The sequence below is a fragment of the Nocardioides aequoreus genome (genome assembly GCF_000720335.1).
Lineage (GTDB): Bacteria > Actinomycetota > Actinomycetes > Propionibacteriales > Nocardioidaceae > Marmoricola > Marmoricola aequoreus.
This window is the reverse complement of record NZ_JOJN01000007.1, coordinates 221573-335157: the sequence shown is the minus strand read 5'-3', so window position 1 is coordinate 335157 and position 113585 is coordinate 221573. Positions and strand designations below refer to the sequence as shown.

The window sequence follows — 113585 nt, the reverse complement described above, 5'->3', positions numbered from 1 at the left end:
GCGTACGGCGCCCTGCTGCTGTGGCGGCTCGACCTCGCCGACCTCCTCGACGCGCTGCTGTGGCTGGCGGCCGGGGTCCTGGTGCACGACGCCCTGGTCGCGCCGCTGACGGTGCTCGGCGTGCTCGCGCTGCGCCGCGTCGTCCCCGTGACGTGGTGGACGGCCGTGACGGTGGGGACCGTCGTGCTGCTGACGGTGACGGTGACTGCCGCGCCCGTGCTCGGCCGCTTCGGCGCCCGGCCCGACAACCCCACGCTGCTCGACCGCGACTACCTGGGCGGCTGGCTGCTGCTCGCCGCGCTGGTGCTCGCGGGGGTGCTGGTGGGGGTGGTCGTGGGGCGGCGACGCCGGAGGGTCGCGCGCCACCCGGACCAGCGGGTCCGCCTCAGACGATGACGTGCCAGAGCAGGCCCGCGGCCCCGACGAAGGTGCCGGCCACGGCGATGTAGATCGGGCTGCGGCGGGTGCGGTCGCGCTCGGGGGAGCGGGGGATGAGCGAGATGACCATCGCCACCAGCGTCAGCACCCCGACGAAGGACCCCACCACCGTCGGCACGCTCGGGAGCGAGGAGGAGCTGGTGACCGTGCCCGCCACGATGTAGCACACCGTGCAGGTCAGCGCGCCGGTGATGATCGCGGGGAAGGGCAGCGGCCCCGAGCGGAGCTGCACGACCGCGGCACCGACCAGCGCCAGCGCGATCAGCACCACCAGCACCGCACCGATCGTCCCCACCGGCCACTCCTTCTCGCGTCGTGCACAATCGCCGGGGTGGACCCCCGACGCACTGCCCCCACTGTCCCATCCCGCCGGTGGGCCCGATGAGGCACACCGAGTTCTGGGCCCGCATGGAGGAGACCCTCGGCGAGGGCTACGCCCGGGTGTGGGCCATGCAGCACGTGCTCGCGTCGCTCGAGGGCCGCACCGTCGAGCAGGCGCTCGCCGACGGGGAGAGCCCCAAGGTGGTGTGGCGGGCGGTCTGGGCCGAGCTCGACCTGCCCGCCCGCGAGCGCTGAGCGCGGCGTACACCCACTCGTCACGCAAACGTGACCTGCGGGCGGTGACGGCGCAGGAGCGGGCTGGTTAGGGTCACCGGGTCCACTCGGAGGATCACCAGGAGCCTGCCCATGCGTCCCACGTCCCGCTCGCGCCGCCGTCTCGTCGCGCTGCTCGCCTCCGGCAGCATCGCGCTCACCGGACTCGGAGCGCTCGGCGCGGCCACCTCGGCCGACGCCGCACCCTCGCAGGAGCGCGGCCAGAAGGGTGGGATGACCTGGGAGAAGCACAAGGGCAAGCACTGGCAGGCGCGCTACGTCGACGTCCAGATGCTCTCCTTCAACGACTTCCACGGCAACCTGCAGCCGCCCACCGGGTCCGGCGGCCGGATCGTGACCGGCCACGAGCTCGACGGCGAGGGCACGCCCCGCGACACCACCATCGAGGGCGCCGGCGGTGCGGAGCGCCTGGCCACCAAGCTCGCCCAGCTGCGCAAGAAGGCGCGCCACTCGGTGACGGTCGCCGCCGGCGACCTGGTCGGCGCCACCCCGCTGCTCTCCGCCGCCTTCCACGACGAGCCGACCATCGAGTCGCTCAACAAGCTCGGGCTCGACGTCAGCGCGGTCGGCAACCACGAGTTCGACAACGGCTACCAGGAGCTGCAGCGCAAGCAGCGCGGCGGCTGCATCGACGACGGCGACGGCGAGAACAACCGCAACTCCTGCCCCGACGGGCGCTTCAAGGGCGCCGACTTCGACTACCTCGCGGCCAACGTCAAGTACGCCGGCACCGGCGACACGATCCTGCCCGGCTACGCGATCAAGCGGATCGGTGGCGCCAAGATCGGCTTCATCGGCATGACGCTCGAGGGCACCCCCGACATCGTCACCGCCAGCGGCGTCGCCGGCCTGGAGTTCACCGACGAGGTGCGCACGGCCAACGCGCTCGTGCCCAAGCTCAAGCGCCAGGGCGTCAACGCGATCGTCGTGCTGGTGCACGAGGGCGGCACGCCCAACCGCGAGACGTGGACCGGCCCCGACGGCCAGCAGTACGGCGGGCTGAACCCCTCCTACGACTACGCCTGCGCCAAGGGCGGGTCGCTGCAGGACACCTCGCCGATCCTGCCGATCGCCGCCAACCTCGACCCGGCCATCGACGCCGTGGTCACCGGGCACACCCACCAGCCCTATGTCTGCGACGTGAAGGACCCGCGGGGCAAGTCGCGACTGGTCACCTCGGCCTCCTCGGCCGGGCGGCTCGTCACCGAGACCACGCTGCGCTACGACCTGGCCAAGCGCGACATCGTCCGGGCGAGCGTCGCCGGGGCCAACGTGCCGGTCAGCCCCGACCTCCCGAAGGACCGCCGGCAGACCCGGCTGATCGAGCGCTACACCGAGCTGGTCACCCCCATCGCGAGCCGGGTGCTCGGCACCATCGCCGACGACGTGACCACCGACCAGAGCCCCCAGGGCGAGAGCGCGCTGGGCAACCTCATCGCCGACGCCCAGCTGGCCGACGAGAGCGTCGTCACCGGCGGCGAGCAGCCGGTCATCGCCTTCATGAACCCCGGCGGCATCCGGGCCAGCCTGCTGCGCGACAACCAGTCGTACGGCGAGGCGCCGGGCGAGGTGACCTACGCCGAGGCGTTCGCGGTGCAGCCCTTCAACAACTTCCTGGTCTCGCTCACGCTCACGGGGCAGCAGATCTACGACCTGCTGGCCGAGCAGGTGACCGGCCCCAACGCGGCGAGCCCCAAGATCCTGCAGGTCAGCGAGGGCTTCAGCTACGAGCGGGGTCCCGACGGCGCGGTCGACGGGTCGGTCACGCTCGACGGCGTCCCGCTCGACAAGGCGGCAAGCTACCGGATCGTGACCAACAACTTCCTGGCCGACGGCGGCGACGGCTTCCCGACCTTCGCCGAGGGCACCGGGCGCTACTTCGGCGGGCTCGACATCGACGCCTTCGCCGACTACCTCGAGGCCAGCTCGCCCTACACGCCGACGCCGCTGGACCGCATCCAGTAGCGCAGGGGAGCGCTCCGCAGCAGCACGCCGCACGCCCGCCCGTCGATCGCGACGGGCGGGCGTGTCGCGTTGTACGTCGAACACATGTTCGTACTACCGTCGGTGTCCACAGGCGCTCGAGGACCCCCACTTCTCCACAGGCCGGCGACGACGGCCACGGCTGTCGGTGGGGTCACCTAGCGTCTGGCACGACACGAGGTCGAGCGGCGCGAAGGCGCCACGAGAGGACACCCCATGGCTCCCGCCACCACCACGCGCGAAGGCAACCGCGAGAAGGCGCTCGACGCCGCCCTCGCCAACATCGAGAAGCAGTACGGCAAGGGCTCGGTGATGCGGCTCGGCGACGAGACGCGCGCCCCCCTCGAGGTGATCCCCACCGGCGCGATCTCGCTCGACATCGCGCTCGGTCTCGGCGGCCTGCCGCGCGGCCGCGTCGTGGAGATCTACGGCCCGGAGTCCTCCGGTAAGACGACGGTCGCGCTGCACTCGGTGGCCAGCGCCCAGGCCGCCGGCGGCATCGTGGCCTTCATCGACGCCGAGCACGCCCTCGACCCGGAGTACGCCCAGCGGCTCGGCGTCGACACCGACGCGCTGCTGGTCTCCCAGCCCGACTCCGGCGAGCAGGCGCTCGAGATCGCCGACATGCTGATCCGCTCCGGCGCGCTCGACCTGATCGTCATCGACTCCGTGGCCGCGCTGGTGCCCCGGGCCGAGATCGAGGGCGAGATGGGCGACAGCCACGTCGGCCTGCAGGCCCGCCTGATGAGCCAGGCGCTGCGCAAGATGACCGGCGCGCTCAACAACTCCAAGACCACCGCCATCTTCATCAACCAGCTCCGCGAGAAGATCGGCGTCATGTTCGGCTCGCCCGAGACCACCACCGGTGGCCGTGCGCTGAAGTTCTACTCCTCGGTCCGGCTCGACGTGCGTCGCATCGAGACGCTCAAGGACGGCACCGAGATGGTCGGCAACCGCACCCGCGTCAAGGTCGTGAAGAACAAGGTGGCCCCGCCCTTCAAGCAGGCCGAGTTCGACATCATGTACGGCCAGGGCATCAGCCGCGAGGGTGGCCTGATCGACGTGGGCGTCGAGGCGGGCCTGATCCGCAAGGCCGGCGCCTGGTACACCTACGAGGGCGACCAGCTGGGCCAGGGCAAGGAGAACGCCCGCTCCTTCCTGCGTGACAACCCCGACCTCGCCAACGAGATCGAGAAGAAGATCCTCGAGAAGCTCGGCATCGGCCCGGCGGTCGACGCGCCCGCGGAGCCGGCCGGCTTCACCGCCGACGCCCCCGGCATCGACCCCGACGGCATCGACTTCTGATCACGGCCCCGCTGGGGCCGGGAGGTTGAGGTGCGAGCAGGTGTGGCCCGACGAAGGTCACGGCGCTCGGGACCGAGGGACGAGGTCCCGAAGTGCGCCGGGAGGTTGAGGTGCGAGCCGGCCAGACCCGACAGAGGAGGGGTTGGCCGGTGAAGCCGCGAAACCCAGCGAGACGAGAGGCGACCGCAACCAGTGCGTAGAGCCCGCGAAGCCCCGGTCGGCGCCGACCTCGGCCCCGACGCCGACCCGGAGTCGGTGGCCCGCAAGATCCTGCTCGACCAGCTGACCGGTCGGGCCTGCACCCGGGTGGAGCTCGCCGACAAGCTAGCCGCGCGCGACGTGCCCGACGACGTCGCGGCGCAGCTGCTCGACCGCTTCACCGAGGTCGGCCTGATCGACGACGCGGCGTTCGCCCGCGAGTGGGTCGAGCAGCGCCAGCGGGGCAAGGGGCTCGCCCGGCGGGCGCTGCAGCAGGAGCTACGCCGCAAGGGCGTCGACGACGACACCGTGCGCGAGGCGCTCGAGGAGGTCGCGCCCGACGACGAGGAGGAGGCCGCCCGTCGGGTGGTGCGCGGCAAGCTCCGCTCGGTGGCCTCGCTGCCCACCGACAAGGCGACGCGGCGGCTGGTGGGAGCGCTGGCGCGCAAGGGCCACAGCCCCTCGGTCGCCTACCGGGTGGTGCGCGAGGAGCTCGCCGGCGCCGGTCACGGCGTGAGCGACGAGGTCGACCACCACGCCGACGACACCGGCGAGGGTCGCGCCGGCTGGTGAGGTCTCAGCCCGCGTCGGACGACGGCGGCGCGACGCGGTCGTCCCGGTCCTCGAGCAGGATCAGCAGCGCGGGGTCCAGCTCGCGGCCACAGCGCTGGGCGGCGCGCGCCCAGCTGCGGTGCATCCCGCGGTACGCCTGGGGGGCGTGCACCACGTCGACCGACGACCAGAGGCCGTCGCCGCCGTAGGTCAGCAGCTCGGTGGCCAGGGCCACGTGCTCGGAGCCGTCGCCCGGGTCGCACATGGTGTGGCGCAGCTCGTGCACCACGCGGCCGCGCTCGAGGTCGACGCTGTGCCAGAGCACCTCCTCGCGCGCCACCAGCTCCCCGGGGGCGGTCGACCAGGTGGTGAGCACCATGGCGCGGATCGCCTCCCGCCCGCGACACTCGCGCTGACCGACCCGGCGGTAGACCGCGTCCTCGGTCAGAAGGTCGGCGTAGCGGCCGTGCTCGCCGGTGCGGCGGATGTGCGCGAGCTCGGCCCGGTAGCGCCCGTAGGCGAGCTCGATCTCGTGCACCTGCTGATGAAACCAGCAGCCGCGGCTCGCTGCGTCCCGAACGCCCCAGCTGACGGCTGCCCGCCACCGGCAGACTGGACCCATGCGGGTCGTGCTGGGCCGGGACGAGGTGGGGGAGGGCTCCTGGGCAGGTGTCGCCGACCGCCGAGCCGGACCGGGGGCACGCGCGTCCGGGCCCGTCCTCGCCGTCGACCTCAGCGGGGACCCGCTCGTCTTCGGCACCGATCCCGACCACCGCCTGGCCTGTCGGCCACTGACGCCCGGGGACCTCGAGGCACTCGCCCGCTGGGTGCGGCACGACCACGTGGCACGGTGGTGGGTGGAGCGACCGACGCCGCGGGAGCGGGTCCGGTCCTGGATCTGGGAGGTCAACGGGCGCTCGGTGGGCTACGCCCAGGACTACCCGCTGGGCAGCGGGGTGATCGGCTTCGACTACCTGCTGGGCGAGCCGGCGTACGTCGGACGTGGCCTCGGCACCAGCCTGCTGTGGGTCTACCTGCGCGACGTCGTGGTGCCGGCGTACGACGGGGTGCGCGAGCTGGTAGCGGCGCCCGACCACCGCAACGCCGCCTCACGCCGGGTGCTGCGCAAGGTCGGCGCCACCGAGGGCCTGTGGACCGACGAGCCCGGCAGCGCCCGCACGCTGGTCGCCCACCACCTCGACGTCGCGCGGGTGCTGGCCTGAGGCGTCGTCGCCCGAGGGTTACCGACCAGTAGAGTCCGGGTCATGAGCCGCGTCGTCGACCTGCACCGCACCGCCACCACCCTGCCCGTCCTAGGCCCGCTGGTGGGGGAGCGCCTCTTCTCCTTCGCCTTCAGCCAGGTGGCGCCGTACTTCTGGTCGATCCGGCCGCGCTTCACCGTCATCGAGCCCCACCACGCGGAGGTGGTCGTCCCCAAGCGTCGCGGGGTGAAGAACCACCTCGGCACGGTGCACGCGATCGCGCTGTGCAACGGGCTGGAGGCGGCGATGGGGGTGCTGGCGGAGGCGACCATCCCGGCCGACAAGCGCTGGATCCCCAAGGGCATGGAGGTCGCCTACACCGCCAAGGCCACCAGCGACATCACCTGCCACGCCGACACCGACCCCGCGCAGTGGAGCGACGAGGCGCTGCCCGACGCGGGAGGCGAGGTGCCGGTGCGCGTCAAGGGCGTGCGAGACGACGGCACCGTGGTGATCGAGGGCGTCATCCGGCTGTGGGTCACGCCTCGCAAGCGGCGGGGCTAGACGACCTTCCCGGTGGCCGCGTCGGTGCCGGCGGTCTCCGAGATCGCGAGCGCCTGCTTCTCGCCGACGTAGCGCCGCTGCACCCACGTGGCGAGCAGCGTCAGGGCGCTGCACATGAGGACGTAGAGCGCGGCGGTCACCACCAAGGTGGCGAACTGGTTGCCGAACTGCTGGTAGATCGAGCTCATCAGCCGCACCAGGCCGGGCGCGGCGACGGCGTACCCGAGGCTGGTGTCCTTCAGCGCCACCACGCACTGGCTGATGATCGAGGGCAGCATGATCTTCACGGCCTGGGGGAGCAGGATCAGCCTCGTGACACGCCCGCGGGCGAGACCGATCGCCAGCCCGGCCTCCGACTGGCCCTTCGGCACCGCGAGGATGCCCGCCCGCACGACCTCCGCCAGCACCGAGCCGTTGTAGAGCATCAGGGCGAGCACGACGCTCCAGTAGGCGCCGCTGTCGCCGCGGGTGACGCCGTAGGAGAAGAAGATGAGGATCATCAGCAGCAGCACCGGCACGGCGCGGAAGAACTCCACGACGTAGGTGGCGGGGAGCCGCACGAGGGGGCTCTCGGCCAGCTTGGCCACCCCGAAGACCAGCCCGAAGGCCAGCGAGAGCACGACCGCGGCGGCCGCCATCTGCAGCACCACCCAGACCCCGTCGACGAGGATCGCCTCGACGAAGCGGGGGGTGATGAAGACCTCCCACTGGTCGTAGGCGAACTGGCCCTCGACGTAGAGGCGCCACCCGACCAGGGCGAGGGCGCCCGCGAGGACGACGAGGGCGAGGACCGTGTAGAGCCGGTGACGGCGGACCGTCGCGGGACCGGGGGCGTCGAAGAGGACGCTGGGCGCTCCGCTCATCAGGCGATCCTCCAGCGGCGCTCGAGCCGGTTGGCGACGAAGGAGACGATCAGCACCAGCACCACGAAGAGGGCGGCGAAGGCGATGAAGATGCCGACGCGCTGCGTCGGGTCGTTGTTGGTGAAGGAGCGCATCCGGGCGAAGAGCTCGACGACGCCGAGGGCGCCGCACACCGTGGTGTTCTTCAGCAGCGCGATCTGCACGCTGGCCATCGGCGGGACCGACGCGCGGATGGCCTGCGGCAGCACCACCTGCGTCATCACGCCACCGAAGGGCAGGCCGATCGCCCGGGCCGCCTCGGCCTGCCCGAGGGGCACGGCGTTGATGCCCGAGCGCAGCGCCTCGCACACGAAGGCGGCCGTGTAGATCGAGAGTCCGACGACGAGCGCGGCGAAGATGTTGTTGATCCGCCACTGGCCGAGCTGCAGGTCGACGAAGGAGAAGTTCAGCCCGACCTTCGGGCCGGCGACCCGGAAGAAGAGGAGCACCACGAGCAGCGGGGTGTTGCGCACCAGCGTGACGTACGCCGCGGCGGCGCGGCGCAGCACCGAGACCGGGCCGACGCGCATCGCGGCCAGCACGGTGCCCAGGGTCAGCGAGAGCACGGCGGCGATGACGAAGAACAGCAGGGTGTAGCCCAACGCCCGGCCCATCAGGTCCAGGTTGTCCAGCACGATGTCCATCGCGTCACCTCCCTCTCGATCCGGTCGCTGTCAGCACGAGCCCGGGGCGGCTCGAGGCCGCCCCGGGCTCGTGTGGTCGCTCAGGCCTGGCAGTCGTCGAGCGCCGGCGGGTCCGGGACCTCGACGCCCTCGCCGCCGAGGGTGTACTCGTAGGCCTCTGCCCAGGTGCCGTCGTCGAAGGACGCCTGAAGGGCGTCGTTGATGAACTCGCACATCTCGGGGCGCTCCTTGGAGTAGCCGACGCCGATGCGCTCCTCGGAGAACTCGTCGCCGACGACCTTCAGCTCGCCCTCCTGCTCCGCGGCGTACCCGAGCAGGATCGCGCCGTCGGTCGACATGGCGGGCACGGTGCCGTTGAGCACGTCGTCGACGCAGGCGGCGTAGTTGTCGGCCGGGGCCGGGACGGCGCCCTCGGCCTCGACGTTCTCCAGCGAGGTCGAGCCGGCGGCCGCGCACACCTCCTCGCCCTGCAGGTCCTCGATGCCCTCCACGTCGCTGTCGGCCGGCACCAGCACCTGCTGGCCGGTGATCAGGTAGGGACCGGTCTGGCCGACGATCTGGCGGCGCTCGTCGGTGATGGAGTACGTCGCGAGCACCAGGTCGACGCGGCCCTGCTGCAGGTAGGGCTCGCGGTTGTCGGAGATCGTCTCCTCGAAGGTGATGTCCTCCGCGGCGATGCCGAGCTGGCCCGCGAGCATCTTGGCCAGCTCGACGTCGAAGCCGCTGGGCATGTCGTCGGTGGCGCCCTTGAAGCCGAGCCCGGGCTGGTCGAACTTCACGCCGATGGTGACCTCGCCGGCCTCGGCGAGCTCGGCCATCGCGGTGCCGGCCTCGAACTCGGGGCTCTCGACGACCTCCCACTCGGGGGCCTCCGCGCCCTCGGCGCCGGTCTCCGGCTCGCCGGCGCTGCCGCCGCACGCGCTCAGGGCCAGCCCGAGCCCGACGGCCGCTGCGGCCGCCTTCGTCCTCTTCAGTCGCATTGCTTTCCTCCGGTGTGGGTGGATGGTGCGGTCCGCGCGACGGCCCGAGATGTCGTCGCGCGGGTGGGGATCAGTGGCTGAGGATCTTGCCGAGGAAGTCCTTGGCGCGGTCGGACTGCGGGTTGGTGAAGAACTCCTCCGGGGTGTTCTCCTCGACGATGGCGCCGTCGGACATGAAGACCACCCGGTCGGCGGCGGTGCGGGCGAAGCCCATCTCGTGGGTCACCACGATCATCGTCATGCCGCGCTTGGCGAGGTCGATCATCACGTCGAGGACCTCGGAGATCATCTCCGGGTCGAGCGCCGAGGTGGGCTCGTCGAAGAGCATCGCCTTGGGCTCCATCGCGAGGGCGCGTGCGATGGCGACGCGCTGCTGCTGGCCGCCGGAGAGCTGCGCGGGGTACTTGTCGGCCTGGTGCGCCACGCCGACCCGCTCGAGCAGCTCCTTGGCGCGGGCCTCGGCCTCGTCCTTCTTCTTGCCGCGGACCTTGATCGGGCCCAGCGTGACGTTCTCCAGGATCGTCTTGTGGGCGAAGAGGTTGAAGCTCTGGAAGACCATCCCGACCTCGCTGCGCAGCCGCGCGAGCTCCTTGCCCTCCTCGGCGAGCTTGGCGCCGTCGAGGGTGATGGTGCCGTTGTCGATGGTCTCGAGCCGGTTGATCGTGCGGCACAGCGTCGACTTGCCGGACCCCGAGGGACCGATCACCACGACGACCTCGCCCTTGCCGACGCTCAGGTGGATGTCCTGGAGCACGTGCAGCTGGCCGAACCACTTGTCGACGCCCTCGAGGACGATGAGCGGCTCGCGCGTGGGCGTGCTGGGGACGGACCCGGGCTCGGTCATGGCCCGGACCCTAGGCGGCCGGGTCGCCGGGGGTCGACCCGACGGCCCCGCTGGGTGAGGACTGTTACGGGTTTGTCATCCGGCCGGGAGGGCTACAACGAGGTCCAGGGCACCCCTGTCGTGCCCCCGCACCCGCGCCCCACCCCTGACTTCACCCCTGCACTCTCCCCGGAGGACGACGTGAGCCTGAGCCACCTGACCAGCACCGCCACCCGCACCGCGACCGGGGCGGTGCGCCTCGGCGTGGGGGTGGCCGCCCGCACGTTCGGGCTCACGAGGGGCGTCGCGAAGGTGGGTGCCGCCGTCGCCCGTGGCGCGGCCCGACCCCGCGGCCACGAGCCCGTCGCGGCCCCCACGCAGGGCGCCGCGGAGCCGACCGTCGACCCGACCGTCGGGTCCCCGCCGGCGGGCCCGCCCGCCCAGGCGCCGGAGGACCCGCGCGACCGGATCCCCGGCCCCGACGTCGTCGCACCCGACCTGCCGCGCCCCGAGGACCTGCCCGAGCCGGTGGTCATCGTGGCCGACGACGCGCCGGCCCCCGAGCCCGGCGAGGTGGTGCACCACGAGCCGAAGGCCGCCGGCCGTGTCAGCGAGCACGAGGGCCGGCCGGGCGACCGCGAGGAGGTCGAGGGCTACCTCGAGGAGGTCGAGGAGGCCCAGGAGGTCGAGGACACCGACCCCGCCGAGAGCGACCCGCAGCAGCCCGCCACCCCGCTCGCCGACCCCGCGACCGTCGCGGCGGTCATCAGCGAGTCCGAGACGCTGCGTCGCGCCGCGGAGCGCAACCCCGAGGCCTGACCGCCTCGGGTTCGGGCGAGCGCGGGGGAGCGCCGTACCCTGGGCGACGTCATGGTTGAGCAGCGCACCTACGAGGTCCGCACCTACGGGTGCCAGATGAACGTGCACGACTCCGAGCGCCTCTCCGGGCTGCTCGAGGATGCCGGGTACGTCGCCGCCGACGCCGCCGCGCAGGCCGACGTCGTCGTCTTCAACACCTGCGCCGTGCGCGAGAACGCCGACAACAAGCTCTACGGCAACCTCGGCCACCTCGCCCCGGTCAAGGCCGCCCGCCCCGGGATGCAGATCGCCGTCGGCGGGTGCCTGGCGCAGAAGGACCGCAGCACCATCACCGAGCGCGCCCCGTGGGTCGACGTCGTCTTCGGGACGCACAACATCGGGTCGCTGCCGGTGCTGCTGGAGCGGGCCAGGGTGCAGCAGGAGGCCCAGGTCGAGATCCTCGAGTCGCTCGAGGTCTTCCCCTCCACGCTGCCGACCAAGCGCGAGTCGGCGTACGCCGCCTGGGTCTCGGTCAGCGTCGGCTGCAACAACACCTGCACCTTCTGCATCGTCCCGGCGCTGCGCGGCAAGGAGAAGGACCGCCGCCCGGGCGAGGTGCTCGCCGAGATCGAGGCCATCGTCGCCGAGGGCGTCACCGAGGTCACGCTGCTGGGGCAGAACGTCAACACCTACGGCGTCGAGTTCGGCGACCGGCAGGCCTTCTCCAAGCTGCTGCGCGCCTGCGGCGACGTCGAGGGCCTGGAGCGGGTGCGCTTCACCTCGCCGCACCCCGCCGCCTTCACCGACGACGTGATCGAGGCGATGGCCGAGACGCCCAACGTGATGCCGCAGCTGCACATGCCGCTGCAGTCCGGCTCCGACCGGGTGCTCAAGGCGATGCGGCGCTCCTACCGCGCCGAGCGCTACCTCGGCATCATCGAGCGGGTCCGTGCGGCGATGCCGGACGCCGCGATCACCACCGACATCATCGTCGGCTTCCCCGGCGAGACCGACGAGGACTTCGAGGCCACCCTGGAGGTCGTGCGGCGCTCGCGCTTCTCCGGCGCCTACACCTTCCAGTACTCCAAGCGCCCCGGCACGCCCGCGGCGGTGCTCGAGGACCAGGTGCCCGCCGCCGTCGTGAAGGAGCGCTACCAGCGGCTGGTCACGCTCGTCGACGAGATCGCGTGGGCGGAGAACCAGGCGCTCGTCGGGCGCACCCTGGAGCTGATGGTCGCCGAGGGGGAGGGGCGCAAGGACGCCGCCACCGCGCGGCTCTCCGGCCGGGCGCGCGACAACCGGCTCGTGCACTTCACCCCGGTGGTCTCGACAGGCTCGACCGGCGCCGAGGCGATCGAGCCTGTCGAGATCCGGCCGGGCGACATGGTCGAGGTCGACGTCACGTACGCCGCCCCGCACCACCTCGTCGCCGACGGTCCGCTGCGCTCGCTGCGGCCTACCCGTGCCGGCGACGCGTGGGAGGCGCGCACCGCCGACCCGGCGCCCGCGGCCGTCGGGCTGGGCATGCCGGGCCTCGGGGCTCCGGAGCCGCTCCCGGTGGTCGACGGCTGCGCAGTGCGCTGACGGGCCGCTGAGCCGGAGCGCCTCACGGCAGGCGCGCGACCACGACCCACTCGTGGCCCTGCCAGCCCAGGCCGGCGTAGAGCCGCTGCCCCGCGGGACTCGCCAGCAGCAGGCCGCGGCGTGCCCCGGCCGACTCGGCCAGGTCGGCGAGGCGTGACATCACCGCGCCGCCGAGGCCCCGCCGCCGGTGGGCGCGGCCGGTCTCGACCCGGTCGACCACCGCGACGCCGTCGAGCACGGCCACGTCGCCTTGGGCCGCCGTCTCGTCCTGGGGGGTGCGCAGCCTCAGCCGCCACACCTCGCTGCCCTCGTACGCCGCGCGCTCGACGTCGGCGCGGTAGCCGGGCGGCGCGGCGACGCGCCGCTGGTCGGCGAGCACGACCGACATCAGCCGCTCGGCGTCGAGGGCGACCCGGAGCCGGTGCTCCTGGAGCCGGTCGGCGACGTGACCGGGGTGTCGCGTCGGCACCGTCACCCAGGGGTCACGCATCGACAGCGCCGCTCCCGCGGCGGCGTCGATGCGCCCGGGGTGGTCGTCGGCCTCGAGCACGAGCTGCTCGACGCCGCGCCCCGGCCGGCCGTGGTCGACCTGCAGCACGCCGGGGGACGCCGCGGCGACGAGCGGGAGCCCCCGCGCACGCCGCCAGCCGGTGTGCCAGCGGCGTACGTCGTCGGGGTGCCCGCCGCTCAGACGGGGTCCTCCTGGGAGGGGTCGACGCCGTCCTCGTCGCCGGTGCCGGCGTCGGTCTCGTCGCTCTCCTCGATCTCGTCGGGCACGACGTCCTCCTCGACCTGGGCCGAGCGCGGCTGGTCGGGGGTGGTGAGCGGGAAGTCGTCCTCGTCGCGGTCGATCCGGTCGGCCGGCCCGCCGGGGGCGAAGTCGGGCTCCGCGTCGACGGTGGGCTCGGGTGCCTCGCCGGGCTTGTCGCTCACCGAGGAGCTCCCGGGGTGCCGCCGCCCAGGTCGTCCTTGGGCTTGCCGTCGAGCTTGTCGAGGCTCTCGCGGGCCTTGGCGGCGCCCTTGACGATCTTGTCGCCGTGCTTGCCGCCGGTCCTCTTGCGGTCGAGGTCCTGGGCGGCCTGCGTGGCCTTGGTGATGCCCTGGTCGATCTTGTCGCCGTGCTTGTCGACGGCCTGGCTCAGCTTCTTCTTCGCGTCATCGAGAAAGCCCATGGGGTGCCTCCTGGGGCATGGGAAGTCGGGTGCGGTCCACACTAGTGGGGTGCCCGAGCAGCTCCCCGTCGTCGCCGTCGTCGGGGCGACGGCCTCGGGCAAGAGCGCGCTGGCGCTCGACCTCGCCGAGCGGCTCGGGGGCGAGGTCGTCAACACCGACGCGATGCAGCTCTACCGGGGCATGGACATCGGCACCGCCAAGCTCCCCGAGGCGGAGCGGCGCGGCGTGCCGCACCACCTGCTCGACGTGCTCGAGGTGACCGAGGCGGCGAGCGTCGCGGAGTTCCAGCGCTGGGGGCGGGCCGCGATCGACGACTGCCGGTCCCGTGGCGTCGTCCCCGTGCTCGTGGGCGGCTCGGCGCTCTACACCCGTGCCGTGCTCGACCACTTCGACTTCCCGGGCACCGATCCCGACCTGCGTGCCCGGCTGGAGGCCGAGCTCGACGAGCGGGGACCCGCGGCGCTGCACGAGCGGCTGCGCTCGGTCGACGCCGAGGCGGCGGCGCAGGTGCTGCCCAGCAACGGTCGCCGCCTCGTCCGGGCGCTGGAGGTGGTCGAGCTGACGGGGCGCCCCTTCTCGGCGTCGCTGCCGCGGCTGGAGTACGCCGTCGCCGGCGCCGTGCAGGTCGGGGTCGACGTCGACCGCCCCACCCTGGACGCACGGATCGCGCGGCGCGTCGACGCGATGTGGCAGCAGGGCCTGGTCGAGGAGGTACGCCGCCTGGCCGCGGTCGGCCTGCGGGACGGCCGTACGGCGCAGCGGGCGCTGGGCTACCGGCAGGTGCTCGGCCTGCTCGACGGCACCCTGGCCGAGGCCGAGGCGAGGGAGCAGACGGTGACCGGCACCCGGCGCTTCGCCCGGCGTCAGGACAGCTGGTTCCGCAAGGACCCCCGCGTGACCTGGCTGGCCCACGACGACCCGGAGCTGCTGGAGCGCGCGCTCACACGGTGTCGCTGAGCCGGTCCAGGGCCCGCGGGAGGTCGCGCATCCGGATCAGCGGGGAGAAGACCACGAAGGAGGCGGAGACGAAGCTGCCGGCGAAGCCGATCCAGAAGACCGTGCGGGCGTCGTAGGTGCTGCCGATCACCCCGCCCAGCAGCCCGCCGATGGGCATCACGCCCCAGACGCAGAAGCGGATCGAGGCGTTCATCCGCCCGAGCAGCGGCCGCGGGCAGAGCCGCTGGCGGAAGCTGACCTGGGCGACGTTGTAGACGACCACCGAGAAGGTCAGCCCCAGGCTGGAGACCGTGAGCGCCACCATCGGCGGCACGACGGTGCCGGCGAGCGGCATCAGGACGCCGCCGGGGATCCAGGTCAGCATCGAGAGCGGGATCACCCGGCCCTCGCCGAGCCAGCGGGTCAGCGGGGGGGTGGCGAGCGCGCCGAGCAGCCCGCCGGCGGCGCCGAGCCCCATCGCCAGGCCCATCTGTGCCTCGTCGAGTCCGAGGTCCTGCAGGCAGTAGATGACCAGCATCGCGCCGGTCATCGAGGAGAGCAGGTTGCTCGACGCGGTGCACGCGACGATGCGGCGCAGCAGCGGCTCACCGAAGACGAAGTCGAGGCCCTCGCGCACCTCGACCCACAACGGGCGGCGGTCCTCGCGCGGGGGCGGCGTCGCGACGTGGCGGATCCGGCGCAGGAACCACGCCGACCACACGAAGCTCGCGGCGTTGAGCGCCACCGTCACCGGGGCGCCGACGAGGCGGATCAGCCACCCGCCCAGGGCGGGGCCACCGATCATCGCGATCGACTGCACGGCCTGCAGCTTGGCGTTGCCCTCGCCGATGTCCGGCGGCTCGACGATCTCGGGGAGGTAGCTCTGGTAGGCGACGTCGAAGAAGACCGTGGCCGTGCCGACCGCCAGCGCGACGGCGTACATCTGCCAGATGGTGAGCACGCCGAGGTACCAGGCGAGGGGGAGCGTGGCGAGCGCGACGGCGCGCACGAGGTCGGCGCTGACGAGCACGCGCCGCTTGCGCCAGCGGTCGACCCAGGCGCCCGCCGGGAGGCCGATGACGAGGAAGGCGAGGTACTCGAAGGTCGCGAGGACGCCCATCTCGAGCTCGCCGGCGTCGAGCAGGCGCACCGCCATGACGGCGATCGCCAGGCCGGCCAGCTCGGTGCCGACCTGGCTGGCGGAGTCGGCGAGGAAGAGCTGGCGGAAGTCGTGGTGGCGGAACAGGCTGGGGCGCCGCTCCCGGGTGCGGGTCACCGCGCCATCCTGCGTCACTGATTGGGAAAGGTCAATCAGTTAGTCTCGGCGCATGCCGCCGACCCCGCACCCGGAGCCCGCGCCGTACGGGCCGCTCCCCGTCGGCAGCGGTCGTCAGGCCTGGGCGCGCCGCGACGCCGACGAGGCCGAGCGCCGCGCGCTGGCCTCGCCGCTGCGGCTGCGGATGTTGCGGCTGGCGCTCCACGAGCCGCGCACCAACAAGGAGCTGGCGGAGGCCCTGGGGATCAACCCCGCCTCGTCGCTGCACCACGTCCGCACGCTCGTCGACACCGGCTTCCTCGTCGAGCAGGAGGCCCGCCGCGGACGACGCGGCGCGCGCGAGCGGCCCTACCTGGCCTCGGGCAAGAGCTTCTACCTCTCGATGCACGACGAGTCCGTCGACGGCCAGGACCTCGTCCTGACCACCTTCCTGCAGGACGTCGCCGGCCTCGCCCCCGGCGCGCTCGACAGCTCGCGCCTGGGCTTCCGGCTCTCCGCCTCCGACCGCGAGGAGGTCGTGGGGCGGCTGCACGACCTGCTCAGCGAGATCGCCTCGATGCCGAGCGACCCCGACGGCGAGCCCTGGAGCCTCTACCTCGGGCTCCACCCCGAGCGGCCGCCCACGACCTAGGCTCGCTCCGTGCACGCATGGACCGAGGTGACCGACGTCGAGGAGCTCGAGGCGATCGTCGGGCGGCCCAGCCAGCCGGCCCGCGACAAGGTCCGCTCCCGGCTCAGCGACCTCGACGTCGACTGGCTCCGGGCTGCGCCCTTCTGCGTGCTGGCCACCGCCTCCGGCGACGGGTGCGACGCCTCGCCGAAGGGCGACCCCGCGGGACGCCTGGTCCACGTGCTCGACCAGCAGACCCTCGCCATCGCCGAGCGGCCCGGCAACCGTCGTGTCGACGGCTACCGCAACGTGCTGGACAACCCCCACGTCGGCCTGCTCTTCCTGATCCCCGGCCGCGGCGACACGCTCCGCGTCAACGGCCGGGCGAGGCTGGTGCGCGACGCGCCCTTCTTCGAGGAGATGACCGTCAAGGGCCACCGGCCGGTGCTGGCCCTGGTGGTCGAGGTGAGCGAGGTCTTCCACCACTGCGCGAAGGCCTTCCTGCGCTCGGGGCTGTGGGACCCCGCGACGTGGGACCCCGAGGCGGTGGTCCCACGGCGCGCCGTCATCGCGCAGCGGCTGGAGAGGCAGGGCGAGAGCGTCGAGGAGCTCGACCGCTACTACGCCGGCCCGTCCTACTCCGCGGGCCTCTACGGGTAGGTTCCGCGGTGTGGCTGACTACGCGTTCGTGAAGGGGCACGGCACCGAGAACGACTTCGTGCTGCTGCCCGACGCCCAGGGACGCCGCGAGCTCACCGCGGAGCTGGCGTCGGCGCTGTGCGACCGGCGGGCCGGCATCGGGGCCGACGGCGTGATCCGGGTGGTGCGCACCGACGCCACCGACGACCCGGCGGCGGTCGCGGCCCGCGGCGAGGCCCGCTGGTTCATGGACTACCGCAACGCCGACGGCACCCTGAGCGAGATGTGCGGCAACGGCATCCGGGTGCTGGGCCACTACCTGGCCACCCACGCCGACGTCGACCCGCGCGACCCGCTGCCGATCGCGACCCGCGGGGGCACCAAGGTGCTCACCTTCGACGCCGGGCCCGAGGGCACCCGGGTCACCGTCGACATGGGCGAGCCCGAGCTGCGCGCCGACACGACGGTCACGGTGGGGGAGCGGTCGTGGACCGCCCGCCACGTCAGCACGGGCAACCCGCACGCCGTGGCCTTCCTGGGCGAGCACGACGACCTCGACGCACTCGACCTGACGACCGCACCCGGTCATGACGCAGCCGTCTACCCCGACGGGGTCAACGTCGAGCTGGTGCGCCGCGTGGGGGAGGCCCACGTCGCGATGCGCGTGCACGAGCGGGGCTCCGGCGAGACCCGCTCCTGCGGCACCGGCGCCTGCGCGGTCGCGGTCGCGGCCATGGAGGCCGACGGGGCCGAGCGCGGCACGGCGTACACCGTCGACCTGCCGGGCGGCAGGCTCACCGTCGTGTGGACCGAGGCCGGCCGCGTGCTGCTCACCGGTCCGGCCGTGCTGGTCGCCGAGGGGATGACCGACCTGGGCTCGTAGGGCTCGTACAGTTCTCGGCCATGGACATCCGTGGAGCCTCCGCCCTCGTCACCGGCGCCGCCTCGGGCATCGGCGCCGCCGTCGCCCGCCAGCTCGCGGCGCGCGGGGCGCACGTGGTCGTCGCCGACCTGGACGCCGACGCCGGCCAGGCGGTCGCGGAGCAGGTCGGTGGCGTCTTCGCCCCGGTCGACGTCACCCGGACCGAGCAGGTCGTGGCCGCCGTCGAGGAGGCCGAGCGGCTCGGCCCGCTGCGGGTGCTGGTCAACTCCGCGGGCATCGGCTGGGCCGAGCGCACCGTCGGCCGCGACGGCAGCTTCGCCTCGGCCGCCGACCTCGACGCCTTCCGCCGGGTCGTCTCCGTCAACCTGATCGGCACCTTCGACTGCGTGCGGCTCGGCGCCACCGCGATGTCGCGCCTGGAGCCCACCGAGACCGGGGAGCGCGGCGCCATCGTCAACCTCGCGAGCGTGGCGGCCTTCGACGGCCAGATCGGCCAGGCGGCGTACTCCGCGTCGAAGGGCGGCGTCGTGGGCATGACGCTGCCGGTCGCCCGCGACCTCGCTGCCTCCGCGATCCGGCTCAACACCGTCGCCCCCGGCCTGATCGACACCCCGATCTACGGCGAGGGCGAGGCGGCCGAGCAGTTCAAGGCCAGGCTCGGCGAGAGCGTGCTCTTCCCCCGCCGCCTCGGCGCCCCCGACGAGCTGGCCAGCATGGTGCTGGAGTGCCTGACCAACTCCTACATGAACGGCGAGACCGTGCGCGTCGACGGCGGCATCCGGATGCCACCGAAGTGACGGCCGGCGTCCGCGGTTGTTCACCCCGGGGTCTTGTGGCGGTCACCGCGCGCTGGTGACCTGGGAGGCATGACCTCTCGGGAGCCAGCCCTCAGCCGTCGCCACCTCCTCGCCGGGTCCGCCGGCGTGATCGCCGCCGCGAGCGTGCCGTCGTACGCCGCGGCGCGCGGCGTGCCCGGTCAGCTGCGCGACCGGCTCGCGCTCACCGACGGGGTGCAGAGCGGCGAGGTCACCAGCCGCTCGGCGGTGCTGTGGGCGCGCTCCTCGGGGGAGGGGCGCCTGGTCGCGCGGATCGGCACCGGACGCCGCTCGCGCGTCGTCCGCGGTCCCTGGGCGACGCCCGACTCCGACCACACCGCCCGGCTCGAGCTGCAGGGCCTGACGCCCGGGCGCGACTACGACGCGACGCTGTGGTTCGAGTCCGCCGACGGCACCCGGGGCGAGGTCGACCTGCTGCGCTTCCGCACGGCCGACACGCGCCCGCGGCCGACCAGCTTCGTCTGGACCGGCGACACGGCCGGCCAGGGCTGGGGCATCAACCCCGACCTGGGCGGCATGACGGCGTACGCCGCGATGCACGCCACGCGTCCCGACTTCTTCGTGCACGCGGGCGACACCGTCTACTCCGACGGCCCGATCGCCCCGACGGTGACCGAGCCCGACGGGCAGGTATGGCGCAACGAGGTGCGCTTCGGCGTGGAGAAGGTGGCGGAGTCGCTGCGCGAGTTCCGCGGGCGGCACCGCTACAACCTCTCCGACCGCCACGTGCGGCGCTTCTACGCCGACACCCCGGTGCTCGCGCAGTGGGACGACCACGAGACCGTCAACAACTGGTGGCCCGGCGAGGTCATCGACGACGAGCGCTACACCGAGCGCCGCGTCGACGTGCTCGCCGCCCGGGCACGCCGCGCCTGGCACGAGTACCAGCCGGTCTCGCTCGACACCCGGCGCGGCCGCGGTCGCACCGGCTTCGCCGAGTCGCGCATCTACCGCAAGGCCGAGCGCGGCCACCACCTTGACGTCTTCTGCCTCGACATGCGCACCTTCAAGGGCGAGAACACGCCCAACCTGGAGCGGCGCCGCACGCCGGTGCTCGGCCGCGAGCAGGCCGAGTGGCTGGTGCGCGAGGTGCGCCGCTCGCGGGCCACCTGGAAGGTGATCAGCGCCGACCTGCCGCTGGGGCTCGTCGTGCCCGACGGCACGGACCAGGAGGGCGTCGCCAACGGCGATCCCGGCCGTCCGCTGGGCCGGGAGCACGAGCTCGCCGCCGTGCTGCGGGGCCTGCGCGGCGTGCCGGGGGTGCTGTGGATCACCGCCGACGTGCACTACTGCGCGGCGCACCACTACAGCCCCGAGCGGGCCTCCTTCACCGACTTCGACCCCTTCTGGGAGATCGTCGCCGGGCCCGTCAACGCCGGCACCTTCGGCCCGAGCTCGCTCGACGCGACCTTCGGCCCGCGCCAGGTCTTCGCCCGGGCCGCCGACTACCCCAACCAGTCGCCGCGGGGCGGCAACCAGTTCTTCGGCCACGTCGACATCGAGCGCGACGGCCTGCTCACGGTGTCGCTGCGCAACACCGCCGGCCAGGTGCTCTGGTCGCGCGAGCTCGCCCCCCGCTAGACCCCGTGACGGGGGTTGCGGTCGGGGTCGGAGCGGTGCGGCTCGACCGGATCGGGTCGGACCGCCTCCTCGCCGGGCTCGGTCGCGGCGTCGTCGTCGCGCTCGGTCAGGGTCGGGGCGTGGTCGTAGGAGACGTCGGTCTGCTTGCCGCGGATCGGGCCCGGCCGCTCGCTGCTGACGCCCATGCCGCCCTCCGGCCCGCCGGCCAGGCCCACGGCGCTGTCGGCGTTCGGGTCTGACTCCTCGACTCCGGTGTGCGGGGTCTCGCTCACGGTGCTGCTCCGCTCGTCTGGTGGGGGACTACTGGGACGGCTGCTCGGTCGAGGCCTCGGCGTTCTCACGCTGCTCCGCGGTCTCCTCCGAGCCGGTGTCGGGGTCGGGCTGCTCGTCCTCGAGGTCGATGGTGCCGCCGTGCTGGTCCTCGACCGAGTCGGCCGCGGTGCGGCCCGAGCCGGTGTCTCCTGCGGCGACGCCCCCGCTGGCGTCCTGGCGCTGCGGGCCGCCGGGCGGCGTGGGGGCGTCGGCGCCCTCCTCGTGGGGGGACGCGGGTCCTGGCTTGGTCTCGCTCATCCACCTCGCGTACCCCGAGCGCGGGCCCCTGACACCGGCGTTGCGCTGCGATCCGGACCGGCGTTGGATACGAGCATCCGCACTCGGGAGGACCCATGTCGCCGCACGCCGCACGCCGCACCCTGACCGTGCTCACCACCGGGCTCACCGCCGGCGCCGTCGTCCTCGGCGTGCTCGCCGCGGTGCCGGCGAGCGCTCGCGAGCAGGGTCGCTACTCCACCAAGACGCCCACCAGCACGGGGTACGGCGGCGCCGTCACCTCCGTGGACCCCGAGGCCACCCGGGCGGGGATGCGCGTGCTCAAGGCCGGCGGCAACGCCGTCGACGCGGCCGTCGCGACGGCCGCCGCGCTGGGCGTCACCGAGCCCTACAGCGCCGGCATCGGTGGGGGTGGCTACTTCCTGTACTACGACGCGAAGACGCGCAAGGTCTCCTCCCTCGACGGCCGCGAGACCGCGCCCAAGCGGATGCCCGACGACGCCTTCATCGACCCCGCGACCGGCGAGCCGTACCCCTTCACCCCCGACCTGGTGACCAGCGGTGTCTCGGTCGGCACGCCCGGCACGCTCGCCACCTGGGAGGCCGCCACCCGGCGCTGGGGCACGCGCAGCCTGGCGCAGAACCTCGCCCCGGCCGAGAAGCTCGCCCGCCGCGGGTTCGTCGTCGACCGCACCTTCCGCCAGCAGACCGCCGACAACGAGGCGCGCTTCCGGCAGTTCCCGGCCACGGCCCGGCAGTACCTCCCCGGCGGTGAGCTGCCCCGCGTCGGCTCGGTCTTCCGCAACCGCGACCTCGCCGCGACGTACCGGCTGATCCAGCGGCGGGGGATCGGCGCCTTCTACGGCGGCAAGGTCGCCCGCGAGATCGCCCGCGCCGTGCAGGACCCGCCGACGGTGCGCGACCCCAGCCTGCCGGTGCCGCCCGGCTACCTCACCACCCGTGACCTCGCCGACTACCGCGTCGCGCTGCAGAAGCCGTCGCGGATGAAGTACCGCGGCTACTCCGTCTACGGCATGGCGCCGTCCTCCAGCGGCGGGTCCACCGTCGGCGAGGCGCTGAACATCCTCGAGCGCTACGACGTCGGCGAGCTCTCGCGCACCCAGGCGCTCCACCTCTACCTCGAGGCGAGCGCCCTGGCCTTCGCCGACCGGGCGGAGTACGTCGGCGACCCGGCGTACGTGCGCGTCCCGCTGCGCGACCTGCTCTCCAACCGCTTCGCGGCGGAGCGTGCGTGCGGCATCGACCCCGCGCAGGCGGCGACCAAGCCCGTCGAGCCCGGTGACGTGCGCGACTACGACGGCCGCTGCAGCACCCCGGGCGCGCGCGAGGCCGGGCCGACGTCCGACACCGAGAACGTCGACACCACCAACCTCACGGTGGCCGACCGCTGGGGCAACGTCGTGGAGTACACCCTCACCATCGAGCAGACCGGAGGCTCCGGCATCACCGTGCCCGGCCGCGGCTTCCTGCTCAACAACGAGCTCACCGACTTCAGCACCGTCTACGACCCGGCCGACCCCAACCGGATCCAGCCCGGCAAGCGGCCTCGCTCGTCGATGTCGCCGACGATCGTGCTGCGCGGTGGCAAGCCCTTCCTCGCGCTGGGGTCACCCGGCGGCTCGACGATCATCACCACGGTGCTGCAGATGCTGGTCAACCGGATCGACCTCGGCATGTCGCTGCCGCGCGCGATCGCGGCTCCGCGGGCCGCGCAGCGCAACACCGCGACGGTGACGGCCGAGCCCGCCTTCATCGACCGCTACGACGCCGGCCTCTCCGCGCTCGGCCACGACCTCGTGCCGGCCGGTGACGCCTTCACCAGCGCCGCCGAGATCGGCGCCGCCACGGCGATCGAGTTCGGCCCCCGCGGCAAGCTGACCGTCGTCTCCGAGCCCTCGCGACGCGGGGGCGGCTCGGCCCTGGTGCTCCGCAAGCGACGCTGACGGCGCCTCGTGGCCCCACGAGGGCGCGACACGCCGGGCGCCCCAGCCTCCTCACCGGAAAACACGTTCGGCCCACGCGGGTGCGCGACGTAACCTGGGGGTCGTATGACGAACGCACCGCAGCACCTCGACCTCGCCCAGGAGCTGGCCGCCACGGCCGACTGGGAGGAGGAGCCCACCTCCGACGACCGCCGCGACCCGGGGGCCGACTGGCCCGACGAGCGCGACGAGACCACGGGCGAGCTCGACCTCGCCGCGCGCCACTCGCTGCGCCGCGTGGCCGGGCTCTCGACCGAGCTCGAGGACATCACCGAGGTCGAGTACCGCCAGCTGCGGCTCGAGCGGGTGGTGCTCGTCGGGGTCTGGACCGAGGGCACCGTCGCCGACGCCGAGAACTCCATGGCCGAGCTGGCGCTGCTGGCCGAGACGGCCGGCTCCGAGGTGCTCGACGCGCTCTACCAGCGACGCGACAGCCCCGACCCGGCGACCTACATCGGACGCGGCAAGGTCGAGGGGCTCGGCGAGATCGTGCGGGCCACCGGCGCCGACACCGTGATCTGCGACGGCGAGCTCGCGCCCAGCCAGCTGCGCAACCTCGAGGACAAGGTCAAGGTCAAGGTCGTCGACCGCACCGCCCTGATCCTCGACATCTTCGCCCAGCACGCGAAGTCGCGCGAGGCGCAGGCCCAGGTCGAGCTCGCGCAGCTCAACTACATGAAGCAGCGGCTGCGCGGCTGGGGTGGCAACCTCTCCCGCCAGGCCGGCGGCCGGGTCGCCGGCGGCGCCGGCATCGGTGGCCGCGGCCCCGGTGAGACCAAGATCGAGACCGACCGGCGTCGCATCAACACCAAGATCGCCAAGCTGCGGCGCGACCTCGCTCACATGCGCACCACCCGCGAGACCAAGCGAGCCGACCGGACACGCCACCAGGTGCCCAGCGTCGCCATCGCCGGCTACACCAACGCCGGCAAGTCCTCGCTGCTCAACCGGCTGACCGATGCGGGGGTGCTGGTCGAGGACGCGCTCTTCGCCACCCTCGACCCCCGCACCCGTCGCACCGAGACCGCCGAGGGCCGCACCTACACGATGAGCGACACCGTCGGCTTCGTGCGGCACCTGCCGCACCAGCTGATCGAGGCCTTCCGCTCCACGCTGGAGGAGGTGGCCGGAGCCGACCTGGTGCTGCACGTCGTCGACGGCTCCCACCCCGACCCGGAGGGTCAGCTCGCGGCCGTGCGCGAGGTGCTCGCCGAGATCGGCGCCGACAAGCTCCCCGAGCTCGTGGCGATCAACAAGGCCGACGTCGCCGACCCGATGGTGATCGCCCGGCTGCGCCAGCGCGAGCCCCACTCCGTGGTGGTCTCCGCCCACACCGGCGAGGGCGTGGCGGAGCTCCGTGCGGCCGTGGAGGAGGACCTGCCGCGCCCGGCCGTCGAGGTCGAGGTGCTGCTGCCCTACGACCGCGGCGACCTGCTCTCCCGGGTGCACGACACCGGCGAGGTCCTCTCCCTCGAGCACACGCCCGAGGGCACCAGGGTCGTCGCACGCGTGCACGAGGCGCTCGGCGCCGAGCTCGCGGCGTACGCCTAGGCCGACGGCGCCCCCGGTACGACGAACGGGCCCGGTCACCGTGAGGTGACCGGGCCCGACGCACGTGCAGGGGCTGCTACTCGTGGTAGCGCTTGGCGCCCTCGCCGTTCTGCTCCACGGTGAGCGAGAAGTCGTCACCGTGCTTGGTGACGCCGTCGACCACCGCGTGCTCGACGGCCCAGGTGCCGTACTTGCGACGCACGATGAGCGGGTCGTTGCGCAGGTCCTTCATCAGCGCCACGCACAGCCCGATCATGACCAGTACGAAGGGCAGCGCGGCGACGATCGTGAGGTTCTGCAGCCCGGTCAGGGCCGACCCCCGGTCGTCGGAGTCGCCGAGCAGCAGCATGATCGCGGCGACGCCACCGGTGGCGACGCCCCAGAAGACCACGGTGAAGCGCGACGGCTCGATGGTGCCCTTCTCCGAGAGCGTGCCCATGACGATCGAGGCGGCGTCGGCGCCGGAGACGAAGAAGATCGCCACCAGGATCATCACGAGCACCGAGGTGATGGTCGAGATCGGCAGCCCGTCGAGCACGGTGAAGAGCATGCTCTCCGGGCTGGCGGCGGCCGCCAGGTCGGTGCCCTCGCGCTGCTGGAAGATCGCGGTGCCGCCGAAGATGCAGAACCACACCAGCGAGACCAGGCTCGGCACCAGCAGCACGCCGGTGACGAACTGCCGGATCGTGCGACCACGCGAGATCCGCGCGATGAAGAGGCCGACGAAGGGCGTCCAGCTGAGCCACCAGGCCCAGTAGAAGATCGTCCAGCTGCCGAGCCACTCGGCCATGGCGTCGCCGCCGGCCGCGTCGGTGCGGGCGGACATGGCGAACATGTCCTGGGCGTAGGAGCCCACCGCGGTGGGCAGCAGGTCGAGGATGAAGATCGTCGGCCCCGCCACGAAGACGAAGACGGCCAGCACCAGCGCCAGCACCATGTTGGTGTTGGAGAGCCACTGGATGCCGCGCTCGATGCCGCTGACCGCCGAGATGATGAAGCAGATCGTCAGGAAGGTGATGATGCCGACCAGGGCGGCGTTGCCGGCGGTGCCGAGCCAGCCCACGATCTGCAGGCCCGAGCCGATCTGGAGCGCGCCCAGGCCCAGCGAGGCTGCCGAGCCGAAGAGGGTGGCGAAGATGGCCAGGATGTCGATGACCTTGCCGCCGGGACCCTTCATGGCGCGCTCGCCGAAGAGCGGGGTGAAGACCGCGCTGATCAGCTGCGGGCGGCCCTTGCGGTAGACCGAGTAGGCCACCGCGATGCCGAGCACCGCGTAGATCGCCCACGGGTGGAGCGTCCAGTGGAAGAGCGTGGTCGCCATCGCGGTGCGGATGGCCTCGTCGCTGCCCGCCTCGGCGCTGCCGGGCGGCGGGCCGGTGAAGTGGTAGATCGGCTCGGCCGCGCCCCAGAACATCAGGCCGATGCCCATGCCGGCGCTGAACATCATCGCGATCCACGAGATGGTGCGGAACTCCGGCTTCTCGTAGTCGTTGCCGAGCCGGATGTCGCCGTACTTGCCGATCGCCAGGTAGATCACGAAGACCACGAAGGCGCTGGCGGTGAGCACGAAGAGCCAGCCGGCGTTGGTCACGGTCCACGACAGCGCCGAGCTCGAGGTGCTGCTCAGCGACGAGGTGCTGACGAAGCCCCAGATCAGGAAGGCGACCGCGATGGCGGCGGTGACGCCGAAGACGATCTTGTCGATGCCGCCACCGACGTCCTCGGCCTCGACCGGACACTCGAGTGCGGGGTGGAGCTCCTCGTCGGCGACCACCTCGTCGGTGGTGGGCGGGCGATGGTCGTCGGGATCGGGTGTGGACTCGTTGTGCGGATGGATGGTGGTGGCCATGGGTCACCTCTCTACCAGTCGGGCTACGGACGTGAGGAGGTCGGTCGAGGCCCTGCTACGAGCGCCGGTCGGCCCTGTCCACAGGTCGCCGCGACGGCCTGCGGGCGTGTCAGTTGCTCAGCATAAGGTGCGCGGGTGAGTTTGGAGCCGACCGTCGAGTCCGTTCTCTCGGCCGCGGTCTCGGCGGTGGGAGGCGAGGAACGCCCAGGTCAGGGCGCCATGGCGGCCGCGGTGGCGACGGCGCTGGGTGAGGGTCGTCACCTCCTGGTGCAGGCCGGCACCGGCACCGGCAAGTCCCTGGCCTACCTGGTGCCGGCACTGCTGCACGGCCGGCGTGTGGTGGTCGCCACGGCGACGCTGGCGCTCCAGCACCAGCTGGTCGAGCGCGACCTGCCCACGCTGCTCGCCGCCACGAAGGAGTTCGAGGGGCTCTCGGGCACCGCGACGGCCGTGCTCAAGGGGCGCTCCAACTACGCCTGCCTGCACCGCGTCCGCGACGGCGTGCCCGACGACCAGGGGGCACTGATCGACGCCGAGGCGGTCGCCGCCGGGTCGCTGGCCGCCGAGGTGCTGCAGCTGCGCGAGTGGGTCGAGGAGCAGGCGCAGGAGTCCGGCACGGGGGAGCGAGACCACGCGCCACGCCACGGCGACCGGGCCTGGCGCCAGGTGAGCGTCGGTCACCGCGAGTGCCTGGGGGCCGCGCGCTGCCCCTTCGGTGAGGAGTGCTTCGCCGAGCTCGCCCGCGAGCGGGCCCACCGCGCCCAGCTGGTCGTGACCAACCACTCGCTGCTCGCCATCGACGCGGTCGAGGGCATCCCGATGATCCCGGCGTACGACGCCGTCGTCGTCGACGAGGCCCACGAGCTCGTCGCCCGCGTGACGCAGGCCGCGACCGACGAGCTGTCGGTCGGCGAGGTCGAGCGCACCGCCGCGCGCGCGGCTCGTCACGTCAGCGACGACCACGACGCACCGGTCGACGCGCTCGACGACGCTGCGGGCGCGCTCCTCGACGCGCTCGCGGCGACCCCGGCCGGCCGGCTCGCGCCGCCGCCCGAGCAGCTGCTCGACGCGCTCGCGCAGGTGCGCGACGCGGCCCGCGCCGTGGTCTCGGCGCTGCCGAAGGAGAGCGAGCGGCCCGACGCCGGCGTGCAGCAGGTGCGCGGGTGGGCCCAGGAGCTCTTCGCCACCAGCGAGCGGATGGCCGCGGTCTCCGAGCGCGACGTGCTCTGGGTGGCCGAGCGCGACCGGCTGCGTGGCGGCAAGCTGCTCCAGGTCGCCCCGCTCGACGTCGCGCTGCCCATGCGCCACGGCCTGCTCGCCGACAAGACGGTGGTGATGACCTCGGCCACCCTCAAGCTCGGCGGTGACTTCGACGCCGTCGCCGCGTCGCTGGGGCTGTGGCCCTCCGAGCGGGTCGCCCCCGACGACCGTGCCGACGCCCAGGGGGAGTCGGACGAGGAGCCGGCCGACGAGCCCGACGGCACCGAGCCCTGGGCCGCGCTCGACGTGGGCTCGCCCTTCGACTACCAGCGCCAGGCGATGCTCTACGTCGCCCGCCACCTGCCGCCGCCGGGTCGCGACGGCCTGGGCCCGGCGCAGCTCGACGAGATCACCGCGCTCGTCGACGCGGCCGAGGGCCGCACCCTCGGGCTCTTCTCCAGCCGGCGGGCGGCGCAGGCGGCGGCCGAGCACGTCCGCGAGGCGCTCCCGCACCTGACGACGCTCGCGCAGGGCGACGCGCAGCTGCCCGAGCTCACGCGTCAGTTCGTCGAGGACCCCCACACCAACCTCTTCGGCACCCTGGGCCTCTGGCAGGGCATCGACGTGCCGGGGGAGACCTGCTCGCTGGTGATCATCGACCGCATCCCCTTCCCGCGCCCCGACGACCCGCTGCTCTCGGCACGGCAGCGGGCCGTCGACCAGCGCGGGGGCAACGGCTTCATGCAGGTGGCCGCCACACACGCCGCGCTGCTGCTGGCGCAGGGGTCGGGCCGGCTGATCCGCACCAGCACCGACCGCGGGGTGGTCGCCTGCCTCGACCCGCGTCTGGTCTCCGCCCGCTACTCCGGCTTCCTGCGCGCGAGCCTGCCGCCGATGTGGCAGACCCACGACGGCGAGGTGGTGCGCCGGGCGCTGGCGCGCCTGGCCGGGCGCACGTGAGACCGCAGCGTCAGCGCGCGAGCACGACGTTGGACCGTGCGGAGGCGGGGGAGCCGCCGACCTCGTTGACCGCCTGCACGGCGAAGCGGTAGCGACCGGCCGGCAGCCGCACCTCCACGGCGCGCACGCCGGCCTGGACGGCGGCGGTGTAGCTGCGGCGTACCGCCCCCGACGCGGAGAGCTGGTAGGCGGTGATGCGGTAGCGGCGTACCTGCTGCTCGGTGGAGTCGGCGGCCGGCGTCCACCGCACGGTGGCGCTGACCCGGTCTCCGGGACGTCCGGAGCTGGCGGCCGCGATGCGGGGGGCCGCGGGCTTGCGCAGCGTCGGCGCGGGGGTGGGCGTGGCCGAGGGGGTCGGGGTGGGCGTCGGGCTGGTGGTGGGCGCGGGGGTGGTCTTCGCGGTGCCCGCGGCACCGGCAGCCGGAGCCGCGACGCAGCCGGTCGCGGTCAGGCGGTACTGGCCGAGGCTCGCGTAGTCGGTCCAGCCGGTGCCGCCGCTGACGGCGGCGGCGTTGCCGGAGCCCACGCCGTCGACGCGCAGGTAGTAGGTGCCGGCGCGCACCGTGCGCGAGAGCGAGGCGTCGGTGCCCGTCACCGACCAGGTGCTCGAGGGGCTCACCAGCGCTCCGCGCACGTTGACCGGGGCGGCGCTGCTCAGCTGGGCGCCGGCGGCGTCGAGCAGGTCGAGCCGCAGGTCGAGCGCGGACTGCTGGCCGACGCCGGAGGCGCGGGCCTGCAGCGTGGTCTCGCAGCGGACGTCGAGGCGGAAGACGTCGACGTCGCGGCGCGTGCTGATGACGCCCTCCACGTCGTACGCCGCGGCGTTGCCCAGGGCGCGCGCCGCGGAGGTGGTGTCGCCGTGGTCGTCGGGTCGCAGCGGCAGCCGACGGGCCATGACCGCCAGGTCGTCCTCGGTGTTGGACGCCTTGGCGTACTCGCCGCGGCTCCACTGGCTGACCGCCCGGTGGCTCGCCGAGCCCATGACTGGACCCCAGTCGCGGGTGCCGGCGTAGTAGTCGCTCGCGGAGCCCAGCACGGCGTCGTGCACGAGCCCGAGGTTGTGGCCCACCTCGTGCGAGACCGCCTGCGCGGCGATGGTGGGCGACATGGTGGCGCTGACGAAGACCCAGGCGGGCTGGTACTGCGAGGTGCGGTCGACCTGGCCGAAGCTGTTGATGTAGGCGACGCCGAGGCAGCCGCCGCACGCCTGCTGCCGCGCGGTCGTCGAGCCGGTCACGACGACCCGGGAGCCGTAGCGCGCGTCGCTGCTCGAGGTCCGGTCCCACGCTCCGGTGCCGAGGTCGCGGGTGGTGACGTTGACGTCGAAGGGGGCGTAGGTCTCGGCGACCTGGCGCCACACCTCCTGCACCCAGGCGTGCTCGGAGGCGGTGAAGGTGCCGGGGGCGCCGTCGGAGTCGAAGCCGGGCCAGCGCCCCTCCTGGATGCGGTTGCGGCCGGCGTTCCACGCGGTGCCCCGCACCTCGGCGCCGTCGATGTCGAGGAAGATGGTGCGCGCCGCGCCCGGCCTGCTCTGCAGCGCGAAGGTCTGGGAGTCGGGGTAGCGCCGCGACAGCGCGGGAGTCTTCGCCGGCGCCATCGGGGTGGTCTGCGCCGCGGACGTGGTCTGGGCCTGGGCGCTGGTCGGCGCCGCACCGGACGCTGGGTCCTGCTCGGCGGTCTCGGCGGTCTCGGCGGTCTGGGAGGTCTGGGAGGTCTCCGGCTCCGCGGTCTCGGGCTCCGCGGGGAGCTCGGCGCCGTGCGCGTGCCCGTCCTCGGGGGCCGGCTCCCGGAAGTAGACGCGCCCCTGCGGCGAGACCCACGCGGTCTCGTCCTCGGCCAGCAGCGAGGTCAGCCGGTTGGTGTCCAGGCCGCTGCGGGCGGCGACCTCGCGCACGCGCTCGGGCTGCTCGGCGAGCAGGTCGCCGCCGGCGACGTGGGAGCGGAGGATCTCGTCGGTCGGCACGACGGGGGCCGGAGGGTCCTGCGGGGCCGACGCTGGGCCTGCCGGGACCCGCTGCTGCCGCGGAGCGTCGTCCGGCTCCACCGCGGAGACCGTCGCCTCCGACGCGCCCGCGACGGAGGTGTCGGCAGGGGCCTCGACAGCGCCGGTGGGGACCGTGGCGCGCGGCTCGTGGTCGGCAGGGCCGGGGGCCAGGTGGGTGGCGGTGACCAGGCCGAGCGAGAGCACGGCCGCACAGGCGGCGGCTCGGGCAGCGCGTGGTGAGGTCACCGATGCATTCTGACCTAGTTTGTCGGTTTCGGCAGCCGATCTCAGGGACGCCGGCACCGTCGGTGCGCGATCCGGATCACATCCGGCGCAGCACCGCCGTGACCTTGCCCAGGATCGTGGCGTGGGTGCCGTCGATTGGGTCGTACGCGTCGTTGTGGGGCAGCAGCCAGACCTTGCCGTCGCGGCGCTGGAAGGTCTTGACCGTCGCCTCCCCGTCGAGCAGCGCCGCGACGATCTCGCCGTTCTCGGCGGTCTGCTCCTGACGCACCACGACGTAGTCGCCGTGGCAGATGGCGGCGTCGACCATGGAGTCGCCGGAGACCTCGAGGAGGAAGAGCTGGCCGTCGCCGACGAGGGAGCGCGGCAGCGGGAAGATCTCGTCGACCTGCTCCTCGGCGAGGATGGGGGCGCCGGCGGCGATCCGGCCCAGCAGCGGCACGTGCGTCGCCGTGGGCATGGCGTCGCCGATGCCGGTGGGGTCGTAGGGCGCCTCGTCGGCGCTGGCGATGGCGCGCCGGGCGGCCATCAGCTCGGGGATGAAGACCTCGAGCGCCCGCGGACGGTTGGGGTCACGCCGGATGAACCCCTTCTGCTCGAGCACGCGCAGCTGGTGCGCGACGCTGGAGGAGCTGGTGAGCCCGACCAGGTTGCCGATCTCGCGGATGCTCGGCGGGTAGCCGCGCTTCTCGATCGACTCGCGGAGCACGTTGAGGATGCGCTGCTGGCGCGGGGTGAGTCCGGTCAGGTCGGGACGGGGGTCGGGAAGCTCGGAGACCGAACCGTCGGGCCCGCCCTCGGAGGTGGGGGACCCGTCGTCGGTGAGCTCGGAGCCGTGGTCTGCATCGCGCCGTGACATGAGTCGCACGGTAGTGCCAGCGACGGACCACTTCAAACACATGTTCGAACGGCGTGTCGCAGGCTCGGCTTCGAACACGTGTGCGGTCGGTGCTTGCCATCCTTCGAACACGTGTTCTATGGTCGTACACGTGTTCGAACGAGGTCGGGTCCCCACCGGGACCACCGCACGCCGACGAGGTTGTCGGAGGTCGCGACTAGACATCGAGCACAGAGCAGGGGTCGCCCGCCACCGTCCGGTCAGCAAGGACCGGGCACTTCCCCGAAGCGAGGTAGATCGATGAGCGCCATCAGCATCGCCCCCCACACCATGCCGCGACGTGCGGAGAGCCGCGGCCGAGGCCGCGCCGTGCACGCCGTCACCCCCGCGCGTCCGACGTCCACCGCTGCCGCTCCCTCCCGGGTGCGCCTCACGCGTCGGGGTCGCGCGCTGGTGACGCTGGCCTTCCTGGCCGTGCTCCTGACGGGCATGGTCCCGCTCGGCGGCTGGGCCACGGCGACGCTCACGGGTGGCTCGCCCGAGCCCGTGCAGGTCGTCGAGGTGCAGGCCGGCGACACGCTCTACGAGATCGCCGCCGATGTCGCCGCTCCCGGTCAGGTGCGTGAGATGGTCTACCGGATCCAGGAGTTGAACTCCTTGCCCGGTGCTCAGATCTCCGAGGGTCAGCGGCTGGCCGTCCCCCGCGGCTGAGCCTGGTCCGTCCGTCACGGACCACCTGTGCGACGTCACGGTCTCCTCGACCCAGGTCGTCGCGTCGCACAGCGCGGGGTGGGATCCGGTACCCCATGCCGGATCCCACCCCGACACGTCTCCAGTGACGCGTGGACCACGTGCCGTCAGGCGCGTCGCGCCGCGTCGCTGAGCAGCCACTGGGCCGTCGCGTAGGTCGCCATCACGCCACGCTCGGCCCACGCCGGCGGCTCGTCCATCACGAAGCTGCGTGTCGCGAGCAGCGTGTCGCTGGCCAGGAAGGTCCACGCGCCCACCGCCAGCCTCCGGCGCACGTCGGCCGGCACGTCGTCGTCGAGGTGCGTCGCGACGGCGACGGTGCTGGCAAGCAGCGCGGCGTACGCCGCCACGGGCACGCCCAGGACGGGCTCGCGACGCGCTGCGGCGTGGGCCAGCGCGGGTCCCACGAGCAGGCCGGCCAGCACGGCGGCGCGCGGCCCCGGGGCCGCGGTCATCGCGGTGCCGGCCGAGAGTCGTCGCCACCCCAGCAGGTAGGCCACGTGTCCGGCCGCGAACGAGGTGAGTCCCACCAGGAAGGCTCGTCGCCCCTCGCGCAGCAGCGCGACGTCACCGATGCCACCGGCGGCGAGGGCGAGCAGCGTGGGGGTGCGCAGCGGGGTCGCCGGCGCGCGGTGCAGCCGCCACGCGAGCAGTGGCGTCAGCGCCGGCTTGGTGAGCCGACGCCACCGCCGCACGCCCGGGTCGCGGTGGCCCGCCAGCCACGTGTCGGCGGCGGCCGCGGCGACGTACATCAGGGAGGGGCGGGGGCGCACGGGGGCAGTCTGCCGCGTGCGCCCGTCGTCGAGCCCGGCTAGCGCTGTCCCGACAGGGCGGGCACGGCCTCGGCCACGCGCAGTGAGGTCGTCGGCCCCGTGGTGGTCACCGTGCCGGTGACGGGTCGCAGCGGCCCGCCGTTGAGCGACCACTGCGCCGACCACGTCACGACCACGCGGTGCCGCACGGTGCGGTGGGCGTCGGCGTAGCGGTGCACCACGTCGTGGCGGGGGTAGGGCGCCCCGGCAGACGTCGTGGTGGCGGTGGTGCCGTCGCCGTGCTCCCACCGGAACTCGCTCGGCGCGATCTCGAGGCGGACGCGCTGCCCCAGGATCGTGACGGTCTCGGTGAAGGGTTCGGCCTCCGCGTGGAAGATCGTCTCGAAGTTGACCAGCGTGGTGTCCTCCGGCTGGCTCACCGAGCGCAGCTCCGGCACCGGCACCCGCCGGAACGCCGCCAGCACCATCGCGTCCGTCACCTGTGGCGGTGCGGCAGCTGCCGCCTCCACCGCAGCAGGAGGACCGCTGCCCGAGCAGACGAAGCCCATGGGCCGCTCGCCCGAGGGCGAGATCTCCCACTGGCGGTACTGGGTGCTGCCCTCCGGACAGGGGTCTGTCGGGCACACCGCTGCTCCCGTGTCCGCGCTGTACGCCCCGGAGTCGCAGGCCGTGCGGTATTCGTATCGGATGGTTGGGGCACTTGCCGCGGGGTCCCGCGAAGCGAGGGTCGGGACGGCGCTAATGCCGTCGGAGTCGGCAGCTTGCTTCACTCCTGAGCCGAGGACCTCAAACGCGCTATTGCCGGGGCGAGGGTCATTCACATCTGCAATGGCGGACTGAGGTTGCAGCAGGACCGCGACGAACACAATGGCGGCCATTCCTAGGGACCTCATGCGTCTGGATCCAGCGCACTGACTGCCCAGCCCGCACTGGGTCGCCAACGCAGATTGAACGCCTTGAGCACGCCCCGGGTTGGCTCGAAGTTCTCCGGCGCGGAACCTTCCTTTCGGATCCAAGTCTGCGCCTCGTAATTCACGACGATGTCCAGAACCGCGACGTCCCCGCTGATGTCGTAGAACCGAACATCGGTCGGGACCCACTCGCCACCTGTGATCGAGCCACCAGCCGAGTAGGTCTCATCGATGCCGTCCGCTATTGCCTCGCAACGCGTGCAGCGGGCGACGAAGGTCGAGCGAAAGGTCGCCGTATCCCCAATCGAAGATGAGTGGCTCATCGTCTTGAGGAAGTACTTCGCGGCCTCAATCGCGCCCTCGCGAGACTTTTCGCGAGTGGACTTGGGTTCGGCGGGAGGTTCGTTGGTGGCGGTCGCCGTGGGGGAGGGGGTCGTCGAGCTCGGGCTGGGGGTGGGTGCGGGGCCGGCTTCGGGGCTACCGCCGCAGCCGACGAGCAGTGCGGCGCACGCGACCGCGGCCGCGGTGGAGGTCAGCCGTCGCATGTGTCACCTGCCGGGTCGAGCCGGGGCCGTCCCGACTCGTCGGGACGGTAACTACCCGGCTGGCCGACGCGCTACACCTCGTCGCCGACCTGTGGACAACGCGCGTCGTGGCTGGTCAGCCGCGGTGACGCGGCGCCTGGCGGGGTGGGCGCGGTGTCTGGCGAGGTGGTGGTGGCGTCTCCTCGTCGCGGGAGCGGAGTGCGAGGGCGACCGCGGCGTACAGGCAGGCCGCGGCGCCCACGCCCCAGAGCGTGAGCAGGGCCCACGAGCCGTCGCCGGCGCGGACCTGGCGCCCCTCCGCGATCGCCAGCGCGACCAGTGCGCCCCACGCCAGCAGGGCCGCCACCGCCCCCAGCAGCAGCCGCACGCGTCGTCGTCCCCCGTCGTCCACACCCCGCATGGTGGCCCGGCGGTGCGCGAGGCGCGACACCGGAGTCCGGTTCCGAGACTGGGCCGCCCACGCCGACGGCGGTCGGCGAGCCGCTGACCTGCGCCGATGGACGCGCGTCCGACGAGGTGGCCGACACGCGCGAATCGTGGTGAGTCCCGTGGTTGACCCGGGGGGAGGGAGCGGTCTACGGTTCCCCAACATCTAGTAGTTACAACGATGTAGTTATCCACATCTAGTTCCACAGGACGCCGGGGTTTCCCACAGCCAACCCGGTTCGTCCACACGGAATCCACAGCGCCGGCCACAGGTTGAACCCTCGAGAGGAGAGTCCAGTGCACTGCCCCTTCTGCCGCGGCAACGACACGCGGGTGCTCGACTCCCGGGTGGCCGACGACGGGTGCTCGATCCGTCGGCGCCGCACCTGCCCGGCCTGCGAGAAGCGCTTCACCACCGTGGAGCAGATGCAGCTGGTGGTGCTCAAGCGCAGCGGCACCACGGAGGCGTTCACCCGCGAGAAGGCCGTCGCCGGCGTCCGCAAGGCCTGCAAGGGCCGACCGGTCGGGGAAGACGACCTCGCCCGCCTGGGTCAGAAGGTCGAGGAGGCCATCCGGTCCGCCGGGTGGGCGGAGGTGCCGGCCCACGAGGTGGGCCTGGCGATCCTCGGCCCGCTGCGCGAGCTCGACGCCGTCGCCTACCTGCGCTTCGCCTCGGTCTACAAGGCGTTCTCCAGCGCGGAGGACTTCGAGAGCGAGATCGCGGTGCTGCGGGCCGAGCACGCGCTCGCCGGCGCCGCTGTCGGTGCCCACGGCGACACTGTGGAGACGCCACGACCTCAGCCCACGGGCTGACCACGATCAGCCCCGTGCGTTGTGGGGAAGCAGCGCGCGGGGCCACCACGTCCGGGGACCTCGACGTCCACCGGGACCAGCACCACGAGCACCACCAGCACCGCCGTACGAGCCAGGGACACCACGCAAGGGAGCAGGGACGACATGACGGAGACCGTGAGCACGGGTAGCGCACGCAGCCGCAAGAAGGCGACGGGGCTGAAGATCGACCAGAACTTCTCGACCCCGGGCGTGCACCCGTACGACGAGATCACCTGGGAGCGTCGCGACGTCGTCCAGACCAACTGGAAGACCGGCGACACCGTCTTCGAGCAGCGCGGCGTCGAGTACCCCGACTTCTGGAGCGTCAACGCCTCCACGATCGTCACCACCAAGTACTTCCGCGGCGCCGTCGGCACTGACGCCCGCGAGTGGAGCCTCAAGCAGCTGATCGACCGCGTCGTGAGCCGCTACGTCGAGGCCGGCCGCGACCACGGCTACTTCGCGACCGAGGCCGACGCCGAGGTCTTCGAGCACGAGCTCACCTGGCTGCTGGTGCACCAGTACTTCTCGTTCAACTCGCCCGTGTGGTTCAACGTCGGCACCGCGAGCCCGCAGCAGGTCAGCGCCTGCTTCATCCTCTCGGTCGACGACTCGATGGACTCGATCCTCAACTGGTACAAGGAGGAGGGCTTCATCTTCAAGGGCGGCTCCGGTGCCGGCCTCAACCTCTCCCGCATCCGCTCCTCCAAGGAACTGCTGTCCTCCGGCGGCACGGCCTCCGGCCCGGTCTCCTTCATGCGCGGCGCCGACGCCTCGGCCGGCACCATCAAGTCCGGCGGCGCCACCCGCCGCGCGGCGAAGATGGTCGTGCTCGACGTCGACCACCCCGACATCGAGGAGTTCGTGCAGACCAAGGCGCGCGAGGAGGACAAGATCCGTGCGCTGCGCGACGCCGGCTTCGACATGGACCTCGGTGGCGACGACATCACCTCCGTGCAGTACCAGAACGCCAACAACTCCGTGCGCGTGAGCGACGAGTTCATGCGGGCGGTCGAGGACGGCACCGAGTTCGGGCTGCGCTCGCGCACCACCGGCGAGGTCATCGAGACCATCGACGCCCGCGAGCTCTTCAACAAGATCAGCCAGGCCGCCTGGGAGTGCGCCGACCCGGGCCTGCAGTACGACGACACCATCAACGACTGGCACACCAACCCCGAGACCGGTCGCATCACCGCGTCCAACCCGTGCTCGGAGTACATGTCGCTCGACAACTCCTCGTGCAACCTGGCCTCGCTCAACCTGCTGAAGTTCCTCAAGGACGACGACACCTTCGACGGCGCGACGTTCGCCAAGGCCGTCGAGCTGATCATCACCGCGATGGACATCTCGATCTGCTTCGCCGACTTCCCGACCGACCCGATCGGCGACACCACCCGCGACTACCGCCAGCTCGGCATCGGCTACGCCAACCTCGGCGCGCTGCTCATGGCCATGGGCCTGGGCTACGACTCCGACGGCGGCCGCTCGATGGCCGCGACCATCACCTCGCTGATGACCGGCACCTCCTACCGGCGCTCGGCCGAGCTCGCCGGCGTGGTCGGCCCGTACGCCGGCTACGCCCGCAACGCCGACGCCCACAAGCGCGTGATGCGCAAGCACCAGGCGGCCAACGACGTCGTGCGCACGATGCACGTCTCCGACGCCCAGGTGCACAAGCTGGCCACGAAGGCCTGGGACGACGTGCAGAAGCTGGGGGAGAAGCACGGCTTCCGCAACGCCCAGGCCTCGGTGCTCGCCCCCACCGGCACCATCGGCTTCATGATGGACTGCGACACCACCGGCATCGAGCCCGACTTCTCGCTGGTCAAGTTCAAGAAGCTCGTCGGCGGCGGCTCCATGCAGATCGTCAACCAGACGATCCCGCGGGCGCTGCGCAAGCTCGGCTACGCCGAGGAGACCGTGGAGGCGATCGTCGAGTACATCGGCGAGAACGGCCACGTCATCGACGCCCCCGGCCTGAAGACCGAGCACTACGAGGTCTTCGACACCGCCATGGGCGCGCGCTCGCTCAAGCCCATGGGCCACGTGCGGATGATGGCTGCCTGCCAGCCCTTCCTCTCCGGTGCCATCTCCAAGACCGTCAACCTGCCGGAGTCGGCCACCGTCGAGGAGATCGCCGACGTCTACCTGCAGAGCTGGAAGCTCGGCCTGAAGGCGACCGCGATCTACCGCGACAACTGCAAGGTCGGTCAGCCCCTGGCCGACGGCAAGTCCGACCAGGCCAAGAAGGACCAGGGCCAGAGCGTCGCGGCCGAGGTCGAGACCAAGGTCGTCGAGGTCCACAAGCCGCTGCGCAAGCGCCTCCCCAAGAGCCGCACCGCCAAGACCACGTCGTTCACCGTCGGTGGGGCCGAGGGCTACATGACCTCGGGCGCCCACGCCGACGGCGAGCTGGGCGAGATCTTCCTCAAGCTCGGCAAGCAGGGCTCGACCCTGGCCGGCGTGATGGACGCCTTCTCGATCGCGGTCAGCATCGGGCTGCAGTACGGCGTGCCGCTGGAGACCTACGTCTCGAAGTTCACCAACCTGCGCTTCGAGCCCGCCGGCATGACCGACGACCCCGACGTGCGGATGAGCCAGTCGATCATGGACTACATCTTCCGCCGCCTGGCGCTGGACTACCTGTCCTTCGACGAGCGGTCCATGCTCGGCATCTACTCCGCCGAGGAGCGCCAGCGCCACCTCGAGACCGGCTCCTACGAGCCCCTCGAGGAGACCGGGTCCGCCAGCGAGCTCACCGCGTCAGCGGCCGCCCCCGTGGCGCCCGCCACCCCGGCCGAGGTCGCCGAGGAGCGGGTCGTGGAGCAGAAGGCCAAGCCCGCCCCGGGCGACGCCCACACCTCCGCAGAGCTCCTGGAGAAGATCACCGGCACCGCCATCGACTCCCCGCTCTGCATGACCTGCGGCACCAAGATGCGCCCCGCCGGCTCCTGCTACGTCTGCGAGGGCTGCGGCAGCACCAGCGGCTGCAGCTGAGCCACGACTCGACGGCCCCCGACGCTCCGGCGTCGGGGGCCGTCGGTGCGTCAGGCGGCGAGGTCGTCCGGGGTCACCGCCCTGACGGCCACGTCGTCGGCCACGTGGACGGGATGGCAGGTGACTCCGGCCTCACGGCAGTCGCGCAACAGGTCGGCGGCGAAGCGTCGGTCGTCGTCGGACAGACCGGACCGCCCCGGCCGGCTCAACAGCACGGCGAAGCCGATCGCCTCGTCGGCCTCCGCGGAGAGGCGCCGCAGCAGGTCGACGAACGCCGCGACCTGCGCCGACGAAGGGACGCGCTGGTCCCCGGGGTCGCCGACCTGGCTCAGGTGCGGAATGGGTCTGCCGTCCTCCTCGACGGCGCAGAGCCACACGGTGGTCGAGGAGAAGCCGAGCGGTCGCATCAGCAGCTCCCACAGGCGTTGGACGTCGGACTGGGTACGGAGCCGGATCCGCTCGAGCTCCTCGTTGAGGTCATCCATGACCCCACCCTGCTGCGCACGCGACCCCTGAACCGGGCTGTCCACAGGCGAACTGCGCGCAGGTGAGGGGGTCTCGACAGGCTCGACCGGCAAGACGGTGGGTCGGGGGTCTCGACAGGCTCGACCGACGGTGCCCGGGTGGTCGAGGAAGGCGCGCAGCGCCTGTCTCGAGACCCTGTGAGCCGGCGGCGTACGGGGGTCTCGACAGGCTCGACCCCCGGGGGGCCCGCCCGGTGGTCAGCGCCAGGTGGCGAGGGGTGCTTGGCTCGTGGGGACGACGGTGTAGGTCTGGCCTTGAGGGCTGGTCCAGGCATACGTGCCGTCGCGGCGGCGGACGTAGCTCCACCCGGCGTGGGTCTTGGCGCGGTGGTGGCGCCTGCAGAGCGGCGCAAGGTTGGAAGGTCGCGTCTGGTCGGGCGGGCCGTCGGGGTCGTATGCCTCGATGTGGTCGAGGTCGCAGGAGCGGGAGTCACGCTGGCAGCCGGGGAAGACGCAGGTCGCGTCGCGGAGGAGGACGTGCTCGCGCATCGCTGGTGGCGGGTCGTGGCGGTCGACCGAGGCGTCAGCGCTCAGGTCGATGACCGGACGGACCCTGACGGTGGCGCCTTCAATGCCGCAGCGGCTGAGCCAGCCGGCGAAGAGGTCGGTCGACAGTGCGCCGAGTCGCTCGACGACCGCGACGCCGTCGCTCTTGAGGTCGGAGGGCGTGAGGTGGACGTTCAGGTCGAGGGTCCCGGCGCCTTGAGGCCGAGGGTCGGTGGTTTCCTCGTTCATGAGGTCGAGGGCGTGCTGGGGGTCCGCGAGGACGCCGACGGCCTTGGCGCGGCGGACGTCGAGGACGTCAGTGTCACCCAGCTCCTTGAGCTCACCGGCGAGCCGTCCGACGGTGGCGTCGAAGGCGATCGCGTCTGGGGTGTCGAGGGTCAGGTGGACGTCGGTGACCCCGGGTGCGCGGCCGTCGCGCTGCAGCCACACCCCACGACGAGCCAGCGCCTCGTCCTCATCAGCCCTCGCGCGGTCGGGGTCGGCGTGGAGCCGGGCCTCGTGGACCAGGCGAGCGGCGCCAGCGGCGGTGAGCTGGTCGAGCCGGTCCGGCACCGCGCAGAGCAGCCGGTCGGCGTGCAGCGCGGCATCGAGGGACAGGTCGCGGGTCTCCCGCGAGATCGCCCTGGCGCGCCACACCGGGATGCGCCCGGCGCACATCAGCTCCCACAGCCGCGGGAGCCGGAAGACGAGCTCGAGGGTGTCGCCGAGCAGCTGCTGGGCGTGCTCGGCCGGACGGCCCAGCGCGGCGGCCAGCTCCAGCGGTGCGGCCGCAGCGACCAGGGGTGCGCCGTCGCCCGCGAGCGGGATAGGCCCGCCGACGCCGTCGCCGAGCACGAGGCCGTCGTCACCCCAGCCGGCGTACGCCGCACCCTCCGCGGCGGGGTGGAGCAGCGCCCACTGAAGCGCGAGGCGGAGCTGCCGGACCTGCGCCTCCTGCTCCTCGGCGCGGGCCTCGACGAGGACGTCGAGGACCTGGCGCTTGGGGAGGTAGGGGCTTGGCTCCATGAGAGGATTCTACTGCTCGGGTGCGACAATAGAACAGATGTTCGACACTCTGTGGACACGTTTCCGGCGCGTCTGTGGTTGTCCACAGATCCTTGATCACCCCTGTCGCGACCGGACGCGAGCGGCTGGGGTGGATGTCGTGAGCACACCGTGGGAGCAACGACAGCGCCTCGCCGAGATCGAGCTGGAGGTCACGCTCTGGGAGGCGCAGGGCCGGGAGGAGCAGGCGCTCCGGGTGGTGGTCGACCACCTGCGCACTGGAGGGGAGCCGGCCCTGATGGCGCCGGAGCGCCTCGACACACTCTTCCAGCTCGCGCACCTGGGCGACCTCGTCCCGGCGTGGGGCCACGCACGGTGGGTGCTGCAGCAGGCGGCACGCTCGCGCGCGCCGGGGATGGTGGACCTGGCCGACGAGGCCGAGGCGAGGTCGGAGGAGCTGCGGTGGGGGCCCGGCGACCGCGTGGCGTACCCGCTCGACCCCGAGCGCGACTGGGTACGACGCCAGCTGCTGCTGCACGACCTGGGCGGGCTCCGCCGGTTCCTCGATCACGTGGCCTCGCCGCGGCTGGTCGCGCGAGCCGGCCGGGTCCGTGACTGGGCGGACGTCCCGATGCGCGGCCTGCGGCTGCTGGACGCCGGTGACCGCCTGCTGCGGTGGCGCGACCTGGCCACCGGCGAGGAGCACGTGGTGCCGGACATCGGGAGCGCCCACTTCGTCGGCGTGGGTCAGCATGCCGTCGGTCGGCTGGTGCCGGTGGAGGGCGGCGAGATGCTCGAGTCGGTGCCGCTCGACGTACCGGCTCACACGGCGCACCGTGTGGCCAGCCACCCCGCCGGCTGGCTCGACGCCGTCGCCGAGGCGTGGCACGACCCGGACCCGGAGCAGGAGCCCCTTGACCTCGAGCACGACTTCGGCACGCTGAGCGACGTGCCGCAGGTGTGGCAGGGCTGGCTGCTCTCCCTGGTCGAGCACGACCACGGCTGGGCCGCGGAGCCGCCACCCGAGGGCGACGACCCAGAGGCCGTCCTGCGCCGGGTCCGGCGGGAGCAGCGCGCGTGCTTCGCCCTGGTGCACGACGCCCTCGCGGGCGACCTGCAGCGTCGGCTGGCGCGGATGGACTTCGAGGAGCCGGTCGACCCGTGGCCGGTGGTCGGACGGGTGCTGCTCCAGGCGCCGGCGCTGGGGCCCCTGGTCGCAGGAGAGGACCCGCTCAGCCGGGGCGAGCTGCGCCGGCTGGCAGGGCTGGTCCCCGAGCCCGCGGCGGCGCCGTGCCGCCACCTGCTCGCCCGCGACGAGGCCGCGTGATCCTGCTGGGTACGTTGCCTGAGGCACCACCTGTCGACGGGTCCAGCAGCGGGCCCAGGAGGAAGACCACGCCCGTGATCACGCTGAAGTCCCTCGCGGCCCTCGTCGACGCCTACGGCGACCAGCTCGACCAGCCGGTCGCCCCCTTCCGCGTCGGCGACCGGGAGATCGACACCGACGCCCGCCCCGCGCTGATGGGCGTGCTGAACCTCTCGCGCGACTCCTGGTACCGCGAGAGCGTCGCCGCCACCCACGCCGCCGCCGTACGCCGCGGCTCCGTGCTCGCCGCCCAGGGCGCCGACATCGTCGACATCGGCGCCGAGTCGAGCAACGCCGGCACCGAGATCGTCTCGGCGATGGAGCAGACGCGACAGCTCGTGCCCGTGATCGAGGAGCTGGCGCAGGCGGGCGTCGCGGTCTCGGTCGAGAGCTACCACCCCGCGACCGTCGAGGCCTGCCTGCAGGCGGGGGCCCGCGTGCTCAACCTGACCGGCTCGGGCGACGACGAGGCGATGTTCGGCCTCGCCGCGGCGTACGACGCCTCGGTCGTGCTCTGCCACATCGAGGGCACCCACGCCCGCGACCTGCACGACCCGGCGACCAACCCGGTCGCGTCCGACCCGGTGCCGGCCATGCTCGAGCAGTTCGAGCGTCGGCTCGCCCACGCCCGGGAGCTCGGGGTGGGCTCCGTCGCGATCGACCCCGGGATCGGCTTCGGCCTGGCGTGGCTGCCCGACCCCGCCGAGCGGGCGCGCTACCAGGGGGCGCTGCTGCTGCAGACCTTCCGGCTGCGCGGCCTCGGCGTGCCGGTCTGCCACGCGCTGCCGAGCGCGATGGACCTCTTCGGCGAGGAGGTGCGCAGCGCCGAGGGCTTCTTCGCCGTGCTCGCCGCCCTCGGCCGCACCGGCATCCACCGCACCCACGAGATCTCGCGCGTCGCCGCGGTGCTCGACGCCATGGGCGACCTGGTGGCCGAGCCGCCCCGGTAGCCGGACCACGCGTGCGGCAGGGTGGGCGGATGCTCTCGGACCAGCGCACCGACCAGCCTTCTGGCCCTTTCTCCATGCTGTCCCACCTGGAGTGCCCCCGGACGGGGGAGACGTACGACGCCGACGTCGTGCACGGCCTCAGCAGCGTGGGCGCCCCGCTGCTGGCGCGCTACGACCTCGACCGGGTGCGGGAGGTGGTGACGCGTGACCAGGTCGCCCTCCGGGCGCCGGACCTGTGGCGCTACCACGAGGTGCTGCCGGTGCGGGACCCCGCGCACGTCACCACCCTCGGCGAGGGCATGACGCCGCTGCTCCGGATGCCGACGTACGGCGCTGCCGTCGGGCTGCCGGGTCTGCTGATGAAGGACGAGGGCGCGCTGCCGACGGGCAGCTTCAAGGCACGCGGCGCCGCGGTGGCCGTGAGCCGGGCGCGCGAGCTGGGCGTGCGGTCGGTGGCGATGCCGACCAACGGCAACGCCGGCGCCGCGTGGTCGGCGTACGCCGCCCGCGCCGGCATGCGCAGCCTCGTGGTGATGCCGGTCGACGCTCCCGAGATCACCCGCCGGGAGTGCGTGGCCGCGTGCGCCGAGCTCTACCTCGTCGACGGCCTCATCAACCACGCCGGCGCGCTGGTCGCCCGGGCGGTGGCCGAGCGAGGGCTGCCAGGAGGTCGCGACGCTCAAGGAGCCCTACCGGATCGAGGGCAAGAAGACGATGGGCTACGAGCTCGCCGAGCAGCTCGGGTGGGAGGCGCCGGACGTCGTGCTCTACCCCGCCGGGGGAGGGGTGGGGCTGATCGGCATCCACAAGGCGATGCTGGAGATGCGGGAGCTGGGCTGGCTGCGCGGCGAGCTGCCCCGGATGGTGGCGGTGCAGTCGACCGGCTGCGCGCCGATCGTCGACGCCTACGAGCAGGGCCGCGAGGAGAGCACGCTGGTCGAGGGCACGCAGACCCTCGCCTTCGGCATCAACGTCCCGAAGGCGCTGGGTGACTTCCTGGTGCTCCGCGCGGTGCGGGAGTCCGGCGGCACCGCGGTCGCGGTCAGCGACGAGACCATCCTGGAGGAGCTGGCGGCCGTGGCCGCCGCGGAGGGCGTGTGGGTGTGCCCGGAGGGCGCCGCCTGCTTCGCCGCGGCGCGCGAGCTGCGCGAGTCCGGCTGGATCGGTGAGCACGAGCGCGTGGCCGTGCTCAACACCGGCACCGGCCTGATCTACCCCGACACGGTCACCGACGACGTGTCGGTGCTGGCGCGCGACGGTCGGATCCCGTGACCTTGGTCCCGGGCTGAGGGGTCCTCGCTCCCTGTCCGGCGAGCGCGGCCCGACGCACGCTGGAGGCGCGACGGTGGTGACCGTCGTCGTCGACCCAGGAGGCACCCATGAGCCGCATCTCCGACATCCCCCTCGGCAGCATCGTCGCGGCGTACGACGGCTCGCCGTCGGCGCGCGAGGCCCTCGGCTGGGCCGCCGTGCGAGCCCGGTCCGAGCGTCGTCCGCTGGCCGTCGTCTACGCGACCGGCTCGGTCACGCTGATGCTGCCCGACGTGCCGGTGCGCACCGAGGACCTCGTGGCCGCAGCCCGCGAGGCCGGCGAGCGGCAGCTGGCCGAGGCCGCCGACCAGGTCGGCGCGAAGGCGCCGGAGGTCGAGGTGCTGGGCGTCGTCGCCGTCGACGACGCGCGCACGGCGCTGCTCGCGGCCTCGCAGGTCGCCTCGCTGCTGGTGCTCGGCTCGCGGGGCCGGGGCCCGGTCGCGACGCTGCTGCTCGGGTCGGTCGGCACGTCGGTGGTGCGGCACGCCCACTGCCCCGTCGTGGTGCACCGTCCCCGGCACCACGACGCGAGCCCCCGCGGCGTGGTCGCGGGGGCCGACGGCTCCAAGCTGTCGCGCCCCGTGCTGGAGCGCGCCTTCGCCGAGGCCGAGCGCGCGGACCGGCCGCTCACCGTGCTGCACAGCTCGTGGGACCTCATGGCGACCTGGAGCGAGGGCTACAGCGACGCGGCCCCGCCACCGCGCGGCGTGGAGCAGGAGCACCTCGACATGGCGGAGGCCATGGCCGGGCTGCGCGAGGAGCACCCCGACGTGGTCGCCGACGTCGTGCTGGCCGCGGGCCCGCCCATCCCCGCGCTCGCCGCCATCTCGCACGAGGCCGAGCTCCTGGTGCTGGGCCACGAGCAGCGCGGTCTCGCCGACCGCCTGCTGGTGGGCTCGGTCGCCGTGCCGGTCGTGGAGCGCGCCGACTGCCCGGTGCTCGTGGTGCCGGTCTCCGACTGAGAGGACCCGAGGCCGGCTACTCGATGCGGATGCCGACGCCGGGGCCGACGTCGGTGCCGGTGAAGTAGAAGACCGCGAGCACGATCACCCAGGCGATCCAGAAGGGGATCACGAAGGGCAGCATCCGCGAGATCACCGTGCCGAGACCGGCCTGCGGCTCGTAGCGCTTGAGCATCACCAGGAAGATCCAGATGTAGGGGTTCATCGGGGTGATCACCTGCGTCGCGGAGTCGCCGACGCGGAAGGCCGCCTGGGTGAAGCCGGGCTCGAAGCCGAGCAGCGCGAAGAGGGGCACGAAGACCGCGCCCACCAGGGTCCACATCGAGCTGCCGCTGACGATGAAGAGGTTGAGCAGCGAGCACAGCAGGATGAAGCCGATGATGGCCGGGAAGCCGGTGAGGCCGATCGACTTGAGCCCCTCGGCCCCCGTCACGGCGAGCACCGAGCCGAGGTTGGACCAGTTGAAGAGCGCGATGAACTGGCCGAGCATGAAGGCGAGCACCAGGAACGCCGCCATGTCCTTGATGCCGCGGCCCATCACCGCCGGCACGTCGGAGGCGTGCCGCAGCGAGCCGCTGGTGTAGCCGTAGGCGAGCGCCGGGCCGAGGAAGAGCACGAAGACCACGAAGACGGTCGAGTCGAGCAGCGGCGACTCCGGCAGGAAGGCGCCCTCGTCGTTGCGCCAGGGAGATCCGCCCGGGAGCACCGCGACGAGGACCAGCGCCGCCAGGACGACGAAGGTCAGCCCGGCCATCCACAGCCCGCGCCGCTCCGCCGGCTCGAGCTCGTGCGAGAGGTCCGACGGGGTCTCGCGCAGCGCGGCGGCCACCTCCTCGTCGTCGCCGCCGGCGGCGCTGAGGTCGGCCACGTCGTCGTCGGTGCTGACCATCTCGATGGGGGCGCCCTCACGCACCAGGCGCGGCTCGACGATGCGGTCGATGATGAAGCCGGCCACGGCGGCGAGCACGAAGGACGAGACCAGGTTGAAGTAGAAGTTCGACACCGGTGTCACGGTCGCGCCGGGGTCGGGCAGCGCGGTCGTGACGGCGTTGGTGATGCCGGCGAAGAGGGCGTCGAGGCTCGTGACCAGCGGCGAGGTGGAGTAGCCGGCCCCGACGGCGGCGAAGCCGCCCACCAGGCCCGCGATCGGGTGCCGGCCGGCGGCCTTGAAGACCATCGCCGCCAGCGGCGGCACGACCAGGAAGGCCGCGTCGGACATCACCGAGGCGGTGACGCCGACCAGCCCGACGGCGTACGGCAGCAGCCACCGGGGCGCCGAGCCGAGCGAGGCGCGGATCGCGGCCGCCAGCATGCCGGTGCGCTCGGCGACGGTCACCGCCAGCAGGATCGTCACCACCGTCACCAGCGGTGGGAAGCCGATGAAGTTGGCGCCCAGGTTGACCGTCAGCCAGGTCATGACCTCGCCGGTGAAGAGCCCCCGCACCGCGGTGGGCTCGTCGGTGCCGGGGATCGTCACCGAGGTGCCGGCGAGCTGCAGTGCGGTCGAGAGCGCCCCGACGAAGAGGAAGAGCCCGAGGAAGAGCAGGAAGGGGTCGGGCAGCTTGTTGCCGACCCGCTCGATGCCCGCGAGCATCCGGTCGGTGCGGGTGCCCGCCTTCTTCGTGGTTGCCGAGTCAGCCATGAGGAGGAGCTCCTAGGTGGTGTCGGGACGGTCGAAGTAGGCCGGGACGTCGACGGCGCCACCCTGCGCCTCGAAGTCGGTGCGGGCGGCCTCGCGCAGGGCGGGGTCGCAGACGAAGTCGGCGGTCACGGCCGCCAGGGCGTACGCCGCGTCGGTGACGACCCGGTCGGCCTCCGCCCCGACGGCGGCCTCGGCGAACTCGCGCGTGTGCAGCGAGAGGTCGCTGACCTGCTGGGGGTCGGTGATGCTCACCATCGCGTGCACGCCGGGCACGCGGAAGGAGACGTTGCCGAAGTCGGTCGACCCGGCGAAGAGGCTCGGCAGCACGCCGGCCGGTAGCACCCGCCGCCCGCGCTCGGCGTAGCGCCGGCTCCAGCTCGCGGCCAGGGCGGCGTTGGTGCGGATCGGGAGGTACGCCGGCGCCTCGTCCCAGGTGAGCTCGACGGCGCACCCGGTCATCAGCGCGGCGCCGCGCACGATGTCGGCGAGCCGGTCGGACAGGATGCCGAGCGACTCGGGGTACTCGCTGCGCAGGTAGAAGAGCAGCTCGGCGCGCTCGGGGATGACGTTGGGGCGCTCGCCGCCGTCGGTCACCACGCCGTGCACGCGGTCGGTGGGCGGCATCTGCTGCCGGTGGAGCGCGACGCCCTGGTAGGCGAGCGACACCGCGTCGAGGGCGTTGCGGCCCATGAAGGGCTGGGCGGAGGCGTGCGCCGCGATGCCGGTGAAGGTGGCCCGCAGCTGGCGCCGGCCGAGGAAGATCGGCGCGGCGACGTCGTAGGTGAAGGGGTGCACCATCACGGCCGCGTCGATGCCGTCGAGGGCGCCGTTGCGGGCCATCAGCTCCTTGCCGCCGCCACCCTCCTCGGCGGGGGTGCCGAGCCACACCACGCGACCGGGCAGCCGGTCGGCGACGCGCGCCAGGGCGAGAAAGGCGCCTACGCCGGTGGTGGCGATGACGTTGTGGCCGCACGCGTGGCCGATGCCGGGGAGTGCGTCGTACTCCGACATCACGGCGACGGTGGGCCCGTCGGAGTCGGGGTTGAGCACCGCCTCGAGGGCGGTGTCGAGGCCGTAGGCCTTGCGGGTCACCGGGATGCCGTGCGCCTCGACGAGCCGCGCGAGCGCCTCGGCGGAGCGGTGCTCCTCGAAGGCCGGCTCCGGGTGCGCCGCGAGGTCGTGCGAGGCCTCGACGAGCGTGGTGCCCAGCGAGGCGACGGCCTCCCAGACCTCCGCGAGGAGCTCGGGGGGAGCGCCGGGCGACTCGGAGAAGGGGGCCACGGCGCCGGCGGCGCGGGCCTCGGTCTCGGCGCCGAGCTGCTGCAGCAGGAAGGGGTCGACCGGCACGGGGCGGTCGGCGTACGGATCGGTCACGGGCAACCCTCGAGGTCGTTCGGACAACCGCACGAACGTAGCAGCGGCGTGCGTCAGTCGCGCAGCACCGAGGTCACGAGCTGGTCGCGCACGAGCGGCAGCGCGTCGCGGTCGGAGGGGAGCCAGTCGAGCCCGTCGAGCTGCTCCGGGCCCACCCAGCGCAGCGCGTCGTGGGAGTCTCCCGGTGCGGGGTCGCCGCTGGCGTCGACCAGGAAGAGCCGCAGCTCGAGACGCTCCGAGATCGGCCACGGACGTTCGTGGTCGCCGACCTCCGCGCCCACGGTGACCGCCAGGCCGAGCTCCTCGCGCAGCTCGCGCACGAGCGCGTCGGGTGGCTGCTCGCCCGGCTCGACCTTGCCGCCGGGGAACTCCCAGAGCCCCACGGGCGGCGTCGAGCGCCGGGCGGCCAGCACCCGCCCGTCGCGCAGCATCACCGCGCCGACGACCGTCGTACGACCCGGCACGGCTCAGGCCGCCCGGCGGAAGCCGTCGACGACGTCCCAGACCCAGACGACCACGCAGACGGCGAGGACGACGAGGTGGGCGACGCCCGGGTCGAAGTCGGGCCAGCCCTGCTGGATCGCCGCCACCGCGTCGGGGTCGAGCAGGCGCTCGCTCCACGCCAGGTAGGCCAGCGGCAGGGCGAAGAGCGTCGTGGGCACCAGGTTGAGCAGCGCGGTGCGGCGGGTCCAGCCGGTGCGCCACTTCCAGACCTCGTACGCCGCCTCGCCCGCCAGCGCGACGAGCAGCACCGGGATCCAGAAGGACCACAGCGCCGGGTCGATCAGCGGGTGGCCGTCGACGGGCGGACGCAGCTGCTGCCACACCAGGGCGCCGGCGACGAGCGCGTAGAACGCCAGCGACGCGGCGAGGTCGCCCACCGAGCCACGCGAGGTGCGCACCGGGGGCAGGTCGTCGGGGCTCCAGGGTCCGCCGCAGGCCTGCTCGGCCTCGGCGCGGCTCAGCGTGCGGTCGAGCAGCGCGTAGACGAGGGTCACCCAGAAGGCCAGCTGCACGCCCACGCCCAGTGCCGTGGTGACCGCGCCGCCGATCAACGACCCCGCGTCGGCGCCGTCGAGCAGGTCGACCACCGTCACCACCACGACCACGATCGGCACCACGACCAGCAGCAGGATGCGCAGCATCCGGGCCCACGCGGGGTAGAGCGCCGGACCGATCAGCTGCTGGGCGCTGCCGCGGTAGTCGGCGGCCAGGCGGTCGGGGTCTCCGAGCTCGGTGACCGCGGCGCGCTCGGCCTCGTCGTCGGTCGCTCCCGCGTCGTGCAGCGAGTCGGCCCGGTCGGCGACGGTGGCGCGCAGCTCGCGGGCGACGTCGTCGCGCTGGTCCTCGGGGAGCCTGCGCGTGACGGCGTGCACGTAGCGCTCGGTCAGGGAGTCCGGCCCGGGCGCGGGGGGAGCGGTGGGGGTTGCTCGTGGGTTCATCGTGCTCACCTCAGCTTCTCGATCGACGTGTCCAGCGACCGCCACTCCTCGAGCAGCGCGGTCAGCAGCGCCTCGCCCGCCGGGGCGACGCGGTAGAACTTGCGCGGGCGGGACTCCTCGGTGTTCCACTCGCTGGTCAGCAGCTGCTGCTTCTCCAGGCGCCGCAGCAGCGGGTAGAGCGTGTTGCCGTCGACCCGGAAGCCGGCCTGCTCCAGCTGCTCGAGCAGCGCGTAGCCGTAGGTCGGCTCGCGCAGGATGCCGAGCGCCGCGACCACGACCGTGCCGCGGCGCAGCTCCTGCACGTGCGCGGCGAGCATCTCGTCGTCCATGCGTCGCACCATAGTGTGCGTGACACACTATTGGCAAGGACACATCGATGCGCAGCGGCAACCCCGCTACGGTCCACACGTGGACGACGGAGCTGCCCCGGACCCCGTGACGGCGCTGCTCGCCGTCGACCCCGCTGCGGACGCCGCGCCCTTCGAGCAGCTCCGGCAGCAGCTGGCCGCGGCGGCCGCCGACGGTCGCCTGCCCGCCGGCACCCGGCTGCCCCCGGTCCGCGCCCTGGCGGGCTCGCTCGGGCTGGCCGCCGGCACCGTCGCCCGGACCTACCGCGAGCTCGAGGCCGACGGGGTGGTGCGCACGCAAGGACGCCGCGGCACCTTCGTCACCGGCGCCCAGGACGACGACGGCGACGCGCGCGCGGCCGCGGCGGCGTACGTCGCGGTGGCCCGGCGCCGGGGGCTCACCCGCGCGCAGGCGCTGCTGCTCGTCGAGCAGGGCTGGGCGGAGGCCGGGAGCGGGTCGGGAGGTGCGGCAGGATGACCGCCGTGAGCAGCGACACCACGACCCCCGACTCCGGCCTGGTCTTCCCGCGGGAGGGCGACGGCCGCCGCAGCACCTCCGCCACCGGTCGCGCCGTGGTGGCCGACGCGCTGCGGGCGGTCGACCCGACGGGCGCGGTGGCGGCGTCGCAGGAGTCGAGCTGGCGCTCGGGCTACCTGCCGCACTTCCGGCGGCTCGTCGAGGCCGGCCTGACCTCGCCGGAGGCCGCCGTCGACGTCGCGCGGGCGGGCCTGGCGTCGCTGCACCGGCGGATGCGGGTGGCCACCGGTGGCGACGCGGACGTGGCGCTCGCCGACTGGCCCGACGACCTCGGTGGCGCGGCCCCCCGGACCGTGGAGGTGGTGGGGGAGGCCGAGCCGGTCACCGAGCTGGTGCTGCCCTACCGCGGCGACCGGCTCCGCGGTGACGCGCTGCGCCGCCGGGTCGACGACTGGGTCCGCGACGGCATCGTGGAGCCCTCGGTGGCCGAGGCGGTCGCCCAGGTGGTGGCCCACCCGGAGTGGCTGCGCCTCGAGGGCCGCACCGTCGCCGTGCTGGGCGCGGGCGCGGAGATGGGGCCGCTGCCCTCGCTGATGCGCTGGGGTGCGCGGGTCGCCGCCGTCGACCTCGCCGAGCGCCCCGAGCTGTGGCAGCGGGTGCTCACCACCGCGCGCGCCGGCGCAGGCACGCTCGTGGTGCCGACGCGTGGCGACGGCCCGCTGGAGCGCACGGCCGGGCTCGACCTGCTGGTCGAGGTGCCCCGGGCGACCGCGTGGCTGGCCGAGCAGCCGGGCGAGCTGGTGGTCGGCAACTACGTCTACGCCGACGGCGCGCTCAACACCCGGGTCAGCGCCGCGGTCGACGAGCTCACGCGGCGCCTGGGCGAGCAGCGCCCCGGCACCGCGCTGGCCTTCCTGGCCACGCCGACCGACGTCTTCGTGGTGCCGCGCGACGCCGTGGAGCACTCCACGCGGGTCTACGACAGTCGGTCCGGACGCACCAAGGCGCTGAGCCGTCCGCTGCGCACGCTGTCGGGCGGACGACTGCTGCGGCGGCAGTACGTCGTGGGCGCCGACCCCGGCATCAACGACTCGATGGTGCCGCAGCAGGGCCCCAACTACGCGCTGGCCAAGCGGCTCCAGCGCTGGCGCGCCACCACGGCCCGCCACGACGGCGCCCTGGTCTCCCTCAACGTGGCGCCCCCGACCCGCACCCGCTCGGTGGTGAAGAACCGCGCGCTCGCGGCGGCGTACGCCGGGGCGCACCGCTTCGGCGTCGAGGTCTTCGAGCCCTCGACGTCCAACGTGCTGATGGCGGCGCTGCTGGTGCACGACCTGCACACCGACGGCGGCCCGCGCCACGCGCACCCCTGGCAGGACGAGGCGTACGCCGCCGCGCACGGGGGGCTCTGGCGCACCGGGTGGGCGCCGCGCAGCGCCCTCGGCCTCGCGGCGCTGCTGGGCTACGGCGCGACGCGGGGCTGAGGGACGCTCCCAGGTCTGCTCAGGGGGTCAGCGGACGCCGATCTTGCGCGAGCAGGAGGGCCAGGCGCCCCAGCCCTGACCGTTCTTGATCCGCACGCCCACGGTGATCTGCTGCCCCTTGGAGGCCTTGTGCGGCAGGTGCGCGAAGCGCTTGCCGCCGAAGGCGCCCCAGGTGCCGGGGCTGATCTGCAGGCCGCCGTAGTAGCCGTTGCCGGTGTTGATGCGCCAGTTGCCGCCGGACTCGCACTTGGCGAGGCGGTTCCAGACGCCGGCGTGCGGCACCTTCTTCTGCTTCTTCTGGGGGCGCTTCATCTTGAAGACGACGGGCTTGTAGCCACCGCTCTTCTTCGCGGCGGCGGGGGGCGGCGCCGCCTGGGCGGAGCCGGTGAGCGAGAGCGGTGCGAGCAGTCCCAGGACCAGTGCGAGGGCAGCGAGCAGCGACACGACGAGCTTGCGCATGAGGTTTCCTCCACGCGCCTGCGGAGTTAGCTGTCGGGTTCGGGCCGAGGAGCCCGGCCACTTGCGTGGCTTCACCCCGAGGTCGTCCGGACGGGGTCCGGTCGACCGGGGAAGTGGTTCCCCCGCTCCTGCCCGGCGACGGTGCTCGGTCTCACCTCGCGCACGGGCAGGACTCGGCGGACACGCAGGGTGGCCCGACGGTGGCCGGACGACGGCACCCTAGTCGCTGGGGCCGGTCAGGTCACGCCCGGCGACGACGCACCGAGAGGGGACGGCCTCGTGGCCGTCCCCTCTCGCCCCCCGAGCCTCGGATCAGGCGTGGGCGGGCTCCCGGACCCCCGAGTCGGCGCGGGCGTCGTCGCCGCGCTCCAGCGACTCGCCCTCGACGTCGAGGTCGGGCAGCAGCCGGTCGAGCCAGCGGGGGAGCCACCACGCCTTGTCGCCCATCAGGAACATCACGGCCGGGATCAGCGCCATCCGCACCACGAAGGCGTCGAGCAGCACCGCCGTGGCGAGCGCGAAGCCGATCGACTTCACCAGCGGGTCGTCGAGCAGGATGAAGGCGGCGAAGACCGAGATCATGATGGTGGCGGCGGCGGTGACCACGCGGGCGCTGCTGCGGAAGCCGTCCATCACCGCCTCGCGCGCCGGGACGCCGTGCACGTAGGCCTCGCGCATCCGCGTCACCAGGAAGACCTGGTAGTCCATCGCGAGCCCGAAGACGATGCCGATGACGATGATCGGCATGAAGCTGACCAGCGGCTGGCCCTCGACCAGGCCGAGCGCCCCCTCCTGGAAGACCGCGACGGTCGCGCCCAGCGTGGCGAGCACCGAGAGCAGGAAGCCGAGCGTGGCCGTCAGCGGCACCAGCAGGGAGCGGAAGACCAGCATGAGCAGCACGAAGGCGAGGCCCACGACGACCGCGAGGTAGACCGGCAGGGCGTCGGTCAGCTGGGCGGAGACGTCGGTCTGGATGGCGGTCTGGCCGGTGACGCCGAGCGTGGTGCCGGTGTCGGCCTCGACCTGCGACTGGTCGGCGCGCATCGTCTCGAGCAGGTCGAGGGTGCGCTGGTCGGCGGGACCCGACTCGGGGGTGACCAGCACCTGGGCCCCGGCCGCGTCGTCGGCCACGCCGACCACCTGCGCGTTGCGCACGTCGTCGAGCCCGGCGGCCCACGCCGCCACCTCGCCGTACGCCGCGTTGCGGGCCTCGGCGTCGGGCAGGTCGCGGCCGTCGACGACGACGAGGAGCGGACCCTCGCGCCCCGGCCCGAAGGCGTCGGAGCGCAGCTCGGAGGCCTGGCGCTGCGTGGTGTCGCTCGCGGCCGTCGAGTCGGTGGGCAGCGAGAGCTGCACCCCGGCTGCGGGCAGGGCCAGCGCGCCGAGGCCGAGCACGGCCACGAGCGCCACGGCCACGGGGGCGCGGCCCACGAAGCGGGCCCAGCGGAGGCCGTTGTTGACGGGTCGGCCCTGAGCGTAGCGGGGGTCGACGTGGCGGCGCACGCGACCGCCGAAGGCCTTGCCGCCGAGCATGCCGACCACGGCGGGGAGCAGGGTCAGGGCGACCAGCACCGCCATCAGGACGGTGCCGGCGGCGGCGAGGCCCATGCTGGTGAGGAAGGGGATCCCGACCAGGCTGAGGGCGCCCAGCGCGATGAGCACGGTCAGGCCGGCGAAGACGACGGCGGAGCCTGCCGTGCCGACCGCGTGGCCCATGGCGCGACGCCGTGCCTCCGGCGAGCCGTCGCCCTGGCGTGCGAGCTCGGCGCGGTAGCGGGAGAGGATGAAGAGCGTGTAGTCGATGCCGACCGCCAGGCCGATCATGGTGGCGAGGATCGGGGTGGTGGTGCCGATCGTGGTGAAGGCGGTGGCGACGCTGATGCCCAGCAGGCCGAGGCCGACCGCGACCAGCCCGGTCAGGATCGGGAGGCCGGCGGCGACCAGCGAGCCGAAGGTGATCACCAGCACCACCGCGGCCACGCCGATGCCGACGAGCTCGCTCGTGCCGCCCACCTCGGGCACGGCCTGCATCGCGCTGCCGCCCATCTCGGCCACGAGGCCGTCGAGCCGGGTCTGCTCCAGGTCGTCGACGAGGGCCTCGCGGGTCGACTCCTCGACGTCGGCGACGGAGGCGACGTCGAGGTCGAAGCTGATGGTGCCGACGCGGCCGTCCTCGGAGAGCGGCAGCAGCTCCTGGGCGTTGGCCTCGGCGACCTCGCGCGGCTGGCCGGCCTCGACGGCGCCCTGCACGGCCTGCTCGTACTGCCGGTCGGCGACGCGCACGGGGTTGGCGATCGCGGGGTCGTCCGGCGTCGTCTGCGGCAGCTGCTGGAGGCGCGCGACGAGGTCGTCGACCTTGGCCGCGTAGGCGTCGCCGCGCAGCGACTCGCCCTCCGGCGCGGCGACCACGACCGTCACCGTCGCCTGGTCCTGCGCGTCCGGGGTGTCGGGGAAGAGCTCCTGCTGCAGCTCCTGGGCCTGCAGCGAGGGGATGCCGGGGATGGTGAAGGTGTCGACCATCGGCTTGCTCACGGCTCCGGCGAGGGCGGCGGCGCCGATGATCGCGAGCAGCCAGGCGGCGACGACGACCTGCCAGCGGCGGTGGGCGAAGGAGCCGAGTCGGGACAGCAGCGAAGCCATGGTGGTCCTCTGGTGGGTGGTGGGCGACGGCTCAGGCGAGCAGGTCGCGGGTGGTCCGGATGGTGTCGTGCAGCACGGGGACGAGGTCGTCGCCGTGCTCGCCGGTCAGGTAGCGGTCCATGGCCAGGTGCAGGCTGGCGACCACCACGGCCAGGGCGACGTCGAAGCGGAAGCGGTCGAAGGCCGCGCCCTCGCGCTCCTCGACGAAGCCGATGCAGGCCTCCACGACCTCCTGCATCTGGTGCAGGGCGCGCTGGAGCAGCTTGGCGTCGGCCTTGAGCGCCGCCTGCCCCAGGGCGACCTCCTCCGGCGACTCGGGTCGCTCGCGCAGGAGGCGGACGACGACGGCCACGAGGTCGTCGACGAGGTTGCCGTGGGGCCCGCCCGCGACGAAGGTGGCGAGCGCGTCGGCCGGGATCTCGGGCAGCGGGCCGAGCACGGCGTCGTCCTTGCTCGGCACGTGGTTGAAGAGCGTGCGGCGCGAGACGCCCGTCGCGGCGGCGAGGTCGTCCATGGTGAAGCCGTCGAGGCCGTGCTCGACGGCGAGGCGGCGGGCCGCGACGACGATGCGGTGCACGGTCGCCTGCCGGCGGGCCTCCCGCGTCGTCAATGCACTCTCGCTCACAGAGTGCAATGTTGCACTGTTGCTCTTGTGAGTGCAACTCAGTGTGGGTGACGTCACCACCGCCCGGCCCGGGGCCGGCGCCCGCCTAGGCTCGGCACCATGCCTGACGCCCCCGCCCCGCTCGCCGTCCGTCGCGCGGGGGTGCTGCTGCACGTGACCTCGCTGCCCGGCGGCGACCTCGGCGACGACGCCTACGCCTTCGTCGACTTCCTGGCCGACGCCGGCTGCACCGTGTGGCAGGTGCTGCCGCTGGTGCCCGTGCACGAGGACGAGCGCTCGCCCTACAACGCGCTCTCGGCCATGGCGCTCGACCCCGGCCTGGTCGACCCTGGACGCCGCCGCGCCCACGGCCAGGAGCGGCTCGCCGACCTCGACCTCGACCAGCGCGTCCAGCACGACGCCTGGTGCGAGCGCCAGGCCCACTGGCTCGAGCCGTACGCCGAGTTCACCGTGCTGCGCGAGCAGCGGCCCGGCCGCACCTGGCTCGACTGGGAGCCGGGGCTGCGCGACCGCGACCCGGAGGCGGTGGCGCAGGCGCTGGCCGGCGCCGAGGACCGGCTCGCCGAGGTGCGCCTGGAGCAGTGGGTGCTCGACGAGCAGTGGCGCGCGCTGACGACGTACGCCGCCTCCCGCGGGGTGCTGCTCTTCGGCGACCTGCCCATCTTCGTCGCCCCCGACAGCGCCGACGTGTGGGCCGACCGGCGGGTCTTCCGGCTCGACGCCGAGGGACGCCCCACCACCGTCACGGGCGTGCCGCCCGACTACTTCGCGGCCGACGGACAGCGGTGGAACAACCCGCACTACGACTGGGACGCCATGGCGGCCGACGACTACGCCTGGTGGCGGGGTCGGATCGCCCGGCAGCGCGAGCTCTTCGACCTGGTGCGCATCGACCACTTCCGCGGCTTCGAGGCCGCCTGGCACGTGCCCGTCGACGCGCCGACCGCGCGCGACGGCCACTGGGTGCCGGGTCCCGGGCGCGCCGTGCTCGACGCACTCGTCGAGACCGCGGGGGAGGGCACGCTGGTCGCCGAGGACCTCGGCGTGATCACCGAGGAGGTCGACGCGCTGCGGCTGCAGGCCGGGCTGCCCGGCATGAAGGTGCTGCAGTTCGCCTTCGACGGCGACCCCCGCAACACCCACCTCCCGGAGAGCCACGGCGTCGAGAGCGTCGTCTACACCGGCACCCACGACAACGACACCACCCTCGGGTGGTGGGAGGCCGCCGACGACGACACCCGTCGCCGGGTGCGCGAGCGCGCCGGCGAGGGCGCGATGCCGTGGGCGCTGGTCGAGCTGGCGCTGGGCTCGACGGCGCGGCTGTGCGTCGTCCCCGCCCAGGACGTGCTCGGGCTCGGCGCCGCCGCGCGGATGAACACCCCCGGCCTGCGCGACGGCAACTGGGGCTGGCGCGCCCCGGCCGGGGCCTTCGACCCCGAGCTGGCGGCCCGGCTGCGCGCCGCCGTCGAGCGTGCCGAGCGGCTCGTCCCCGGTGAGCCGGACACCGCCGAGCACGGCTCGTAATTCGTCCTAGTCCACCTGCTCCCACTTCCGGCGATCGACCGCGGCGCCGCGCCCTGCCTTGCTGCAATGGACCTGTCGACGCGCGTCGACGGGGGGATCGTGGCGACGGCGGAGCCTGCGTCGTGGCCCGGGGGACGCGCGTCCGCTCCAGCAGGAGGCGGTGGTGGGGCCACGCTGCCGGCACAGCGCCCGGCGTCACCACCGTCTCCGTCTGGACCTCCGTCAGGACCTCCGTCTGGACCTGACACATGTCACGCCCCGACGGTGCCGGCCTCACGCCGACCCGTGACGGCGCGCACTACCCGGTCCGCTCCCGACGGGCCAGGCTGGACGCATGGAGCAGACGACTTCCGGGGCGCCCGACGCGACCGCCTCCCCGACCCTGACCAGCCCGCCTCCCCAGGGGCCCGCCGTCTCCGTGCGGGGCCTGCGCCGACGCTACGGCAGCGGCTCGACCGCCTTCGAGGCCGTCCGCGGCATCGACCTCGAGGTGGCGCGCGGCAGCATCCACGCGCTGCTCGGAGTCAACGGCGCGGGCAAGACCTCCACCCTGGAGGTGATCGAGGGCCTCGCCACGGCCACCGCCGGCGAGGTCCGCGTGCTGGGGCTCGACCCGGTGCGCCAGCGTCGTGAGGTACGCCGCCGCACCGGCGTCCTGCTGCAGCGCAGCGGCTTCGTGGGCGACCTGACCGTGCGGGAGACGCTGGAGATGTGGACCGCCACGGTCACCGACCCGCGGCCGGTCGACGAGCTGCTCGAGCTGCTCTCCCTGACCGCCAAGGCCGACACCAGGATGCGGGGGCTCTCCGGCGGCGAGCACCGCCGCGTCGACCTCGCCTGCTCCCTCTCGGGTCGTCCCGAGCTGGTGATGCTCGACGAGCCCACCACGGGTCTGGACCCCGAGAGCCGCCGCCAGGTGTGGCGGCTGGTGCGCGAGCTGCGGGAGCAGGGCGCGACCGTCCTGGTCACGACGCACTACCTCGACGAGGCCGAGTCGCTCGCCGACAAGGTGTCGATCATGCGGGCCGGCGAGATCGCGGTCGAGGGCACGGTCGCCGAGATCGTGGCGGCCGCGCCGTCGCAGATCTCCTTCCGCACACCGGCCGAGCAGCTCTCGCTGCCCACGGGCGAGGTCAGCACCGACGGCGAGCTGACCGTGCTGCGCGTCGACGACCTGCAGCCCGCGCTGACCGAGCTGCTGGTGACCGCGCGGCAGGGTGGCGTACGGCTGGACCGGCTCAGTGCCCGCACCGCGAGCCTGGAGTCGGTCTTCCTCGACCTGGCCGGCGACCATCACGAGAAGCCCGAGACCCACGACGAGCCGCAGGAGACCTCCCGATGAGCGTGACCACGACCACCACCTCCGCTGCACCGGCGCGCGACGGCTGGCGCACCTCGCTGCGCCGTACCGTCCTGCTGGGCCGGGTCAACTGGACCCTGATGGTGCGCAACCGCACCACCCTGCTCTACGCCTTCCTGATGCCCGCGCTGCCGCTGGTGCTCCTGGTCGTCGGCACACGCGGCGGGCAGAACGCCAACATCGACCCCAGCGCCGGGGCGATTGCCGCGGCGCTGCTCTTCGCGCTGGTCTTCCCCGGCTACTACAACCTGCTCTCGATGTTCGTCACCCGGCGCGACGAGCTGGTGCTCAAGCGGCTGCGCACCGGCGAGGTCCGCGACGGCGAGCTGATCACCTCGATGGCCCTCCCGGGTGCGGCGGTGACCCTCGTGGTCGCGGTCGCCTCGGTCGTGCTGGCCGCCGTGCTCGGACTGCCGATGCCGACCAACCCGCTGCTGCTCCTGCTCGCCGTGCTGCTGGCGATCGGCACCTTCGCGGCCTTCGCGATCTGGACCGCCAGCTGGACCCAGACGGCGGAGTCGGCGCAGCTGACCAGCGCGCCCGTGATCGCCCTGTCGACCGTCGGCTTCGTGGTGCCCCTGCTCCCGAGCGCCGCCCAGCCGTGGGTGGAGCTGACGCCCGGCGCCGCCGTCGAGCTGCTGCTGCGGATCAGCTGGTTCGGCCAGGAGCGCGCCGGGAGCGAGCCCGGCATGTCCTTCGTCGAGACCTGGGTCGAGGCGGCTCCGAGCCTCGGTGCGCTGGCCGTCTGGGCGCTGCTCGCCGTGGTGGTCGCCCGCCGCTCGCTGCGCTGGGAGCCCCGTGCCTGACCGCGTCACGGGGCCGGTCGACGGCTCGGGAGTCGCGCGCGGGAGCGACGCCGGGACGCAGGTGCTGGAAGGATGAGCGTCGTGAGCCGGTCCTCCGCCGTCGTCGACCGGTCCGCCCGAGAGGCCGGCACGCTGCTGCCGGGCCTCCCGGGGTGGACCGGTCGCTCCGACGTGGAGCGGGTCGAGCTCTACACCCGCGGCAGCCTCTACGTCGTCGCGTGGTTCCTGCTCGCGATGGCCGCGCTGTCGTCGGCGGCGCTGCTCCGCACCACGTCCGGCGTCGTCGGGGTGCTCGCCGCGGTGCTGCTGTGCGGCGTGCTCGTCACGGTCGTCGTCCGGGCCGCGACGCGCGGCCCGGAGCCGCCGGGCACGGGTCGGCTGCCGTGGTCGCTCCTTGGGTCGCTGGTGGCCGTGCACCTCGGCCTCGTCGCCTGGGCCACCTCGCTCGGGGCGCAGGCGGCCACCACCCTGGTCATGATCGGGGCGGGCAGCCTGGGCTGGGCCGCGGGCGCCGTCGACGACCGGCGGCTGCGCTGGGCGGCCGTCGTCCTCGGCGTCGCGGGCGCCTACGTGGCCACCGGGTCGGTCTTCCTGACCGCCTACGTCGGCGGCGTCGTCCTCTTCTTCGCCTTCACCGTCATGAGCTCGCTGTGGCTGCTGCGCGTGATCATCGAGCTCGACCGGGCCCGCGGCAGCCAGGCCGCCCTGGCCGTGGCCGAGGAGCGGCTGCGCTTCTCCCGCGACGTCCACGACGTCCTGGGCCGGCAGCTCTCGGTGATCGCGGTGCAGTCCGAGCTCGCCGCCACGCTGTCGCGCCGCGGTGACCCGCGCACCGCCGAGAAGATCCTCGAGGTGCGCGCCACCGCGCACGAGGCGCTGCGGGAGGCGCGCGAGCTGGCGCGCGGCTACCGACCGCTCGACCTCGAGCAGGAGCTGGAGGGCGCCGTGTCGCTGCTGCGCTCGGCGGGCATCGACGCCGACGCCGACCTGAGCGGGCTGCCCGACGCCTGGCACGAGCCGGCGGCCCGGGTGGTCCGCGAGGCGGTGACCAACGTGCTGCGCCACTCCGACGCCCGCCGGGTCCGGATCCGCTACGCCGAGCGCTCGGTCGTCGTCGTCGACGACGGCAGCGCCGGCAGCGTCGCCGCGGGCGACGGCAGCGGGCTGGCGACCCTGCGCGACGACCTGGCCCCGCTCGGCGCCCGGCTGCACTCCGGGCCGCGGGCCGACGGGGGCTTCGAGGTGCGGCTCGCCCTGGCGGGCACCGGCCCGGGGGAGGGGGACCGGTGAGCCCCGCCGGCCGGTCCGACGGCGGGCCGATCCGGGTGCTGCTCGCCGACGACGAGAACCTGATCCGCGGGGCGCTGGCCCAGATGCTCGACCTCGAGGACGACCTCGCGGTCGTGGCCGAGGCCGCGACCGGAGACCAGGCGGTCGCCGCGGCGCGGGTGCACCGGCCCGACGTGGCGGTGCTCGACCTGCAGATGCCGGGCCGCGACGGGCTCGAGGTGGCCGAGCTCCTGCACCGCGAGCTGCCCGGGTGCGCGGTCATGATCGTGACCAGCCACGGCCGGCCCGGCCACCTCAAGCGTGCCCTGGCGGTCGGGGTCCGCGGCTTCCTGCCCAAGACCACCTCGGCCCACACCCTGGCGTCGGTGGTGCGCACGGTGCACGCCGGCGGACGGCACGTCGACCCCGAGCTCGCCGCCGAGGCGATCGCCGCCGGCGACTCGCCGCTCACCCCGCGCGAGGCCGACGTGCTGGAGGCGGCGAGCGACGGCGCGCCCGTCGAGTCGGTCGCCTCACGGGTGCACCTCTCGCCCGGCACCGTGCGCAACTACCTCTCCAGCGCCGCCTCCAAGCTCGGTGCCGCCAACCGCCACGAGGCGGTCGCCACCGCCCGCCGGATGGGCTGGATCTGAGCCGGGCCACACCGGTTTGCGCCCGCCCTCGGGGCGGCTCCACCATGGCGGCGTGAGCGAGGTGCGCGAGGCCTACAAGGTCCTGGACCTGGCACTGCGAGTGGGTGAGATCCTGCTCTCGTCGGGCGCGGGCGCGGCCGACGTGACCGCCACCATGCTCGCCATCACCGAGCACGCCGGGCTGCGGCAGGCCGACGTCGACGTCACCTTCACCGCGCTGCGGATGGGCTACCAGATCGACCCGGACGAGCCGCCGCTGCTGCTCTCGCGCACGGTGCCGCAGCGCGACCTCGACTACGACGACCTGACGCGCGTGCAGGGGCTGGTCAACGACCTCCTGCGCGACCGCATCGACATCGCCGAGGCCCGCAGCCGGATCGCGTGGCTGAACTCCACCGGCCACTACCTGCCGGCCTGGGCGGCGGTGGTCGTCGCGGGCGTCGTGGGCGGGTCGGTCTCGGCGCTGCTCGACGGCGACCTGGTCGTGGTCGGCGCCGCGACGCTCGCGGGCATGGTCATCACGGTGCTGATGCGCTACCTCAACCGCGAGCGGTGGCCGATGTTCTACCAGCAGGCGGCGGGAGGCCTCGTCGCCACGGTGCTGGCGCTGCTGACCGACGCCGGGGGCGAGCGGCTCGGCATCGACGTGAGCACCTCACTGGTGATCACGGCCAACATCGTGATGCTGCTGGCCGGCATCGGCTTCCTCGGGGCGGTGCAGGACGCGCTCACGGGCTTCTACCTCACCTCCGCCGCCCGCATCATCGAGGCGCTGCTCTCCACGGCCGGGCTGATCGCCGGGGTCTCGGCCGGGCTCGCGCTCGCGCCGCCGCTGGGGGTGAGCCTGCTCGGCGTGCGACCCGGACGCATCGAGCTCGCGGCCCCGCCCGTGGTGCTGCTGGCCGGCATCGTCGCCGCCTGCGCCTTCGCGATCACCTGCTACGCACCGCTCCGCGCGCTCCCCGCCGTCGCGGCGAGCACGACCGGCGGACTGCTGGCCTACCTCGCCGTCTACCAGCCCAGCGACACCCAGCCGTGGGCCGCCGGTGCGGCGGCGGTCGTCATCGGCGTGGTCAGCTACGGCGTCGCGGGTCGGGTGCGGGTGCCGCCGCTGGTGGTGCTGGTGCCGGCCCTGGTGCCGCTGCTCCCGGGCCTGACGCTCTTCCGCGGGCTGTCCTACATGGCCGACGGCGACACCATGGGCATCCTGCAGCTCTCCGCCGCCGCGGCCACCACCATCGCGCTGTCGGCCGGCGTGATCCTGGGGGAGTACGTCGCCCAGCCGCTCAAGCGCAACGCCCGCCGCATCGAGAGCAGGCTCGAGCACCGGCTCGCCGGCCCCCGCCTGATCGGCGTCACCCACGGGCAGCAGCGGCGGGTCCGCGAGCGCTCCTGACCCTCCCGCGGGTGCCTCCCGCCCGGTGACGGCGACCACGTGACGACCGTCTCGTGAGGCAGAACACCCCCATCAGAGTTGAGGATCCGGCCCGATCTCGGCACGGTTGTGCCTTCAAGCAAACAGCCCGGTCCGGGCTGTCAGGTCGTCACCGACCCCGCGCCTCACGCAGTGCGCCCACTTCGCTCGTCGTACACCCGACCAGAGGATCTGACGTGTCACTGTCCCTTGTCCGACCCACCACGCCACGCATCGGCCGCGTCGGCACCGTCGAGGACGTCCTCGCGGCCGCGCCCCGGATGTCGCTGCGCCGCGAGATCGTCGCGGTGATCGTCCCCGCCTGGGCCGAGCCCGGGCACGACATGACGGCCTACGCCCGCGCGCCGCGCGACGTCGCCGCCGAGGCCGCCGAGGCGCTCACCCGCCACCTCGGCCCCGACGAGGTCGTCGCCGTCACCGACGACGGCCGGCTGCTGCTGCGGCTGCAGCACGAGGACCGCGGCGCGCGGCCGATGCGGCTGCAGCAGGTGGCCTACCACACCGTCGAGGCCTTCGACCGGCTCGGCTTCCACGCCGGCGTGCTCGACCTCGGCGTCGGCTGGGCCACGCTGAAGCGCAAGCGCGACCCCGAGACCGCCCTGGAGCACGCCGACGGCGCCGCGCGCGAGTCCGTGCGCCAGCGCGACCTGCAGCCGCTGGGCTTCGACGGCGAGTCCTCGAGCCGCCGCATCACCCGCTGGTCCTTCTCGCGCCAGGTGGTCTGGGCCACCCTGGGCAGCCTGCTGCTGCCCTTCGTCGCCCTCGTGCTGCTGCACCAGGTCGGCCTCGACGTGTCGTCGTGGCTCTACTGGGGGCTGGTCGCGGCCTTCGGCACCACCGCGGCGCTCATCTGGGCCGAGGGCTTCCGCGCGCTGGAGCCGCCGGCCCTGCCCGCGCCGCCCACCCGCCCGGCACCCCGCGCCTCCGCCGTGATCGCGGCGTACCTGCCCAACGAGTGCGACACCATCGAGGAGACGCTGCAGGTCTTCCTCGACCAGGAGTACTCCGGCGGGCTGCAGGTCGTGCTGGCCTACAACACCCCGACGCCGCTGGCGGTCGAGGAGCGGCTGCGCCTGCTGGCGCAGCGGCACGACGACCTCGTGGTGATCAACGTCGAGGACTCCACCTCCAAGGCGCAGAACGTCAACGCCGCGCTGCGCGTCGCCGAGGGCGAGATCATCGGCATCTTCGACGCCGACCACCACCCGATGCCGGGGGCCTTCGAGCGCGCCTGGCGCTGGCTGGCGGACGACGCCGACGTGGTCCAGGGCCACTGCGTGGTGCGCAACGGCGCGCAGAACTGGCTGACGCGCCTCGTGGCGGTCGAGTTCGAGCAGATCTACGCCGTGTGCCACCCCGGTCGCGCCGCGCTGCACGGCTTCGGCGTCTTCGGCGGATCCAACGGCTACTGGCGCGCTGAGGCGCTCGCCCAGGTCCGGCTGCGCGGCTCCTTCCTCACCGAGGACATCGAGGCCTCGATGCGGGTGCTGCAGGCCGGCGGCACGATCGTCAACGACCCCGGGCTGCTCAGCCGCGAGCTCGCGCCCGACAACCTGCGCTCCCTGTGGAGCCAGCGGATGCGCTGGTCGCAGGGCTGGTTCCAGGTCTCGCTGCGGCACCTGCTGCCGGCGCTGCGCTCCCCGCAGGTCTCGCTGCGGCAGAAGCTCGGCGCGTCGTACCTGCTGGGCTTCCGCGAGCTCTACGCCTGGCTGGCCGTGCTGGCTTGGCCGCTGCTCGGCTTCCTGGTCTGGCGCGACGGCGGCCTCGACATGAGCTCGCCGGTCTTCGCCCTGGCCACCCTCTTCATCCTGGCCTCGGGTCCGCTCCAGACCGCCCTGGCCTACCGCCTCGCGGTGCCGGAGGTACGCCGCCACCGGCGCTGGTTCGTCCAGGCCGCGGTGCTCAACCTCTTCTTCTACACCGAGTGGAAGAACCTCATCGTCCGGATGGCGCACCTCAAGCAGCTGCGCGGCGAGCACCAGTGGGTGGTCACGCCCCGCAACGCCGGCGCCAGCTCCAGCCCCGACCGCACCCCCGACGCCGAGGAGGTCGCATGACGACCGCACCCGTCACCCCGACCCCGTCAGCCTCGACCGCGGGTCGCACCGTCTACCCGCTCGCCTGGCTGCGCGGCCTCGCCGCGCTCGCCGTGGTGACCTTCCACGCCTACCAGCACCAGCGCACCGAGCCCACCTGGGAGTGGCCCTGGTCCGGCGTCGCGCACCAGGCGATGCTCGGCACCGCGCTCTTCGTCGAGATGTTCTTCGTGCTGTCCGGCTTCGTGCTGTGGCTGCCCGTCGCGAAGGCGGCGCTCCGCGGCGACACCGAGCGCCCCGGGTGGGTGCTGCTCTTCCGCCGGGTGGCGCGGCTGCTGCCGCTCTACCTGACGGTGGTGCTGGTGGTCTGGGCCTTCACCAACCCCTCGCTGCCGGGTCACTGGCAGGACCTGGTGATGCACCTGACCTTCACCCACGTCTACAGCGACGACTACATCTTCTGGACGGCCGGGCCGGCCTGGTCGCTCGCCGTGGAGTTCCACTTCTACGCGCTGATGGCGCTCACGGTGCCGCTGGTGCAGCGCGCCGTACGCCGCTGGGAGGGCGACCGCGCCCGGCTCGCCGCGGTGCTCTCGCTGCCCGTGGCGCTGACCGTCGGGGGCCTGGCCTACCTGGTCTGGATGACGACCAGCGGCGTGGCCACCGACAACTGGTCGGTGCTCTTCTCCCCGATGTCGCGCGCCGCGTGCTTCGGGGTGGGCACCGGGCTGGCCGTGCTGGTCGCGACCGGCGTCCGGCTCGGCAGCCGCGCTCGCGGCGCGCTGGCGGTCGCCGGCGTGCTCGCCCTGGTGGTCCTGGTGCTCACCCGCCCGCACGGCACCGTGATGACCGAGTGGTGGAACCCGCTGTACGCGCTGGCCGTCGCGGTCGCGCTGGCCTCGATCGTGCTGCACGACGGCCCGTGGCCGCGGTCGCTCGACCTGCCGCGGCTCACCTGGGTCGGCACCTTCGGCTACGGCGTCTACCTGATCCACGAGCCGGTGATGCGGCTGCTGGGCCACTGGGGGCTGCTTCCCGAGCCGCGCCTGGGTCTGTGGTTCGTGGTCACGGCCGTGCTCGTGGCGGTCCCGACCGTGGCGCTCGCGTGGCTCTCGTCGCGCACCGTCGAGCAGGCCGGTGTCCGGCTGATGGGGACGCTGCGGCGCGACGGCTCGCCGCGCGACTACTACGCGCACCTCGACGAGGTCGAGACCGATCGGGAGCGCGCCCCGCAGCCCGCGGCGGTGCGCTGAGACCGACCGCTCAGCAGGGGCCTCCGCCGAGCCGGCGGAGGCCCTCGCGGTCACCGGGGCCGAAGTCGCGCTGGTCGGTCGTGACGGCGTGCATCAGCTCGTCGCTGTCGTCGACGTGGTCGAGGCCGACGAGGTGCCCCAGCTCGTGCAGCGTGATCGCGGCCGCCACCTCGTCGCCGTCGCGGCGCGCGGCGAGGTCGCCGAAGCTCTCGGTGTCGAGCGTGACCTGCCCGGTCAGGTAGCGCCGTACGCCGCCCTGCGCGACCACGACGCTGCCGGCGATGCCGGCCACCTGCCCCTGGAGCTGCGGCACCTCGGCTGCGTCGGCGAAGGAGACCAGCACCGGCGGCGGGTCGTCGAGCTCGTCCTGGGGCACGGTGAACTCGCCGCGCTCCCACTCCGGCCGCCGGTCGGAGGGGCCGGCGTACTCCAGCACCAGGCCGGTGGCCTCGCTGATCCGGTCCATGCCGTCGAGCACCATGCGCAGCGCCGACTCCGGCTCCGGGGCGCCCTGCACGTTGACCTCGACCGCGATCGGCTCGCAGCTGCTGTAGGTGACCGGCTCCTCGGAGCCGCGCTGCACGGCGGCGAAGCGGTAGGTGCCGCCGTCGTCGGTGCGCACCACCGGGGTGTCGGGGGCGCCGCCCGCGTCGGCAGGGGGCGGCTGGCCCACCGGCTCGCTCAGCGGGGTGCGCAGCACCGGTGGCAGCAGGCCGGGGACGAAGAGCGCGAGCCCGGCGACCACGCCGACGGTGAGCAGCGTGACCAGCACGTTGCGCAGGCCCCCGGCGCCGCGCTCGTCGCGGGCACGGCGGGTGCGGTCGCGCCCGCCCGAGGGCCCCGTCGAGGTCACCCCCGCATCGTCCCACCCGGCCGAAGAGCCCGCCGCGGGATTGACGGAGCCCGCGACTACGGTGGGCGGTGACATGACTGCGCAGTTCCCCCTCCCCGGACTCCCGACCGACCAGCCGGAGTCCCCGTCCTCCTCGGGCGACGGGAGCGGGTCGGCGCGCCGCGGCCGTCCGAGCCGCGAGCAGCTGCTCGAGGGCCTCAACGAGCCGCAGCGCGAGGCGGTCGTGCACGAGGGTCCGCCACTGCTCGTCGTGGCCGGCGCGGGCTCGGGCAAGACCCGCGTGCTGACGCGCCGCATCGCCTGGCTGGTCTCCGAGCGCGGCGCGCACCCGGGGTCGATCCTCGCCATCACCTTCACCAACAAGGCGGCGGCCGAGATGCGCGAGCGCGTCGAGGAGCTGGTCGGGGCTCGCGCCCGGATCATGTGGGTGAGCACCTTCCACTCCGCGTGCGTGCGCATCCTGCGCAAGGAGATCGACAAGCTCGGCTTCAAGTCGACCTTCACGATCTACGACGCCGCCGACTCCAAGCGGCTGATGACCCTGGTCTGCCGCGACCTCGAGCTCGACCAGAAGCGCTTCCCGCCGCGCGCGGTCCTCAACTGGGTCAGCACGCAGAAGAACGAGCTGGTCGACCCCGACGACGCCAAGGCCGCGGCGGAGAACCACCAGGAGGAGACCTTCGCGGCGGCGTACGCCGAGTACCAGCGGCGGCTGCGCCAGGCCAACGCGCTCGACTTCGACGACCTGCTCACCACTACCGTCTTCCTCTTCCGGGCCTTCCCGGCGGTGCGCGAGACCTGGCGGCGCCGCTTCCGCCACGTCCTGGTCGACGAGTACCAGGACACCAACCACGCGCAGTACGCCCTGGTCTACGAGCTGTGCGGGCAGGCCATGGAGGAGGGCGACGACGGGTCGACCGAGGCGGTGCCGCCCGCCGAGCTGATGGTCGTGGGCGACGCCGACCAGTCGATCTACGCCTTCCGCGGCGCCAACATCCGCAACATCAACGACTTCGAGGCCGACTTCCCCGACGCCCGCACCGTGCTGCTGGAGCAGAACTACCGCTCCACGCAGACCATCCTCACCGCGGCCAACACCGTGATCGGTCGCAACGAGGGACGCAAGCCCAAGAACCTGTGGACCGACTCCGGCCAGGGCGCCCAGATCGTCGGCTACGTCGCCGACGACGAGCACGACGAGGCGCGCTTCGTCGCCGAGGAGGTCGACAAGCTCACCGACGAGCACGGCGTCCGCGCCGGCGACGTCGCGGTCTTCTACCGCACCAACGCGCAGTCGCGCGTCTTCGAGGAGGTCTTCATCCGGGTCGGGCTGCCCTACCGCGTGGTGGGCGGCGTCCGCTTCTACGAGCGGCGCGAGGTGCGCGACGCCGTCGCCTACCTGCGGACGCTGGCCAACCCCGCCGACTCGGTGTCGCTGCGACGGATCCTCAACACGCCCAAGCGCGGCATCGGCGAGCGCGCCGAGGCGTGCATCGAGGCGCTCGCCTCGCGCGACCGGATCACCTTCTGGGAGGCGCTGCAGCGGGCCGAGGACGCCCCCGGGCTCGCCAGCCGGTCGCTCAACGCGATCCGCGGCTTCGTCCGGGTCATCGAGGAGCTGCAGCAGATGGTCGAGGCGGGGGAGCGGGTCGACGTCGTGCTCGAGCAGGCGCTGACCCGCAGCGGCTACCTGGCCGAGCTCGAGGCCTCCGAGGACCCGCAGGACGAGACCCGCGTCGACAACCTCGCCGAGCTCGTCGCTGTCGCCCGCGAGTTCGCCGACGACCCCGTCGTCGGGCCCTCCGCCGACCCGGCCGACCCGGACCTCGGGCCCCCGGGACTCTCCGACTTCCTGGAGCGGGTCGCCCTGGTCGCCGACGCCGACCAGATCCCCGACGCGCCCACCGACGACGAGGCCGGCGAGGCCCTGCCCGACCCCGGCATGGTCACGCTGATGACGCTGCACACCGCCAAGGGGCTGGAGTTCCCCGTCGTCTTCCTCACCGGCCTCGAGGACGGCGTCTTCCCCCACTCCCGCTCGCTCGGCGACAAGCCCGAGCTGGAGGAGGAGCGCCGTCTGGCCTACGTCGGCCTCACCCGCGCCCGCGAGCGGCTCTACCTCTCGCGCGCCGTCGTCCGCTCGGCCTGGGGCGCCCCCTCGCACAACCCCGCCTCCCGCTTCCTCGACGAGGTGCCCGCCGACCTGGTCGACTGGCGGCGTACCGCGGAGGAGATGACCTCGTGGAGCCGGCCGCAGCTCGGCTACTCGCGGCAGGGCTCCCCGACGCAGCGCTTCGGCACCGCCACCGCCCGCCGCGACGCCGCCAGCAAGTCCAAGGCCAGCCGCCCCATCCCCGCCCTCGAGCCCGGCGACCGCGTCCAGCACGACTCCTTCGGCCTCGGCACGGTCGTCGCCGTCGAGGGCCCCGGCACCGACAACGCCGTCGCCTCCATCGACTTCGGCACCGACGGCGTCAAGCGCCTCCTGCTCCGCTACGCCCCCGTCGAGAAGCTCTAGCCCTCCCACCCGAGACGACTCCCCTGGGGGAGGGGTCTCGACAGGCTCGACCGACAGGGCCCGGGTGGTCGAGGAAGGCGCGCAGGTCGGCGCCGGGTGGTCGAGGAAGGCGCGCAGCGCCTGTCTCGAGACCCGGTGAGGTGCGCTGGGTGCGGGGTCTCGAGACGGTTGCTGCGCAACCTCCTCGACCACCCGAGACGACGTGCCTGGGCGTAGGGGTCTCGACAGGCTCGACCGACATGGCCGTGGCCCCGGGTGGTCGAGGAAGGCGCGCAGCGCCTGTCTCGAGACCCGGTGAGGTGCGCTGGGTGCGGGGGTCTCGAGACGTGGTGCCGGGACGTAGGGGTCTCGACAGGCTCGACCGACAGGGCCCGGGTGGTCGAGGAAGGCGCTCAGCGCCTGTCTCGAGACCCGGTGAGGTGCGCTGGGTGCGGGGGTCTCGAGACGGTTGCTGCGCAACCTCCTCGACCGCCCGAGACGACGTGCCTGGGCGTAGGGGTCTCGACAGGCTCGACCGACAGGGCAGTGCGCCGGGTGGTCGAGGAAGGCGCGCAGGCCGACCCCGGGTGGTCGAGGAAGGCGCGCAGCGCCTGTCTCGAGACCCAGTTGGATGCGCAGGTGCGCGGGGTCTCGACAGGCTCGACCGACGGGGCCGCAGGTCGCGTCTCGCAGGACAACTTGCTCCCGCATCGCGGGTGGTGGGTCGTGGCGGTCGACCGAGGCGTCCGCGGCGAGGTCGATGACGGGTCGGACCCTCACGATGGCGCCCTCGAGGCCGCAGCGGCTGAGCCAGCCGGAGAAGAGGTTGGTCGACAGCGCGCCGAGCCGCTCGACGACCGCCACGCCGTCTCCCTCGAGGTCCGACGGCGTGAGGTGGACGTTCAGGTCGACGATGCCGGCAGTACGGGGCTGGGCATCGCTCGTTGCTCCGGTCATCAGGTCCAACGCGTGCTGCGGGTCCGCGAGGACGCCGACGGCCTTGGCGCGGCGGACGTCGAGGGCGTCGGTGTCACCCAGCTCCTTGAGCTCGCCGGCCAGTCGTCCGACGGTGTGGTCGAAGGCGATCGCGTCGGGGGTGTCGAGCGTCAGGTGAACGTCCGTGACCCCGGGTGCGCGGCCGTCGCGCTGCAGCCACACCCCACGACGCGCGGCCGCGGCTTCTTCGTCGGCGTGGGCGCGGTCGGGGTCGGCGTGGAGCCGGGCCTCGTGCACCAGCCGCGCGGCGCCCACGGCACTGAGCTGGTCGAGACGGTCCGGGACGGCGCAGAGCAGCCGGTCGGCGTGCAGCGCGGCGTCCAGGGACAGGTCGCGGGTCTCCCGCGAGATCGCCCGGGCGCGCCACACCGCGATCCGGCCGGCGCACATCAGCTCCCACAGCCGCGGCAGCCGGCGCGACGAGCACGTCGAGGACCTGGCGCTCGGGGAGGTAGGGGCTGGGCTCCATGGACTGATTCTATGCCGTGCCACTGACAATCGAACGCGTGTTCTACGGTCTGTGGAGAACTTCTCTGCTCGGGCGGCGGGGGTCTCGAGACGGTCGCTGCGCGACCTCCTCGACCACCCGGAGAACGCGGGTGGGTGAGCGGCGTACGGGGTCTCGACGGGCTCGACCGACGGAGCGGTGACCCGGGTGGTCGAGGAAGGCGCGCAGCGCCTGTCTCGAGACCTGGTGAGCCGGCGGCGTACGGGGCCTCGACAGGCTCGACCGTCAGCTCATCGCTGCGGGGGCGGGAGGGGCTACGGGGTGAGGCCGTTGACGACGAGGGCCTGGTAGGGGTCGACGGGGTCGCCGCCGCCGGGGCGGACCTCGAGGTGGAGGTGCGGGCCGGTGGAGTTGCCGGTGGAGCCGACGGTGCCGATCTGCTGGCCCGAGCCGACCTGCTGGCCGACCTGCACGTCGACGGTGGTCTGGTGGCAGTACCAGATCTCGGTGCCGTCGGTGAGCGTCACGACGGTCTTGTTGCCGTAGGAGCCGTCGTAGCCGGTCTCGGTCACCTGGCCCGCGGCCACGGAGACGATCGGGGTGCCGGAGGGGGCGGCGAAGTCGAGGCCGGTGTGGTTGCTCGACCAGTAGCCGCCGGACTGGCCGAAGCGGGCGGTCAGCCGGTAGTTGGAGGTCGGGATCGTCCACTGGTCGGCGCGGAGCTGGCTGGCGCGCTGCTCGGTGGCCTTGGCCAGCGACTTCAGCGTCGCGTTGCGCTCGACCGCCTGCTCCTCGGCCGCCTCGACCAGCTCGGCGTCGGCGGCGTCCTGCAGCGCCTGGCGCTGGGAGTCGCGGCTGATCGCGGCCTCGCGCTCCTCGAGGTCGATCACGATCTCCTGGCCCTCGACGGCCTGGCTCTCGGACGACGAGGCGGCGGGGGCGGAGGCGACGGTCGCGGAGACGCCGCGGGGGAGGTCGCTGCCCGGAGAGGTGCCGACGGCGCCGGTGCCGGCGACCGCCAGGACGGCGACCCCGAAAAGTGTGGGTACGGCGCCGAGGATCCGGGTACGGGCCCGCTGCGGGCGTACGACGGCGCTCTGGACGGCGGCGTGGCGACCGGGCTGCGCGGGTGCGCGGGTCGCCGACGGGAGGCCGCGCACGGCGCGGTGGTCTGCCCGGTGATGGCCCATGGAGAAGTCGTCCTCGAAGGTGTCAGGGGATGGTCAGGTCGTGCACATGTGCGCCCCCCGACCGACGAGCCACCATAACCAGGCAGCGTCGTGACGCAAATCGAGCCCGAGCTCCGCTGTGGACGCAGCGCAGCCTGCCCGGCGTCGGTGTGACGCAAACCTCACCCGGGATAGGGTCGGCGCATGCTGCGCATCGTGGTGGCCAAGCCGGGGCTCGACGGGCACGACCGCGGCGCCAAGGTGGTCGCCCGGGCGCTGCGCGACGCGGGCCACGAGGTCGTCTACACCGGTCTGCACCAGACGCCCGAGCAGATCGTGGAGACCGCGCTGCAGGAGGACGCCGACATGATCGGCCTCTCGGTCCTCTCGGGCGCGCACATGACGCTCTTCCGCCGCCTGACCGAGCTGCTGGCGGAGCGCGAGGCCGGCGACATCGTGGTCTTCGGTGGCGGCATCGTGCCCGAGGAGGACCTCGCGCCCCTCGCCGAGCTCGGCGTCGCCCGGATCTTCACCCCCGGCGCCACCACCGGCGAGATCACCTCCTGGGTGCGCGAGCAGGAGCAGGCGCTGGAGACGCAGCAGCAGTAGGCGCAGCAGCAGCGCCCACGTGGTCCTGCACCAGCCGGGCCAGGACGTCGGGCTCGCTGCGCGGCACCCAGTGGCCGGTGTCGAGAGCGACGCGGACCAGCCGACGGCAGCGCGCCTCGAGGCCCTCCTGCGCGCGCAGCGTCAGGAAGCCGTCGTGGCGGCCGTGCACGACGAGCACCGGCAGCGAGGTGCGCCAGTACGCCGCCGCGCGCGGCGAGCGCGCCAGCGCCCGGTAGAGCGCGAGTCCCGCGACGGCGTCGCTCGTGAGCCCGCGGCCCCAGGGGAGCAGGCCGCTGGTCGGGTCGAGGCGGCGCGCGAGGCGGCGCAGCAGCCACTGGCCCCGGCGCCACAGCAGCTCGGGCAGGCGCGGCAGGCAGAAGAGCGCGACGTACCAGGAGTGCAGCGCCTGGGGGAGCAGCTGGCGCCGCCCGCGCCAGGTCGCCGCCCGCGTGCGCACGTGGTCGAGGCAGATGCCGCTGACCGCGGTGTACGACGCCAGCTGGTCGAAGCGCGGGTCCCAGGTGGCCGCCGCGACGACCTCCCAGCCGGTCACGGCGCCCCAGTCGTGCCCGACCAGGTGCACGGGCTCGCCCGCGGGCACCGTGGCGGCGACGACCGCGGCGACGTCCTCCACCAGCTCGCCCACGGCGTACGCCGCCGTGCCCGGCGGCCGCGTCGAGCCACCCGCGCCGCGGTTGTCGACGGTGACCACGTGCCAGTCGCGGGGGAGCGCCGCGACCACGTCGTCCCACAGCGTCTGGTCGTCGGGGTAGCCGTGCAGGAGCAGCACGTGCGGGGCTCCGGTGCGGGGGCCGTGCTCGCGCACCCGGAGCGTGACCGGCGGTGTGCCCGAGCCTGTGACGTGCGTCTCGGTCGCGATCATGGCGGCACCCTACGTCGCGGTAACCTCGCGAACCCGTCTATGGTCAGCCGAGGCCGCCGGGGCGGCACCGATCCGGGTCCCGCGGCACACAGCTCAGTCGAGACCTTCAAGGAGCGGTCGTCCGTGGACCTGATGGAGTACCAGGCGAAGGAGCTCTTCGCCAAGCATGGTGTGGCGACGACGCTCGGCGTCGTCGTCGAGACCGCCGAGGAGGCGCGCGCCGCTGCCGAGCAGATCGGTGGCGTCACCGTCGTGAAGGCACAGGTGAAGGCCGGTGGCCGGGGCAAGGCGGGTGGCGTCAAGCTCGCCAAGACGCCTGACGAGGCCTTCCAGCACGCCACCGACATCCTCGCGCTGACGATCAAGGACCTGCCGGTCAACCGCGTGCTGGTGACCCCGGCGACGCCGCCGGTGGAGGAGTACTACTTCTCCTTCCTGCTCGACCGGTCCAACCGGTCCTACCTGTGCATCGCCTCGGTCGAGGGCGGCGTGGAGATCGAGGAGGTCGCCAAGACCAACCCCGACGCCGTCAAGCAGATCCCGGTCTCGCCCGCCACCGGCGTCGACGTCGCCAAGGCCGAGGCCATCGTCGACGAGGCCGGCTTCCCCGCCGAGCTGCGCGACCAGGCGATCGAGATGGTGCAGCGGCTCTGGGCCGTCTTCGTGGAGGAGGACGCCACGCTGGTCGAGGTCAACCCGCTCGCGCGGCTCGAGGGCGACAAGCTCGAGGCGCTCGACGGCAAGGTCTCGCTCGACGAGAACGCCGAGTTCCGCCACGAGGACCACGCGGCCTTCGAGATCCGCGAGGAGGCCGACCCGCTGGAGTCGAAGGCCAAGGACAAGGGCCTCAACTACGTCAAGCTCGACGGCCAGGTCGGGATCATCGGCAACGGCGCGGGCCTGGTCATGTCGACCCTCGACGTCGTCGCGTACGCCGGTGAGCGTCACGGCGGCGTCACGCCCGCCAACTTCCTCGACATCGGCGGCGGCGCCAACGCCCAGGTGATGGCCGACGGGCTCGACGTCATCCTCGGCGACGAGCAGGTCAAGAGCGTCTTCGTCAACGTCTTCGGAGGCATCACCTCCTGCGACGAGGTCGCCAGCGGCATCAAGGGCGCGCTGGAGATCCTCGGCGACGCCGCCACCAAGCCCCTGGTCGTGCGCCTCGACGGCAACAACGTCGACCGGGGCCGGGCCATCCTCGACGAGCTCGACCACCCGCTGGTCACGCAGGTCGACACGATGGACGGCGCGGCCGACAAGGCCGCCGAGCTGGCGAACGGCTGAGGGCGGAGAGAGACAATGAGCATCTACCTCGACAAGAACTCCAAGATCATCGTCCAGGGCATGACCGGTGGCATGGGCTCGAAGCACACCACCCTCATGGTCGAGGCCGGCAGCGACATCGTGGGCGGCGTCAACGCCCGCAAGGCCGGCACCGAGGTCGAGCTGGGCGGCAAGACGCTGCCCGTCTTCGGCAGCGTCAAGGAGGCGATGGCCGAGACCGGCGCCAACGTGTCGGTCGTCTTCGTGCCGCCCGCCTTCACCAAGGACGCCTGCGTGGAGGCGATCGACGCGGGCATCGACCTGCTCGTCGTCATCACCGAGGGCGTGCCGGTGCAGGACTCCGCTGAGGTGTGGGCCTACCTCGAGGGCAAGAGCACCCGGATGATCGGGCCCAACTGCCCGGGCATCATCACCCCCGGGGAGTCGCTGGCGGGCATCACGCCCCACACCATCGCCGGCACGGGTCCCATCGGCCTGGTCTCCAAGTCGGGCACGCTGACCTACCAGATGATGTACGAGCTCAAGGACTTCGGCTTCTCGACCGCCATCGGCATCGGCGGCGACCCGATCGTCGGCACCTCGCACATCGACGCGCTCGAGGCCTTCGAGAACGACCCGGAGACCGAGGCCATCGTGATGATCGGCGAGATCGGCGGCGACGCCGAGGAGCGCGCCGCGGCGTACATCAAGGACCACGTGACCAAGCCGGTCGTCGGCTACGTCGCCGGGTTCACCGCCCCGGAGGGCAAGACCATGGGCCACGCCGGCGCCATCGTCTCCGGCTCCTCGGGCACCGCGCAGGCCAAGAAGGAGGCCCTCGAGGCCGTGGGCGTCAAGGTCGGCAAGACGCCGTCGGAGACCGCCCAGCTGATGCGGGAGATCTTGAGCGCCAGAGGCTGAGCCTGCGTCGCGTCCGGTGTCGGTTTCCCAGGTTCACCTGGGAAACCGGCACCTCACACACGTTGCAACGCGTGTGGAGAGCGAGTTCCCCAGGTGAACCTGGGATTCTGGCGGTGATCAGGTGACGGCGTTGCGCTCGTCGTACGCCGGGTCGAGGTGCTCGCCGTGCTCGAGCACGAGGGCGAGCCGCTCGAGGGCCACGTCGACGTCGTCGGCGGTGTTGTAGAGCGGCGCGAAGCCGAAGCGGGCGATGTCGGGGTCGCGGAAGTCGCCGACGACGTCGCGGGCGATCAGTGCCTGGACGAGGCCGTACGCGCGCTCGTGGCGCACCGAGACCTGGCTGCCGCGACGGGCGTGGTCGCGGGGGGTGGCCACCTCGAGGCCCAGCCGGTCGAGGCCGGCGACGAAGCGGTCGGTGAGCCCCAGCGAGCGGCGGCGCAGCTCGGCGACCTCGACGCCCTCGAAGGCCTCCAGTGCGACCTCCAGCGCGGAGAGCGCGAGCACCGGCGGCGTGCCGGACGCGAAGGACCCGACGCCGGGACGGGGCACGTAGTCACGCGCCATCGCGAAGGGCGTGGCGTGGCCGAACCAGCCGGTGACCGGCTGGCGGGCCGCCTCCTGGTGGCGCGGGGCCACCCAGAGGTAGGCGGGGGAGCCGGGGCCGCCGTTGAGGTACTTGTAGGTGCAGCCGACGGCGAGGTCGGCGCCCGCCGCCTCCAGGTCGACGGGCACGGCGCCCGCGGAGTGGCACAGGTCCCACAGCACCAGCGCACCGCGCTCGCGCGCCGCCGCCGTGATGCCCGGCAGGTCGAACATCGCACCGGTGCGGAAGTCGACGTGGGTCAGGCACAGCACCGCGACGTCGTCGTCGACGGCGGCCAGCGGGTCGGCGGGGTCGCACCAGCGCAGCTCCAGGCCCAGCAGGTCGGCGACGCCCGCGGCGACGTAGCCGTCGGTCGGGAAGGTCGTGGGCTCCACGACGAGGACCCGGCGCTCGGGTCGCAGCCGGGCGGCGGCGACGAGCAGCTTGAAGAGGCTGACGGAGGTGCTGTCGCCGAGGTGGAGGTCGCGGCCCTCGACGCCCAGCAGCGGCGCGATCCGGTCGGCCACGCGGCGGACGAGGTGGAGCCAGCCGGCGTCGTTCCACGACCGGATCAGGCCGTGCCCCCACTCGTGGCGCACCACGTCGGCCACGCGCTCGGCGACGCCGTGCGGCAGGGCGCCCAGGGAGTTGCCGTCGAGGTAGACCAGGCCGTCGGGCAGCGCGAAGCCGGGCCGGCTCACCGGCCGGCCCGCAGCTCGAGCAGGCGGTCGCGGGCGCGGTTGACCACGGCGCGGAAGGTGTCCTGGTCCATGTCGGCGTCCCCCGAGGGTGTGAAGAGCACCTGCGTGGCGTGGCGGCCGACGCGGGCGACGCCCATCCAGTACCCGATGCTGCGGTCCTCCTCGAGCTCGCGGTCGAGCCGCCAGATCGCGACGGTGGAGCCGCGGAAGCCGTCGCGCACCTCCTGCTCCTGGCTGACCGAGGCGGCGAGGTCGTCGTCCTCGCAGGCGGCCATGGCGGCGACGACGTCGTCGACCAGCTGCCGGGCGCGGCGCTCGTCGCGGAAGGTGCCGACGGTCTGCGTGACGCCGAAGCGCGGCGGCAGGTCGGCCTGGGGGATGACGTAGGTGCGGGAGGTGGCCCGCGGGGCGCCGGAGCGGCGGAAGCGGGTGCGGTCGCAGCTGGTGGCGGCGTCGCCGGCCTGGGCGAGGGCCGGCCGGGTCCCGACCCAGGGACGGTTGACCCGTCCGACGGGCGGCAGGTCGGTCGCGGCCAGGGTGCCGGGGGCCTCGCCGGAGGGCGGCGGCAGCACGCGGCGCACCTCGGTGCGCACCGGGCAGGTGCCGGCGGGGTCGGACTCGCAGAGCCGCTTGACCCCGCGCTCCAGCAGTGCCGCGGCGCGGCGTACCTGCACCGAGGCGCCGCCCCGCGTCTCGGCGACGGTCGAGACGGTGACCCGGTCGCTGCGTGTGAGTCCGACGACGTAGCTGCGGGGACGGCCGTCCTCGGTGGGCAGCCGCAGCCGCAGCACCTCGGCCCGGGCGCCCAGCCCGTTGATCCGGTAGCTGTCGAGCAGCTGCAGCCGCGCCTCGCTGCAGCCGGCGAACCAGCCCAGGGTGGTGGCGTACGCCGCCCGCGCGGCGGCGGCGGTGCTCGAGACCTCGACGGTCTGCAGCAGGGTGCGCCGCGGCTGTCCTGCCGAGGCGAAGCTGCGCACCAGGGTGCCCTCGCCCTCGGGATCGGCGAAGCGGCTCGACTGGCAGACCGTGTTGATGCCGTCGCCCTCGGTGTTGTCGCCGGTGCCGACCTCGCGCCACCGCTGCTGCCGGTCGAGCGAGGCGACGTCGGAGGCGCGCAGCAGCATCTCCGCGGTGACCGGGCGCGGCTCCGGCCCGGCGGGGACGCTCTCGTCGGCGGAGCCGGGCTGGACGACGAGGAAGCCGCCGAGCAGCGTCACCGCGACGGCGGCCGCGACCCCGGCGACGACGCGGCGCCGGGCGCGCCGCGAGCCCTGCAGCCGCAGCTGCTCGCCGGCAGGGAGGGCAACGGCGTCGACCAGGGGGGTCAGCGACTGCAGTGCGTCGGTCACGGCCGGGTCGGACCCGTCGTCGGCCTCCGGTGCCGGGAGGTCGACGCGGCGCCGCAGCCGGGTGCGGGCCCGCTCGAGGAGGGTGGCCACCCGCGCGGGAGGCAGCCCGAGCTCGCGGGCGACGTCGTCGTGGTCGAGCCCGGCCAGGTGCACCAGCAGCAGCGTGCGCCGGTAGCGGTCGGGGAGCGAGAGCACGGCCCGCAGCACGGCGGACTGGTGGTCGTCGGCGCCCTGGTCGCGGTCGCGGCGTCGGCCGACGTGGCGGCGCTGCGCCTGCGACCAGGCGCGGGCGCGCACCCACTCCTCGGGGTCGGCGAGACCGCCGACGGTGCGCCAGCGCTGCGCGGCGGCGACGTAGGCGTCGCGCACCGCCGAGCGCGAGGCGGCCAGGTCACCGGTGAGCAGGTAGGCCTGCAGCAGCAGCCGGCGCCGACCTGCGCGGTAGACCTCGTCGAAGTCGGGGGCTGCGGTGGAGGGGGGCGGGCCCGACGGCTCTCCCGAGCGACCGTCTGGGGCTGCGCCCGCTGGCTGGGACCGCGGCACGACGCACCACGCTACCCGGCCGCTCCTCCGCGTGGCTCACCGACAGGTGGCCGTGGCTCGGTCAGGATGGAGCGCGATGACTGACCTGGCGAGCCGTCCCGGCACCGGCACCGGCCGACCCGAGCGCCCCGTGCCGCGGGGCCGCGCGGCGCGGGTGGTCGCGTGGCTGCGGGGCGAGCAGGAGCGCACCCTCGCGGGCGCCGCGGCCCTGGCGGCCTGCGGCGCGGTGGTCACCGGGCTCCTGGTCGCGATGGCGCTCGGCCTGGTCGGCTGGTACCTCGCCGAGGCGGGCGCCTACGGCAGCACCACCGCTGCGCTCGGTGCCGCCACGCAGGTGTGGCTGCTCGGTCACGGCGCCACGCTGAGCATCGGCGGCGTCCCGGTCGGGCTGGTGCCCCTGGCGGTGACGGCCGGGCTGGTGGCGGTCGCCCACCGCCTCGCTCGCCGCGCCGGACGCACCGCGAGACCCACCACCGACGACCGCGCGCTGCTGCAGGCCGTCACCGTCTTCGCCGGCGTCTACATGGTGCTCGTGGTCGTGGTCTGCGTGCTCGCCGGCACCGACGCCGTCAGCGCCAGCATTCCGCGGGCCGTGGTCGGCTCGCTGCTGATCGGCGCCCTCGCCGGGGGCCACGGCCTCGCCCGGGGCTCGGGCCGGTGGGAGCCGCTGCTCGCCCGGGTGCCGGGGTGGGTGAGGGCCGTCGTCCACGGGGCGCTGCTCAGCGTCGGGCTGCTCCTCGTCGGGGCGACGATGCTGCTCGCCGCGGCGATCGGCTTCGGCGTCAACGACGCCCTCGCGGTGCTGGCCGCGCTACGGCTCGAGACCACCGACCAGGTCGCGTACGGCGCCGCCACCCTGCTGCTCCTGCCCAACGCGGTGGTCTTCGCCGCGGCCTACCTGCTCGGGCCCGGCTTCGCGGTCGGCACGGGCACCGTGGTCTCGCCGACGGCCGTGGTGCTCGGACCGGTGCCGGCCTTCCCGCTGCTCGCGGCGCTGCCCGACGACGGACCGACGCACCCCTGGCTGCTCGGCCTGGTGGCGGTGCCGGTGCTGGCCGCGCTGGTCGGTTCCGGCCGCTCGCAGCGCGCCTACGGCGTCCTCAGCGCCGACTCCGCCGCGCTGCGCGGCTTCGGCAGCGGCGCGCTCGCCGGCGTCCTGGTCACGCTGCTCGCCGCGCTCGCCAGCGGCCCGGTCGGCACGGGCCGGCTGGCCGACGTCGGCCCGCCCATCTGGGACGTCGCCGTGCTCGCCGTCGGCGCCATGAGCCTCGCCGGGCTCCTCGCGGGCAGCGTCGTCGCCTGGTGGGACCGGCGCCGCGCCCGTCGTACCTGACGCCCATCCGCCCCAGATGCGCGCCCATCCGCCCCAGATGCGCGCCCATCCGCCTCAGATGCACACCGATCCGCCCCAGATGTCGGCATCTGGGGCGGGTCGCCCGGCATCTCAGGCGGATGGGCGGGGCGGGGGGCGCGGTCGGCGCGAAGTAGCCTGTCGCCCGTGCCGTGCCGTCTCGTCGTCCTCGTCTCGGGCGCCGGCACCAACCTGCAGGCGCTGCTCGACGCGGCCGCCGACCCGGCGTACGGCGCCGAGGTGGTCGCCGTGGGCGCCGACCGCGACGGGATCGAGGGGCTGGCCCGTGCGGAGCGCGCGGGCGTGCCGACCTTCGTGCACCGGCTCCGCGACCACGCGACGCGCGAGGAGTGGGACGCCGCGCTGGCGGCGAGCGTCGCGTCGTACGCCCCGGACGTGGTGGTGCTCGCCGGCTTCATGAAGCTGGTGGGCGAGGAGCTGCTCACGCGCTTCCCGCACCGGGTGCTCAACACCCACCCGGCGCTGTGCCCGGCGTTCCCCGGCACCAGCGGCCCGGCCGACGCGCTGGCCTACGGCGTGAAGGTCACCGGGGCGACGCTCTTCGTCGTCGACGCCGGGGTCGACACCGGCCCGATCGTCGCGCAGACCGTGGTGCCCGTCGAGGACGACGACGACGTGGCCTCGCTGCACGAGCGGATCAAGGTCGCCGAGCGGCGCATGCTCGTCGACAGCGTGGGCGCCATCGCCCGCGACGGACTCACCATCACCGACAGGAAGGTGCGGATCGGCCCATGACCGAGGTCTCGCAGGACCAGATCGCGATCAGGCGGGCGCTGGTCTCCGTCTACGACAAGTCGGGGCTCGAGGAGCTCGTCCGCGGTCTCCACGACGCCGGCGTCGAGCTCGTCTCGACGGGCGGCTCCGCCCGGCTGATCGACGGGCTCGGGCTGCCGGTGACGAAGGTCGAGGACCTCACCGGCTTCCCCGAGTGCCTCGACGGGCGCGTGAAGACGCTGCACCCGCGTGTGCACGCCGGCATCCTGGCCGACCGACGCCTGCCCGCCCACGTCGACCAGCTCGCGGAGCTCGACGTCGAGCCCTTCGACCTCGTGGTCTCCAACCTCTACCCCTTCACCGAGACCGTCGCCTCGGGCGCCTCGCCCGACGAGTGCGTCGAGCAGATCGACATCGGCGGCCCGTCGATGGTGCGGGCGGCGGCCAAGAACCACCCGTCGGTCGCCATCGTCACCTCGCCCGCGCGGTACGACGACGTGCTCGCCGCCCTCGCCGCGGGCGGCTTCACCCTCGCGCAGCGGCAGGCGCTGGCGGCGGAGGCCTTCGTGCACACCGCGTCGTACGACGTGGCGGTGGCGAGCTGGATGGGCTCGGTGCTGACCGACACCTCCGGCGGCAGCGGCTTCCCCGCATGGGTGGGCGCGACCTACGAGCGGGCCTCGGTGCTCCGCTACGGCGAGAACCCGCACCAGCCGGCCGCGCTCTACCGCAGCGGGTACGGGCCGGCGGGCCTCGCGGGCGCCGAGCAGCTGCACGGCAAGGAGATGTCCTTCAACAACTACGTCGACGCCGACGCCGCGCGGCGGGCGGCGTACGACTTCGACGAGCCGGCGGTGGCGATCATCAAGCACGCCAACCCGTGCGGCATCGCCGTGGGCGCCGACGTCGCCGAGGCCCACCGCCGGGCGCACGAGTGCGACCCGGTCTCCGCCTTCGGCGGCGTGATCGCGGTCAACCGCCCGGTCTCGGTCGCGATGGCCGAGCAGGTCGCCGAGGTCTTCACCGAGGTGGTCGTGGCCCCCGGCTACGACGACGGCGCCGTGGAGGTGCTGTCCGCGAAGAAGAACGTGCGGCTGCTGGTCTGCGAGCCGCTCGAGCGCGGCGGCGTGGAGTCGCGCCCCGTCTCCGGCGGGCTGCTGCTGCAGCGCCGCGACGCGATCGACGCGGTCGTCGAGGGGGGCGGCGACGACCCCGCCACGTGGACCCTGGCCACCGGCGAGGCCGCCTCGTCCGAGGTCCTCGCCGACCTCGGCTTCGCGTGGCGCGCCGTGCGGGCGGCGAAGTCCAACGCCATCCTGCTCGCCTCGGGCGGCGCCTCGGTCGGCATCGGCATGGGCCAGGTCAACCGGGTCGACTCGTGCCGCCTGGCCGTCACGCGGGCGGGGGAGCGGGCCGCCGGCTCCGTGGCGGCCTCCGACGCCTTCTTCCCCTTCGAGGACGGCCCGCAGATCCTGCTCGACGCCGGGGTCCGCGCGATCGTGCAGCCCGGTGGCTCGGTGCGCGACGAGCTCACCATCGAGGCCTGCCGCGCCGCCGGCGTCACGATGTACTTCACCGGCACCCGGCACTTTGCTCACTGAGACCCGGCGAGGGACGAGCCGGGTCGTGCAGTGAGCAGGTCGAGCGAGGCGCACGACCGAGGAACGAGGTCGTGACCGCCGCGTCGAGACCCGGTGGGACGGACGCCGCCCGCGGGGACGGGACTTCCCGGGAGGCTCGGGGTGTGCGGATGTCCGCACCCGCGGGGCAGTGACAGGATGTGCGCCGTGACAGCACAGCGACTCGACGGCACCGCGACCGCCAAGGCCATCAAGGGCGAGCTCACCAGTCGCGTGGCGGCGCTGCGAGAGCGGGGGATCACGCCCGGGCTCGGCACGGTCCTGGTCGGCGACGACCCGGGCTCGACGTGGTACGTCAACGGCAAGCACAAGGACTGCGCCGAGGTCGGCATCGCCTCGATCCGCGAGGACCTGCCCGCCACCGCCACGCAGGACGACGTGCTGGCCGCCGTACGCCGCCTCAACGACGACCCCGCGTGCACGGCGTACATCGTGCAGCTGCCGCTGCCGAAGGGCATCGACGAGAACGCCGTGCTCGGCGAGATCGACCCGGCGAAGGACGCGGACGGGCTGCACCCGACCAACCTCGGCTGGCTGGTGCTCGGCAAGGAGGCGCCGCTGCCGTGCACCCCCGCCGGCATCGTGGAGCTGCTGCGTCGCCACGGCGTGGAGCTGAAGGGCGCGGAGGTCTGCGTGGTCGGTCGCGGCGTCACCGTCGGCCGGCCGCTGGGGCTGCTGCTCACCCGCCGCTCCGAGAACGCCACGGTCACCCTGTGCCACACCGGCACCCGCGACCTGGCCAAGCACGTGCGCGAGGCCGACATCGTCGTCGCAGCCGCGGGGGTGCCGGGCATCGTCACCGCCGACATGGTCAAGCCGGGTGCGGCGCTGCTCGACGTCGGGGTGTCGCGGGTCGACGGCAACATCGCCGGCGACCTCGCCGACGACGTCTGGGAGGTCGCCGGGTGGGTCTCGCCCAACCCCGGCGGGGTGGGTCCGATGACCCGGGCCATGCTGCTCTCCAACGTGGTGGCCAACGCCGAGGCCGCCGCCGGATCGTGACGCTGCCCGACCCGCACCCCGGACGCAGGCCCTCGACCTTCGGCGGCCTGGTCTACCTCGTCGTCTGCGGCGCCAGCCTCGCCGGGCTCGCGGTGGTGGCCTTCGGGCCCTGGCGCCGCGGCGTGATGATCCTCGGCTCCGCCCTCGTCATCGCCGGGGGGATGCGCACGCTGCTCTCCGACCACGAGGCCGGGATGCTGCGGGTGCGCCGCAACCGGTGGGTCGACTCGCTCATGCTCGTCGGCGTCGGCACGTCGCTGATCGTGCTCGCCGGCAGCATCCCCGACCAGCCCGGGCTGTAGGGCCGCTCAGAGCGCGGGGTCGGGTTGCGCGCCCTCGTGGCGCACGGCGCGCGCCCCCGCCGCCAGGGCCGCGCGCAGCGCCGCCTCGTCGTCGGCACCGTCGGCCAGCGCCGCGGCGAGCGCGCCGCAGAAGGCGTCACCCGCTCCCGTCGTGTCGACGACGTCGTCGACCCGCTCGGCGGGGAGCGCGAGGTCGCCCCAGCGGGCGCCGTCGGCGCCGAGGGTGACGAGCAGCGAGCCGGGCGTCCCTGACGTCATGGCCAGCCGCGCGGCCTCGTGCTCGTTGGCCACGACCGGGTCGGCGAGGGCGAGCACGTCGTCGGGGAGGTCGGCGTACGGCGCGGTGTTGAGCACCACGCGGGCGCCCTGACCCCGGGCCCGGCTGCAGGCATCGGCGACCGTGTCGAGCGGCACCTCGAGCTGCACGAGGAGCACGTCGCCGGGGCCGAGGTCGGGGAGGGCGTCGGCGGTGACGGTGGCGTTGGCGCCCGCGACCACGACGATGGAGTTCTCGCCCGTGTCGTCGACGACGATCAGCGCGGTGCCGGTGGGCTCGTCGACGACGGAGAGCGCGCCGGTGTCGACGCCGGCGGCCGCCAGCCGTGCGGCGTACGCCCGGCCGCCCTCGTCGTCGCCGACGGCCCCGACCATCGTGACCGAGGCGCCGGCGCGCGCCGCGGCCATCGCCTGGTTGGCCCCCTTGCCGCCGGCGAGGCGTCGCAGGCCCTCGCCGAGCACCGTCTCGCCGGGGGACGGGTGCTGCGGGACGCGGGTGACGAGGTCGACGTTCAGCGACCCGAGGACGACGACGCGGCTCACGCCGAGCCGCTCACCGTGCGCCACCAGAGGTCGGCGTAGCGCTCACCGTCGACCCCGAGCGCGACGTCGAGGACCGCCGGCGCCTGGCCGTGGGGGTCGTGGGCGAGGTCGCCGTCCCAGTCGCGCAGGTCGACGACCGTGCGGCCGCGGGACCAGGTGCCGGCCAGCTCGACGCGCACCGGGAGCCGCGTGGTGGAGAGTCCGTCGGGGTCGAGCACGGCGCAGACCGCGCCGGCGTCGCCGATGGTGGCGTCGGGAGAGCCGAAGCGCTCGCACTGGAAGTCGATCAGCCGCGCGGCGAGCCCGGCGGGACCGGGGTCGACGAGGTGGTCGCGCACCTGCGCCCGCGAGACCCGCGGGCCGTAGAAGACGTCGAGCCCGTACATCGTGACCGGGACCTCCAGCTCCGCGCAGGCGTCGAGCACCACGGCCGCGGCCTCGGGGTCGTGGAAGACGTTGAACTCCGCGCTCGCGGTCGCGTTGCCGGCCTGGGCGCCGCCACCCATGAAGACCACGCGCGCCAGCCCGCGGGCCGCCTCGGGGTAGGTGCGCAGCAGCAGCGCGATGTTGGTCAGCGGGGCCAGGGGCACCAGGGTCACCGGCTCCGCGGCCTCGACGAGCAGGTCGCGCAGCAGCTCGACGGCGTGCCGCTGGTCGGGCCGGCGCGCGGACTTGTGCCAGTCGAGGTCGCCCATGCCGTCGTGGCCGTGCACGTGACGCGCGTCGGCGTACGGCTCGAGCAGCGGGACCGCCGCCCCCGCCGCCACCGGCACGTCCTCGCGACCGCACGTGTCGAGCACGGTGAGCGTGTTGGCGACGACCTCGCGCAGCGGCGCGTTGCCGCCCACGCACGTGACCCCGCGCAGGTCGATCCCCGGGTGCAGCGCCGCCAGCAGCAGCGCGCACGCGTCGTCCACGCCGGTGTCGACGTCGAGGATCACGGGGGTGGGAGTGCCGGTGTTCATGCGGTGACGGTTTCACAAGTCAACTGGGGAAACCGACACCTCACAGCTGAAGCTTCGGTAGGGAAGTGCGAGGTTCCCAAGTCAACTTGTGAAACCGACAGTCCTCAGATCAGTCCGAGGCCCTTGACCGCGTCGCGCTCCTCGGCGAGCTCGGCGGTGGAGGCGTCGATGCGGCCGCGGGAGAAGTCGTCGATCTCGAGGCCCTGGACGATCTGCCAGTCGCCGCCGGAGGTGGTGACGGGGAAGGAGGAGACCAGGCCCTCGGGAACGCCGTAGGAGCCGTCGGACTGCACGGCCATGGAGACCCAGTCGCCGGACGCCGAGCCGTGCAGCCAGTCGCGGGCGGCGTCGATGGTGGCGGACGCCGCGGAGGCGGCCGAGGAGGAGCCGCGGGCCTCGATGATGGCGGCGCCGCGCTTGGCGACGGTGGGGATGAAGTCGTTCTCGAGCCAGGCCTGGTCGTCGACGACCTCGGCGGCGTTGCGGCCCGCGACCTCGGCATGGAAGAGGTCGGGGTACTGCGTGGCCGAGTGGTTGCCCCAGATCGTCATCTTGGTGATGTCGGTGACGGGGGCGCCGGTCTTGGCCGCGAGCTGGCTGATCGCGCGGTTGTGGTCGAGGCGGGTCAGCGCGGAGAAGCGCGAGGCCGGGATGTCGGGGGCGTTGGAGAGCGCGATCAGGGCGTTGGTGTTGGCCGGGTTGCCCGTCACGCCGATGCGCACGTCGTCGGCCGCCACCTTGTTGAGGGCCTTGCCCTGGGCGGTGAAGATCGCGCCGTTGGCCTCGAGGAGGTCGCCGCGCTCCATGCCCGGCCCGCGGGGACGGGCGCCGACGAGCAGCGCGAGGTTGACCCCGTCGAAGACCTTCTCGGCGTCGTCGCCGATCTCCACGCCGGCGAGGCCGGGGAAGGCGCAGTCGTCGAGCTCCATCACGACTCCCTCGAGCGCCTTCAGCGCGGGGCTGATCTCGAGCAGGCGCAGCTCCACCGGGCGGTCGCCGAGCGCTCCGCTCGCGAGGCGGAAGAGCAGGCTGTAGCCGATCTGGCCGGCGGCTCCGGTGACGGCGACCTTGAGGGGAGTGGTGCTCACGGTTTCTCCTGTACGACGAGGCGGCGGGTCCCGGCCGACGCTAGCAGCGGCGGCCCCCGCGCCGACCACCCACTGCTCCTCGGTGGGCGCCGGGGACTCGTGACATCTGTGACGGGTGCGCCGGCACGGGCTCGCCTAGGGTGGCGCTCGTGGAGCCGACCGACCCCCGCACCCTGCGGATCTCCGACGCCGACCGCCACCAGGTGGCCGAGCTGCTGCGCGAGGCCGCGGCCGAGGGCCGCCTCGACGTCGACGAGCTCGACGAGCGGCTCGAGGCGGCGTACGCCGCCAAGACCTACGGCGACCTGGTGCCGATCACGCTCGACCTCCCCGGAGGCCCCGACCGGGTGCCCGAGGTGCTGCGCGGCAGCGCTCCCGCGGCGCGTCCGTCGCGCTCGCCCGTCGTGGGGCCGCGGCACGACAGCTCCTACGCCGTGATGAGCGAGACCAAGCGGTCGGGCGCCTGGACGGTGCCGGCGGAGCACGCCGCGCTGGCGGTGATGGGCTCGGTGGTGCTCGACCTGCGCGACGCGGAGCTCACCGCCCGCGAGACTGTCATCACCGCCAACGCCGTGATGGGCAGCGTCGAGGTCTACGTCGACGCGTGGACCGCCGTCGTCGTCGACGGCTTCGGCATCATGGGTTCCTTCCAGGAGGGCCGCTCCAAGGTCGAGGCGGAGCTCGAGCCCGGCTCGCCCGTGGTGCGGGTGCGCGGCGTCGCGCTGATGGGCTCGGTCGAGGTCAAGCGCAAGGGCGAGACCCGCGGCTCCCGGCGCGGCATGCTCGGCCACTAGCCGGCCAGCGGCCCGCCACGAGGCGCGAGCGACCCGCTCGACCGCCCGCGCCCGACCTGACAGGCTGGCGGGGGAGCGACGTGGAGGTGACCCCGCGCCGCGCCTGCGATATCTTGACGTGAAGATACTTTCCGCGACAGCCAGGGAGCAGCGCACGTGACCGAGTCGAAGATCATCTACACCCAGACCGACGAGGCGCCCCTGCTGGCGACGTACTCCTTCCTCCCGATCATCGAGGCCTACGCCGCCAAGGCCGGCGTGCCCGTGGAGACCCGCGACATCTCGCTGGCCGGCCGCATCCTCGCGGCCTTCGCCGACCTGCTCCCCCAGGAGCAGCGCGTCGAGGACGACCTGGCCTACCTCGGTCAGCTGGCCACCGAGCCCGAGGCCAACATCATCAAGCTGCCCAACATCTCCGCCTCGGTGCCGCAGCTCAAGGCGGCCGTCGCCGAGCTGCAGGAGCAGGGTTTCGACCTGCCGGAGTACGTCTCCGACCCGCAGACCGACGCCGAGCGCGACGTCCAGGCCCGCTACGCCAAGGTGATGGGCTCCGCGGTCAACCCCGTGCTGCGCGAGGGCAACTCCGACCGCCGCGCGCCGGAGTCGGTCAAGAGCTACGCCCGCAAGCACCCCCACCGCATGGGCGCCTGGAGCAAGGACTCCCGCACCAACGTCGCGACCATGGACGCCGACGACTTCCGCCACAACGAGCAGTCGGTCGTCATCGACGAGGCCGGCGAGCTGCGCATCGAGCTGGTCACCGACGCCGGCACGACCGTGCTCAAGGAGTCGGTGCCGGTCGAGGCGGGCGAGGTCGTCGACGCGACCTTCATGTCGACCGCGCGGCTGCAGGAGTTCCTGCGCGCCCAGATCCAGCGCGCCAAGGCCGACGACGTGCTCTTCTCGCTGCACCTGAAGGCCACCATGATGAAGGTCTCTGACCCGATCCTCTTCGGCCACGCCGTGCAGGCCTTCTTCCCCACCCTCTTCACCGAGCACGCCGACGCGCTGCTCGAGCACGACCTCGACCCGAAGAACGGCCTGGGCGGCATCCTCTCCGGCGCCGAGAAGGTCGGCGGCGACGTCTGGACCGGGATCAAGGCCGCGGTCGACCACGACCTGGCCGAGGGTCCTGCGCTGGCGATGGTCGACTCCGACCGCGGCATCACCAACCTGCACGTGCCGAGCGACGTCATCGTCGACGCCAGCATGCCGGCCATGATCCGCACCTCCGGGCACATGTGGGGTCCTGACGGCGAGGAGGCCGACACCCTCGCGGTGATCCCCGACTCGTCGTACGCCGGCATCTACCAGGTCGTCGTCGACGACTGCCGAGAGCACGGCGCCTACGACCCCGCCACCATGGGCTCGGTGCCCAACGTCGGGCTGATGGCGCGCAAGGCCGAGGAGTACGGCTCGCACGACAAGACCTTCGAGATCGCCGAGGCCGGCACCGTGCGCGTCGTCCAGGGCGACACGGTGCTGATGGAGCACCAGGTCGAGGCCGGCGACGTCTGGCGCGCCTGCCAGACCAAGGACGTGCCGATCCAGGACTGGGTCAAGCTCGCCGTCACCCGCGCCCGCGCCACCGGCGACCCGGCGATCTTCTGGCTCGACGCCGACCGCGCCCACGACGCCAACCTGATCGCCAAGATCGAGCAGTACCTGCCGCAGCACGACACCGAGGGCCTCGACATCACCATCGCCTCCCCGGTCGACGCGTGCCGCACCTCGATCGAGCGGATCCGCCGTGGCGAGGACACCATCTCGGTGACCGGCAACGTGCTGCGCGACTACAACACCGACCTGTTCCCGATCCTCGAGCTCGGCACGTCGGCCAAGATGCTCTCGGTGGTGCCGCTGATCAACGGTGGTGGCCTCTTCGAGACCGGCGCCGGCGGCTCCGCGCCCAAGCACGTGCAGCAGCTGGTCAAGGAGAACTACCTGCGCTGGGACAGCCTGGGCGAGTTCCTCGCCCTGGCCGAGAGCCTGGGCCACTACGCCGCCGCCGAGGGCAACGAGCGCGCCCGCGTGCTCGGCGCCACCCTCGACCGCGCCACCGGCCGGCTGCTCGAGGAGAACAAGTCGCCCCAGCGCAAGCTCGGCACGATCGACAACCGCGGCAGCCACTTCTACGTCGCCCTCTTCTGGGCCGAGGAGCTCGCCGCGCAGACCGACGACGCCTCGCTCGCCGCCGACTTCGCCGAGCTGGCCGGCACCCTGCGCGCGCAGGAGCAGGCCATCGCCGAGGAGCTGATCGGCGTCCAGGGCAGCCCCGCCGACGTGGGCGGCTACTACCGCCCCGACGACGCCAAGGCCTCCGCCGTGATGCGCCCCTCGCAGACCTTCAACGACGCCCTCGCGTCGCTCTGAGGCGCAGGATCCCCAGCTGAGCCTGGGGATCCTGACCCACGTGACGAGGACCACCAGGCGATCCGCGGGATCGGGGAACACGACGGGTACGCCGCAGTTGTGGCTGAGGTGACCGTGACGACGACGCCTGCCCCGGCGGCCCCCGCCGAGGCCCGCCCCTCGCGCCGGCAGGTGTGGTGGGCGCTGCTCGCGCTCGCCACCGGCTCCTTCATGATCGGCACCACCGAGTTCGTCAGCATGGGCCTGCTGCCGCAGATCGCGGCGGGGGTCGGGGTGAGCGTGCCGACCGCAGGTCACGTGATCTCGGCGTACGCGCTCGGCGTCGTCGTCGGCGCGCCGGTCCTGGCCGTGCTCGGCGCCCGGCTGCCGCGACGCGGGCTGCTGCTGTCGCTGATGGCGGTGATGCTCGTCGGCAACGCGCTCACGGCACTGGCGCAGGGCTACGGCCAGCTGATGGGCGCCCGCTTCCTCTCCGGTCTGCCGCACGGCGCCTACTTCGGCGTGGCCGCGCTCGTGGCGGCCGACCTGGTCTCGCCGAAGCGGCGCGCGCAGGCCGTCAGCCTGGTGATGACCGGCCTGACGGTGGCGACCCTGCTCGGCGTCCCGGTGGCGACCCGGCTCGGGCAGCTGCTCGGGTGGCGCGCGGCGTACGGCCTCGTGGTCGTGCTGGCCGTCGCGACGCTGCTGCTCGTGGTGCTGCTCGTGCCGCGGATGGCGGCCGACCGCGGCGCCTCCGGGCGCACCGAGCTGCGGGCGCTGCGGGAGCCGCAGGTGCTGCTGACCGCGCTCGCGGGCGCGATCGGCTTCGGCGGCATGTTCGCGGTCTACACCTACATCGCCTCCACGGTCACCGAGGTGGCCCGCCAGCCCGAGGCGATGGTGCCCGTCTACCTGCTCGCGTTCGGCACCGGCTCGGTGCTCGGCACGCTGCTCGGCGGCCGGCTGGCCGACTGGTCGGTGCTGCGCGCCACGGTGTACGGCGCCCTGGCCATGGGCGTGCTGCTGGCGGTCTTCGCCCTGGTGGCCGAGTCGGTCGTGCTGGGCATGCTGACCGTCTTCGCGATCTCCGGCGCCGGCGGCATCTTCACCATCGGTCTGCAGATGCGGCTCATCCACGTGGCCGGAGCCGCCCGCACCCTCGGCGCGGCGCTCAACCACTCGGCCCTCAACGCCGCCAACGCGCTCGGCGCGTGGCTCGGCGGGCTCGTCGTGGCCGCCGGCTTCGGCTACTCCTCGACCGCGTGGGTGGGCGTGGTGCTCTCCGCGCTGGGGCTCGGCGTGCTCGGGGTCTCGGTGCTGCTCCAGCGCCGGTCGACCGCCGCGGCGCTCTCGTCGGCCAGCACGTCGTAGAGCACCTCGTCGTCCCACCGGTCGTCGCCGAGCAGGACCTCGCGCCGCGCCCGGCCACCCTCGGTGAGGCCGACCGTGCGCAGCAGCCGCCGCGACGCGGTGTTGTCGGCCGCCGCCCACGCCTGCACCCGGTGCAGGCCGAGACCGCCGTCGTCCCACGGCACGAAGGCGTGGCGCAGGGCCAGCCGCACCGCCTCGGTGGTCAGGCCACGGCCGCGGGCCTCCGGGTGGGCCATGAAGCCCAGCTCGCCCTGGCGCCGGTGCTGCAGCGAGGCGAGCTGCACGTGCCCGAGGTACGTCGTGTCGTCGGGGTCGGTGACGGTCCAGTGCACCGCCTCGCCGCGCGCCACCATCTCCCGGCGTCCCTCGACGAAGTCGTGGCCGCGCTCGTCGGTCGTCGGGGGCCGGCCGCGCGGTCCCTCGGAGAAGTGGCGCAGCGTCGCGTCGGACTGCGTCTCCGCGATCCCCGGCAGGTCGCGGTCCTCCAGCGCCCGCAGCCGCACCCGCTCACCGTGCAGCACGGGGACGTCGTACCAGGGGTGGCGCGGTCGCAGCTCCTCACCGCGGGCGAGGGTGCCGAACCACGCCGGCACGAGCGCGCCGCGCTGCTGCATCCAGTCGCGCTCCTGGCCGACGGCGAAGCCGACCCGCCACGCGAGCCGTCGCGAGGCCCAGTTGCCCCGCGCGGCCACCCAGTCGACGACCTCGAGCCCGCGCTCCTCGAAGCCCCACGCCAGCAGCAGCCGCACCGCGCGCTCGGTCAGGCCCCGGCGCCGGGCCCACGGGCTCGTGCCGTAGCCGACCTCGGCGCGGCCGTCGCCGCGCCGGGTGAGCCCGACCCCGCCCGCGAAGCGCTCGACCCCGTCGTCGTCGCGCGCGCTGACGGCGTACTCCCACGCCCGGTCGGTCTCCCAGCCGCCCGGCACGACGTGGCGCACGAAGGTCTTGGCGTCCTCCAGGGAGTAGGGCACCGGCACGGTGGTCCACCGCTGCATCTCGGGGTCGCGGCACTGCGCCAGGACTCCCTCGAGGTCGTCGTCGCGGTGCGCCCGGAGCGTGACCACTCCGTCGGTGAGGGTGGGGACCCTCACCCGTAGGTCATCCCCATGGCCTCGCGCACCTCGGCCAGCGTCGCGTCGGCGATCTCGTTGGCGCGGGCGTTGCCGCGGGCCAGCACCTCCTCGACGTACGCCGGGTCGGCGGCGAGCTCCTCGCGGCGCGCCCGCAGCGGGGCGAAGTAGGTGTTGACGGCCTCGGTGACGCGCGCCTTGAGGCCCCCGCCACCGCCGTCGCCGATCTCCTCGGCGATCTGCTCGGGGGCGGTGCCCTCGCACAGCGAGGCGATCAGCAGCAGGTTGGCCACCTCGGGCCGCGTCTCCGGCTCGTAGGTGATGTGGCGGTCGCTGTCGGTCTTCGCGCTCTTGAGCCGCTTTGCCGTCTCGTCGGCCGTCATCCGCAGCTCCACGACGTTGCCGCGCGACTTGCTCATCTTGGTGCCGTCGGTGCCGAGCAGGAGCGGCGTCTCGGAGAGCAGCGCGTCGGGCTCGGGGAAGATCGCGCCGTAGCGGTCGTTGAAGCGCCGCGCGACGACGCGGGTCTGCTCGATGTGGGGCAGCTGGTCGCGCCCGACCGGCACCACGTTGGCCTTGCAGAAGAGGATGTCGGCGGCCTGGTGCACGGGGTAGGTGAGCATCAGCCCGCTGATCGAGGAGATGCCGGCGCTCTGGGCCTCGTCCTTGACGGTGGGGTTGCGCTGCAGCTCGGCCACGCTGACCAGGCTGAGGAAGGGGAGCAGCAGCTGGTTGAGCGCGGGCACGGCGGAGTGGGCGAAGATCGTGCACCGCTCGGGGTCGAGGCCCGCCGCGACGTTGTCGAGCAGCAGGTTGCGCACGTTGGCCCCGATGTCGCCGACGCCCTCGCGGTCGGTGATCACCTGGTAGTCGGCGATCAGCTGGAGGATCTCCACGCCCGCCTCCTGCAGCCGGACCCGGTTGCGGATCGAGCCGAAGTAGTGGCCGATGTGGAGCGCCCCGGTGGGGCGGTCGCCGGTGAGCATCCGCAGCGAGCCGGGGTCGGTGCCGATGCGTGCCTCGATCTCGTCGCTGCGCGTCTGGGCCGCCCGGAAGGTCTCGCTGGCACTGCTCTTGGCGCTCACGAGGTGGCACTCTACAAAGGCCCCCGCAGGGGTCCCGAAGGCGGCTGGCTAGGCTGCACCGGTGCCCACCATCGGCGTCTCGCTCGCCGTCCCGGAGCCGTGGGGCGAGGAGCTGCAGCGACACCGGATCGCCCTCGGTGACGAGGCGGCCCACCACATCCCGACCCACGTGACGCTGCTCCCGCCGCACGCCACCGACGACGCCTCCGTGCGCGCGCTCGAGGCCCACCTCGAGCAGGTCGCCCGGTCGACCGAGCCCTTCGAGATCCACCTGCGCGGCACCGGGACCTTCCGTCCCGTCTCGCCGGTGGTCTTCCTGACGCTGGTGGAGGGCATCAGCCAGTGCGAGCAGCTGGCCCAGCGCGTGCTCGCCGGGCCGGTGTGCCTCGACCGCGACTTCCCCTACCACCCGCACGTCACCGTCGCCCACCACCTCGACGACGACGGCCTCGACCGCGCCTTCGCCTCCCTGGCGGACTACGAGGCGTCGTTCGCGGTGGGGGAGATGTGGATGTACCTCCACGACCCCACGCACGGCTGGCAGCCCGAGCGCTCCTTCGCCTTCACCGGCTGAGGGGCCTCGGTCGCGCGCCGGCCGCACGCGGTGTGCGGGCCCCCGTAGGCGCCACGTAACGCGGTGTTGTCGCATGTGGAGCAGGGCTGTGCGCGGGGTGTCGCGTACACAGCGCCGCACCAGATGACGCACGCGTCGGCCGGGTGACGCAGCCAGCGCTCCGACGTACCTCGACCGGGGGTGACCCATGTGCCGCGGTGCTGTGCACGGGATCGGGCCGGACAGGGCATGTTCACATGCGGTAACCCGCGTTACATGCCGGACGCCGGACGCCGGACGCCGGCGGGCACGTCACCGGGTCTCGAGGCTCGCCGTCCAGTCCCTCCTGCGTCGGGTCTGGACGGCTCGCACCTCGACCTCCCTAGTCCTCGAGCCTTCGCAAGCTCAGGCTCGGGACTAGTGACCGTGCTTGATGGCGGTGCGGAGGTCCTTGTTGAGCTGGCTGATCACGTCGAGCGGGATGCCCTTGGGGCAGGCGGAGGTGCACTCGCCGATGTTGGTGCAGCCACCGAAGCCCTCGTGGTCGTGCTGGGCGACCATGCCGGCCACGCGGCTGTCGCGCTCGGCCTGGCCCTGCGGCAGCTCGCCGAGGTGGGTGATCTTGGCGCCGAGGAAGAGCGAGGCCGACCCGTTGGGGCAGGCGGCCACGCAGGCGCCGCAGCCGATGCAGGTGGCGACGTCGAAGGCGCGGTCGGCGTTCTCCTTCGGCACGGGGGTGGCGTGGGCGTCGGGCGCCGCGCCGGTGTTGACCGACACGAAGCCGCCGCTGGCGATGATGCGGTCGAAGGCGGAGCGGTCGACCATGAGGTCCTTGATCACCGGGAAGGCCGTGGCGCGCCAGGGCTCGACGGTGATGGTCTCGCCGTCGTGGAAGGAGCGCATGTGGAGCTGGCAGGTCGTGGTGACCTCGGGGCCGTGGGCCTCGCCGTTGATCATCAGGTCGCAGCTGCCGCAGATGCCCTCGCGACAGTCGTGGTCGAAGACGATCGGCTCCTCGTCGCCGGCGATGAGCTGCTCGTTGAGCACGTCGAGCATCTCGAGGAAGGACATGTCCTCGGAGACCTCGTCGAGCTCGTAGGTCCTGATCCCGCCGGGGTCCTGCGGACCGTCCTGGCGCCAGATCTTCAGGGTGAACTTCACTTGTAGCTCCGCTGCTTCATCTCGGTGAACTCGTAGACCAGGTCTTCCTTGTGGAGCACCGGCGCCTGCCCCTCGCCGGCCCACTCCCAGGCCGCCACGTAGGCGTACTGGTCGTCGTGGCGCAGGGCCTCGCCGTCCTCGGTCTGCGACTCGGCCCGGAAGTGGCCGCCGCAGGACTCCCGCCGGTTGAGCGCGTCGATGCACATCAGCTCGCCGAGCTCGAGGAAGTCGGCCACGCGGCCGGCCTTCTCCAGCGACTGGTTGACCGTGTCGGCCGACCCGAGGACCTTGACGTTGCGCCAGAAGTCGTCCTTGAGCGTGCGGATGAGGTCGATCGCCTTCTTCAGGCCGTCCTCGGTGCGCTCCATGCCGCAGTACTCCCACATGATGTTGCCGAGCTCGCGGTGGTAGGAGTCGACGCTGCGGGTGCCCTTGGTGGTCATGAAGTGGTCGATGCGGGCCTGGACGGCCTGACGCGCCTCGACGACCGCCGGGTGGTCCTCGGTGATCTTGTCGAAGGGGGAGTCGGCGAGGTAGTCGCGGATCGTGTTGGGCAGCACGAAGTAGCCGTCGGCGAGCCCCTGCATCAGCGCCGAGGCGCCGAGGCGGTTGGCGCCGTGGTCGGAGAAGTTGGCCTCGCCGGCCACGAAGAGGCCGGGGATGCTGGCCTGCAGGTCGTAGTCGACCCAGAGGCCGCCCATCACGTAGTGGACCGCGGGGTAGATCCGCATCGGGACCTCGTAGGGGTCCTCGCCGGTGATGCGGGCGTACATGTCGAAGAGGTTGCCGTACTTCGACTCCACGGCCTTGCGACCCAGGCGCTCGATGGCGTCGGCGAAGTCGAGGTAGACGCCGCGGCGCACGCCGTCGACCTCGGGACCGACGCCGCGGCCCTCGTCGCACATGTTCTTGGCCTGGCGGGACGCGATGTCGCGGGGGACCAGGTTGCCGAAGGCGGGGTAGATCCGCTCGAGGTAGTAGTCGCGGTCGTCCTCGGGGATCTCGCGGGGATCCTTGTCGGCGTCCTTGGCGTCCTTGGGGACCCAGATGCGGCCGTCGTTGCGCAGCGACTCCGACATCAGCGTCAGCTTGGACTGGTGGGCGCCCGAGACGGGGATGCACGTCGGGTGGATCTGGGTGTAGCAGGGGTTGGCCATGTAGGCGCCCTTGCGGTGGGCGCGCCACGTGGCGGTGACGTTGCAGCCCATGGCGTTGGTGGAGAGGAAGAAGACGTTGCCGTAGCCGCCGCTCGCCAGCACCACGGTGTCGGCCAGGTGGGTCTCGATCTCGCCGGTGACCATGTCGCGGGCGATGATGCCGCGGGCGCGGCCGTCGACGACGACCAGCTCGAGCATCTCGTGGCGGGTGAACATCTCGACCGTGCCGGCCCCGACCTGGCGCTCGAGCGCCTGGTAGGCGCCGATGAGCAGCTGCTGGCCGGTCTGGCCGCGGGCGTAGAAGGTGCGGGAGACCTGGACGCCGCCGAAGGAGCGGTTGTCGAGCAGGCCGCCGTACTCGCGGGCGAAGGGCACGCCCTGGGCGACGCACTGGTCGATGATGCTGGCGCTGACCTCGGCCAGGCGGTAGACGTTGGACTCCCGCGAGCGGTAGTCACCGCCCTTGATGGTGTCGTAGAAGAGCCGCTGGACCGAGTCGCCGTCGCCCTTGTAGTTCTTGGCGCCGTTGATGCCGCCCTGCGCGGCGATCGAGTGCGCGCGTCGCGGGGAGTCCTGGTAGCAGAAGGACTTCACCTGGTAGCCGGCCTCGCCGAGCGTGGCGGCCGCCGAGCCCCCGGCCAGCCCGGTGCCGACGACGATCACCGAGACCTTGCGGCGGTTGGCGGGGTTGACGATGCGCGCCTCGAAGACGCGCTTGCTCCAGCGCTCCTCCAGCGGACCGTCCGGAGCGTGCTCCCGACCGGTCAGGGGCTCGCCCGGGACGTAGTAGCCCGCGGCGTCGTCGTGACGCTGCGGGTCGTCCGGGGAGGCCGGGTCGGAGGTCTTGAGCGTGTCGGTCATGCGTTCCTCACAGGGCTGGGTCGTGGCTCACGCGGGTGGAGTGCCCGAGGTCTAGGAGATGACTCCCAGGAGCACCGAGATCGGGACGAGGGAGAAGCCGCCGGCGACGACGACGGCGAGCACCAGCCCGGCGCGCTTCCACAGCACGCGCTGGCGTACGGAGTTGGTCAGGCCTAGGGTCTGACCGGCGCTCCACACCCCGTGGTGGAGGTGCAGGCCCAGCGCGACCATCGCGACCAGGTAGATCAGCGTCAGCCACCAGACCTCGAAGGAGTCGACCATCAGCTGGTAGGGGTTGTTGGTCGGCCCGCCCTGGGGGTTGACCTTGCCCACGGTGAAGTTGAGCAGGTGCCAGACGATGAAGAGCAGCAGCGTCAGGCCGCCCCAGCGCATCCAGTGCGAGGAGACCGACGAGTGCTTGTTCTTCTTCACCACGTACTTCGTGGTGCGGGCCGCCCGCGCGCGGCGCCAGAGCGTCACGGCCGCGTAGACGTGCAGCACCAGCGAGGCCAGCAGCACCACGCGGGCGATCCAGAGGAAGCCGGAGTAGGGCAGCAGCGGCTCGCCCAGCTCGCGCAGGTGCTCGGCGTAGCCGTTGAAGGCAGCCTCGCCCGCGAAGGCCTTGAGGTTGCCGTACATGTGGGCCAGCACGTAGCCCACGAAGATCAGACCGGTGAGGGCCATGGTGATCTTCAAGAAGATGGTCGAGCGCGTCGACCTGCTGTTTTTCGCCAGTGTCGCGGTTGCCACAGCACTCACGTTATCCCGAGGCGCGACGCAGGTCGGTCACCGGGAGTGTGAGATATCTCAGGCGGCGCTCAGCCGCCCCTCAGCCGAGCACACGGATCACGGTGCGGCCGTGTCCCGTGAAGCGCCACACCGAGCGCTCCATCGCGCGGGAGACCCGCAGGCACCCGTGGGAGCGGTCGAGGTCGGTGCCGAGTAGCCACTCGGCGTGGATCGGCTCCCCGTCCTTGGTGCGCCGGGGGATGCCGTGGAAGCCGAAGCCGCAGGGGGCGAAGCGCACGAAGTGGTCGAGCCAGAGCCGTCCCGACAGGTCGCGGTTGCGGACGACGCGCGCCGCCCGGCCGCAGTAGGAGCCGGTGGTGTAGCGCCCCGGACGCAGCTCGCGCTCGTCGTCGATCATCGGCCCCTGCTCGACCACCCGGCCGTTTGCCCGGACCAGCCACAGCCAGTGCTGCGACTGGCTCACCACGATCCGGCGACCCTTGCCGGAGCGCTCGGGCAGGGGCCGGACGTCGCACCGCAGGAGCCGCTCGGCGGAGCGGTGCAGCCGCATCCGGGTGGGCCGGTCGAGCCGGCCGGTCTGGCGCAGCGCGTGGCGAGACTGGAAGCGCGTCACCGCGGCCCGGAGCTTGGTGTCGCGCTGTCCGTCGGCCGATCCGGCCTGGCAGCGCAGCGAGTTGAGCACGCGCTGCGAGTCCGCCACCGTGCTGCGCGCCGCCTCCGCCGGGCCGGCCAGCAGCGTCGTCGCCAGGGCCATGGTCAGGGCGAGGACCACGGCGACCAGCACCGGGCGAGCCCGCGTCACGCGCTCGCCTCGCGGTGGAGCACGAGCACCGCTCGGTCGTCGTCGCCCCGGCGCACCTCGGCGAGCAGCCGCCGCGCGGCGCCGTCGAAGCCGTCGGCCACGGCGGCCCGGGCGCGTCCCTGCAGCCAGTCGAGCGCGATGTCGAGGTCGTGGGAGCGGAAGTCGAGCACGCCGTCGGTGTAGAACATCAGCGCCTCGCCCGGGGCGAGCGTGCCGCTGGAGCCCTGGAGCCGCGGGTCCTCCACGATGCCGAGTGCGGTGCCCGACGCGCCCTCGGGTCGCCACTCCCCGGCGACGGCGTGGTAGCGCAGCGCCGGGGGGTGACCGGCGCTGAGCAGCTGGTAGTCGCCCGACCCGAGGTCGACCGACACGTGCACGGCGGTCGCGAAGCTCGCGTCCTGGTGCAGGCGCAGCAGGAAGTCGTTGGCGCTCTCGAGCAGGCGGCGTGGGGGGAGCGCGCCGATGAGGCCGCCGAGCGCGCCGCCGAACTGCAGCGCCTGCGAGGCGGCTCCGACGCCCTTGCCGCAGACGTCGACGAGGATCATCTCCAGCCGGTGCGCGTCGCGGTCGAGCCGCGTCACGAGGAAGTCGCCGCCGTAGCCGACGCCGCTCGCCGCGAGCATCGCCGACTGCGAGGTCCACCCCTCGGGCAGCGGGGGCACCCGGCCGCTGGCCTGCAGCCGTCGGCGCAGGTCGGTGAGCATCGCCTCGCTCATCGGACCGGGCAGCCCGCTCTGCTGCCGGCTGGCGGTGAAGAGGATCAGCAGGATCCCGATGCCGAGGGCGACGAGCGCGCTGATGCGAGCACCGTTGAGCTCGACCTCGAGGAGCATGCCCGAGACCGCCAGGGTCGCGGTGACCACGACCAGGACGACGAGCGGCCAGAAGCGCAGCAGGATCATGCCGAGCATCAGCCACACGAAGTACGCCGTCAGCGGCATCAGGTTGTAGTCGTAGAGCGAGACCCCGAAGCTGACGCTCACCCCGACGAGCAGCAGGGCCAGGGTCAGCGCCTGGCTCTCCTTGCTGCCGGTGCGCCAGGTGGCGACCGGGTCGGTCAGGTAGCGGCGGACCCGCGTGGATAGCGCCGTGGTGCTGCCGGCCATCGGCGTGTTCCCCCGTCGTCGTCGACTCGGGAAGGATACGCACGCGGGGTGGCCCGGCGCAGGCCGAAGTCCACAGTCGGACCGGACCGGGACGGCTACTGCGGCAGCCGCGCCTCGGAGGAGCGCAGCGACGGCCGGAGCGCCGCGGGGTAGTGCTCGTCGAGCAGCTCGGCGACGGCGGCGTCCCAGTCGCGGTCCGCCACCGACTCGCGCGCTCGGGAGGTGAGCGTCCACAGCAGGTCGGGGCTGGCGGCCGCGCGGGCGACGGCGCGGGCGAGCGCGGTGCCCCCGCGGTCGGTGCTGACGAGCAGGCCGTTGTGCTCGTGGCGGACCACCTCCCGCGCCGTGCCGTTGTCGAAGGCCACGACCGGCACCCCGCTGGCGAGCGCCTCGAGCACGACGGGGGAGTAGACCTCGCGCCGGCGCGGCTGCACCAGCAGGTCGAGCGTCGCCAGGCACCGCGCCCGCTCCACGCCCGTCACGTGGGGGATGACCTTGGCCCCGCTGGCCCGCAGCGTGGCGGCACCGGGGCCGTCGCCGAGGGCGAGCAGCCGGACGCCGGGCAGCTTGGCCACCGCGCTCAGCCGCGCGACGACCTTGCGCCGCTCGAGCGGGCCGACGTACCCCGCGACGAGCAGGCCACCGTCGGGAGCGTGGGCGCGCGCCCAGCGGTCGTGCAGGTCGTCCTCGCGCATGCCGGGGTGGTGGTGCGACAGGTCGACGCCGGGACCCCAGACGCGGGGGTGGAGCACCAGCGTGGGGCAGCCGACCTGCTCGGCCGCCTCCGCGACCTTCAGGCCGAGCCGGTGGGGGTCGACGAGGTGGCACAGGTCGGACCGGGAGAGCCGCAGCGCCTCGCGCACGGCGGAGACCGGTGTCATCCGGCTGGCCCAGAAGACCCGGGCGCCGTGGAAGGTCGACGGACCGCGCCCCATGGTGAAGAGGGCGACGTCGTGGCCGGCGTCGGCGAGCCTGACCGCGATCTCTCGGGTCACCCGGGCGCTCGGCTCGTCCTCGGGGACGAACTGCTCGGTGACGAGGGCGATGCGCATGGCTCCAGCGTGGGCGGGGCCGGTGACCGGGGGGTGACGAGGGCGCAAGACCTGGGTGAACGGCGTTGGTCCCTCAGGCCGGTGGGCCGAGCACGTCGTGGACGGGGAGCCCGTGGAGGCAGACGTCGTGGCGGCGCGGGTCGCCGGACTCCCCGCGCAGCGGCAGGAAGCCGCGCCGCACGCCCTCCCGCGGCATCCCGGCTGCCAGCGCGGTGCGGCAGGACGCCGGGTTCTCCACGCTGTGGTCGAGCTGGACGCGCTGCTGCCGCGGCCCCCCGGGGTCGACCAGCAGCCAGCGCACGAGCGCCCGCAGCGACCGGACGGCGACGCCTCGTCCGCGGGCGTCGGGGTGCACCGAGTAGCCCACGTCGGCGATGCGCAGCAGGGCGGGCACGTCGTGGCGCCAGGCGACCGAGGCCAGGAAGCGGTCGGGGTCCGCGGCGTCGGCGACGGTCAGGTCGCCCGGCTCGAGACGCTCGTACGCCGCCCGCGACCGCGCGACGCGCTCGTCGAGGTCCGCCTCCTCCTCCGGCACGGGGACGCCGACGGGCACGCCGTAGGCGAGCTGCAGCGGGTCGTGGGCCAGCTCGAGCATCCGGACCCGGTCGCCGGGGGCGGGGGGACGCAGCAGCAGCCCCTCGTGGTGGTTCCCCACGTGCTGCGGTGCCGTCACGTCCGCAGCCTAGGCCGGGTGCCGACGCCGACGAGGGTGACGGGAATTTCACACTCGCTGGTCGTCACCCCGCCCCGTCCCTAGGGTGCGCACATGAGCAGTGACGCCCGTCTCATGCTGAGCGAGGGCTTCGCCCACACCCGGGACGACTGGGAGGCCGCGGCCGCGGCCGTGCTGCGCAAGGCGCGTCGCCTCGGCGAGGACGACCCCGACTCCGGCGTCTGGGCCGCGCTCACCCGGCGCACCCTCGACGGCCTCGACGTGCCACCGCTCGGCAGCGCCGAGCTCGTCGCCGACCTGCCCGCCCCCGTGCGGCCCCCGGCCCGGGACGCGGGGTGGGACGTGCGCGCCTGGCTCGCGGACCCGGACCCGGCGGCGGCCGCGCGCGCCGCGCTGACCGACCTGGAGAACGGCGCCCACTCGCTGCTCGTGCAGGTGGGCCCCGGTGGGCTCGCCCCCGCCGACCTCGCCGCCGCGCTCGACGGCGTGCTGCTCGACGTGGCGCCGGTCGTGCTCGACGCCCCCCACGACCCCCTGGGCGCCGCCCGCGCCCTGACCGATGTGGCCCGCGGTGCCGACGGCGTGCCCGCCGCCGGCACCAACCTGGGCGTCGACCCCTTCGCGGCGGCGGCACGGTCGCTGCGTCACGAGCAGGAGGCCACGGCCGACGGCGACGACCCGGCCGAGGTCGTCGTGACGGCGTACCACCTGGCGCGGGAGGCCGGCTGCCGGGCGCTGGTCGTCGACGGCACCGCGCTGCACGACGCCGGCGCCTCCGACGTGCAGGAGGTCGGCTACGCCCTGGCCGTCGCGGCCCACCACCTGCGGGCGCTGGAGGCCGCGGGCGTGGCGGTCGACGACGCGGCGGCCACCATCGAGTTCCGGCTCGCCGCCACCGACGAGCAGCTGCCCACGGTGGCCAAGCTGCGCGCGGTGCGCCGGCTGTGGGCGCGGATGCTGGAGCTCAGCGGCGCCTCGGCCGACCGGCGGCAGATGGTGCTGCACGCCGTGACCTCGCGACCGATGATGACCAGGTACGACCCCTGGGTGAACATGCTGCGCACCTGCGTGGCGGCCTTCGTCGCCGGCGTGGGTGGCGCCGACGCCGTCACCGTGCTGCCCTTCGACTCCCGGCTGGGGCTGCCCGACGCCTTCGGACGCCGCATCGCCCGCAACACCTCCACGCTGCTGGTCGAGGAGAGCCACGTCGCCCGCGTCGCCGACCCCGCCGGCGGTGCCTTCGCCGTCGAGCGGCTCACCGACGACCTCGCCCACGCGGCGTGGCGGGGGCTGGGCACGATCGAGACGTCCGGCGGCGTCGCCGCGGCGCTGGCCGACGGCTCGCTCGCCGGCCGGGTCGGCGAGGTCGTCGAGCAGCGCGACCGGCTGGTGGCCACGCGCCGCCGGGCCGTCACCGGCACCTCGGAGTTCCCCAACCTGGCGGAGACGCTGCCCGAGCGGGCGCCGTACGCCGAGGGGGCGCACCCGGTGCGGCCGTGGGCCGAGCCCTTCGAGCGGCTGCGCGACGACCCCGCGACGACGCCGGTCTTCCTCGCCACCATGGGCAGCCTGGCGCGGCACACCGCGAGGGCGACCTTCGCGGCCAACCTGCTCGCCGCCGGAGGCGTCGCGGTGACGGGCCGGGGCGTGCACGACGACGTCGAGGCGGTGCTGGAGGCCTACCGCGGCCCCGACGGCGGGCAGCCCGTGGTCTGCCTGGCCGGTCACGACGACGACTACGCCGCCTGGGGCGCCGACCTCGTCGCGGCACTGCGCGAGGCGGGTGCCGCGTGGGTGGTCGTCGCGGGGCGTCCGGGCGACCTGGGCGTCGACGACAGCGCGGCGGTGGGGGTGGACGCCGTGGCGTTCCTGACGACGGTGAGGGAGAGGCTCCGATGAGCGTTCCGGAGAGCTTCGCCGGGCTGGACCTCGCGGGCGAGGTGGCTGCGCACGAGGCCGTCGAGCGCGAGGCCTGGGAGTCGCCCGAGGGCATCGACGTGCTGCCGGTCTACGGCCCCGAGCACCTCGAGGGACTCGACGGGCTCGACACGTGGCCCGGCCTGGCGCCGTACCTGCGGGGGCCCTACCCGACGATGTACACCACCCAGCCGTGGACGATCCGGCAGTACGCCGGCTTCAGCACCGCCGAGGAGTCCAACGCCTTCTACCGGCGCAACCTCGCGGCGGGACAGAAGGGCCTCTCGGTCGCCTTCGACCTCGCGACCCACCGCGGCTACGACTCCGACCACCCGCGCGTCAAGGGCGACGTCGGCATGGCCGGGGTGGCGATCGACTCGATCTACGACGCGCGCCAGCTCTTCGACGGGATCCCGCTCGACGAGATGTCGGTGTCGATGACGATGAACGGCGCGGTGCTGCCGGTGATGGCGCTCTACGTCGTCGCGGCCGAGGAGCAGGGGGTGAAGCCGGCGCAGCTCACGGGGACGATCCAGAACGACATCCTCAAGGAGTTCATGGTCCGCAACACCTACATCTACCCGCCGAAGCCGAGCATGCGGATCATCAGCGACATCTTCGGCTACACCAGCCGCGAGATGCCGCGCTTCAACTCCATCTCGATCTCCGGCTACCACATCCAGGAGGCCGGCGCGACGGCCGACCTGGAGCTCGCCTACACGCTGGCCGACGGCGTGGAGTACCTGCGGGCCGGGCTCGACGCCGGGCTCTCGGTCGACACCTTCGCGCCGCGGCTCTCCTTCTTCTGGGCGGTCGGCATGAACTTCTTCATGGAGGTCGCCAAGATGCGCGCGGCCCGGGCGCTGTGGGCGCGCCTGGTCGGGCAGTTCGAGCCGCAGAACCCCAAGTCGCTCTCGCTGCGCACGCACTGCCAGACCTCGGGCTGGTCGCTGACCGCGCAGGACGTCTTCAACAACGTGCAGCGCACCTGCATCGAGGCGATGGCCGCCACCCAGGGCCACACGCAGTCGCTGCACACCAACGCCCTCGACGAGGCGATCGCGCTGCCGACCGACTTCTCCGCGCGGATCGCCCGCAACACGCAGCTGCTGCTGCAGCAGGAGTCGGGGACCACCCAGACCATCGACCCGTGGGCGGGCAGCTGGTACGTCGAGCGGCTCACCCACGACCTCGCCGAGCGCGCCTGGGCGCACATCACCGAGGCCGAGGAGGCCGGCGGCATGGCGGCCGCCATCGAGCAGGGGCTGCCCAAGATGCGCATCGAGGAGGCCGCCGCCCGCACCCAGGCCCGGCTCGACTCCGGCGTGCAGACCCTGGTCGGCGTCAACACCCACCGGCTCGCCGACGAGGACCCCCTGGAGACGCTGCGCGTCGACAACGCCTCGGTCTACCGTCAGCAGCTCGCCAAGCTCGAGCGGCTGCGCGAGGAGCGCGACGCCGAGGAGGTCACGCAGCGGCTCGACGCGCTCACGCGCGCTGCGGAGGGCCCGGCGGACTCCAGCGGCAACCTGCTCGAGCTCGCGATCGACGCGGCCCGCGCCAAGGCGACGGTCGGCGAGATCTCCGACGCCCTGGAGAAGCCCTGGGGCCGTCACCGGGCCACCATCCGTACGATCTCGGGCGTGTACAGGCGCGAGTCGGGCGACAACGACGCCATGGCGCGCGTCGTCGCCGCGACCGACCGCTTCGCCGAGCACGAGGGCCGCCGCCCGCGCATCCTGGTCGCCAAGATGGGTCAGGACGGCCACGACCGCGGCCAGAAGGTCATCGTGACCGCCTTCGCCGACATGGGCTTCGACGTCGACGTCGGGCCGCTCTTCGCCACGCCGGAGGAGGTCGCCCAGCAGGCGGTCGACGCCGACGTGCACCTCGTGGGCGTCAACTCGCTGGCGGCCGGACACCTCACGCTGGTGCCCGAGCTCAAGCAGGCGCTCGTCGACCAGGGCGCGCCCGAGGTGATGATCGTGGTGGGCGGCGTGATCCCGCCCGACGACGTGCCGGTGCTCCTGGAGATGGGCGCCGCGGCCGTCTTCCCGCCCGGCACCGTCATCGCGGAGGCCGCCCTCGACCTGCTGGAGCGGCTGGCGCGGCAGCTGGACCACCCGAGTGCCGCCTCCTGACGTCGAGGCCCTCGTCGCGGGGGTGCGCGAGGGGCGGCGTGCGGCGGTGTCGCGCGCGATCACCCTGGTGGAGTCGTCGCGCGCCGACCACCGGGAGGCCGCCCGCGAGCTGATGACCGAGCTGGCGGGGTCGACGCCGCCGACGTCGGTGCGCGTCGGCATCTCCGGCGTGCCGGGCGTCGGCAAGTCGACCCTCATCGAGACCCTCGGCGGGCAGCTCACCGGCGCCGGCCACCGGGTCGGGGTGCTCGCGGTCGACCCGTCATCGGTGCGCACCGGCGGCTCGGTGCTCGGCGACAAGACCCGCATGGGCACGCTCGCGGGCGACCCGGCGGCGTACATCCGGCCCTCGCCGACCGCGGGCACGCTCGGTGGCGTCGCCCGCGCCACGGCCCAGGCGATGGTGGTGCTGGAGGCCGCGGGCTACGACGTGGTGCTGGTCGAGACCGTGGGCGTGGGCCAGTCGGAGGTCACGGTGGCCGGCATGGTCGACACCTTCCTCTTCCTGACGCTGGCGCGCACCGGCGACCAGCTGCAGGGCATCAAGAAGGGCATCCTCGAGATCGCCGACGTGATCGCCGTCAACAAGGCCGACCCCTCGACAGGCTCCGGACAGGCGCCCGACCGCGCTCAGGAGGCGGCCTCGGCGGCCAAGGAGCTCGCGGGGGCGCTGCGCCTGGTGCACGGTCGCGGCGCGGCGTGGGTGCCGCCGGTGCTCACCTGCTCGGGCCTCCACGGCACCGGCGTCGAGGAGGTCTGGCAGCGCGTGCTCGCCCACCGGGCCTCGATGGGGGAGCAGGGCGTCGCCGCCAAGCGGGCCGACCAGCAGCTCGACTTCACCTGGGCGCTGGTGCGCGACGAGCTCGACCAGCGGCTGGTCCGCTCGCCCGGCGTGCGCGCCGTGCGCGACGACGTCCGCCGCGCCCTGCTGGCCGGCGAGACCACCGCACCCCTCGCCGCCGACCGGCTGATCGCGGCGTACGACGCGGACCGCGGTCCGCGGCCCGAGGACCCCTGACCGGGGACCCTCCACGCGTCCGGTGCGCCATGCCTGTCCCGGCGTCGCGGACGGGGGAAGGGGCCGGGGTGCGGCGACGCGTAGCCTTGATCGGGTGACCAGTCCCCGTGACCCCGAAGCCGTGGCGCTGGTCCGGGCGATCGTCGCCGAGGTCGTGGGCCTCGAGGACCTGCTGGTCGACGTCCGTCGCGACCTCCACGCGCACCCCGAGCTCTCGTGGGCCGAGGAGCGCACCGCCGCCGTGCTGTCCAAGCACCTCGAGCACGCCGGCCTCGACCCGCGCCCGCTGCCGCGCGGCGGGCTCGTGGTCGACGTCGGCCGTGGCGACGGCGCCGTGGTGGCGCTGCGCGCCGACCTCGACGCGCTCCCGGTCGAGGACCGCACCGGCGACCCGTGGGCCAGCACCGTGCCGGGCGTGGCCCACGCCTGCGGCCACGACGTGCACGCCTCGAGCCTGCTCGGCGCCGGCCTGGCGCTCGCGGCGCACGCGGAGCGGCTCGCCGGCACGGTGCGGCTGGTCTTCCAGCCCGCCGAGGAGGTCATGCCGGGCGGCGCGCTGATGGCGATCGACGCCGGCGTGCTCGACGGCGTCAGCCGGATCTTCGGCCTGCACGTCGACCCCACGCTCGACGTCGGCACCGTGGGGCTGCGGGAGGGTCCGCTCACCGGCGCGGCCGACCACCTCGACGTCGTGCTCACCGGCAAGGGCGGGCACACCTCGCGCCCGCACCTCACCGAGGACCTCACCTTCGCCCTCGGCAAGCTGCTCACCGAGCTGCCCGCCGTGCTCAGCCGCCGGCTCGACCCCCGCGCCGGGGTCAGCGTCGTGTGGGGCATGGTGCGCGCCGGCTCCGCGGTCAACGTCATCCCGGCCACCGGCCGCGCCGGCGGCACCGTCCGCATGCTCGACGCCGTCGCGTGGGCCGAGGCCGAGTCGCTCGTCAGCCAGACCATCGCCCAGATCGTCGAGCCCTACGGCGTGGAGCCGACCATCCGCTACGTGCGCGGCGTCCCCCCGGTGGTCAACGAGCACCGCTCGACACTGCTGCTCCACCACGCCGTCGAGACGGTGCTGGGCGAGGAGGGCGTGGCGGCGACCACGCAGAGCCTCGGGGGCGAGGACTTCGCCTGGTACTGCGACACCGTGCCGGGCGCCATGGCGCGGCTCGGCACCCGCTCGCCGGGCGGCCCCACCTACGACCTGCACCAGGGCGACCTGCGGGTCGACGAGGGCGCGATCTCGGTCGGCGCCCGGGTGCTCGTGGCGGCCGCGGCGTCCGCCTTGGTCACCGACCGATAACACTTGTCGGCTGGCCTGGTCCGGCGGTAGGCCGCGCCGTGGGCGAGCCTTAGGGTGCACTCGACACGTGCCGGTCAGAGGCACACCAAGATCGAGGAGGCGTCTTGCGGCGGTTCAGCAAGATCGCGGCACTCGCAGCGGCAGGGACGCTCGTCCTGGCCGGGTGCGGTGGCGGAAGCGGCGGCAGTGGCGGCAGCGGCGGCAGCGGTGGCGACTCGGGGGACTCGCAGTCCGCCGAGGACGTGTGCCAGTCCCAGGCCGACGGAGATGGTCCCTCGATCGGCGTCGCCTACGACGTCGGTGGTCGCGGTGACCGCTCCTTCAACGACTCGGCCTACGAGGGCCTCAAGCGCGCCGTCGAGGAGCTCGGTGCCACCTGCATCGAGGCCGTGGCCGGCCAGGACGAGAACGACAACGTCCGCGCCGAGCGGCTGCGCACCCTCGCCGAGGGCGACTACGACCTCGTGATCGCGGTCGGCTTCCTCTACTCGCCCGCGGCCGCCGAGGTGGCCCCGGAGTACGCCGAGACCAAGTTCGCCGTCATCGACGGCTTCTCGCAGTTCCTCGTCGAGGAGCCGCTGGACAACCTGGCCGACCTCACCTTCGCCGAGGAGCAGGGCTCCTACCTGGTCGGCATGGCCGCCGCGCTGAAGACCGAGAGCGACCACATCGGCTACGTCGGCGGCGTCACCAGCCCGCTGATCAAGAAGTTCGAGGCGGGCTACGAGGCCGGCGCCAGGTCGGTCACCCCCGACATCCAGATCGACGTCGCCTACCTCACCGAGGACCAGGACGACTCCGAGACGGCCTTCGCCAACCCGCCCGGTGGCCGCAACGCCGCCGCCCCGATGTACGAGGACGGCGCCGACGTGGTCTACCACGCCGCGGGCAGCTCCGGCTCGGGCGTCTTCGAGGCCGCAGCCGCGGCCGGCGACAACATGTGGGCGATCGGCGTCGACTCCGACCAGTACCTCACCGCGCCGGAGGACCAGCAGCCGCACATCCTCACCTCGATGCTCAAGCGCATCGACACCGCGGTCTTCGAGGTGACCGAGTCGGTCGCCGACGACAGCTTCGAGAGCGGGGGCGTCGTCTACGACATCTCCGTCGACGGCGTCGGCTACTCCACCTCCGGTGGCTTCGTCGACGACATCGAGGACCAGCTCGAGGAGGCCAAGCAGCAGATCGCGGACGGCGAGATCGAGGTCCCGACCGAGCCGCAGGGCTGATCTCTCCACGCCCTACCTGACACACTCCCGGGGTCCGCGTCGATCATCGACGCGGACCCCGTGGGTTGGGGGCCGAGCGGTCCCCGGCGTACCGACCTCGAGGAGGCCCCCTGTGTCGAGCCAGGTCGACACCACCCCCGCCGCCGCTGCGGGCACCCCGGCGATCGAGCTGCGGGGCATCGGCAAGCGCTTCCCCGGCGTCATCGCCAACCACGACGTCGACATGACGATCCGTGCGGGCAGCATCCACGCCGTCGTCGGTGAGAACGGCGCCGGCAAGTCGACGCTGATGAAGATCCTCTACGGCGTGCAGCCGCCCGACGACGGCACCATCGCGGTCAACGGCGAGACGGTCACGCTCTCGACCACGGGCGACGCGATCGCCCGCGGCATCGGGATGGTCTTCCAGCACTTCATGCTGGCCGACAACCTCAGCGTGCTCGAGAACGTCGTGCTGGGCGCCGAGCGGCTGCACGGCATCGGTGACGCGGCCCGCGAGCGGATCCAGGAGATCTCGCGCCAGTACGGCTTCGACCTCGACCCCGACGAGCTCGTCGAGACGCTCGGCGTCGGCGAGCGGCAGCGCGTGGAGATCCTCAAGGTCCTCTACCGCGGCGCGAGCATCATCATCCTCGACGAGCCGACCGCGGTGCTGGTGCCGCAGGAGGTCGACGCGCTCTTCACCAACCTGCGGCTGCTCAAGGCCGAGGGCCACACCCTGATCTTCATCTCCCACAAGCTCGACGAGGTCCGGGCGATCGCCGACGAGATCACCGTCGTCCGCCGCGGCACCACCGTCGCCTCGGTGCGGCCCGACGAGGTCACCTCGCGCCAGCTCGCCGAGCTGATGGTCGGCAGCGAGCTCCCCTCGCCGAGCACCGAGGAGTCCACCGTCACCGACCGGGTGCTGCTCTCGGTGCGCGACCTGGAAGTCCTCGACGCGGCCGGGCGTCCCGAGCTGAGCGGCATCAGCCTCGACATCCACGCCGGCGAGGTCCTCGGCATCGCGGGCGTCGAGGGCAACGGCCAGACCGAGCTGGTCGAGGCGATCATCGGCATGCGCCGGCTCTCCCGGGGCAGCGTGCGCCTCGGCGACGAGGACGTCACCTCCTGGTCGACGAAGCGTCGCCGCGAGTCCGGGATCGGCTACATCCCCGAGGACCGGCACCGCCACGGCCTGCTGCTCGACTCCCCGCTGTGGGAGAACCGGATCCTCGGCCACCAGACCCGGCCGCCGTCGGTCAGGGGCGGCTGGCTCAGCCTCCGCGGCGCCCGGCGCGACTCCACCCGCATCGTGGAGCAGTACGACGTGCGCACGCCCGGCATCGACACCACCGCCCGCGCGCTCTCAGGTGGCAACCAGCAGAAGTTCATCGTCGGCCGCGAGATGAGCGGCGACCCGCGGCTGCTGATCGCCTCGCACCCCACCCGCGGCGTCGACGTCGGCGCGCAGGCGCAGATCTGGCGCCACATCAAGGACGCGCGCCGCGAGGGCCTCGCGGTGCTGCTGGTCTCCGCCGACCTCGACGAGCTGATCGGGCTCTCCGACACCATCTCGGTGCTGCTGCGCGGTCGCCTCGTGGGCCGCTTCGACCCGCGTGCGGTGACCCCGCAGGACCTCGGCTCGGCGATGACCGGCGCCGACGACCCGACCGACGAGGAGGCGCCCGCATGAGCGTCGTACGCCGCGGCGCCCTCGCGCTGGCGAGCCCGGTGCTCGCGCTGCTGCTCGCGGGCCTGATCATCACCGTGGTGCTCGCCGTGATCGGCGACGACATCGCGGGCTTCTGGTCCGTCATGTCGAGCGTGCCCGAGCCGCGCAACGCGGTCGCCATGCTCAACCAGGCCTCCGTGCTCTACCTCTCGGGCGTCGCCGCGGCCATCGGCTTCCGGATGAACCTCTTCAACATCGGCGTCGAGGGCCAGTACCGCCTCGCCGCCTTCGCCGCGGGCGCGGTCGCGGGCGCCGCGTGGCTGCCGGGCTACCTCAACTCGCTCCTCGCCGTGGTCGTCGCCATGGCCGTCGGTGCCGCGTGGGCCGGCCTCGCCGGCGCGCTGCGGGCCTACCGCGGGGTCAGCGAGGTGATCTCGACGATCATGCTCAACTCGATCGCGGGCTTCCTGATCAGCTACCTGATCGTCAAGGTCGGGCGCACCACGGGCAACGCCACCGGCACCGACCCGATGCCCGAGGGCAGCCGGATCGGCACCATCGCGATCTTCCCCGACAGCCCGACCGAGCTCTATGGCCTCTCGCTGCTGGCGATCGTGGTCGGCGTGCTCTTCTGGCTGGTGCTCAACCGCACCCGCTTCGGCTTCGAGCTGCGGGCGACCGGCGCCTCCGACTCGGCCGCGGTGGCGAGCGGCGTCGACAGCAGGCGCATGATCGTGACGACGATGCTGCTCTCCGGCGCCGTGGCCGGGCTGGTCGGACTGCCGGTGATCTTCTCCAGCGCCTACAACTACGGCTCGTCTTTCCAGGCGGGCCTGGGGTTCGCCGGCATCGCGGTCGCGCTGCTGGGCCGCAACCACCCCGTCGGCATCGCCTTCGCGGCGCTGCTCTTCGCCTACCTCTCCCAGCAGGCCAACCTGCTCAACATCCTGGCGGGCATCAGCCCCGACATCGTCGCCGTCGCCCAGGGCGTCGTGGTGATGTCGGTGGTGATCGTCTACGAGGTCGTGCGCCGCTACCGGGTGCGTGCCGAGCAGACGCAGGTGGCCAGCACCCTCTCCGCGGAGTCCCGAGCCGCGGCCCCGACGGAAGGAGCCGCGTCGTGAGCGCCCCCACCCCTGCCGCCGGCACCGCGGCCGGCGCCACGCCTGGCACCTCGGGCGCCCCCGAGCGGCAGCGCGGCCGCGGCCGCTGGCGCCTGGTCGGCCTGATCGCCGCCTTCTTCGTGCTGCTGTGCGTCGTGCGCGTGGTCACCGGTGCCGACCAGCTGACCACCGCGGGCACCCTGGGGGTCACGCTCGTGGCCGCGATGCCGATCGCGATGGCCGGCCTGGGCGGGCTCTGGAGCGAGCGCGCGGGCGTGGTCAACATCGGCCTCGAGGGCATGATGATCATGGGCACCCTCGGCGCGGGCTTCTTCGGCTACAACTACGGCCTCGTCGCGGGTGTGCTCGGGGCGATCCTGCTCGGCGCCCTGGGCGGCGTGGTGCACGCCGTCGCGACGGTCGTCTTCGGCGTCGACCACATCGTCTCCGGTGTGGCGATCAACCTGATCGCCGCGGGCCTGGCGGGCTTCATGGCGGCCGTCTGGTTCACCGGCACCCCCGGTGGCGGGCCGCGGCAGTCGCCGCCGCTGCCGACGCCGCCCACCATCACCGTGCCCGGCGTCTCCGACCTCGCCGCGACCGTCAGCGAGACCGGCTGGTTCCTCGTCAGCGACCTCGCCAACGTCGTCCGCATGCTCACCACGCAGCTCTCCAGCCTGGTGCTGGTCTGCCTGCTGCTGCTCGTGCTCAGCTGGTGGGTGCTGTGGCACACCACCTTCGGTCTCCGGCTCCGCTCCTGCGGTGAGGCCCCGGTCGCGGCCGAGACGCTCGGCGTCAACGTCTACCGCTACAAGTTCCTCGCGGTAACGATCTCGGGCGGCTTCGCGGGCCTCGGCGGCGCGCTGCTCGCGATGGTGTCGTCGTCGATCTTCCAGACCGGCCAGACGGGCGGGCAGGGCTACATCGGCCTGGCCGCGATGATCTTCGGCAACTGGAACCCCGCCGGGCTGCTGGGCGGCTCGCTCCTCTTCGGCTACACCGGCGCGCTGCAGTTCCGCGACGGCGAGGTCACGGTGCACGCACTGCTGCTCTTCGTGGTCGCGCTGCTGGCCCTGGTCGCGGTGTGGCAGCTGCGCCGCGGCGAGCGCCGAAAGGCCGTCGGCTCGGCGGTCTTCGCGGTCGCCTTCCTGGCGTGGTACCTGCTCACCGAGGTGGTCCCCTCCGAGTTCACCGAGATGGCGCCGTACGTCACCACCCTGCTGGTGCTGGCCTTCGCGTCCCAGCGGCTGCGGATGCCCGCGGCCGACGGGCAGATCTACCGCAAGGGCAGCGCCGGGTGAGCGCCACGGACGAGGTCGACTGGGAGCAGCTGCGGACCCGTGCGGTCGA

103 protein-coding genes, 2 pseudogenes and 1 riboswitch (2 of these 106 running past the window's edge) are annotated in these 113585 nt (G+C 73.4%); of the genes and pseudogenes, 59 read left to right on the top strand and 46 right to left on the bottom strand.

Annotation, left to right across the window (positions count from 1 at the left end):
* Positions 1-396, top strand: partial view of a hypothetical protein gene (locus IG63_RS0114850; RefSeq protein ID WP_051706902.1) — the 3' portion only. It extends 48 nt beyond the left edge of the window; 396 of the gene's 444 nt are visible here — the last part of the coding sequence; its start codon lies off the left edge, out of view; its stop codon occupies positions 394-396.
* On the opposite strand, the gene IG63_RS0114845 is transcribed toward IG63_RS0114850, so the two are convergent.
* Positions 386-733, bottom strand: a complete 348-nt coding sequence (locus IG63_RS0114845; protein ID WP_030485139.1) for a hypothetical protein — start codon at positions 731-733, stop codon at positions 386-388. The two genes, IG63_RS0114850 and IG63_RS0114845, sit on opposite strands and share 11 nt — an antisense overlap.
* Positions 734-819: 86 nt before the next feature.
* Between IG63_RS0114845 and IG63_RS0114840 the strand changes: the two genes are divergently transcribed.
* From IG63_RS0114840 to IG63_RS0114820, 4 genes are all read left to right on the top strand, one after another.
* Positions 820-1014, top strand: a complete 195-nt coding sequence (locus IG63_RS0114840) for a DUF3046 domain-containing protein (protein ID WP_030485138.1) — start codon at positions 820-822, stop codon at positions 1012-1014.
* 111 nt (positions 1015-1125) lie between these two features.
* On the top strand, positions 1126-3018 hold the full coding sequence (locus tag IG63_RS0114830) for a bifunctional metallophosphatase/5'-nucleotidase (protein ID WP_030485137.1): 1893 nt from the start codon (positions 1126-1128) through the stop codon (positions 3016-3018).
* Positions 3019-3252: 234 nt separating this feature from the next.
* Positions 3253-4341 carry a recombinase RecA gene (recA, locus tag IG63_RS0114825; RefSeq protein ID WP_030485136.1) on the top strand — a complete coding sequence of 363 codons (1089 nt, stop codon included), beginning with the start codon at positions 3253-3255 and terminating at the stop codon, positions 4339-4341.
* Between the two features lie 192 nt (positions 4342-4533).
* Entirely contained in the window at positions 4534-5112 is a 579-nt protein-coding gene (locus IG63_RS0114820; protein WP_051706901.1) for a regulatory protein RecX, read from the top strand.
* A gap of 4 nt (positions 5113-5116) precedes the next feature.
* Here the strand turns inward: IG63_RS0114820 and IG63_RS0114815 are convergent, their stop codons facing one another.
* Positions 5117-5629, bottom strand: a complete 513-nt coding sequence (locus IG63_RS0114815; RefSeq protein WP_051706900.1) for a hypothetical protein — start codon at positions 5627-5629, stop codon at positions 5117-5119.
* A gap of 82 nt (positions 5630-5711) precedes the next feature.
* Here IG63_RS0114815 and IG63_RS0114810 point away from each other — a divergent pair, with 82 nt between their 5' ends.
* Both IG63_RS0114810 and IG63_RS0114805 read left to right on the top strand, forming a co-directional pair.
* A complete protein-coding gene (locus IG63_RS0114810; protein WP_030485133.1) occupies positions 5712-6314 on the top strand; it encodes a GNAT family N-acetyltransferase in 603 nt (200 codons plus the stop codon).
* A gap of 42 nt (positions 6315-6356) precedes the next feature.
* On the top strand, positions 6357-6857 hold the full coding sequence (locus IG63_RS0114805) for a hotdog fold domain-containing protein (protein WP_030485132.1): 501 nt from the start codon (positions 6357-6359) through the stop codon (positions 6855-6857).
* Here IG63_RS0114805 and IG63_RS0114800 read toward each other — a convergent pair.
* From IG63_RS0114800 to IG63_RS0114785, 4 genes are all read right to left on the bottom strand, one after another.
* Positions 6854-7720, bottom strand: a complete 867-nt coding sequence (locus IG63_RS0114800; RefSeq protein WP_030485131.1) for an amino acid ABC transporter permease — start codon at positions 7718-7720, stop codon at positions 6854-6856. The two genes, IG63_RS0114805 and IG63_RS0114800, sit on opposite strands and share 4 nt — an antisense overlap.
* Positions 7720-8403: an amino acid ABC transporter permease gene (locus tag IG63_RS0114795; protein WP_030485130.1), complete on the bottom strand. Its 684-nt coding sequence runs from the start codon at positions 8401-8403 to the stop codon at positions 7720-7722. The genes IG63_RS0114800 and IG63_RS0114795 overlap by 1 nt, the downstream gene beginning before the upstream one ends.
* Before the next feature lie 80 nt (positions 8404-8483).
* Positions 8484-9383: a glutamate ABC transporter substrate-binding protein gene (locus tag IG63_RS0114790; protein WP_030485129.1), complete on the bottom strand. Its 900-nt coding sequence runs from the start codon at positions 9381-9383 to the stop codon at positions 8484-8486.
* Between the two features lie 70 nt (positions 9384-9453).
* Positions 9454-10227 carry an amino acid ABC transporter ATP-binding protein gene (locus IG63_RS0114785; protein ID WP_030485128.1) on the bottom strand — a complete coding sequence of 258 codons (774 nt, stop codon included), beginning with the start codon at positions 10225-10227 and terminating at the stop codon, positions 9454-9456.
* A gap of 180 nt (positions 10228-10407) precedes the next feature.
* Here IG63_RS0114785 and IG63_RS0114780 point away from each other — a divergent pair, with 180 nt between their 5' ends.
* Positions 10408-11025, top strand: a complete 618-nt coding sequence (locus IG63_RS0114780; RefSeq protein WP_030485127.1) for a hypothetical protein — start codon at positions 10408-10410, stop codon at positions 11023-11025.
* 51 nt (positions 11026-11076) lie between these two features.
* Positions 11077-12588, top strand: coding sequence for a tRNA (N6-isopentenyl adenosine(37)-C2)-methylthiotransferase MiaB (gene miaB, locus IG63_RS0114775; protein WP_030485126.1), 1512 nt, complete (start codon positions 11077-11079; stop codon positions 12586-12588).
* 22 nt (positions 12589-12610) lie between these two features.
* On the opposite strand, the gene IG63_RS0114770 is transcribed toward miaB, so the two are convergent.
* The 3 genes from IG63_RS0114770 to IG63_RS0114760 form a co-directional block, all read right to left on the bottom strand.
* On the bottom strand, positions 12611-13186 hold the full coding sequence (locus IG63_RS0114770) for a GNAT family N-acetyltransferase (protein WP_051706896.1): 576 nt from the start codon (positions 13184-13186) through the stop codon (positions 12611-12613).
* An 89-nt stretch (positions 13187-13275) separates the two neighbouring features.
* On the bottom strand, positions 13276-13521 hold the full coding sequence (locus IG63_RS22735) for a hypothetical protein (protein WP_030485124.1): 246 nt from the start codon (positions 13519-13521) through the stop codon (positions 13276-13278).
* Complete coding sequence (locus IG63_RS0114760; protein ID WP_030485123.1) at positions 13518-13760, bottom strand: antitoxin; 243 nt, start codon at positions 13758-13760, stop codon at positions 13518-13520. The genes IG63_RS22735 and IG63_RS0114760 overlap by 4 nt, the downstream gene beginning before the upstream one ends.
* Before the next feature lie 49 nt (positions 13761-13809).
* Here IG63_RS0114760 and miaA point away from each other — a divergent pair, with 49 nt between their 5' ends.
* Positions 13810-14718 (top strand): tRNA (adenosine(37)-N6)-dimethylallyltransferase MiaA, encoded by a 909-nt coding sequence (gene miaA / locus IG63_RS0114755; protein WP_030485122.1) that lies wholly within the window; start codon positions 13810-13812, stop codon positions 14716-14718.
* Here the strand turns inward: miaA and IG63_RS0114750 are convergent.
* Positions 14702-15973, bottom strand: coding sequence for an MFS transporter (locus IG63_RS0114750; protein WP_030485121.1), 1272 nt, complete (start codon positions 15971-15973; stop codon positions 14702-14704). The two genes, miaA and IG63_RS0114750, sit on opposite strands and share 17 nt — an antisense overlap.
* Positions 15974-16025: 52 nt before the next feature.
* Between IG63_RS0114750 and IG63_RS0114745 the strand changes: the two genes are divergently transcribed.
* The 5 genes from IG63_RS0114745 to IG63_RS0114725 all read left to right on the top strand — a co-directional run bounded on the left by IG63_RS0114745 (position 16026) and on the right by IG63_RS0114725 (position 20522).
* On the top strand, positions 16026-16604 hold the full coding sequence (locus IG63_RS0114745) for a winged helix-turn-helix domain-containing protein (RefSeq protein ID WP_084597198.1): 579 nt from the start codon (positions 16026-16028) through the stop codon (positions 16602-16604).
* A 9-nt stretch (positions 16605-16613) separates the two neighbouring features.
* Complete coding sequence (locus IG63_RS0114740; protein ID WP_030485119.1) at positions 16614-17243, top strand: pyridoxamine 5'-phosphate oxidase family protein; 630 nt, start codon at positions 16614-16616, stop codon at positions 17241-17243.
* 10 nt (positions 17244-17253) lie between these two features.
* Entirely contained in the window at positions 17254-18105 is an 852-nt protein-coding gene (gene dapF / locus IG63_RS0114735) for a diaminopimelate epimerase (RefSeq protein ID WP_030485118.1), read from the top strand.
* Positions 18106-18125: 20 nt separating this feature from the next.
* Positions 18126-18902 carry an SDR family NAD(P)-dependent oxidoreductase gene (locus IG63_RS0114730; protein ID WP_030485117.1) on the top strand — a complete coding sequence of 259 codons (777 nt, stop codon included), beginning with the start codon at positions 18126-18128 and terminating at the stop codon, positions 18900-18902.
* A gap of 69 nt (positions 18903-18971) precedes the next feature.
* Positions 18972-20522, top strand: a complete 1551-nt coding sequence (locus IG63_RS0114725) for an alkaline phosphatase D family protein (RefSeq protein ID WP_030485116.1) — start codon at positions 18972-18974, stop codon at positions 20520-20522.
* Here IG63_RS0114725 and IG63_RS0114720 read toward each other — a convergent pair.
* Together IG63_RS0114720 and IG63_RS0114715 are read right to left on the bottom strand one after the other, a co-directional pair.
* A complete protein-coding gene (locus tag IG63_RS0114720; RefSeq protein ID WP_030485115.1) occupies positions 20519-20794 on the bottom strand; it encodes a hypothetical protein in 276 nt (91 codons plus the stop codon). The two genes, IG63_RS0114725 and IG63_RS0114720, sit on opposite strands and share 4 nt — an antisense overlap.
* 28 nt (positions 20795-20822) lie before the next feature.
* Positions 20823-21092, bottom strand: coding sequence for a hypothetical protein (locus IG63_RS0114715; protein WP_030485114.1), 270 nt, complete (start codon positions 21090-21092; stop codon positions 20823-20825).
* Positions 21093-21187: 95 nt separating this feature from the next.
* Between IG63_RS0114715 and ggt the strand changes: the two genes are divergently transcribed.
* Together ggt and hflX are read left to right on the top strand one after the other, a co-directional pair.
* Positions 21188-23035: a gamma-glutamyltransferase gene (gene ggt / locus IG63_RS0114710; protein WP_051706892.1), complete on the top strand. Its 1848-nt coding sequence runs from the start codon at positions 21188-21190 to the stop codon at positions 23033-23035.
* A gap of 105 nt (positions 23036-23140) precedes the next feature.
* Positions 23141-24625 (top strand): GTPase HflX, encoded by a 1485-nt coding sequence (hflX, locus tag IG63_RS0114705; protein WP_030485112.1) that lies wholly within the window; start codon positions 23141-23143, stop codon positions 24623-24625.
* Positions 24626-24701: 76 nt separating this feature from the next.
* On the opposite strand, the gene IG63_RS0114700 is transcribed toward hflX, so the two are convergent.
* Complete coding sequence (locus IG63_RS0114700) at positions 24702-26474, bottom strand: BCCT family transporter (RefSeq protein WP_084597197.1); 1773 nt, start codon at positions 26472-26474, stop codon at positions 24702-24704.
* Between the two features lie 219 nt (positions 26475-26693).
* Between IG63_RS0114700 and IG63_RS0114695 the strand changes: the two genes are divergently transcribed.
* Positions 26694-28634, top strand: a complete 1941-nt coding sequence (locus IG63_RS0114695; RefSeq protein ID WP_084597195.1) for an ATP-dependent DNA helicase — start codon at positions 26694-26696, stop codon at positions 28632-28634.
* Positions 28635-28644: 10 nt separating this feature from the next.
* On the opposite strand, the gene IG63_RS21665 is transcribed toward IG63_RS0114695, so the two are convergent.
* Both IG63_RS21665 and lexA read right to left on the bottom strand, forming a co-directional pair.
* A complete protein-coding gene (locus tag IG63_RS21665; RefSeq protein ID WP_157210189.1) occupies positions 28645-30864 on the bottom strand; it encodes a zinc-dependent metalloprotease family protein in 2220 nt (739 codons plus the stop codon).
* Positions 30865-30940: 76 nt separating this feature from the next.
* A complete protein-coding gene (gene lexA, locus IG63_RS0114685) occupies positions 30941-31720 on the bottom strand; it encodes a transcriptional repressor LexA (RefSeq protein WP_030485109.1) in 780 nt (259 codons plus the stop codon).
* A gap of 279 nt (positions 31721-31999) precedes the next feature.
* Here lexA and IG63_RS0114680 point away from each other — a divergent pair, with 279 nt between their 5' ends.
* A complete protein-coding gene (locus IG63_RS0114680) occupies positions 32000-32410 on the top strand; it encodes a LysM peptidoglycan-binding domain-containing protein (protein WP_051706889.1) in 411 nt (136 codons plus the stop codon).
* A 146-nt stretch (positions 32411-32556) separates the two neighbouring features.
* Here IG63_RS0114680 and IG63_RS0114675 read toward each other — a convergent pair whose 3' ends face one another.
* The 4 genes from IG63_RS0114675 to IG63_RS0114660 all read right to left on the bottom strand — a co-directional run bounded on the left by IG63_RS0114675 (position 32557) and on the right by IG63_RS0114660 (position 35069).
* Positions 32557-33222, bottom strand: a complete 666-nt coding sequence (locus IG63_RS0114675) for a lysoplasmalogenase (protein WP_051706888.1) — start codon at positions 33220-33222, stop codon at positions 32557-32559.
* 38 nt (positions 33223-33260) lie between these two features.
* A complete protein-coding gene (locus tag IG63_RS20860; protein ID WP_157210188.1) occupies positions 33261-33848 on the bottom strand; it encodes a hypothetical protein in 588 nt (195 codons plus the stop codon).
* A 263-nt stretch (positions 33849-34111) separates the two neighbouring features.
* Positions 34112-34678, bottom strand: a complete 567-nt coding sequence (locus tag IG63_RS0114665) for a DUF6318 family protein (RefSeq protein WP_030485105.1) — start codon at positions 34676-34678, stop codon at positions 34112-34114.
* 115 nt (positions 34679-34793) lie between these two features.
* On the bottom strand, positions 34794-35069 hold the full coding sequence (locus IG63_RS0114660) for a hypothetical protein (RefSeq protein ID WP_157210187.1): 276 nt from the start codon (positions 35067-35069) through the stop codon (positions 34794-34796).
* A 332-nt stretch (positions 35070-35401) separates the two neighbouring features.
* Here IG63_RS0114660 and nrdR point away from each other — a divergent pair, with 332 nt between their 5' ends.
* Together nrdR and IG63_RS0114650 are read left to right on the top strand one after the other, a co-directional pair.
* On the top strand, positions 35402-35917 hold the full coding sequence (gene nrdR / locus IG63_RS0114655; RefSeq protein WP_051706884.1) for a transcriptional regulator NrdR: 516 nt from the start codon (positions 35402-35404) through the stop codon (positions 35915-35917).
* 144 nt (positions 35918-36061) lie between these two features.
* Entirely contained in the window at positions 36062-38935 is a 2874-nt protein-coding gene (locus IG63_RS0114650; protein WP_030485102.1) for a vitamin B12-dependent ribonucleotide reductase, read from the top strand.
* Positions 38936-38985: 50 nt separating this feature from the next.
* Here the strand turns inward: IG63_RS0114650 and IG63_RS21660 are convergent, their stop codons facing one another.
* Both IG63_RS21660 and IG63_RS23610 read right to left on the bottom strand, forming a co-directional pair.
* Positions 38986-39420 (bottom strand): hypothetical protein, encoded by a 435-nt coding sequence (locus tag IG63_RS21660; RefSeq protein ID WP_051706883.1) that lies wholly within the window; start codon positions 39418-39420, stop codon positions 38986-38988.
* Positions 39421-39657: 237 nt separating this feature from the next.
* Entirely contained in the window at positions 39658-40971 is a 1314-nt protein-coding gene (locus tag IG63_RS23610) for an HNH endonuclease signature motif containing protein (protein ID WP_030485100.1), read from the bottom strand.
* A gap of 139 nt (positions 40972-41110) precedes the next feature.
* Between IG63_RS23610 and IG63_RS0114635 the strand changes: the two genes are divergently transcribed.
* The 5 genes and pseudogenes from IG63_RS0114635 (at position 41111) to IG63_RS0114620 (ending at position 45539) form a co-directional block, all read left to right on the top strand.
* Complete coding sequence (locus tag IG63_RS0114635) at positions 41111-42277, top strand: hypothetical protein (protein WP_030485099.1); 1167 nt, start codon at positions 41111-41113, stop codon at positions 42275-42277.
* Between the two features lie 74 nt (positions 42278-42351).
* Positions 42352-43266, top strand: a complete 915-nt coding sequence (locus IG63_RS0114630) for a dihydropteroate synthase (RefSeq protein WP_036195585.1) — start codon at positions 42352-42354, stop codon at positions 43264-43266.
* Between the two features lie 29 nt (positions 43267-43295).
* Positions 43296-43862, top strand: a pseudogene (locus IG63_RS23915) (pyridoxal-phosphate dependent enzyme); the annotation flags it as partial.
* Positions 43863-43980: 118 nt separating this feature from the next.
* The gene (locus IG63_RS23860) at positions 43981-44538 is read left to right on the top strand and encodes a pyridoxal-phosphate dependent enzyme (RefSeq protein WP_281174300.1); all 558 of its coding nucleotides are present in this window, start codon (positions 43981-43983) and stop codon (positions 44536-44538) included.
* 107 nt (positions 44539-44645) lie between these two features.
* Positions 44646-45539 (top strand): universal stress protein, encoded by an 894-nt coding sequence (locus IG63_RS0114620; protein WP_030485097.1) that lies wholly within the window; start codon positions 44646-44648, stop codon positions 45537-45539.
* A 16-nt stretch (positions 45540-45555) separates the two neighbouring features.
* Here the strand turns inward: IG63_RS0114620 and IG63_RS0114615 are convergent, their stop codons facing one another.
* The 5 genes from IG63_RS0114615 to IG63_RS0114595 are packed head-to-tail and all read right to left on the bottom strand — an operon-like array spanning position 45556 to position 50326.
* Positions 45556-47181 (bottom strand): AbgT family transporter, encoded by a 1626-nt coding sequence (locus IG63_RS0114615; RefSeq protein WP_030485096.1) that lies wholly within the window; start codon positions 47179-47181, stop codon positions 45556-45558.
* Positions 47182-47193: 12 nt separating this feature from the next.
* Positions 47194-48555 carry a M20 family metallopeptidase gene (locus IG63_RS0114610; RefSeq protein WP_030485095.1) on the bottom strand — a complete coding sequence of 454 codons (1362 nt, stop codon included), beginning with the start codon at positions 48553-48555 and terminating at the stop codon, positions 47194-47196.
* A 53-nt stretch (positions 48556-48608) separates the two neighbouring features.
* Entirely contained in the window at positions 48609-49019 is a 411-nt protein-coding gene (locus tag IG63_RS0114605; RefSeq protein ID WP_084597191.1) for a (deoxy)nucleoside triphosphate pyrophosphohydrolase, read from the bottom strand.
* Positions 49020-49022: 3 nt separating this feature from the next.
* Entirely contained in the window at positions 49023-49997 is a 975-nt protein-coding gene (locus IG63_RS0114600) for a permease prefix domain 1-containing protein (RefSeq protein WP_157210186.1), read from the bottom strand.
* A gap of 5 nt (positions 49998-50002) precedes the next feature.
* Positions 50003-50326 carry a PadR family transcriptional regulator gene (locus IG63_RS0114595; RefSeq protein WP_030485092.1) on the bottom strand — a complete coding sequence of 108 codons (324 nt, stop codon included), beginning with the start codon at positions 50324-50326 and terminating at the stop codon, positions 50003-50005.
* A 79-nt stretch (positions 50327-50405) separates the two neighbouring features.
* Here IG63_RS0114595 and IG63_RS0114590 point away from each other — a divergent pair, with 79 nt between their 5' ends.
* Together IG63_RS0114590 and IG63_RS0114585 are read left to right on the top strand one after the other, a co-directional pair.
* Positions 50406-50822, top strand: a complete 417-nt coding sequence (locus IG63_RS0114590) for a GntR family transcriptional regulator (RefSeq protein WP_245604446.1) — start codon at positions 50406-50408, stop codon at positions 50820-50822.
* Positions 50823-50827: 5 nt separating this feature from the next.
* The gene (locus tag IG63_RS0114585) at positions 50828-52306 is read left to right on the top strand and encodes a hypothetical protein (RefSeq protein ID WP_211249331.1); all 1479 of its coding nucleotides are present in this window, start codon (positions 50828-50830) and stop codon (positions 52304-52306) included.
* 27 nt (positions 52307-52333) lie between these two features.
* Here the strand turns inward: IG63_RS0114585 and IG63_RS0114580 are convergent, their stop codons facing one another.
* The 3 genes from IG63_RS0114580 to IG63_RS21655 all read right to left on the bottom strand — a co-directional run bounded on the left by IG63_RS0114580 (position 52334) and on the right by IG63_RS21655 (position 56030).
* Positions 52334-52765 (bottom strand): transglycosylase family protein, encoded by a 432-nt coding sequence (locus tag IG63_RS0114580; protein ID WP_084597189.1) that lies wholly within the window; start codon positions 52763-52765, stop codon positions 52334-52336.
* A 1-nt stretch (position 52766) separates the two neighbouring features.
* Positions 52767-52919: riboswitch (cyclic di-AMP (ydaO/yuaA leader) on the bottom strand.
* A 158-nt stretch (positions 52920-53077) separates the two neighbouring features.
* The gene (locus IG63_RS0114575; protein ID WP_030485088.1) at positions 53078-55405 is read right to left on the bottom strand and encodes an MMPL family transporter; all 2328 of its coding nucleotides are present in this window, start codon (positions 55403-55405) and stop codon (positions 53078-53080) included.
* Positions 55406-55436: 31 nt separating this feature from the next.
* Positions 55437-56030 carry a TetR/AcrR family transcriptional regulator gene (locus IG63_RS21655; protein WP_169741803.1) on the bottom strand — a complete coding sequence of 198 codons (594 nt, stop codon included), beginning with the start codon at positions 56028-56030 and terminating at the stop codon, positions 55437-55439.
* 99 nt (positions 56031-56129) lie between these two features.
* Between IG63_RS21655 and malQ the strand changes: the two genes are divergently transcribed.
* The 8 genes from malQ to IG63_RS0114530 all read left to right on the top strand — a co-directional run bounded on the left by malQ (position 56130) and on the right by IG63_RS0114530 (position 66366).
* Positions 56130-57554 carry a 4-alpha-glucanotransferase gene (gene malQ / locus IG63_RS0114565; RefSeq protein ID WP_030485086.1) on the top strand — a complete coding sequence of 475 codons (1425 nt, stop codon included), beginning with the start codon at positions 56130-56132 and terminating at the stop codon, positions 57552-57554.
* A gap of 334 nt (positions 57555-57888) precedes the next feature.
* Entirely contained in the window at positions 57889-58896 is a 1008-nt protein-coding gene (locus IG63_RS0114560) for an ABC transporter ATP-binding protein (protein ID WP_084597185.1), read from the top strand.
* Positions 58893-59720, top strand: coding sequence for an ABC transporter permease (locus tag IG63_RS0114555; RefSeq protein WP_051706875.1), 828 nt, complete (start codon positions 58893-58895; stop codon positions 59718-59720). The genes IG63_RS0114560 and IG63_RS0114555 overlap by 4 nt, the downstream gene beginning before the upstream one ends.
* Before the next feature lie 81 nt (positions 59721-59801).
* A complete protein-coding gene (locus IG63_RS0114550; RefSeq protein ID WP_169741802.1) occupies positions 59802-61010 on the top strand; it encodes a sensor histidine kinase in 1209 nt (402 codons plus the stop codon).
* Positions 61007-61642 carry a response regulator transcription factor gene (locus IG63_RS0114545; RefSeq protein ID WP_030485082.1) on the top strand — a complete coding sequence of 212 codons (636 nt, stop codon included), beginning with the start codon at positions 61007-61009 and terminating at the stop codon, positions 61640-61642. Before IG63_RS0114550 ends, IG63_RS0114545 begins: the two co-directional genes overlap by 4 nt.
* A gap of 52 nt (positions 61643-61694) precedes the next feature.
* Complete coding sequence (locus IG63_RS0114540) at positions 61695-63038, top strand: threonine/serine exporter family protein (RefSeq protein ID WP_051706871.1); 1344 nt, start codon at positions 61695-61697, stop codon at positions 63036-63038.
* Between the two features lie 215 nt (positions 63039-63253).
* Entirely contained in the window at positions 63254-65134 is a 1881-nt protein-coding gene (locus IG63_RS0114535; protein ID WP_051706870.1) for a glycosyltransferase family 2 protein, read from the top strand.
* Entirely contained in the window at positions 65131-66366 is a 1236-nt protein-coding gene (locus IG63_RS0114530) for an acyltransferase family protein (RefSeq protein WP_051706868.1), read from the top strand. Before IG63_RS0114535 ends, IG63_RS0114530 begins: the two co-directional genes overlap by 4 nt.
* Positions 66367-66376: 10 nt before the next feature.
* On the opposite strand, the gene IG63_RS21650 is transcribed toward IG63_RS0114530, so the two are convergent.
* On the bottom strand, positions 66377-67219 hold the full coding sequence (locus IG63_RS21650) for a matrixin family metalloprotease (protein WP_051706866.1): 843 nt from the start codon (positions 67217-67219) through the stop codon (positions 66377-66379).
* A gap of 73 nt (positions 67220-67292) precedes the next feature.
* Between IG63_RS21650 and pcrA the strand changes: the two genes are divergently transcribed.
* A complete protein-coding gene (pcrA, locus tag IG63_RS0114520) occupies positions 67293-69737 on the top strand; it encodes a DNA helicase PcrA (RefSeq protein WP_051706865.1) in 2445 nt (814 codons plus the stop codon).
* A gap of 525 nt (positions 69738-70262) precedes the next feature.
* Positions 70263-71207 (top strand): hypothetical protein, encoded by a 945-nt coding sequence (locus IG63_RS0114515; RefSeq protein ID WP_030485076.1) that lies wholly within the window; start codon positions 70263-70265, stop codon positions 71205-71207.
* 267 nt (positions 71208-71474) lie between these two features.
* Here the strand turns inward: IG63_RS0114515 and IG63_RS21645 are convergent, their stop codons facing one another.
* The gene (locus tag IG63_RS21645) at positions 71475-72350 is read right to left on the bottom strand and encodes a M23 family metallopeptidase (RefSeq protein ID WP_051706863.1); all 876 of its coding nucleotides are present in this window, start codon (positions 72348-72350) and stop codon (positions 71475-71477) included.
* Between the two features lie 183 nt (positions 72351-72533).
* On the opposite strand from IG63_RS21645, the gene IG63_RS0114505 reads away from it, so the two are divergent.
* Positions 72534-72938, top strand: a complete 405-nt coding sequence (locus IG63_RS0114505; RefSeq protein ID WP_030485074.1) for a cobalamin B12-binding domain-containing protein — start codon at positions 72534-72536, stop codon at positions 72936-72938.
* Here IG63_RS0114505 and IG63_RS0114500 read toward each other — a convergent pair.
* Positions 72886-73821 (bottom strand): alpha/beta fold hydrolase, encoded by a 936-nt coding sequence (locus IG63_RS0114500; protein WP_051706862.1) that lies wholly within the window; start codon positions 73819-73821, stop codon positions 72886-72888. The two genes, IG63_RS0114505 and IG63_RS0114500, sit on opposite strands and share 53 nt — an antisense overlap.
* A gap of 123 nt (positions 73822-73944) precedes the next feature.
* Between IG63_RS0114500 and sucC the strand changes: the two genes are divergently transcribed.
* The gene (gene sucC, locus IG63_RS0114495; protein WP_030485072.1) at positions 73945-75108 is read left to right on the top strand and encodes an ADP-forming succinate--CoA ligase subunit beta; all 1164 of its coding nucleotides are present in this window, start codon (positions 73945-73947) and stop codon (positions 75106-75108) included.
* Positions 75109-75123: 15 nt separating this feature from the next.
* Positions 75124-76008: a succinate--CoA ligase subunit alpha gene (gene sucD / locus IG63_RS0114490; RefSeq protein WP_030485071.1), complete on the top strand. Its 885-nt coding sequence runs from the start codon at positions 75124-75126 to the stop codon at positions 76006-76008.
* 117 nt (positions 76009-76125) lie between these two features.
* Here sucD and kynU read toward each other — a convergent pair whose 3' ends face one another.
* Both kynU and IG63_RS23330 read right to left on the bottom strand, forming a co-directional pair.
* Complete coding sequence (kynU, locus tag IG63_RS0114485) at positions 76126-77292, bottom strand: kynureninase (RefSeq protein WP_051706860.1); 1167 nt, start codon at positions 77290-77292, stop codon at positions 76126-76128.
* The gene (locus IG63_RS23330; protein WP_036195583.1) at positions 77289-79184 is read right to left on the bottom strand and encodes a sigma factor-like helix-turn-helix DNA-binding protein; all 1896 of its coding nucleotides are present in this window, start codon (positions 79182-79184) and stop codon (positions 77289-77291) included. Before IG63_RS23330 ends, kynU begins: the two co-directional genes overlap by 4 nt.
* A gap of 76 nt (positions 79185-79260) precedes the next feature.
* Here IG63_RS23330 and IG63_RS0114475 point away from each other — a divergent pair, with 76 nt between their 5' ends.
* The 5 genes from IG63_RS0114475 to IG63_RS23090 all read left to right on the top strand — a co-directional run bounded on the left by IG63_RS0114475 (position 79261) and on the right by IG63_RS23090 (position 84214).
* A complete protein-coding gene (locus tag IG63_RS0114475) occupies positions 79261-80517 on the top strand; it encodes a cell division protein PerM (protein ID WP_051706858.1) in 1257 nt (418 codons plus the stop codon).
* Positions 80518-80682: 165 nt separating this feature from the next.
* Positions 80683-81291 (top strand): phosphoribosylglycinamide formyltransferase, encoded by a 609-nt coding sequence (gene purN, locus IG63_RS0114470; protein ID WP_157210184.1) that lies wholly within the window; start codon positions 80683-80685, stop codon positions 81289-81291.
* Positions 81288-82871: a bifunctional phosphoribosylaminoimidazolecarboxamide formyltransferase/IMP cyclohydrolase gene (gene purH / locus IG63_RS0114465; RefSeq protein WP_030485068.1), complete on the top strand. Its 1584-nt coding sequence runs from the start codon at positions 81288-81290 to the stop codon at positions 82869-82871. The genes purN and purH overlap by 4 nt, the downstream gene beginning before the upstream one ends.
* Before the next feature lie 186 nt (positions 82872-83057).
* The gene (locus IG63_RS0114460; RefSeq protein WP_030485067.1) at positions 83058-83912 is read left to right on the top strand and encodes a bifunctional methylenetetrahydrofolate dehydrogenase/methenyltetrahydrofolate cyclohydrolase; all 855 of its coding nucleotides are present in this window, start codon (positions 83058-83060) and stop codon (positions 83910-83912) included.
* Complete coding sequence (locus tag IG63_RS23090; RefSeq protein WP_036195578.1) at positions 83909-84214, top strand: DUF3017 domain-containing protein; 306 nt, start codon at positions 83909-83911, stop codon at positions 84212-84214. The genes IG63_RS0114460 and IG63_RS23090 overlap by 4 nt, the downstream gene beginning before the upstream one ends.
* 6 nt (positions 84215-84220) lie before the next feature.
* Here IG63_RS23090 and IG63_RS0114450 read toward each other — a convergent pair whose 3' ends face one another.
* The 3 genes from IG63_RS0114450 to IG63_RS0114440 all read right to left on the bottom strand — a co-directional run bounded on the left by IG63_RS0114450 (position 84221) and on the right by IG63_RS0114440 (position 87086).
* Positions 84221-85033 (bottom strand): ribokinase, encoded by an 813-nt coding sequence (locus tag IG63_RS0114450; RefSeq protein ID WP_030485065.1) that lies wholly within the window; start codon positions 85031-85033, stop codon positions 84221-84223.
* On the bottom strand, positions 85030-85998 hold the full coding sequence (locus IG63_RS0114445) for a nucleoside hydrolase (RefSeq protein ID WP_030485064.1): 969 nt from the start codon (positions 85996-85998) through the stop codon (positions 85030-85032). Before IG63_RS0114445 ends, IG63_RS0114450 begins: the two co-directional genes overlap by 4 nt.
* A gap of 104 nt (positions 85999-86102) precedes the next feature.
* Positions 86103-87086: a malate dehydrogenase gene (locus IG63_RS0114440; RefSeq protein ID WP_030485063.1), complete on the bottom strand. Its 984-nt coding sequence runs from the start codon at positions 87084-87086 to the stop codon at positions 86103-86105.
* A 149-nt stretch (positions 87087-87235) separates the two neighbouring features.
* Here IG63_RS0114440 and IG63_RS0114435 point away from each other — a divergent pair, with 149 nt between their 5' ends.
* The 3 genes from IG63_RS0114435 (at position 87236) to IG63_RS23605 (ending at position 91603) form a co-directional block, all read left to right on the top strand.
* Positions 87236-87880, top strand: a complete 645-nt coding sequence (locus IG63_RS0114435) for a DUF1707 SHOCT-like domain-containing protein (RefSeq protein ID WP_245604445.1) — start codon at positions 87236-87238, stop codon at positions 87878-87880.
* Between the two features lie 156 nt (positions 87881-88036).
* Positions 88037-90253, top strand: coding sequence for an NADP-dependent isocitrate dehydrogenase (locus IG63_RS0114430; RefSeq protein ID WP_030485061.1), 2217 nt, complete (start codon positions 88037-88039; stop codon positions 90251-90253).
* 99 nt (positions 90254-90352) lie between these two features.
* Positions 90353-91603, top strand: a complete 1251-nt coding sequence (locus IG63_RS23605; RefSeq protein ID WP_245604444.1) for an MFS transporter — start codon at positions 90353-90355, stop codon at positions 91601-91603.
* A gap of 77 nt (positions 91604-91680) precedes the next feature.
* On the opposite strand, the pseudogene IG63_RS22225 reads toward IG63_RS23605, so the two are convergent.
* Positions 91681-92667: pseudogene (locus IG63_RS22225) on the bottom strand (GNAT family N-acetyltransferase); the annotation flags it as partial.
* Positions 92668-92690: 23 nt separating this feature from the next.
* The gene (trpS, locus tag IG63_RS0114415; protein ID WP_030485058.1) at positions 92691-93758 is read right to left on the bottom strand and encodes a tryptophan--tRNA ligase; all 1068 of its coding nucleotides are present in this window, start codon (positions 93756-93758) and stop codon (positions 92691-92693) included.
* A gap of 61 nt (positions 93759-93819) precedes the next feature.
* Between trpS and IG63_RS0114410 the strand changes: the two genes are divergently transcribed.
* Positions 93820-94332 (top strand): 2'-5' RNA ligase family protein, encoded by a 513-nt coding sequence (locus IG63_RS0114410; protein ID WP_030485057.1) that lies wholly within the window; start codon positions 93820-93822, stop codon positions 94330-94332.
* Positions 94333-94728: 396 nt separating this feature from the next.
* Here the strand turns inward: IG63_RS0114410 and IG63_RS0114405 are convergent, their stop codons facing one another.
* From IG63_RS0114405 to IG63_RS21640, 7 genes are all read right to left on the bottom strand, one after another.
* Positions 94729-95472 (bottom strand): succinate dehydrogenase/fumarate reductase iron-sulfur subunit, encoded by a 744-nt coding sequence (locus IG63_RS0114405; protein ID WP_030485056.1) that lies wholly within the window; start codon positions 95470-95472, stop codon positions 94729-94731.
* Positions 95469-97490 carry a fumarate reductase/succinate dehydrogenase flavoprotein subunit gene (locus tag IG63_RS0114400; RefSeq protein ID WP_030485055.1) on the bottom strand — a complete coding sequence of 674 codons (2022 nt, stop codon included), beginning with the start codon at positions 97488-97490 and terminating at the stop codon, positions 95469-95471. Before IG63_RS0114400 ends, IG63_RS0114405 begins: the two co-directional genes overlap by 4 nt.
* Positions 97491-97541: 51 nt before the next feature.
* Entirely contained in the window at positions 97542-98240 is a 699-nt protein-coding gene (locus IG63_RS0114395) for a succinate dehydrogenase cytochrome b subunit (protein ID WP_030485054.1), read from the bottom strand.
* Positions 98241-98319: 79 nt separating this feature from the next.
* Positions 98320-99042 (bottom strand): L,D-transpeptidase family protein, encoded by a 723-nt coding sequence (locus IG63_RS0114390; RefSeq protein ID WP_245604442.1) that lies wholly within the window; start codon positions 99040-99042, stop codon positions 98320-98322.
* Positions 99039-100148: a PP2C family protein-serine/threonine phosphatase gene (locus IG63_RS0114385; RefSeq protein ID WP_051706856.1), complete on the bottom strand. Its 1110-nt coding sequence runs from the start codon at positions 100146-100148 to the stop codon at positions 99039-99041. Before IG63_RS0114385 ends, IG63_RS0114390 begins: the two co-directional genes overlap by 4 nt.
* A gap of 95 nt (positions 100149-100243) precedes the next feature.
* Positions 100244-101200, bottom strand: a complete 957-nt coding sequence (locus IG63_RS0114380; protein ID WP_051706854.1) for a glycosyltransferase — start codon at positions 101198-101200, stop codon at positions 100244-100246.
* A gap of 73 nt (positions 101201-101273) precedes the next feature.
* On the bottom strand, positions 101274-101873 hold the full coding sequence (locus tag IG63_RS21640) for a GNAT family N-acetyltransferase (RefSeq protein WP_157210182.1): 600 nt from the start codon (positions 101871-101873) through the stop codon (positions 101274-101276).
* Between the two features lie 93 nt (positions 101874-101966).
* Between IG63_RS21640 and IG63_RS0114370 the strand changes: the two genes are divergently transcribed.
* The 9 genes from IG63_RS0114370 to IG63_RS0114330 form a co-directional block, all read left to right on the top strand.
* Positions 101967-103772 carry a methylmalonyl-CoA mutase family protein gene (locus IG63_RS0114370; RefSeq protein WP_030485049.1) on the top strand — a complete coding sequence of 602 codons (1806 nt, stop codon included), beginning with the start codon at positions 101967-101969 and terminating at the stop codon, positions 103770-103772.
* The gene (gene scpA, locus IG63_RS0114365; RefSeq protein ID WP_030485048.1) at positions 103769-105931 is read left to right on the top strand and encodes a methylmalonyl-CoA mutase; all 2163 of its coding nucleotides are present in this window, start codon (positions 103769-103771) and stop codon (positions 105929-105931) included. The genes IG63_RS0114370 and scpA overlap by 4 nt, the downstream gene beginning before the upstream one ends.
* The gene (gene meaB / locus IG63_RS0114360; RefSeq protein WP_030485047.1) at positions 105918-106949 is read left to right on the top strand and encodes a methylmalonyl Co-A mutase-associated GTPase MeaB; all 1032 of its coding nucleotides are present in this window, start codon (positions 105918-105920) and stop codon (positions 106947-106949) included. The genes scpA and meaB overlap by 14 nt, the downstream gene beginning before the upstream one ends.
* Before the next feature lie 94 nt (positions 106950-107043).
* Positions 107044-108249 (top strand): amidohydrolase, encoded by a 1206-nt coding sequence (locus tag IG63_RS0114355; protein WP_051706852.1) that lies wholly within the window; start codon positions 107044-107046, stop codon positions 108247-108249.
* A 104-nt stretch (positions 108250-108353) separates the two neighbouring features.
* The gene (locus tag IG63_RS0114350) at positions 108354-109478 is read left to right on the top strand and encodes a BMP family lipoprotein (RefSeq protein WP_030485045.1); all 1125 of its coding nucleotides are present in this window, start codon (positions 108354-108356) and stop codon (positions 109476-109478) included.
* A gap of 112 nt (positions 109479-109590) precedes the next feature.
* Entirely contained in the window at positions 109591-111153 is a 1563-nt protein-coding gene (locus IG63_RS0114345) for an ABC transporter ATP-binding protein (protein WP_030485044.1), read from the top strand.
* Entirely contained in the window at positions 111150-112256 is a 1107-nt protein-coding gene (locus IG63_RS0114340; protein WP_030485043.1) for an ABC transporter permease, read from the top strand. Before IG63_RS0114345 ends, IG63_RS0114340 begins: the two co-directional genes overlap by 4 nt.
* Positions 112253-113536 carry an ABC transporter permease gene (locus IG63_RS0114335; protein ID WP_051706850.1) on the top strand — a complete coding sequence of 428 codons (1284 nt, stop codon included), beginning with the start codon at positions 112253-112255 and terminating at the stop codon, positions 113534-113536. Before IG63_RS0114340 ends, IG63_RS0114335 begins: the two co-directional genes overlap by 4 nt.
* A protein-coding gene (locus tag IG63_RS0114330) for a cytidine deaminase (protein WP_030485041.1) crosses the window boundary here: on the top strand, positions 113533-113585 show its beginning. It continues 346 nt past the right edge of the window; only the first 53 of its 399 coding nucleotides appear in the window; the start codon lies at positions 113533-113535; its stop codon lies beyond the right edge, outside the window. Before IG63_RS0114335 ends, IG63_RS0114330 begins: the two co-directional genes overlap by 4 nt.

What these genes read in the sequence shown, in the direction of transcription:
- malQ (WP_030485086.1), top strand. Translation starts at nt 56,130, where the DNA reads ATGCCTGACGCCCCCGCCCCGCTCGCCGTCCGTCGCGCGGGGGTGCTG.
- IG63_RS0114680 (WP_051706889.1), top strand. Translation starts at nt 32,000, where the DNA reads ATGAGCGCCATCAGCATCGCCCCCCACACCATGCCGCGACGTGCGGAG.
- IG63_RS0114795 (WP_030485130.1), bottom strand. Translation starts at nt 8,403, where the DNA reads ATGGACATCGTGCTGGACAACCTGGACCTGATGGGCCGGGCGTTGGGC.
- IG63_RS0114575 (WP_030485088.1), bottom strand. Translation starts at nt 55,405, where the DNA reads ATGGCTTCGCTGCTGTCCCGACTCGGCTCCTTCGCCCACCGCCGCTGG.
- IG63_RS0114380 (WP_051706854.1), bottom strand. Translation starts at nt 101,200, where the DNA reads ATGCGCATCGCCCTCGTCACCGAGCAGTTCGTCCCCGAGGACGAGCCG.
- IG63_RS0114400 (WP_030485055.1), bottom strand. Translation starts at nt 97,490, where the DNA reads ATGACCGACACGCTCAAGACCTCCGACCCGGCCTCCCCGGACGACCCG.
- IG63_RS0114475 (WP_051706858.1), top strand. Translation starts at nt 79,261, where the DNA reads ATGACTGACCTGGCGAGCCGTCCCGGCACCGGCACCGGCCGACCCGAG.
- IG63_RS0114595 (WP_030485092.1), bottom strand. Translation starts at nt 50,326, where the DNA reads ATGGACGACGAGATGCTCGCCGCGCACGTGCAGGAGCTGCGCCGCGGC.
- IG63_RS0114445 (WP_030485064.1), bottom strand. Translation starts at nt 85,998, where the DNA reads ATGAACACCGGCACTCCCACCCCCGTGATCCTCGACGTCGACACCGGC.
- miaB (WP_030485126.1), top strand. Translation starts at nt 11,077, where the DNA reads ATGGTTGAGCAGCGCACCTACGAGGTCCGCACCTACGGGTGCCAGATG.
- ggt (WP_051706892.1), top strand. Translation starts at nt 21,188, where the DNA reads ATGTCGCCGCACGCCGCACGCCGCACCCTGACCGTGCTCACCACCGGG.
- IG63_RS0114840 (WP_030485138.1), top strand. Translation starts at nt 820, where the DNA reads ATGAGGCACACCGAGTTCTGGGCCCGCATGGAGGAGACCCTCGGCGAG.
- IG63_RS0114505 (WP_030485074.1), top strand. Translation starts at nt 72,534, where the DNA reads ATGCTGCGCATCGTGGTGGCCAAGCCGGGGCTCGACGGGCACGACCGC.
- IG63_RS0114620 (WP_030485097.1), top strand. Translation starts at nt 44,646, where the DNA reads ATGAGCCGCATCTCCGACATCCCCCTCGGCAGCATCGTCGCGGCGTAC.
- IG63_RS0114725 (WP_030485116.1), top strand. Translation starts at nt 18,972, where the DNA reads ATGACCTCTCGGGAGCCAGCCCTCAGCCGTCGCCACCTCCTCGCCGGG.
- scpA (WP_030485048.1), top strand. Translation starts at nt 103,769, where the DNA reads ATGAGCGTTCCGGAGAGCTTCGCCGGGCTGGACCTCGCGGGCGAGGTG.
- IG63_RS0114370 (WP_030485049.1), top strand. Translation starts at nt 101,967, where the DNA reads ATGAGCAGTGACGCCCGTCTCATGCTGAGCGAGGGCTTCGCCCACACC.
- IG63_RS0114340 (WP_030485043.1), top strand. Translation starts at nt 111,150, where the DNA reads ATGAGCGTCGTACGCCGCGGCGCCCTCGCGCTGGCGAGCCCGGTGCTC.
- recA (WP_030485136.1), top strand. Translation starts at nt 3,253, where the DNA reads ATGGCTCCCGCCACCACCACGCGCGAAGGCAACCGCGAGAAGGCGCTC.
- IG63_RS21645 (WP_051706863.1), bottom strand. Translation starts at nt 72,350, where the DNA reads ATGGGCCATCACCGGGCAGACCACCGCGCCGTGCGCGGCCTCCCGTCG.
- IG63_RS0114385 (WP_051706856.1), bottom strand. Translation starts at nt 100,148, where the DNA reads ATGGCCGGCAGCACCACGGCGCTATCCACGCGGGTCCGCCGCTACCTG.
- IG63_RS0114695 (WP_084597195.1), top strand. Translation starts at nt 26,694, where the DNA reads ATGGCGGCCGCGGTGGCGACGGCGCTGGGTGAGGGTCGTCACCTCCTG.
- IG63_RS0114530 (WP_051706868.1), top strand. Translation starts at nt 65,131, where the DNA reads ATGACGACCGCACCCGTCACCCCGACCCCGTCAGCCTCGACCGCGGGT.
- IG63_RS0114700 (WP_084597197.1), bottom strand. Translation starts at nt 26,474, where the DNA reads ATGGCCACCACCATCCATCCGCACAACGAGTCCACACCCGATCCCGAC.
- IG63_RS0114555 (WP_051706875.1), top strand. Translation starts at nt 58,893, where the DNA reads ATGAGCGTGACCACGACCACCACCTCCGCTGCACCGGCGCGCGACGGC.
- hflX (WP_030485112.1), top strand. Translation starts at nt 23,141, where the DNA reads ATGACGAACGCACCGCAGCACCTCGACCTCGCCCAGGAGCTGGCCGCC.
- IG63_RS0114600 (WP_157210186.1), bottom strand. Translation starts at nt 49,997, where the DNA reads ATGAACCCACGAGCAACCCCCACCGCTCCCCCCGCGCCCGGGCCGGAC.
- IG63_RS0114785 (WP_030485128.1), bottom strand. Translation starts at nt 10,227, where the DNA reads ATGACCGAGCCCGGGTCCGTCCCCAGCACGCCCACGCGCGAGCCGCTC.
- lexA (WP_030485109.1), bottom strand. Translation starts at nt 31,720, where the DNA reads ATGTCACGGCGCGATGCAGACCACGGCTCCGAGCTCACCGACGACGGG.
- IG63_RS0114715 (WP_030485114.1), bottom strand. Translation starts at nt 21,092, where the DNA reads ATGAGCGAGACCAAGCCAGGACCCGCGTCCCCCCACGAGGAGGGCGCC.
- IG63_RS0114560 (WP_084597185.1), top strand. Translation starts at nt 57,889, where the DNA reads ATGGAGCAGACGACTTCCGGGGCGCCCGACGCGACCGCCTCCCCGACC.
- IG63_RS21660 (WP_051706883.1), bottom strand. Translation starts at nt 39,420, where the DNA reads ATGGATGACCTCAACGAGGAGCTCGAGCGGATCCGGCTCCGTACCCAG.
- IG63_RS0114730 (WP_030485117.1), top strand. Translation starts at nt 18,126, where the DNA reads ATGGACATCCGTGGAGCCTCCGCCCTCGTCACCGGCGCCGCCTCGGGC.
- IG63_RS23860 (WP_281174300.1), top strand. Translation starts at nt 43,981, where the DNA reads ATGGGCTACGAGCTCGCCGAGCAGCTCGGGTGGGAGGCGCCGGACGTC.
- IG63_RS0114745 (WP_084597198.1), top strand. Translation starts at nt 16,026, where the DNA reads ATGCCGCCGACCCCGCACCCGGAGCCCGCGCCGTACGGGCCGCTCCCC.
- IG63_RS0114800 (WP_030485131.1), bottom strand. Translation starts at nt 7,720, where the DNA reads ATGAGCGGAGCGCCCAGCGTCCTCTTCGACGCCCCCGGTCCCGCGACG.
- IG63_RS0114790 (WP_030485129.1), bottom strand. Translation starts at nt 9,383, where the DNA reads ATGCGACTGAAGAGGACGAAGGCGGCCGCAGCGGCCGTCGGGCTCGGG.
- purH (WP_030485068.1), top strand. Translation starts at nt 81,288, where the DNA reads ATGACCGAGGTCTCGCAGGACCAGATCGCGATCAGGCGGGCGCTGGTC.
- IG63_RS0114580 (WP_084597189.1), bottom strand. Translation starts at nt 52,765, where the DNA reads ATGCGCAAGCTCGTCGTGTCGCTGCTCGCTGCCCTCGCACTGGTCCTG.
- IG63_RS0114615 (WP_030485096.1), bottom strand. Translation starts at nt 47,181, where the DNA reads ATGGCTGACTCGGCAACCACGAAGAAGGCGGGCACCCGCACCGACCGG.
- pcrA (WP_051706865.1), top strand. Translation starts at nt 67,293, where the DNA reads ATGACTGCGCAGTTCCCCCTCCCCGGACTCCCGACCGACCAGCCGGAG.
- IG63_RS0114805 (WP_030485132.1), top strand. Translation starts at nt 6,357, where the DNA reads ATGAGCCGCGTCGTCGACCTGCACCGCACCGCCACCACCCTGCCCGTC.
- IG63_RS0114650 (WP_030485102.1), top strand. Translation starts at nt 36,062, where the DNA reads ATGACGGAGACCGTGAGCACGGGTAGCGCACGCAGCCGCAAGAAGGCG.
- IG63_RS23610 (WP_030485100.1), bottom strand. Translation starts at nt 40,971, where the DNA reads ATGGAGCCAAGCCCCTACCTCCCCAAGCGCCAGGTCCTCGACGTCCTC.
- IG63_RS0114760 (WP_030485123.1), bottom strand. Translation starts at nt 13,760, where the DNA reads ATGGGCTTTCTCGATGACGCGAAGAAGAAGCTGAGCCAGGCCGTCGAC.
- sucD (WP_030485071.1), top strand. Translation starts at nt 75,124, where the DNA reads ATGAGCATCTACCTCGACAAGAACTCCAAGATCATCGTCCAGGGCATG.
- IG63_RS0114810 (WP_030485133.1), top strand. Translation starts at nt 5,712, where the DNA reads ATGCGGGTCGTGCTGGGCCGGGACGAGGTGGGGGAGGGCTCCTGGGCA.
- IG63_RS0114665 (WP_030485105.1), bottom strand. Translation starts at nt 34,678, where the DNA reads ATGCGACGGCTGACCTCCACCGCGGCCGCGGTCGCGTGCGCCGCACTG.
- IG63_RS0114500 (WP_051706862.1), bottom strand. Translation starts at nt 73,821, where the DNA reads ATGATCGCGACCGAGACGCACGTCACAGGCTCGGGCACACCGCCGGTC.
- IG63_RS0114830 (WP_030485137.1), top strand. Translation starts at nt 1,126, where the DNA reads ATGCGTCCCACGTCCCGCTCGCGCCGCCGTCTCGTCGCGCTGCTCGCC.